Consider the following 115,343-nt stretch of genomic DNA (forward strand, 5'->3'; position numbering starts at 1 on the left):
TGATTCCCGCCTTCCGACAGACCTCACCGATCGTCATGCCACCCTCGGCTTCTTTCAACACGAACGCGATCTGCGCCTCGCTGAACTTCGATCTCTTCATCGATCACTCCATCACCTGACCCTCAATCCTAAACTGGAATTTTCCAGCTCAAAACGGTCCAGGAAACGGGCAGCAGGTCATGTTGTACGGCCGCTGCCTATGCCAAGGCGTTTGGCCTCAAGAATGATATCAAGGCGCTGACCTCAGCCACCAAAGACATCTATGGTGGCGACGAATATATGACCAAGCTTGCCGAGACGACTGTAAACATTGACGCCGAAGACGAGTGATCGTGGTTGCCCGCTGGCACAACGTTGGCGGGCAATGATCGCGTCTTGCGCCGTCAGCTGACTAAGGTTTTATCTCATCGGCTGGTTCCGCCCGTATCGCGAAATGCGTTGATCCTCCTGTTCGTAAGCTCCTTCGAACTACTATACGCGCCATCCTGTGACGAAGTCTCGTTTCCCTTCGGATAGAACGTAATGAACTCTGCATTGCTTTCGGCTCAGCGTCGAGAGCGAAGCTTGCGATCGTTGTGTTGCTGCTCTGACGGCATGCAGTATCGTGGCGCTCCCGTGAAGTACCTGTCCCATACTGCTTCCTTCCATTCCCACGAAAGGATCGCACCATCAAACCGTGGAATCAAATACCTAGGCATAAGGTTATGGTGAACGGCGTCAGGGTCAAGCGCTACGAAGCGGAGCTTGGCGTGCAAGACAATGGGGGCGAAAGCGGGTAGAACGAACAGCTGCAACTAGAGGTAAATTTTTGATGAAGCTGAGCCAATGACGTCCGATGCGCCAGATACGGCCGGCTCACTTGGTACGAGGCCTTTGGCTGTATGGGGAACGTTCGCTGTGGTCCTTGTATCGCCCCTCGTGGCAATGCGATTCACGGACGAAGTGCGCTGGGACCAAGCCGATTTCGTAGCGGCCGCAGCACTGCTTATCGCCCTTGGTATAGTTATTGAATTAGCCTTTTTATTGGTTCATCAAACGCTACGGCGTGCGTCCGTGATCGGCATATCCTCGATGATCCTCTTGCTCATTTGGGCGGACGCCGCAGTAGGCGTATTCTAAATATAACTCGGTTCGACAATTACAGCGCCGGCCACTCCCCATAACCACAACGTAACGCTTTGGCGTCAATCAGGGGTCTGGGAGAAGCCTGTGAGACTATCGATATCAGCGCGCGTATCCATAGCCTGTACGTCGGTCATCGTCATGGCGCTGGCGCTGCTAGCGATCGGCCTTTCAGTTAGCAATAAGATACATCTGGCGGACCTTCGTATTACGCGGCTTAGTGATGCACTCGGCCGGGAGGATCGGCTGGATCAGGCACAACGTTGGTTGCGTCAGGACATTGGCCGCCTGACCCGCGACGCCGAACGCGGCGTGAAGGTATCTGACGCGAATTGGAGAGACCTGCGCGACCGGGTCGCAGACTTTAAACGGCATTCGTTGCAAACGGCCCAATCACCTGATCGCAGATCGGCATCGGGATCGACTCCTATTCAGGAGGTGCAGCAAGCCGCAGCCGCTTTTGCCAAGGCTTCGGACCAGTTGATTAAAACGGGCCGGTTCAGGCCCTCCGGCATCAAGGGCGCCATGCCACGCTTCTTGGGCGCGCTAACGGCCTTGGAGACGAGCCGCAGTCAGGCGCGGCGGGAACTCACCTCCGCGATATGGGAGCCGGCGGAGCGGAACCGGCGGGAGAGCCGTCGGGACATCGTCTCGGTGCTGCTCGGGGGCCTCGTCATCGTGGCGATCATATTTGGCATGACCATCTGGCTTTGCCGGAGACTGGTATCGCCGATAGCGATCATGGCCGCGCGACTGCGCGAATTTAAAGCGGGTGAAAGCGATGGGCAGGTTCCCGGACTGGAGCGGGCCGACGAGCTCGGCGACCTGGCCCGTGGACTGTACGAATACCGCAGCGCCGTGGACAGTCGCCGGACCGCCGAGCGCCGCGCCGAGTTCCTCGCCAACCACGACATGCTGACTGGCTTGGCGAATCGCCTATTGTTCGAGAACCGTCTAGCCCATGAACTCGCTCGCAGCGCGCGGACAGGTGACGTCGTAGCGGTGTTTGCCGTTGATCTCGACGCGTTCAAGGCGATTAACGATCGACTGGGTCATCCGGGTGGGGATCGCGTCCTCAAACGCACGGCACAGCTTCTGTCTTCGTGTGTCCGTGGCGATGACTTGGTCGCGCGGATCGGTGGTGATGAATTCGCCATTATCCAGGTAGCGCGCTTACAGCCCGCGGCGACGGAAGCACTAATTTCGCGCATCTTCAAGATGGCATCAGCACCTTCGGATGAGGGCGTTGCTATCAAGATGAGCGTCGGAGTGGCCCTTTCGGAAACGGGTCAGACCGGAGACGAACTTCATGAACTCGCGGACCTCGCGCTCTATCGCGCCAAAGCCGACGGCAGGAATACGGCGCGGATCTACGACAAACATTTGAAGGACGAGGAGAGCCAGCGGGTACGGCTCGCCAGAGACCTGGAAAATGCTATCTCGGCAAATGAGCTCCGTCTCGTATTCCAGCCGATTGCCGATACGGTCTCGCTGGAACTCGTCGCGTACGAGGCGCTGCTTCGCTGGCGTCATCCCAGCTTGGGCGAGATACCACCGGACGTCTTCGTACCCATCGCAGAGTCCAGCGGGCTAATCGAGACTATCGGTTCATGGATGATCGATCAAGCGCTTCGTGCCGCGTCGACCTGGGATCCTAAGGTGTCGCTGGCGATCAACCTGTCGCCTATACAGTTCCGCTCCTTGAGCCTTGCGACCGAGATATGCGATCTTTCATTGCATTGGGGCGTCGCTTTTGACCGATTAGAGCTCGAAGTGACGGAAAGTGCGACCCTTTTGGGATTCCAGCGCGACAACGTTCTCGCCACGCTCGAGATGTTACGCGATTACGGTGCGAAGGTCGTAATGGACGACTTCGGAACAGGACACTCTTCGTTGAGCAATCTCAAGGAGTTCACTTTCGACAAGATCAAAATCGATCGGAGCTTCATTGCCACGATGGACAGCCACGCTTCGTCATCTTCGATCGTCAAAGCGACGATCGGTCTCGGCAAAAGTCTGGGATTAATCATCGTCGCCGAAGGCGTTGAAACCGACGAACAACTTTTGATTTTGCGTCACTGGGGATGCGACCAGGTTCAGGGGTTTCTGATCGGAAAGCCAGAAGAATGTTTCGCTGTTGCTGACACTGGAATATACTCAACAGCGGACAAATAACGAGGAAGCTAGTCGTTTGGACGAAGGGCGCCGCGCTGTACGACCTCGACGATCAGATCGCCTGATTCAAGCCGCTGCGTTTCCGTTTCCCAGAATTCAAAGCTCCGACCGCACCGGTAGATACGGTAGCCGAGACCGGTACGGATTTCCAACAATTGGATGCCTACCGCTTCCAAGGTTACCGCTCGTTCGTGGAAGATGACCTGTCCGTCGGTCGCGGTGAGGTTCGTCAGATACGACGCGATATGCGCGCCGTGGGGTCGACCCAGCCAACCGGACCCCGGCAATACCAGCCGGGTTTATCACGGTATTGGCTTCGGCCTGCCGTGCAATCGCTTCGTTATCATGCGATTTTATGACGATGCTTATGGGCACCCGTGGTGCCAGTCCCCGTGCGATTAAGACGATCAGGATTTAGGTTGTTTCCCCGTCTCATCTGGACGGGTGGCTGATTTAAGCTGCTGAAGTCAGCCTACGAGTAAGATGAACAAACGGCCGAAGTTAGGAAGCGGGTAGGGGGCGAATGACTGCAAATGGTTCCGCTCAGACCTCGGTGCGTTCGGCCAATTCCAAAGCGTCCTCCACGTCAACGCCCAAATAGCGCACCGTGCTGTCGATCTTAGCATGGCCGAGAAGGATCTGAACGGCGCGGAGGTTGCCAGTTGCCTTGTAGATGATCGATGCTTTCGTGCGCCGTAGCGAGTGCGTTCCATAATCCTGCGCCGGAAGGCCGATCCCGACCACCCACTCGCGCACAAGGCGGGCATATTGCCGCGTGCTCATGTGGTCCATGTAGTCGTTGCGGCTCGGGAAAACGAAGTCGTTCAGTGTCCCCCCACGTCGCTCCAACCATGCTCGCATCGTCTTTCGCGCCGTGTCCATTATCTCGAACTGAACCGGTCGTTTAGTTTTCTGCTGAACAACGACGGCGCGGTCACGGACGCGCCCGCCGGAAACTACATCGCCGATTCGCACCCTGACCACGTCACAGCCGCGCAGCTTGCTGTCGATGGCGAAGTCGAACAGCGCTCGGTCGCGCAGTCGCCTATGCTGGTCGAGCCAGAAGCGAATGGCCCAGACCTGTTGCTGTTTCAGCGCCCGCTTCGCACCGATCAGCCGGCCTTCGTTCCAAGGTCGAAGTTCGTGAAAGGCGGGGTCCATTGACGAGTGACCCATCGATCACCTCCATCGGCCCAGATCAATCAGTCGAGTGTACGCAGGCGCAGTAAACCGGCGGTTTGGAAATGTGGTTGATCAGCCGTCGATGATGCTGAACGAACTGTCGGTTTCGGGCAGCGCCTCGCAGTCTCTGTGCGGCCGGAAGTGGGTCATCTACCCTGCCTGGCTGGACCCGTACACGTCTTTTATGGCCGTGGGCGGTATTGCACAGAATATAATCTAGCGCAGCTATCGATGGGCTGGCGGACCAAGGTTACAGTGAATTGTACACATAACCGTAACAATATCTGCTGAAGCTTGGATATTTAAACCGGTAGCAGCAACAGACAGCGAGGTAATGAGTGATTATATCATGCAACTCCGGTCAGCGGCGGATAAGCCATACTTTTCTGGAACATCGCCCAGATCAACACGGCCTATCCGCATGCCAACGTAGTTTACGTCGCCTGGTTGGACGACACAGGCTTGGCCGTGACGTCGAAACGATCCGCGTTCATGACCTTGACCCACGCCTTGACGAAGTCGCGAACGAACTTCTGCTCGTGACCGTTCTCGGCATAGACTTCGGCCGTCGCGCGCAGCTGCGAGTTCGAACCGAAAACGAGGTCGGTACGGGTCGCCTGCCACTTCTTCTCGCGGCCGCCGCGATCGTAGCCGATGAACTTCTCGTCGCTCGACGTATCGACCAGATCCCAGAACGTGTCGTTATCCAGCAGGTTGACGAAGAAGTCGTTGGTCAGCTGGCCCGGACGCGTGGTGAGGACGCCCTCGGGCGCATCGCCGAAGTTCGCGCCGAGTACGCGAAGGCCACCGACCAGCACGGTCATCTCCGGCGCGGACAGGCCGAGCAACGAAGCCTTGTCGAGCAGCAGCTCCTCGGTCTTCACCGGGTGACGCGTCTTCAGGTAGTTGCGGAAGCCATCGGCCTGCGGCTCCATCCACACGAAGCTCTCCACATCGGTCCACTCCTGCGTGGCATCGCCGCGTCCACCGAGGAACGGCACCGATACGTCGTGACCGGCATCGCGCGCCGCCTTCTCGACCGCTGCCGAACCGGCCAGCACGATCGCGTCGGCCAGCGACATGTCGCCGCGCAGCTGGTTGAGCTTGGCCAGGACCTTGCTCAGCTGCTCGGGTTCGTTGACCGGCCAGTCCTTCTGCGGTGCGAGCGCGATGCGCGCGCCGTTCGCACCACCGCGGTGGTCCGACCGGCGATAGCTCGATGCCGATGCCCAGGCGGTCTTGACCAGCTGGCCGATCGTCAGCCCGCTCGACAGCACGGCGTCCTTGAACGCAGCGGCGTCGGCGTCCGACGGCGCCGTGCCCTCGGGAACCGGATCCTGCCAGATCAGCGTCTCTTCCGGAACCTCAGGCCCGAGGTAGCGAACGCGCGGACCCATGTCGCGGTGCGTCAGCTTGAACCAGGCACGCGCGAACGCGTCGTCGAGCGCCGACTGATCGTCGCGGAAGCGCAGCGCGATCTCGCGGAACTCGGGGTCCATCTTCAGCGCCATGTCGGCGGTGGTCATCATCGTCGGCACGCGCTTGTTGGGATCGCGTGCGTCGGGTGCCATGTCTTCCGGTGCCGGATTGACCGGCTGCCACTGCTTCGCGCCGGCCGGGCTCTCGGTCAGTTCATAGTCGTACTTGAACAGCAGGCGCAGGTAATCGCCGGTCCACTTGGTCGGGTTGTTCGACCATGCGCCCTCGATACCCGAGGTCGTGATGTGGCCCTGGCCAATCTCCTCGCTATCGGTCAGCCAGCCGAGACCCTGCATGTGCACCGATTCCGAAGACGGCGCCTTGAAGTGCGGGGCTGGCTTGGCGCCGTGCGCCTTGCCGAACGCGTGGCCGCCCGCGGTCAGCGCGACGGTTTCCTCGGAGTTCATCGCCATCCGCTGGAACGTCGCCTTCATGTCGCGCGCCGACAGGAGCGGGTTCGGATCACCGCCCGGACCTTCCGGATTGACGTAGATGAGCCCCATCTGGATCGCGGCGAGCGGGCCTTCGAGCTCGGGCATGTCCTCGCTGATACGCGTCTGCGCACCCTCGTTGACCCACAGCTCCTCGGCGCCCCAGAACGTATCGCCCTCGGAGGCGAAGACGTCCTTGCGGCCGCCTGCGAACCCGAAGATCGGTCCGCCCATGCTCTCGATCGCGACGTTGCCGGCGAGGATGAACAGATCGGCCCAGCTGATGTTCTTGCCGTACTTCTGCTTCAGCGGCCACAACAGGCGACGTGCCTTGTCGAGGTTGCCGTTGTCCGGCCACGAGTTGAGCGGCTCGAAACGCTGTTGGCCCGACGACGATCCGCCGCGACCATCGGTCACGCGGTAGGTGCCAGCGGCGTGCCATGCCATGCGGATCATGAACGGGCCGTAGTGACCGTAATCGGCAGGCCACCAGGACTTGCTGTCGGTCATCAGCGCGGTCAGGTCCGCCTTCAGCGCGGCATAGTCGAGCTGCTGGAACGACTCGGCATAGTCGAATTCTTCGCCCATCGGGTCGGGGGAGACGCCGTGCTGATGCAGCATGTCGATCGGCAGCGCATCCGGCCACCAATCCTTGTTCGTGCGACCGAGCAGCGAGCGGGCCTTGACCTCGCCGCCACCGTTGGGGCCCATGGGGCAACCACTGCTCTTGGGCTGTTCGTAATCGGCCATCTCGGCGTCCTCTCTCGATAGGTGCAATCGTATTACGATCAGGATGCAGGAATTTAAGGACATTTGTCCAATCGATTATTCGGGAGAGATCGATCATATTACTCGATCAACGACGGTATTCTAGCAATCTGTTTGACGGCGCGTGCAGCCGCCATGCTGTCGGCGGTGATACCAATGAGGCGATGGATGTCTCGCTGCATGCCCCTAGACACCTTTGATCACATGCCGACTCGGAACCTTCTCAAAAGCCACCTTGGCATGCCAACACGGTGTGGCGGATTTGCTGCTGCGACGCCCACGCAGTTGTCTAACGGTTGGTATCGAAGGGCAGGCTATTCTGGATCGTTTGCGCCAGGGCGCGCATGTCGTCCCCCCGGCCGCTGCCGACGCGCCAAGCCAGTACGACCTTCCGGTCCGCCCTTAGTGGCAGTGGCGTCGTGTCAATTCGTCGACCGTCTATAAGTCCGGCATCTATGGCCATTTGGGGCAGGAAGGTCGTCCCCAGACCTGCTTCTACAAGCTCCACTAGCGTATGAAGCGATGTCGCTACCATCGCCGAGGGACGGGCCTTTGGCAGGCCGCATCCAATCAAGCCGTGATCGTTCAGGCAATGCCCGTCTTCGAGCAGCAGGAGGGTTTGTGGGTCGAGCAATGGTGAGACCCCCTGCCGCGGAGTCGCAAGCAACAATGGGTCTTGCATGATCTCGACATAGTCCACTTTGCCACAATCATACGGTAGCGCGAGAATAACCGCGTCCAGAACACCGCGATACAGTTCGGCACAGGCACGCTCGCTCGTCATCTCCCGGACGTGTAAATTTAGCTGCGGGAACTCTGCTCGCAAGGCGCCGAGCGCGCGCGGCAGGAGAAATGGCGCGACCGTTGGAATGATGCCGAGGCGAAGGGTGCCAGTAAGCGGCTTTGCCGCTGCGATGGCGAAATCGGTCAACGCTGATGTAGCGTCAAGTACGCTCCGCGCTCTCAGGACGAAAGCCTCACCGATATCGGTGAACCGCAGCGAGCGTTGCGTTCTCTCAACGAGCTGCATTCCGATTAGCCGTTCGAGTTCGGCGATGCCCGACGACAAGGTCGATTGCCCGACGCCCAAGGCCGCCGCGGCTCGACCGAAATGGCCGGTCTCACGAAGTTCAACCAGGTAGCGCAGTTGGCGCAGCGACGGGGTTACGACATTAGGCACGAGGAAAGTCTTAGTCCAATTTGTGCAGGAATGCTTGGCGTTTTCCCCGAACATCACGACAGCCCACAGCCGACACAGGTTCGGGAATGGCGCCGCAGCTTCATCCTGAACCAACGGCTGCAATTGGAATGCGGTGGAATTAGCCTGAATGACTTAACGTGGGTCTGGCCCGAAGCTGCAGGACAGGGTGCCTTCGCCCACTTGCAGACATTCAAGGCGCATGTGAAAGTAGCGTCGATGGAGGGTGTTTGTGACTGTATCGGCCAGTTCTCGAACAGCCAATCTCGGACGCTGGCGTCCGGCCCTTTGGGCTATCCTTGGGGTCTTGCTCATCCTTCCGGCCATCGCGATGTTGTTCACCGACGAGGTGCGTTGGACAGGTGCCGATTTCATTGCGGCTGCCGCCATTTTCGCCATTTTCGGCTGTGTGATTGAGTTGATTTTTCGGTTCGTTGACGAGTCGGTCTTACGGATGGCACTCGTTTGCGGAGTGATAATAGCAGCCTTGGCGATCTGGGCCGATGGTGCAGTCGGCATCCTCTAGCCTGTGTGTCGAGACGGCGACTTTCCTCTCCCATCAAGACGGCCGCGAGCGGATAGCGGATCTTGAAAATCGGCTATTCGCAAAGATGAACCAGCGTCCGAAGTCGGGAAGAGACGGAAGAGGCGTGAGCGTCTGTTTGTGGCTCTTGCGTCGTGACTATACTCTATTCAAAGCTTTCTCTTGTTCATAAAGAGCTCACTGATGCGCGCCGAAGCGGCGGCAGTGTTCGAGATAGCCAACTTCATGTGCCCCCGCCATCGCGACGATGGCTTGCCATAGCCACGATGGTGCATCGAGTTTCTTATCGCGGGCGGTCAGGGTATCGCGCCATGCCAATCTCGCGGCGTCGCTGAGTTGTCGGGCGTGCGCCTGGCCCACGACAAACGACAGATAGGACGCGGCGGCGACCGCTTCCTTGCGAGTGAATTGTTCGACCTCGATCTTGAGGTCCTGCGGCGCCAGTTCGCGCAGGAAGACGGGTTTGCCCATGAGGTGCGCCGCGACCATTCGCTGGCCCAGGTTCGGCGACAGCGCGTTGGCCCCCGCAAGCACCCGCTCGGCCGCGTCGCGCGGCATCGTCGACTCGCCTGTTATCGGTACGACGGAGTCCACGGCCTCCTTGATATCGACCAGCGCCAGCCGTTCATCCTTTGCCTTGCCGTGCGAGATGCCGATCAGCACTGCGAAACGCAGGTGCCCGAGCGAGCTGCACCCCTTGCGCCAATAGGCGGCGTCGACCACCCGAAGTCTGCCGTCGCCGGCGACACCGGCCAGCTCCATGCATCGCGCGCGAACCGAATCCTCGCCGAACAGCGCGACGATCGCATTCTTCTCAGCCCGCGAAAGCTTCCAGAAGCGCTTGTTGTGCGGAATGTTAGGCTCGACGTCCTCGAGACGATCCTTCGCCAGATGGCGCCATCGTCTGCCGATCGCCTCGCGCCTTACCGATCGGACGACGTCGGGTTCGCGCGGATCGTCCTCGACGGTCGGGGTCAGCGCCCGGCAATACCCGTCGACCATCGCCTCGATCATGCGTGCGGTCGTGACACCCGGCAGATCCGAACTCCGTGCCGCGGTTTCGAGTGACAGGCCGAGGCGGATGAGGTCGTAGGCGGGATTGGCGATGACGGTCTGGTCCAGATCGCGTATCTGGATGTCGACGCGATGATCGGCATCGGCCACCGGCCCGAGATTGCCGAGATGACAGTCGCCGCAAATCCAGACTGCCGGACCTTCCGGAATGGTGGCGGCGACGGGCGATTCTTCAAGCCATTGATAGAACTGCGCCGTGTTTCCGCGGACATAGGCGTGGACCGATCGCGCCATCTTGAGCGCGCGGGTTCGTTCGAGCACGGCCGAGCGTTCGTCGGGAGCCACAGCCATGAGTTCGCTTTCGAGAGAGCAACGAGGATCGGTGAGTGCCTTGCCATCGGTCATTTCCTGACGACAAAGACCGGGGTCAGGTTATCGCCGACCTGGCCACACGACGGTTATCCGCCGCCGTGGCTGGTCGTCGGCGATAGCAATTCATCGCCCGGTGTCGCAACACCCATCTGTACCTTACAGATTGGCGCTCTTCACCTCGGCGATTTCGGTGTTCGAAAGGCCCGTGGTTTCCGCGCGCAGAAACCGTAAAAGGTCGCTGATTTCCCTCGGGCCAAACTTGAGGTCGATATCGTCCATCTGGATGAAGACCGATTTCTGCCGATCCGCCGAAAAGGCGGCGACGATATCGACGCACTCTTCCAGCGTTCCCTGTCCGACCGCTTCCGACGTAGCGCCGTCGGACGGTTCCGCAGCATAGATCGTGGCCGGTTCGCTCAAAGGGTAGGTCGTCATCGTCGTCGCTTCCATCGTCTAGGTGGATTGGGGCTTTGCCCGCCGGGTTAGTGGCGGCGGGCGCTCACCTCATTCGTCTTCGGCGTCGATATTGACGGTCGTCTCGGCGAGCTTCGTCATATATTCGTCACCACCGTAGATGTCCTTGGTGGCCGCGCTGAGCTTCTTGTGGTCGTCCTTGAGCCCCAGCGCCTTGGCGTACGCCGTCGCCGTGCCGAACCCGGCGATCCCGTAATGCGTCATCCGCTGATACTGCGCGATGATCATCACGTCGAGCAGCGGACCCTTTTCCGGACCTTCCTCGAGAACATGCTTGGTCGCTTCGGCGACGAGGCCTTCCATGCCCTTGCAATGCTCCTTCGAGACCTTCTCGTCGTTCGATGCGATCAGGTCCTTGAGCAGGTCGGTATGCGTCTCGATATCCGCCTGCGACTTGGTCAGCATGTCCTTCAGCGATGCGTCGCTCGCCTTCGACGTGATCTTCTTCAGGACCTTCTTCATCTGGTCGTTCGCAGACCACAGATCCTTCAGCTCATCGGTGTAGATTTCCTGGAGATCTTCGGGTGCAGACATGGCGTTGTCCTCGTGATTCCACCGGGCGGGATGCGCGGCGGCTGGTTTTGAATTCGAAAAATGCCGAGCGAAGTGCGACGGCCTCAGCCAGCGCCGGGCTGCTTCTGCTCGTCCTCGTAGTTGGCATCGGTACCGATCTTGCCGTTGGCCTCGGCTTCGGCGATGCCCGACGTCTCGACGACCTCGATCGTGAGACCTTTGGCAACGATCGCATGCGGTTCGCGGTCGGCATCCGGGTCGGCGGCGATCGTCGTGCGGTCACCGCCGCCCGAGCCTGCAACGCCGTTGGCCGCGCTGCCGCCGTTTTCGCCGGCCTGACCGCCACCGTGATAGGCGATGTCGGTCTGGCCACCATGTGCCATGAAACCGGTGTTCGTCTCGGTCTTGCCGGCATGCGGATTGGGGTAGGAACCGCCGCCGCTCTCGCCGCCCTCGCTGCGGCCGTGAACGTCATCGTTGCCGCGCGGCGAGTCCGAGATGCCGTCCGCTGCGCCCTTGCTCCCCGGGTTGCCGGGAACGGGGGTATGAACCTTGTCACTCATCGGTACGTCCTTCTGAATGTAGCGGATCAAAACGAACCGAGCGGTCCGCTCGACGGGAGCGGACCGGCTCGGAACGGAGTTACGGCCGGAGCACGACCTTGATGACGCCGTCCTGCTTGTCGCGGAACTTCTGGTACATCTCGGGCGCATCCTCGAGGCTGGCCGGGTGCGTCACGACGAAGCTCGGGTCGATGTCGCCCGCCTCGATCCGGGCGAGCAGCGGCTTGGTATAGGCCTGGACGTGCGTCTGGCCGGTCTTGATCGTCAGCCCCTTGTTCATCATCGCGCCGATCGGGATCTTGTCGCCCATCCCGACATAGACGCCGGGGATCGACACCGTGCCGCCCATCCGGCAGCTCATGATCGCCTCGCGCAACACGTGCACGCGGTCGGTGGCGAGGAACGTCGCCGCCTTCACCTTGTCGATCACTGCATCGATCGCGCCATGACCCGAAGCCTCGGCACCGACCGCGTCGATGCAGCTGTCGGGCCCCCGGCCCTTGGTGCGGAACTGGAGTTCGTCATAGACGCTGTCGACCTCGGCGAAGTTGATCGTCTCGGCACCGCCTGCCTCGGCCATCGCCAGCCGCTCGGACACCTCGTCGATCGCGATCACGCGGCCGGCACCGAGCATCAGCGCCGAGCGGATCGCGAACTGGCCGACCGGGCCGCAGCCCCAGATCGCCACGGTATCGCCCGGCTCGATCTGCGCATTCTCTGCGGCCATGTAGCCGGTCGGGAAGATGTCGGACAGGAACAGCGCCTGCTCGTCGGTGACGCTGTCCGGCACCTTGATCGGGCCGATATCCGCCATCGGCACGCGCAGATACTCGGCCTGGCCGCCGCAATAGCCGCCCAGCATATGGCTGAACCCGAACAGGCCGGCTGGCGAATGGCCCATCGCCTTGATCGCCATCTCGGAGTTCGGATTGGTCCGCTCGCACGCCGAGAACAGCCCCTTGCGGCAGAAGAAGCAATCGCCGCAACTGATCGTGAACGGCACGACGACGCGGTCGCCGATTTTGAGATTGGTGACTTCGGAGCCGAGCGCGACGACGACGCCCATGTTCTCGTGGCCAAGAATGTCGCCCGCCTGCATCGTCGGCTGGTATCCGTCGAGCAGATGAAGGTCGGACCCGCAGATCGCACAGGCCGTAACCTTGATGATCGCATCGCGCGGATGCTTGATCTCGGGATCTGCTACAGTATCGACCCGAACATCGCCTTTTCCATGCCAAACAAGTGCGCGCATCAGATAGTCTCCGTCATTGAATTGCAGTATAGTGCCCGCGCGCGACATAGCATCTCGTCAGACATGAATCGGCAATGGCGCAAATGCCGCCCGATCATTCTCGACACTATGCACTGTCGCCGCGAAGTTACGGCCACCACGTATATCCGTCGCTGCCATCAACGTCAGCGTATCATGGTGAGTATAGCGATCAGGCACCCGTCATCGTTCCTGCTCGATAACCGTTACCGCCAATTATATTTCGTATTGATTGGGATCAGTATTGCTATGCGTAAATTGAATTATGTTGGATAAGTAAAAATTCAAACATCGTAATGACTTGGCGAGATCTATCGTTCGGCAATGCCGTTGCAGTGGCGATATCGATGCTCTGGATAGTGCTCCCGCGCCGAAGATCGAACCGAAGTTCGTTGTAGCGGGAGCCAATCCGAAACCTGGACCGTTAGGACGCTATCGCACTTCGCCGACGCCGTTACCGCCACGCCTTCACTGGCGTCACAGCGTTCCGACCAGCGGACACACAATTTCAAATCCGGGATAGCCTCATGCAGATCAAAGCCATTCTCTTCGATATCGACGGTACGCTGGTCGACACCAACGACATGCACGTCCTCGCCTGGGAGGAGGCGTTCGCGACCGTTGACGCGTCGTTCGACCGGCAGGTGATCCACGACCAGATCGGCAAGGGGACCGACATGCTTGTGCCGACGCTGCTGCCGGACGCTGACGAGGATCAGCAGGAAAAGCTCGGCGACACGCACGGCGCGATCTTCAAGGCGAAATACCTGAAGACCGCCAAGCCGTTCGCGCAGGCGCACGACCTGCTGGCGCACGCGCATGGCCTAGGGCAGCAGGTCGTATTGGCCTCTTCCGCCTCCGAGGCAGAACTCGACCATTACATAGGCCTACTCGACGCACGGGACCTGATCGCCGCGACGACGAGCAGCGACGACGTCGAGAAGACAAAGCCCGCACCCGACATCTTCGCGACCGCGCTGAAGAAGCTGCCGGGAATCGACCCCGCCGAGGTGATCGTCGTCGGTGACACGCCCTATGATATCGAGGCGGCGGCCAAATGCGGGATCGCCGCCGTCGCGGTCCGATCGGGCAAGTTCAAGGACGAGCAACTCCAGTCGGCAGGCGCGATCGCGATCTACGACGACGTTGCGTCCTTGCTCGCGGGCTACGCAACTTCGCCGCTGGGAGGCTGATCGACATGGCCATCACCCTGAAACCCCTCCGCGATCAGGTCATCGTCGTCACCGGCGCAACCAGCGGCAATGGTCTCGCGATCGTCGAAGAGGCCGTGAAACGCGGTGTCGCCGTGGATGCTACCGCGCGTAACGAAGAGGCGCTTGAGGCACTCCGCGGTCGCCTGTCGGCCGACGGCGGACGCATCGCGATCTGCGCCGCCGACGTTAGCGACATGGCCGCGGTCGAGCGGGTCGCCGCCGTCGCGATCGAGGCGTTCGGCGGGTTCGACAGCTGGGTCAACAACGCCGGGGCAGGGACTTACGGCACGCTCGAACAGGTGCCGGTCGCGGATCACCGCCGCGTATTTGACGTCAACTATTTCGGCGTGCTGCACGGATCGCTGGTCGCCGCGCGGCATCTGCGCGGCCGCGGCGGCGCCATTATCAACGTCGGCTCGATCCTGAGTGACCGCGCGATCGTCGAGCAGGGCCCGTATTGCGCGACCAAGCATGCGGTACAGGCGCTGACCGATACGCTGCGTATGGAACTGGAGCAGGAGGGCGCCGGCATCTCGGTGACGCTGATCAAGCCCGGCGCGATCGACACGCCGTTCCCCGAGCATGCGCGCAACTTCATGGACCAGCCGCCCCGCCTGCCGCCACCGCTCTACGCACCCTCGGTCGTCGCCGACGCGGTGCTGTTCGCGTGCGAGACGCCGCGACGCACGCTGTATGCGGGCGGCGGAGGGCTGCTGTTGTCCCTCCTTTCGCGTGCCGCACCGCGGGTGAGCGACAAGATCATGGAGCTGGTCGGCATCGTCGTGCAACAGAAGCCGGATGATCCGGGGGATCCGGCGCGGCGCGACAACCTGTATGAGCCGCGCGTTGATGCGTTGCGCGGAAGCCAGGACGTCCACGCGCGCAAATCGAGTACCGCGTTGCAAGCGCAGAAAGTCCACCCGGCCGTTCTGATGCTAGGTGTCGTCGGAGCCGGGATAGCGGTTGCAATCAGTCGGCCTAAGAATATTACCCCGTGACACCGGACGCCGAACGGGCAGGGGCCTCTCACGACTTCGACGTCGTGATCGTCCTCAGTGGCGGCAACGCGCTCGGCGCGTTCAAAGCCGGCGTCTACGAAGCCCTGCACGAGCACAGCCTCGAACCCGACTGGATCATCGGCGCATCGATCGGACCGATCAACGGAGCGATGATCGCCGGTTCCGCTCCCCATCGCGGGCTCGAAACCGCCACAAGGGGCTTCGAAGCGGTATGAACAAATGGCTGATTTTCGAAAGCGGCTACCTCGGTTTGAACGTCTGGAAGTGGGTCACTTGGCGCAATTCCTTAGCGTCTTCGGTCCATCTGTAGGAGACGGACATAGTCCTGTTCTGGTTGGCCATATGTATCACCCGCCAGGGCCATAAGCTTTGTCCGATCATGGACCAGAACCTTGGCCCGGACGGCTCGGATGGCATGCTCCTCCTCCAGCCGGTGGAGTGCGTCCGTAACGCTGCTACGGCGAACGCCGAGCATCAGCCGGAACTCCTCATGCGTCATGCAGATCTCGTCGGCCTGGACACGGTCGTGGTAGAGTAGAATCCACCGGGCCATGCGGCGTTCGATCGAATGCGCCAGCGACGACACGACCGTCCGGCCCATCTGCAGCATGAACACGTGCGCGAACCGCAGCAGTGTCAGGTGCAGGGCAGGGCTTTGGTCCACCGCTGCCAGCAACGCCTTGGCGGGCATGCGCAGCGCCTGGCCGCGCTCGGCGCGCATCGTCACGTCGTACGGCGAGCGATCGTCGCCCATCACCAACGGCCAGCCTATGAACCCCTCTGCGCCGACCAGACCGACCGCGTAGCGACGGTCGTCGTCGAGCGAATCCAGCACTCCGGCAATACCCTGTTCCAGAAAGCAGATGCTTTCGATCGGATCGCCGGCTCGGGTGATGAAATCGCCGACTGCGAACGACGCCGGCTCGAGATGCGGGGCGAGCAAGCCGAAATCCTCCGGGGAGAGGCTGGCGAGCAGCCGATTGCCGACCATTCTTTCGACAGGGGCGTCATCGCGATCGACCGCCGCGCGGGGCGTTGCGCCGGTGATGGAAACGATCGTCGACACCCAATTCTCCTTCTAACATCAGGACTTTGCACGGTTCCGTACAGCAACGTTGGCCATCCTGCTTTGTTCATGAGCGATCAAACAGGAGGACTATATGATTTCCATCTCGAAGCGCCCGGTCGCGCGCAGCCTTTTCGCGGCGGCGCTGCTGACGGCATCGGCCGGCGTACTCGCGCAATCGGCACGCTCGCCAAGCGCACCGCCACCCGCCGCCCCGCCGGCAAGCGCGACCCAGCCCCCCAAGGCGGCGCCCGACATGCAGAAGGTACTCGACGCGCTCGCGGGTCTCGGCGGCAAGCCGATCGAGGCGCTGACCCCGGCGCAGGCGCGGATGCAGCCTTCGGCCGCCGACGGCGCGAAGGCGGCGATGGCCCAGCAGGGTATGTCGACCGCGCCCGACGCTTCGGTAACGACGCAGGACGTGCCGTACGGCTCGGACGCGCAGCAGTTTGCGCGGATCTACAAGCCAGCGGCGGCGCCTGCGAATGGCAAGCCGATGCCGGTCGTCGTCTATTATCACGGTGGCGGTTGGGTGATCGCCGACGTGAACACGTATGATTCGGCACCACGCGCGATGGCCAAGGCGCTCAACGCGATCGTCGTGTCGGTCGAGTATCGCCATGCGCCCGAGTTCAAGTTCCCGGCGCAGCATGACGACGCGGCATCGGCGTATCGCTGGACGTTGCAGAATGCGGCTAGCTGGGGCGGCGATCCTGCGAAGATCGCAGTGGCGGGTGAGAGCGCGGGCGGCAACCTCGCAGTTGCGACCGCGATCTACGCCCGCGACAATCGCCTGACCGTGCCGCGCTACATCGTCTCGGTCTATCCGATCGCCAACAGCAGCATGACGCTGCCGTCCCGCAAGGACTCGGCCAACGCCAAGCCGCTGAATGCAGCGATGCTGAAGTGGTTCGGCTATTATTACCAGACCAGCGCCGCCGATGCGCAGGATCCGCGGCTGAACCTGGTTGCCGCCAACCTGCGCGGCCTGCCGCAGACGACGATCATCAACGCGCAGATCGATCCGCTGCGCTCGGACGGCGAGACGCTGGCAGCCGCGATGCGCACCGCGGGCGTGAAGGTCGAGCAGAAGACGTATCCAGGCGTGACGCACGAGTTCTTCGGCATGGCGAAGGTTGTGCGCGGTGCCAAGGACGCCAACGAACTGGCGGTCGCGCGCCTGAAGGCAGCGTTCGCTGGGGCGCCCCGCCGCTGATCGGCCCGGCGGGGCGGCGGATCCGCCGCCCCGTCGAGCAATGCGTGACCGGCATCTGGCCGGCGCGGTCTGACAACGGAGAGCCAGCGATGCGTAGCCCACCTTATCCGCCAGCGGACATGCCTGCGGATCTTCGTCCGCTCCACGACGAGATGGACGCTTACATCACCGAGCATCTCAAGGGCTTCGTCTCGCATCGGGCGGACGGTGCGCTGGTCGGGCCGTTTGCGCCGATGTTGCGCTTTCCCGCGTTCGGCCGCGCCGCCTGAACGTATACCAAGGCATTGATCGACAACGCGACGCTTCCGAAAGCGGCGCACGAGGTCGCGATCCTTGCGACCGGCGCTGTCTTCAACTCGCGCTACGAACTTTACGCGCACGAGCGGGTCGGCGAGGCGGTCGGTCTGTCGGCCGAGAAGGTCGCGACGATCGCAGCCGGCCAGCGTCCCGCCGACCTGACCGAAGAGGAGCAGGCCGCCTACGACGTCGCGGTCACGCTAGCGGGCGGGCGGCAGCTGCCAGCCTCGACATACGACCGTGCCGTGCGCGCGTTCGGCGAGGATCGACCGCGGAGCTCGTCTATCTGGTCGGCGGCTATTGCCTCGTGTCGCTGCTGCTCAATGCCTACGACATGTCGGTCCCCGGCCGCGAGGAGGGCTTGCCCGACGATCCAAAGGAAGAGGGAGAGCGCGCATGAACGGCAAGCGGATGGCCGGCGCGATCGCCGGTGGGTTGGTGGCAGGCCTCGGCATCACCGCGATGATGATGGCGGGCGAGAATAAGAGCGGCACGCCGTCCGAACTCACCGATCTCGAACGGGCCGGTGCGCGGCAACTCGGCGTCCGCTCCGTACCGCCGAGCGATCGATTGCCCGATGCGGCCGAACAGGCTGTCGTGCAGGGTAGCCATCTACTGCTCTCCGCGGCGGCCGGCGCGGTCTATGCGGCGACCGTCGACGAGGATGCGGGCGTGGTGTCGTCGGGTATCGTGTTCGGCCTGGCGTTCTACGCGGCGATGCACTGGATCACCGGGCCATTGCTGGGGCTCAAGAAGCCCGAATGGCAGGCCGATGCGGCGACGATCGGTACGCACACGATGGTCCATCTCGTCTTCGGCGTCGCGACCGCGGCCGGCGCGAAGGCAGCGGCGACCGCCTGACCGTTCCGGAATACCGACGCCCCCAAAGCGCGAACCGCGCGTTACTGCGCTGAACCACAAGGATTTCCCATGTTGAAGAACCCGATCCGCTACAGCCCCGACGTCGAGACGATCGGTCCCGACGAGCAGGAGGCGATCGACGGTCTCAACAAGACGTTCAGCTACATTGTCGAAAAGACGCACGAGGACCTCGGCCACGCGCAGCGCGGCGTCCATGCCAAGAGCCATGCGTTGCTCGAAGGCGAAATGGTCGTGCACGACGACCTCGCCGACGAACAAGCGCAAGGCATTTTCGAGCGCGGGCGTCGCTACCCGGTCATCATCCGGATGTCGGCGATCCCCGGCGATCCAATCCGCGACAGCGTGTCGCTGCCGCGTGGTTTCTCAATCAAGGTGATCGGCGTCGATGGCGAACGGCTGCCAGGCGCCGAGGACCAGGTGACGCAGGACTTCCTGATGGCATCTGGGGTCGCCTTTTCGAACCCGACCCCGGTCGGGTTTCTGCGCAACACCAAGCTGCTCGCTGCGACGACCAATCGCGCGGAATGGGCCAAGGCGGCGCTGTCGAAGGTGTTGCGCCCGATCGAGCAGGCGTTGGAAGCGGTCGGCGGCGAGAGTGCGTTGCTGAAGGGCTTTGGCGGTTATCCGGACACCAATCCGATCGGCGATCGCTATGGCACGCAGGCGCCGCTCCGGTTTGGCGACTATATCGCCAAGTTCGACATCGTGCCGGAATCGCCCAATTTCCGCGCGCTGACCGACCAGAAGCTCGACGAGAGCAAGAGCCCCGATTCGATCCGCGAAGAACTGATGGCGATCTTCGCGAACGAAGGTGGTGCCTGGACGCTGCGCGCGCAACTCTGCCGTGACCTTGAGGAGAACCCGATCGAGGACGCTGCGACGCCGTGGCCGGAGCAGAGCAACCCCTACATCCCGGTCGCGACCGTCACTGTTAAGCCGCAGAAGAGCTGGTCCGAGGAGCGCGTCACCGTACTCAACGAACAGACCGCATTCCGCCCGTGGCACGGCGTCGAGGCACATCGGCCGCTCGGGTCGGTCATGCGCGCGCGCCGCGCCGTGTATCCGGTCATCCAGGGTCTGCGGAGCGAGCTGAACGGCTGCCCGATGCACGAGCCGCGGTCGCTGCCTGCGCTCGACTGACCGGGTCTGCACGGAACCGTACCGAAACGTCGCAGGGCATTCGGGTGTTAACATCCTGATACAACAGGAGCTTCCCATGCCCTATCTACTCTATCGCGACGACATCGAGACGCCTGAGCCTGGCGAGCAGGAGAGTATCGACGGCATCATCAAGGGGATGACGCAGGAGAGCCAGGCGGTCGAGAAGCGCGACGGCCATGCGGTGCGCGCCAGCCACGCCAAGAGCACGGCCTGCGTCATCGGCAAGATGGTCGTCGCCGCCGATTTGCCGCCCGAACTGGCGCAAGGGCTGTTCGCGAAGCCGGGGACGTTCGACGTCGCGGTCCGCTTTGCACAGGGGCCGGGTGAGAAGCTCGGAGACCGCGTCTCGACGCATCGCGGCATGGCGATCAAGGTCTTTGGTGTCGAAGGCGCCAAGCTGCCCGGTCACGACGCGCCGACCCAGGACTTCGTCTTGGCGAGCGGCACGACGTTCCCGGCCGGCACCGCCGCCGGGTTTCTAGCGCAGGCGAAGAAGATCGGCATGACCGTGCCGATGCCCGAAGGCGTCAAAAGCGCAGCCGCATCGATTGCGCGCAACATCAACAAGGTCCTGAACGCGGTCGGTGCCGAACCGAGCCCGACGCTGGACTTTTACGGCCATCCGTTCAGCCACCCGCTCGTCGAAACCTATTTCAGCCAGTGTCCGATCCGCTACGGCGACCATGCCGTGAAACTCGGCGTGTTTCCGGTCGCGCCTGAGCAGCGTGCGCTCGACGATTGGCGGCTCGATCCGCATCAGGATGAGGATGGCTTCCGTCACGCCGCAATCGCGTATTTCGACGACAATGACGCGGTGTTCGAACTGCGCGCGCAACTCTGGGCCGATGCCGAGACGCAGCCGATCGAAGATACGTCGGTCGACTGGCCGACGCGGGTCAGCGAATACCGCACGATCGCGACGATCCGTCTGCCGCGGCAGGCCGCCTATGGCTCGGATCGCGTCCGCTATTTCGACGAGGTCATGACGTTCCGGCCGGCGCACGCGCTGGAGGCGCATCGACCGCTGGGCGGCGTGATGCGCGCACGCATGCAGGTGTACCGCGCGCTCAGCGATTTCCGCCACCGCGAGACCGGCATTGCTGCCGCCAACACCGCGGCCATCACCGATATTCCGGCCTGACGCCGCTCACGCTTATTCAAATTTCGAAAGGATACCCATGAAGCTCCAAGGCAAGAAAATCGCGATCCTGATCGCACCCCGCGGCACCGAGGAACCCGAGTTCGCGCAGCCCAAGGCGGCGGTCGAGCAGGCGGGCGGCGCAGTGACCGTCATCAGCCTCAAAACGGGCGACGCGGAGACGTTCAACAACGACCTCGATCCCGGCAAGACGTTCGCCGTCGACAAGGCGATCGGCGACGTGTCGGCATCCGACTTCGATGGCTTGGTGATCCCGGGCGGGTGCGTCGGCGCGGACACGCTGCGGTCGTCGGACAAGGTCGTGGCGTTCGTGCGCGATTTCTTCGCCGCCGGTAAGCCGGTCGCCGCGATCTGCCACGCGCCGTGGACGCTGATCGAGGCCGATCAGGTACGCGGCCGCAGGCTCACCTCGTTCCCGACGCTCGCCACCGACATCCGCAATGCGGGCGGTATTTGGGTCGATCAGGAGGTCGTCGTCGACCAGGGCCTCGTCACCAGTCGTGATCCCAACGATCTACCCGCATTCTGCGCAAAGCTCGTCGAGGAATTCTGCGAGGGCAAACACGAGGCGCAGGCGGAGAACGCATGATGGCGTGCTTTGCCGACAAGGTCGTCGTGATCACCGGTGCCGCCTCGGGCATCGGCGAGGGGGCCGCGCGCCGCTTCGCCGAGGAAGGCGCGACGCTGGTGCTAGGCGACATCGACACAGGCGCGCTCGGCAAGTTGGCAGCCGAACTGGGCGGCACCGTCGAGACGCGGGAAACCAACGTCACCGACCGTGCCGCGTGCGAGGCGCTGGTCGAGGCGGCAATCGATCGCTTCGGTCGGATTGACGTGCTCGTCAATGACGCCGGCGTCGACCATCTGGGCAAGCTGGACGAGGGCGACTTTTCCGAATTCACTAAGGTGATCGAAACCGACCTGTACGGCGTCGTCCATATGAGCCGCGCGGCGATCGCACATCTGCGCGCATCGAAGGGCTGCATCATCAACGTGTCGTCGGTGTCGGGGCTCGGCGGCGACTGGAACCACAGCTTCTACTGCGCGGCCAAGGGTGCGGTCAGCAATTTCACGCGCGCGCTGGCGATGGACGAGGCGAGGAACGGCGTGCGCGTCAACGCGGTCAACCCGTCGCTGACCTATACCGCGCTGACCGCGGGGATGAAGGAACAGCCCGACCTGATCGCCAAGTTCGAGGAGCGAATCCCTCTCGGACGGGGCGCCGCACCCGCCGACATCGCGGGTGCGATCGCGTTTCTGGCAAGCGACGACGCGCGCTTCGTGACGGGCGTCAACCTGCCGGTCGACGGCGGACTGACCGCGTCCAACGGCCAACCCCCGCTGTCCTGATATAACGAGGGCGCGGGAACGCGCTCTCGGTCCTTTTTGGAGTCCATTCGGCAATGACGAATCCCGTTACCGTTCGCGCGCAGATCGGCGCGGTCGATGTCTGACGCGCCCAAGGTCGCTATCGTCACCGGTGCCTCGCAAGGCTTGGGTGAGGGGATTGCAGACGCGTATCGCGCGCGCGGCTGGCGTGTCGTTGCCGTGTCGCGATCGATCGCAGCCTCGCAGGCCGGCGATTGGATCACCGTTGCGGGTGACGTCGCCGATCCTGAAACCGCGAGGCGCGCGGTGATGGCCGCGCGCGACCGGTTCGGGCGTGTCGACACGCTCGTCAACAACGCCGGCGTTTTCATCGGCGAGCGTTTCACCGACTATACGGCGGAGCAGTACCGGCAGATCACGCAGACAAATCTCGATGGCTTCTTCCACATGACGCAGGCGGCGCTGCCGCTTATGGTCGAGCAGGGCAGTGGTCATATCCTGCAGGTTGTCACCACGTTGGCGGATCACGCCAATGTCGAATTCCCGTCGGTGCTGGCGTCGTTGACGAAGGGCGGTCTTGCCGCGGCGACGCGCAGCCTGGCGATCGAATATGCCGCCCGCGGCGTCCGCGCCAACGCGGTGTCACCCGGCATCACCGAAACGCCGATGCATCCCCCCGAGACGCGCGCCGGCCTCGGACGGTTTCACCCGCTCGGCCGGATGGGCACGGTCGCGGACGTGGTCGGCGCGGTGCTGTACCTCGAGGACGCCGCGTTCGTGACCGGCGAGATACTCCACGTGACGGTGGGCAGGTCGCCGGTCACTGACGGATCACACAGGTACGCGTCGTTATATCTCTGAGGGAGTCAGCGGGCGCCGAGCCCCCTGACCCCCTTGGCGCTACTGCAAGACTTGTTCGGCGCATCGGCGGACGAAGGCGGTGCTGGCCTGCGGATGCGCGACCGGAAGCATATGGCCTCCGTCGGTCATCTCCAGCGTCGCGCCTGGAATTGCGGCTACTGCCCGGTCGCCGTCGATCGAGGAGGCGATCACCTGGTCGTCACGGCCATAGAGCAACGCAACCGGGATCGTCAGTTCAGGATAACGGCTGACAATTGCGGCAAGGTCGACGTCGGCGCTGGCCAGTTCGACCAGCGCGGCGTTCACCGAAACCGGACGATCACCGAGCCCCCCGCCACCGCGCGTGCCGAAATCGGCCGGGACGGGATCGGGCGCGAAGATCTTGCCCCAACGCAAACCATACGCAGCACGGCTGATCGGCGTACCGATCAGATTGGCGAATATCGAGCGCGCCCGCGGGCTGCCTTCGATCGCATTTGCCACCGGGACGGGCATCGCCTCGGGTGGCTGCGTCATCGGCGCCAGCAGCGCGAGGCCGGCGATCGAACCGGGATGGTGCGTCGCCACGCCGAGGGCGACCGCACCGCCGAGCGAATGACCGACGAGCAGCGGCGGACGATCGAGCGCGAGCGTGTCGATGAACCCTGCGATGATTGCCGACTGGCCAAGGATACCTGGCTGCTCGCCAGTAGATACCGAATAGCCCGAGCCGGGCCGGTCTACGATGATGACACGGTACCCGTCGGCCAGCGCAACGGCGACACCGTAGGAGAAGTTGCGCAGTTGCGCGCCCAGCCCGTGGATCAGGACGATCGGCGGTCCCGCACCGCGATCGACATAGTGGATCCGTGCACCCGCGATGGTGATGAAACGACCGTCCGCGGGCACGTCCTGCTCGATCCGCTTGGTCGCCACGCGAGAGTAGACTGCGGCTGCTGCCAGCGTCGCAGCGATGATCCCAGCCGAGCGAAGTGCGATCGAGCGTTTCGGGGTGTCATCGGAAACCGATCTGGACGCGAAGAAACGGCGCATGTCGGCGAGCAGCAATTCGGGTTGCTCCAGCGCGGCGAAGTGGCCGCCCGCAGGCATCTCGGTCCACTGGACGATTTCATAGGTCTTCAGCGCCTGCGAGCGCGGCGGCGGCGGGAAGACCGGGTCGGGGAAGACCGCGACACCGGTCGGTACGGTAATCCGCGTTCCCGTAGGAAAATTGCCCGAATCCTCCAACACGCGGCCGCGGTACATCCAGATCGATGTCACGAACGACCCCTCGACCAGATACAACATGATGTTGGTGAGGAGCAGGTTCTCGTCGAACGCCTGCCAAAGGTCGGGGTGGCCGTGCGCGTCGCGCGGCACGTCGGCCCATGTGCCGAACTTCTCCAGGATCCACGCCGCAACGCCGACCGGGCTATCCGACATCGCCACGCCGAGCGTCTGTGGGCGCGTGCCCTGCTCCTGCGAATAGCCGGTTTCTTCCTTGGCGAGCTTGGCGCGCTTCGCGGCCCAGGCGACCTCGTCGGGCTTTTTCGGCACCGCGTCTTTGGCCTGGAGCAGCACCATGTTCAGATGGAGTCCGGCGATCGCATCGGGATGCGCGTGCGCCATCCAGCCACCGATCGCAGAACCCCAGTCGCCACCCTGCACGAGATAGCGTCGCGTGCCGAACAACTCGACCATCAGGCCGTGCATGAGTTCTGCGGTCTGCTTCGGTCCGATCGGAGACACGGGGCGGCCCGAAAACGCGTAGCCGGGCAGCGAGGGGACGACGACGTCGTGACCGTCGGCGACGAGTGGCGCGATCAGCGCCTCGAATTCGAGGAACGACCCCGGCCAGCCGTGCAGCAGCAGTAGCGGGGGACGTGAGCCATCGCCCCGCGCATGAATGAAGTGGAGGCTCTGCCCCTGCACGTCGGCCGTAAACTGCGGCAGCATATTGAGCCGCCGCTCCTGCGCGCGCCAGTCGTAGTCCGCCAGCCAATAGTCGACGATCCGCTTCAGATCGGCGAGGCCGACGCCTGACTGCCAGCCCCCCGCATCCGGCATAAGGCTCCAGTCGAACGCCTCGACCTTGGCGCGGATGGCGGCGAGCCGGTCGTCGGGTACCGCTATGAAGAAGGGTTCTGCCATGTCTCGATCCTGCCGAAGGGGGTAAATCCTGCTTCCCCGATTGAAAGCCTAACGTCGAACGCGCGAAAGCCGCCGAAAGGCGCTTCGAAGCGGGATGAGCGGACGGCTGCTTTTGGGAAGCGGGTACGGCGGTTTGGACGTCTGGAATTGGGTCCTTGCGGCGAAGTTTCGTCCTATTCGATCTCCATGCCACACTTCCACGCGCCGTCACTCAGGAACGCCGCTACGTTGTCCCCCAGTTCAGCCGTAGCGTAGCCGCCTTCCATCACGACCACGCTCGAGACGTTCATGGCCGCCAGCCGCGCCGCCAATCGGGTGAAATCGTCCCGTTCGAACGCGAAGTGGGAAATCGGATCGCCTGCAAAGGTGTCCGCACCGAACGACACGATCAGCAGACGCGTACCGAACGCCGCGATCGCCGCCAGCGCGCGGTCCAGCGCCGGTTGATAGCCCGCCCAGTCGGCTCCCCGCGGCAGCGGCAGGTTCAGCGTCGTACCGATCCCCGCGCCGGTCCCGCATTCGTCGGCATGCCCCCAATAGAACGGATAGTCGGTCGCCGGGTCGGCGTGGATCGATACGAACAGCATGTCCGGATCGGCTGCGAAAATGTCCTGCGTGCCGTTGCCGTGATGATAATCCACATCGAGGATCGCGACCGGGCCGAGCCCCCTCCGGCGCGCCTCCGCCGCAACGACTGCGGCATTGTTGATGAAGCAATAGCCGCCGAGATAATCGGCGCCGGCATGGTGTCCGGGCGGACGGCACAGCGCGAACGCGGCGCGCTGCCGGTCCTGCGCGACCATGTCGAGCGCGGTCAGCGCGGTCTGTGCCGACCAATAGGCCGCGGTCCAGCTGTCTGCGGTTATCGGCGTCCCGGCGTCGTAGCTGTACCGGCCGAGCCGCGCATCGATCCGCGTGAGGTCGAGGTTGCGCCGGCCCACCACCGGCCAGGTATAGCCGATCGCATCGCCCGCGCGCCCCGCCGCGATCCAGTCGCGATGCGCGACCTGAAGAAACTCCAGATACGCCGCGTCGTGCACAGCGGCCAGCGGCCCCATGCCGTGGTCGCGTGGCGGTATCGCCGGACCGACCGCCGCCAGGATCGTCGCGGCCCGGTCCGGGGTCTCGTTGTAATCGGTCCAGCCGCCATTGTGCAGTTCGCGCAGCGGCGCATGGGATAACTGGCGCGGATCGAATATCGTGATCATGCGAACGTCCCGTCGACGCAACCCTGGGCGAAGGCATAGAAACGCGCCATCTTGCGGTTCTCGGCCTCGCGCCCGATGCTGCCCTGGTGCCCGGCGGCCATGTCGGTCAGCAGCATCGCAGGGCGCGGGGCGGTCGATCGCGCGCGCACCTCGGCGACCAGCTTGGCCGGCTCCCAATATCCGACCCGGTCGTCCTTCAACCCGGCGGTGGTCAGCAGCGGCGGATACGCCGTGCGCCGGACATTTTCGTAAGGGGAGATCGAGGCCATGTAATCATAGTCCACCGCGCTCGACAGCGGATCGCCCCAATCGGGCCGGAACAGCGGCACCAGCGGATGATCGGCATCGCTCATCGTATTGAGCATGTCGACGAACGGCACCGAACCGATCACCCCGGCCCACAGCTCGGGCGCGGCGTTCATCGATGCGCCGACCAGCAGTCCGCCCGCCGACAAGCCGTAGGAAACCACCTTGTCGCGCGCGGCGTGGCGCTCGGCGATCAGGTGCCGCGCACAGGCGATGAAATCGCCGAAGCTGTTATGCTTGGCGTGCAGTCGCCCGTCGAGGAACCAGCGCCGGCCCTTTTCCGATCCGCCGCGAACATGCGCGATGGCGTAGCTCCAGCCGCGTTCGACCAGGACCGTCGGTGCGACATCGAACAGCGCCTCGCTCGACACGCCGTACGCGCCATAGCCATAGAGCAATAACGGTCCGGTGCCGTCGGCGACGGCGTCCTTGCGCGTTAGCAGCGTAATCGGCACGCGTTCGCCGTCCGACGCGGTCGCGAACAGCCGCCGCACCGCGAAACGGGCCGGATCGAACCCGCCGATGCGCTGTGTGGCGATCACCGTGCTGCGCCCGCTGGCCAGGTCGACGTCTATCCAGCGCGGCGGGCTGGCCGGCGTCTCGATCATCGCCCGGCACGCGGTGCCGCGATGGTCCTGCCCGACCGGTATGGTCAGCGCATAGGCATCGCCCGAGATCGCGACCTGCCGCTCCCCGCCGCCCGGCAGGGTCAGTACCATGCGCGGCAGCACATCGCGCCGCTCGAGCCGCACCAGCGCGCCCCGGAACGAAGCGATCTGAAGGATCTGCGTGCCCGCGCGGTGCGGCACCAGATCGCCGCGTTCGGCAAAGCTGCCGCGATCGACCCGCGCGATCCGGCCGTCGAGCGCCGCCGCATCCTCGATCAAGGCGACCAGATCGCCATTCCATTCCTCGACCGAATAGCGCCGCCCGCTGGCACGCGGCCATACCACTACCGGTGCGTGCGTCTCGGACTTGGCGGGGATCAACCGCACCTCGCTCGTATCCGGCCCGGACAGCGTGATCGCCACGAACCCGTCCGCCGCGGTGCGCCCGATCTGCATGAAGATCGCCGGGTCGGCCTCCTCATACACCAGGACCCGCGCGCCGCCCTTCACCGGCGTGCGATAGACGCGGGTCGGCCGGTTGCGCGCATCGCGCCAGATCCAGAACAACCAGTCCGACGAGGGCGAGAAGATCAACCCGCCATAACCGTACGCGTCGCTGTCGACGAGCGTCCGTACCGCGCCGCTGGCGATGTCGCGCACGCAGATACGGTGCCGGTCGTTGCCGCCGACATCCTCCGCCCACGCATAGCACGTCCCGTCCGGGCTAACCTGTTGTCCGGTGGTACGATAATAGGCCTGGCCGGTCGCGCGTACCGCCTCGTCCAGCAGCGTCTCGACCACGGACGATCCGATGCGGCGCCGCGAATATCGCGCATGCGATCCGTCGGGATACGCTGTGTCGTAGGCCCATCCGTCGCGCGTGAGATTGGGCTCGGCATCGCCGAGGGGCGCGCGCGCCTGCATCGTCTTGAAGAACGCGGCCTCGTCCGCCGCCACGCGGTCCAGCACCGCCTTGGCATAGGCATTCTCCGCCAGCAGATGCTCGCGCACCGGCGCGGGCAGTGTCTCGATGCTGCGTTGCCCGCTGGCGGGAACGTATTTGATCCACGCATAGGGGTCGGTCCGTGTCCGGCCGACCTGCGTGCGCACCGACGGGATGCGCGCCGTGACCGGCGGGGTCGGCAGCGCGCCGCCGGCGGCGCGCGCGGGCGCCGTCACACCGCTCAGGATCGCGGCGGTGCCGGCCTGCGCCAGGAAACGGCGGCGTGATACGGCGGAGGGGGATGTGGCGAGCGACATGGCGATCGGCGTTCCTCATGGGGCGGTCTGGAACGAGGGTAGGGGCGGGTGCCCGACCGCAGCAATCGCTACGTGAGACCTCGCCGCCAGTTTGGCCCGATCGCAACAGCCATCGACCCAGCTAGCGCGGTCATGACGCTCGAAAGCATCGCAAATGCTCGTAACCTTGCAACGGGACATTTCGAAGGGGGCGACATTGCGCAACAATATTTCATTTTCCTGCCAGGTCAGCGCCATTGCTCTGATGGCCATCGCACTCGCGCCCGCGGCCGCGTTCGCCCAGTCCGCGGCTGCCACCGATACCGACGCGACGGATATCGTCGTCACCGCGACGAAGCGCGACGAATCCACGCGGGATATCGCCGGTTCCGTCTCGGCCGTCACCGAACAGGATCTCCAGCGGCTCAACGCGCAGAGCCTGTCGGACTATATCACCCGTGTCCCCGGCGTCGTGTTCAACGATTACCAGCCCGGCGTGTCGGAGGTGGTGATCCGCGGCGTGGCATCGACGACCTATCACGAGGCGAACCAGGCTACGACCGGCTACTATATCAACCAGATTCCGCTGGTGGAGCCAGGCTTTCCGCTGGTCATTCCCGATATCGATTCGTTCGACGTGAAGCAGGTCGAAGTCCTGCGGGGCCCGCAGGGTACGCTGTTCGGGTCGTCGTCGCTGGGCGGCGCGATCAACTATGTCGTCAACGAAGCCGATCCGTCGGCGATCGATGCCGGGGCCGAGGGCATCCTCGCCTCCACCCGGCGCTCGGGCGAGGCGAGCTATGCGGCCAAGGCGATGATCAACCTGCCGATCATCGCCGACAAGCTGGCGGTGCGCCTGGTCGGGCTGCAGCGTTACGATGCGGGCTATCTCAGCAATACCGGCACGGGGGAAAAGGGCAGCAACGATCTGCGCGTACGCGGCCTTCGCGGCTCCATCGTCTTCACGCCGACCGAAACGACCAAGATCGCCGCGCTGGGACTGTATCAGGAATATGATCTCGACGATCAGACCTATGTCCAGTTCGGTGCCGATCCCTACGCCAGGACCTATGATCGCAACACCAATGTCGACGAGTTCCAGGATACCGAGATCCAGCTCTACAGCCTGCGGCTCGATCAGGAACTCGGCTTTGCAAACCTCACCGCGATCGGCAGCCATACCATCAAGAAGGCCAATCTGGCGTTCGACGATTCGATCTTCGGCGGCAACGATCCGCGTACCAATACGCCGCAGCTGTCGAGCTCGGTCGGCAAGTCGACGACCGATTACGGCGAGCTTCGCCTCGCCTCCAGCGGCACCGGGCCGTTCACCTGGCTGATTGGCGGCAACTACACCAAGCTGCGCTCGGATTCGACCGATGGCGCGTTCGTCGAGGGGATCGGCGCCTATATCGATGCCAACCCGGCATCGTTCGGGGGCCAGGCGGGGAGCGTGCTCGCACCCGGCGATCTGCTTCGCCGCACCATCGGGACCAGCCGCGTGCGCGAAATCGCGGCATTCGGCGAACTGTCCTACACGCTTGCCGACGTCCTCACGCTGACCGTCGGCGGGCGGTTGTTCGAATACAGGTCGCGGCCGCGACTGCAATTCCTGCCCAACGCCGCGCTGATCGCGCCGTTCGATTACGCGCCCGGCACGCGCAAGGAATCGGGGTTCGTGCCCAAGGCCTCGCTGTCCTACAAGCCCAGCGACCGGCTAACCGTGTACGGCCTCTACTCGGAAGGATTCCGGATCGGCGGGATCAATACCTACGCAGTAGCGACGGGCGTGCCGCTCGAATTCGCCAGCGATTCCACGCAGAATTACGAGGTCGGGGCGAAGTTCGATCTGGTGCCGGGCGCGATGTCTTTCGATATCGGGGCGTTCCACATCAAGTGGAACGACATCCAGTCGCGACTGTTCACGCCGGTCGATTTCAACGCCTATACGGTGAACGGTGGCGGCGCGAAGATCGACGGGATCGAGATGTCGCTCGTCTTCCGCCCGTCGCGCAACCTGACGTACACCGCCAACCTGACCTATAACGATGCGCGCCTGTCGGGCCTGTTGCCGGACAGCTCCGCCCCCGGCGGCGGCTATGCCGCGGGCACGCGACTGCCCGGCGCATCGGAGTGGATACTCGCCAACCAGCTCGACTTCGAACTGCGCGATTCGCCGCTGCGTCCGCGCATCGGCATCGCGCATCGCTATCTGTCGAAGGCGCCGGTCGCGTTCGGCGCAGCGCTGGAAAAGGGGGACTACAGCCTGATCGATCTCAATGCCGCGATCCGCGTCGCGGACGGCATCGAGGCGGGCGTATTCGCGAAGAACCTGTTCGACGAATATGGTATCCTCAACGCGCCCTTCTCGTTCGCGGGCAGCGTCACGCGGCCTCGCACGATCGGCGCCAGCCTGCGCTTCGGACTGCGTTGACGATCGGGTCGACGATTGCGTGATCGGCGCGAAACGGGCAGTTCGGCGCTGATCGGGGTCATAGTGCGGGGATCGAGACGATAGAGCATTCGCACAATTTCGAAACCTGTGCCCGACCGGTGTGCGGCCTGACCGACGAATACCCGGCGGGTTTCGTCGATCCGGTCCATACCCATGACCGTATCCAGGTGCTCTATGCCTGTTCAGGCGTGATGTCGGTGGTCACGCCGGCGACCAGTTTCGTGGTCCCCCCGCACCGCGCGGTCTGGCTGCCCGCAAACATGCCGCACGAAGTGTCGTGTCGCGGTCCGGTGTCGCTGCGCACGCTCTATATCGATCCCGCGCTCTACGCGCAGGCGCCGGAATGCCGGGTGATCGAGGTCAGCGATTTCCTGCGCGCGCTGATCCTCAAGGTCGTCTCGTTCGGCCACGAATATGATTGCGACGGCCATGCCGGCCGCATCGTCGAAGTGTTGCTCGACGAAGTCGCGACGATGCCGATCGCGCCCTACGGCGCGACGATGCCGAGCGACGAGCGGCTGCTGCGCGTGTGCAAGGCGATCCTAAGCGACCCGGCGGACAATCGCGATGTCGATCAGCTCGCCTGCGTCGCTGGGATGGCGCGTCGCACCTTCACTCGCGCATTCAAGCGCGAGACCGGGATGGGCTTGGCCGTATGGAGGCAACAGGTGCGTTTGATGCAGGCGCTGTCGCTGATGGCGGCGGGGCGGCCGGTCACGACAATCGCGTTCGACGTCGGCTATGACAGTCCGAGCGCGTTCACCGCGATGTTCCGCCGCGCCTATGGCGTCCCGCCCAGCATGTACGCACTGCCGTAAATCGCCAGCTGGCCCGATTGCGGCGATGTTTGGCCTGACCGCCGTCTTCGCGCGACCGGACAGCCCCTATCACATCGACACGGGGCCGGCAGCGCCCGAAACGGAGCAGGACGAGGCATGACTTCCACGATCGAGGCAATGGCCGAGCACGATGACGTCGATCCTGAGATCCGCGGGTTCATCGCCGCGCTGAACCACGGCTACGGTCAGTTCTCCGATTTCGACGCGCTGCCGCTGCCTGAACGGCGCGCGGCGGCGGAGACGGTACGGGAACGGTGGCGCGCCGGTGGCCCTGTGATGGCTGAGACGACAGAGACGGTGATCGCTGGCTGCCGCGCGCGGCTGTATCGCCCGCACATGGAGGCACGGACCGAGCCGCCACCCGCCTTGCTCTATGTCCACGGCGGCGGCTGGACGATGTTCAGCATCGACACGCACGACCGCCTAATGCGCGAATATGCCGCGCGCGCCGGCATGGTCGTGATCGGCATCGATTATAGCCTGTCGCCCGAGGCCAAATATCCGGTCGCGCTCAACGAAGTGGTCGATGCGTTCCGCGCGCTGCGCCGCGACGCCGCCGCGCTGGGCATCGATCCCGCCGCGATCGCGATCGGCGGCGACTCCGCCGGGGCGAACCTTTCGGTCGCAGCCTGCCTGGCCTTGCGCACCGTAGACGAACCGTTGCCCGCAGCGATGCTGCTCAATTACGGCGCGTTCGATCCCGCGCCGACGCCGAGCTATGCGCGGTTCGACGGCCCGGCGTATATGCTGACGATCGCCGAGATGGATCGCTTCTGGGACAATTACGTCGCCGATCCCGCCGCGCTCGCCGATCCGCTCGTGGCGCCGCTCAACGCCGACCTGGTCGGGCTCCCGGCGACGTTCCTGGCGATCGCCGAGTGCGATATCCTGGCCGATGCCAATTTGGCGATGGCCGCGCGTCTGAAGGCGGCCGACGTCGCGGTCGAGGCGCAGGTCTATCGCGGCGCGACGCACAGCTTCCTCGAGGCGATGTCGATCTCGACGCTGGCCGATCGCGCGCTCGACGATGCCGCGCATTGGCTCGCCGCCCGGCTCGGCGCGCGCCGTTCATGAACTTCGTGCCGCATGCGCCGGCGGATATCGCCGCTATGATCGCGTCGCACCCGCTCGCCTGGGTGGTCTCGCGCGATTTCGATGCCACCCCGCTGCCGTTGCTCGCGGAATGCGACGGGCAGGGGAGGCTGGTGTCGCTGTTCGGGCATTATGCCCGTCGCAACCCGCAGGTCGCCGTGTTCGAGGCCGATCCCCGCGCGCTGATCCTGTTCAACGGACCGCAGGGCTATGTCTCCCCAAGCCTGGTGTCGAACCCGGTCTGGGGCGCGACCTGGAATTATGCCACGCTGCGCATCGTCGCTGAGATCGCGTTCGTGGCGAGCGAGACCGATGTCGCGCTGCGCCGGCTCGCCGCGCATCTCGAGCCCCAGGGCGGCTGGCAGGTCGATGCGATGGGCGATCGCTACGACCGCATGATCGACCATATCGTCGCGTTCCGCGCGACCGTGACTTCGTGCGAGGCGGTGTTCAAGCTCGGGCAGGACGAGGCCGATGGCACCTTCGCGGAAATCGTCGCCGGCCATCCGAACCGCGATCTGGCCCGCGCGATGCGCGATCAGGGCGATCGCCGCCCGCCGAATCCCGAATGACGCAAACACCCGCCTGAAAGGCCACCGCATGACGTTGACCCAAAGGATCCTGGCCGCGTTGGTCGCCGGCCTGGCGTGCGGGCTGCTACTCACCCGATTTCCCGATCTCGCCGCGCGCGTAACGCCGGTCGCCGAACTGATCGGCAAGGCGTGGGTCGGTGGCCTGCGGATCACCATCGTGCCGCTGGTGTTCGCGCTGATCGTTACGGGTATCGCGTCCGCTGCCGATGCCGCGCGCGCCGGCGGCGTCGCGGGTCGCGCCCTGCTGTTCATCGCGATCGGCCTGACCGGCTCCGCGCTTGTCGCGGGGCTGGTGGTCGAGGGCCTGCTGGCGATCTGGACGGTCGAGCCCGGCGCGCTCGGCAGTCTCGGCATGGCCGGCGCGCTGCCCGCGCACGCCACCGCGATCACCGGCGACTGGCTGCTGAGCGTCATCCCGGTCAATCCCATCAAGTCCGCGGCAGAGGGTGAGATGGTCCCGCTGGTCGCCTTCGCGCTGCTGTTCGGGTTCGCCGCCACGCGTATCGACGGGACCAGGCGGATCGGCCTGATCGGCCTGTTCCACGGCCTCACCGACACGCTGATGGTGATCGTCCACTGGGTCCTTCGGCTCGCCCCGATCGGCGTCTTCGCGCTCGCCAGCGTGGCGGGGTCGCGCGCCGGTATCGCCGCCGCCGGCACGCTTGCGCAGTACATTGCCATCGTCGTCTGTGCGTGCGTGGCGGTGACGCTGCTGGTCTATCCCGTCGTTCGTGTCGCCAGCGGGGTCGGCATCGCCCGGTTTGCCAAGTCGGTCGCACCGGCGCAGGCGATCGCGTGCAGCACGCAATCGTCGATCGCCTCGCTCCCGGCGATGATCGATGCGACCAGCGGCCCGCTCGAGATCCGTGAGCCGGTGCGCAACGTGGTGCTGCCGATGGCGGTGTCGATCTTCCGCATCACCAGCGCCGCCGCCAACTTCGCGGTCGCCTTGTACGTGGCGGCGCTGCACGGCATCGCGATCGGCCCCGGCCTGTTCGCCATTGGCGCGATCGTCGCGACCGTGGTCAGCCTCGCGGCGGTCGGCCTGCCGAGCCAGGTATCGTTCTTCACCTCGATCGGCCCGGTCTGTCTGGCAATGGGCGTACCGGTCGAGATCTTGCCGTTGTTGCTCGCGGTCGAGACCATCCCCGACATCTTCCGCACGATCGGCAATGTCACGGCGGACGTCGCACTGACGCTGATCGTCGATCGAGCCGATAGCTAGTCGCGATCCGTTCACGAGGGCGTTCGTGACTTGGCCGCGATATTGTTGTCACCAAGGCATATGGCACATCCGCCGCCAGCTTAAGAGCATCGAAATGCTCTTTGCGCACCGCAAGCGTATCTTGAAGCTGAATCGATTGGGCTGCGAGGCCCCAATCGCACCGAAGACAAGTTCCTCCTCGCAGCTAGCGCGCAGAACATTGCAAGATGGCCAGATCATCCGATGCCAGAGCGCATGACATCTGCCTAAGGCGGAGTGAGCGTGTAGTTCGGTTTGAAACCCCGGGCCTGCCGCGGACGAAACGAACTTTTTCAACCCGATCTGCCCATTCTAAGCCGTACAAACAGCTGATCCGGGCCACCAAGAGCTGCCGTCCAATCAAATGAACGAATGGCTAAAGTTGGGAGCCGGTGAATGGCGCTCAAATGTCGGGTTGTGGGTCAGCCGAGCATCCGGTACGAGTATCGTCGGAAGGACGAACTTCACCCGGTTTGACGGATCTGGCCCGAGCTTAAGCTAAAAGCCGGTGACTTATCAATGCCGTCAACGAGTATTTTAAAAGTCCGCAGTCGGAAGCCCACTAAGCGATGAGTTATGTGTCGGTGTTACGCACCGCGCGGCTCCGGAAATCGCGGCTCAACGAAGAATATGCCGCATTTCATGACTTAGGTTCGACCGATCGAATATCGATTGCGACGTAGTCCGCTACTTGGTGCTACAACGGCAACGCAGTTGTTGCTTTGATTTCCGACAGCGCGACGGTCGAGGTGATCTCTTGAACACCCGGCAACCTAGAGAGTTTTTCGAAGAAAAATCGCTCATATGCTTCGATGTCGGCGGTAACAATCTTGAGCATGAAATCTACCGGCCCGATGAGTACAAAACATTCGAGCACTTCGGGGAAATGCTGGATCGCATTCGTAAATTCGTCAAGGTTTGTGCGTCCGTGCGCGTTAAGGCGTACTTGTGCAAAGATCTGGGCATTAAGCCCAACCTTGCGCCGCTCCACTAACGCTACTCTTCGCTTGATGAAGCCATCGCGCTCGAGTCGGTCAATGCGGCGCCAGCACGGTGAAGCGGAAAGCCCTACCGCCTCGGCTACGGCGGCAGTCGACAGGCTAGCGTCATGCTGCAGGATCCGCAAAATTGCTCGTTCCCAAGAATCTAGGATTTCGGTCATAATTTTCTAAATATCGTAGAATTGCGGTGAACTGAACCCGATTTCGGAGCTTTGGAGCTAATATCGCTAAAGTCTCTCCTCTGCCCCTCAGCTAGAACGGCAGAGACGCAACGAGGGGAAAACAAGTGAATTTTGCGGGCGAGTTGATGGCGTTGCCGGAGGAAGTTGTACCTCTGAACGATCCAGAGAGCGGGCTTACGGGCATCATCGTGCTGCATTCAACCCGGCTGGGGCCAGCAGCGGGGGGATGCCGCCTTTGGAACTATTCCTCCGCGACTAAGGCGGCAGAAGATGCAATGCGATTGGCTCGCGGCATGACATTCAAGAATGCTCTTGCAGGGTTGCCACTGGGCGGAGGCAAGGCAGTGATCCGCCAACCAGACCGTCCCTTCGACCGTGATGCGCTGTTCCGCGCATTCGGGCGCGCAATCGAGACACTAGACGGACGCTATCTCACGGCGGAGGACGTCGGCACTACCGTTGGCGACATGGAGATTATCGCGCACCAGACGCGTCACGTGGCCGGTCGCAAGCCCAAGCCCGGCCTGCCAGGCGGCGATCCATCCCCTTGGACTGCACGAGGCGTTTTCGAGGCGATGCAGGTTGCTGTCGAACTTCATCTCGGGGCCTCGCTCGCCGGACTGACAGTGGGAGTCCAAGGCCTCGGCAACGTCGGCTTCGCCCTGTGCGAGCTGCTGCACGAAGCTGGTGCCAAGCTGATGGTGGCGGAGCTTAACAGCGCCGTTGCTGCGCGGGCGGCAGTGCGCTTTGGGGCGCATGTTTTGACGTCGGAAGCACTGATCGATGCCCGGATAGACGTCCTTGCACCCTGTGCTCTAGGTGGCACGATCGACTTTGTCGCCGTAGGGCGCCTGCGCGCCCGCGTGATCTGCGGCGCCGCCAATAACCAGCTGTTTCACGATGACATTGGGCGCGTGCTTGCCGATCGGGGTATACTCTACGCGCCTGATTATCTGGTCAATGCCGGCGGGATCATCAACGTAGCTGGCGAGCATTTCGGCTGGGCGCAAACTACGGTGAGCGATGGTGTCGCGGCGATTGGGCCGCGGCTACGCGAGGTCCTGGGCCGTGCCAATGACAGCGGACTGTTGCCACTCCAGGCGGCGGAAGCGGTTGCGCTTTCCCGGATCGAGGCCGTTCGAGGGCGCCATGTGCTCGCCGCGTGATGGTACCGCTTCGCCATCACTCGATCGGCTAAGCCACGCCGACTGGCAGTTCGTTATCGACTGCGCGCGCGATATTCAGGTCGTGGTTCGGCTGCTCGGCCTGTTGGCGCAGCGCGATCTGGGCATCCGTTCCATCTCGATGAGCAGCCTGGGGGAGGATGCCGCACTGGCGCTCCGGGTCGAAGGGCTTTCCGATCATCAGGCCGCGATCATCATTGAGAAAATGCGCGGCGTTATAGGCGTGACGCACGCGACTTTGACCCCGCGGTAACTGCCGCGATCCCGTTTATACGATGGAGTGTGCTATGACCGCCACCGACCAAATTCCTCCCGCGGGCGCGGCTGCCGATTGGACTATCGCGCAGCAGTGGGACCGCTACACTGCCGAGGAACATCAAACCTGGGACGCGCTGTTCGCCCGCCAGGCGCGCTTGCTTCCTGGCCGGGTCGCGCCCGAGTTCCTCAAGGGGTTGGACATGCTGCGGCTCAGCCGGACGGGCATTCCGGACTTCGCCGAACTCAGCGAACGCTTGATGCGGGCGACGGGGTGGCAGGTGGTTGCCGTCCCCGGGCTGGTGCCGGACGAGGTATTCTTCGACCACCTCGCCCACCGCCGCTTCGTGTCCGGCAACTTCATCCGCCGGCCGGAACAGCTCGATTACCTACAGGAACCCGACGTGTTCCACGATGTATTCGGACATGTCCCTTTGCTCGCAGACCCAATCTTCGCGGATTACATGCAAGCATATGGCGAAGGGGGGCGGCGCGCGGCACAGCTTGGCATGATTGACCGCCTTTCGCGGTTATACTGGTACACGGTCGAATTCGGCTTGGTGCGATCGGGGGGTGACCTGAAGCTCTACGGTGCTGGCATCGTATCGTCGTATGGCGAGTCCCTGTTCGCGATCGACGATCCGTCACCCAACCGTATTGGCTTCGACCTGAAGCGGTTGATGCGCACCAAATATCGGATCGACGATTTCCAACAGAACTACTTCGTCATCGACAGCTTCGCCGACCTGCTGGACCAGACGCTTAACACCGACTTCGGCCCGCTCTACGACGAGCTGCGCGACGAACCGGATATCGAGATCGAGGCGATGCTGCCAAGCGACACGATCTATAGCCGTGGAACGCAAGCCTATGCACGGGCAAAGACGCCGGAGCCCACGTGACGGTCAACCTGACCGCGTAAACGGCAGGTTGCGCAGCCGGCCAAAGGAAAGACTCATGCCGGCATTGCCGTTGGCGAACGACACCATGCCCGACATCATCGAAAACGGCCCCTTGGGCGCGAGCTTCCAGCGGCCCGCGGCCAATGGCATCATTTGGTAATTGACCGCCCCATGCGCGGCCCGGATCGTCAGCCGGGGCTCGTCCGAAATCATGGCTACCTCGGCATGCGCCCCGATCGCGGGCGCGGTGTAGCGGCCGAGATGCATGTCGATCGCCATCTCCGGATCGGGCATCAGAGGCTCGAGCCGATCATCGTCGCCGAACTCGCTGAAGGTCAGTCCGTCGTCCTCGACACTGGCCCATTGCTGAAAGAAGGATAGAAACTCCGGCAAATGTAGGCGGCCTTTGTCATCGGTGGTGACGGGAATAGGCGGCCCAGCATCGACGGCAAGCAGCTGCAGCTCGCCGTGCTCGACCAGCTCCACGAAGCGGCCATCGCGTGGCGACAGATACAGGCCGCTGCGCTTCTCGAATTGCCGATCCGATCGCGGGATCAATTCCTTGATGCAGACGTCGATGATCCGGTTAGCGAGATCGGCACCCATCACATCGGCGCGGTTCACAGCGATGGCGATATCGAGACCGGCGGAAGGCACTTTGATCATCTGCGCGTTGCCTGCCACGACACCGCCGCCGTGAGAAATCGTTTCGACGCCGCGATACCGATCGAGCACGAGACCGAAACCATAGCCGGTCGATCCGCCGCTCGTCAGATGCTGCGGCTCACGCATCAGCCGCCAGCTCTCTGCCGAGCCGATTACCGGTGCGTCCATGTGCTTTAACCAACGCAGTAGATCGTCCATCGTCGAGACCATTCCGCCCGCGCCGCTAATTTCGGTCCCCATATAATCACGCGTGAAGCGCCCATCCGGCAGGCGAAAATGTAGTGTAGCGCTGTTGGGCAGGAAATTGGTGTCCCAGCGACGTAGCAGCGTGTCGTACATCCCCAGCGGCACGAAGATCCGGTCGCGTAGCAGCGTGTCCAGACTTGCTCCGGCGATCGCTTCGATTGCCGCGGTCAGCAGGACATATCCCCCATTATTGTAGCTCCACGACGTGCCGGGGCAAAATTCCACGTCATCGATGGTCTCATACAGGGCGAGCAGCTGCGCGTCGGTAGTGGCGGCCTGTGCGCCATTAATTACCAGCGACACCGCCATCGCGTCGCGTAACCCGCTAGTATGCCCCATCAGCTGCCGAAAGGTGACCTCGCGGCTGACTGAATGCAGGTTGGGCAGGTACCGGCCGATCGGATCGTCGATTTTGGCACGCCCCTCTTCGCAGAGCAGTAAAAAGATGAGCGCCGCGAAATGTTTGGTGATCGAGCCGACGCGCATGCGCGTGCCTGGTCCGAGAAGAACCGGCAGTTCCATGTTCGCCAGCCCGAAACCGCGGCGATAGACGGGAACGCCATCGATCGCGATCGCAACAGCGGCGCCGGGCAAATGGCCCTGATCAAGGCCGGCAAAGATCGCGTCGATCTTCGCCGCGTCGAGCGTGGCAGTGCGTGTGGTCATGCTGCTTTCTCCCTCACATCGTCTTGCGCCATCCTGCGTGACATCCACCAAAAGCTGGCCGCCGCGAGCAACGCCGATGGGGCCCCGATCAATGCCATGCCGTGACCGAGCATCGCTTCGCCTCCAAGCGCTTGGCTGGCCAGTGCGACCAGCGGTGCCGCCGCCGCGGCCGCCACCGATACGGTGACAATATAAAGTCCAAGCGCGCCGCCGCGCAGCTCGTTGGGGATGTTCAGTCCGATGGCGATGATAGGCAGCGTGATCGCTACCGCGTAAGCAGCTGTGAAGATTACGACCCCGGCCGCGAACCAGCCGAGGCCCGGTGCCATAGCCAGAAACGAGGCAGGTGCGCACAGCAGTGAAGCGTAAACCGCCGGGAGCATCACCTGTCCGCGGCCCGCGCGCTTGTGCGCGGCCTCGCCCAACTTGCCGGCTGCAAGCATGCCCGCAAGCACAGAGACGAGCGAAACCGCGCCGAACCAGCTGGCGAAGTCGCCCGGCTGCTGTCCATAGAGGCGAGTGAGCGCCGGTGCGAGCCAACTAAGGATGGCGCTGGATAGCGCCGACAGGCAGGTGGTGCCTGCGAGCAGCGGCACAAGGAAGCGGCGCCACGCCCATAATTCACGCATGCTACCGCCTGATGCCTGTTGCACTTCCATGCGGCGCGGCTCGCGCAACGATAGCACGGCTGGCACAAGCAGTGCCCCGGCAGCTGCGAATGCGAGCGACAACAGGCGCCACGGTGCCATGCCAGCTAGCAGGTCCGGTCGGGCGGCGGTGAGTTTGACCAGTGCCCCGAGACCCAAGCCACCGATCAAGATAGCGCCTGCCTGTCCCACACCCTGACCGATGCCGTAGGAGGTCGTGGCCATCGCCCGGCGATGCGGTGGAAAATAGTCGGCCAGCAACGAAAGCGCGGCAGGCAGGGTGATCGCGTTGGCTAGTCCAAGCAGTACCTTGCTGGCGACAAGCATCGCTACACTGGTCGACAAGCCGTTAACGAGCAGCCCGGCACACCACACACCCATCGCCACTGTGAGCATTCGAACGCGGTTGGAGCGGTCGACCAACAGCCCCATGGGAACGCAGAACAGGGCGTAAGCGCCATACAGAGTGCTAATGTTGGCAAGACCGACTTCAACGTCGTTTAGCCCGAGGTCAGTCTTAATCGGCTCTACCAGCAGCGAAATCAGGTAGATGTCCATTGCCGTGAAGAACGCGATGCCGATGAGCACGGCCTGCGCCATTCTGGCGCGGCGTAGGTCTGGGTAGCCAGTGTCGCGCATCGCAAGTGGTATCGGCCCAGTATCGCCGGGGCGGCTCCCCGGGAACATCAAAACCCCGTGGACAGACGCAGCCCGAAGGTGCGCGGACGCAGCATTAGCACTTGGGCGGGGCCACCGAGCTGCGAGAGAATGGTTTGGGCAGCTAGCTGACCGTTTACGTCAAACAGGTTTTGGACGTATACCTGGGCATCGACCGGGCCGAACGATACCCCGGCACGGAGGTCCACCGTTTCATAGCTCGGCAGTCTGTACTGGCGCAGGTTCGTTCCGCCGTCGAAGCTTGCGCGGCTGTCAGATGCGAAACGCAACGTACCGCCGATGGTCGGTTTGAGATTGCTGCGGAACAGTGTGTAATCTGCGTTCACGCTGGCGGTGACGTGTGGCGTGTTGGGCAGACGTTCCCCGGCGCGCGCGCCGAGCACCGGAACAGCTTCGGTGAGGGAACCGTCATTATAGGCAAGGGCACCGGTGGCGACAAACCCACGTTGGGGCCGTGCAGTTAGCGTTAGTTCGGCACCTTTGATATGAGCTCCGGCAGCATTGGTAAAATTGGTCACCCCGGCAACGGGGTTCAGCAACTGGATGTCCTTCCAGTCAATGTAATATGCCGAGAGATCGAAGCCGAAGGTGCGGTCGGCAGTTTCGGCCTTGAAGCCCCCCTCGTAGCTATTGAGCGAATCCGAGGCGAAGGTCGGCGCTGATCCGGTGCCAGTCACCGGATCGATCACACGGAAATTGGGTCCCCCTGGTCGATAGCCGGATGCAAACCGAACATAAGCGGTAGCATTGCGGGAAAACCGGTAGCGGGCATTGGCCAGATAGGTCGTAACGTCTTCATGGCTTGACGATCCCGGAGCCGAAACAACGAAAATACCGGATGCATCCTGGGTGAACCGCTGCCGATTTTGCGCGTAGCGGACTCCTCCAGTAACGTCGAATCTATCCGTCACGTGATATGTGAGGTCACCGAACAGCGCCCATTCCTTGTAGCTGCTGTCGATTGCGGCTGTGACTGCGTTAACGTTAGGCAGAGGCACGAGCCCCTCCCCATACGTCGCCGCGATCTGGCGCAAAAGGCTATTCTCGTGGGTATAAAACGCGCCGACCTGCCACTCGAGCTGGGTGCCAGTGGGCGACGCCAGCCGAAGCTCCTGCGTGAATTTGCGCGTGCGGGCTAATTCATCAATCGCGACTGCCTGCGCGGGAATACCTGCCAGTTGCTGAAGGTAGAGTGCATAAACCGCCGAACCGTCGGTACTCGCATAGGTATTGTTGGTCTGATAGCTAGTTATAGAAGTTAGCGTCGCCGGGCCGAAGTCATAAGCAACAGTTGCACTGGCCAAGCGGAAGTTCGAACGGAACGGCTCGGCGAGCGGGTGGCTCTGATCGTACCAGCCGTCTACCGGCGTGCCGTCGAGCCCGATCGACGCATATGCATTGCCGTTACGACGAATATCTTGGGCAAAACCGGTTAGGCGGATCGAAAGATCATCGGCCGGTGTGAAAAGTGCCTCGACACGGCCGCCGTACACCTCGCCGCGGTCGACATTCTTCTCTCCGGTGACTGCATTGTCGAAATAGCCGCCGTCGCGTGAATAGTAGCCGCTCGCACGTAGTCCGAGCTTATCATTGACGACGGGCAGGTTGATCACTGCGGAGCCGTTCCAACTCGTGCCACCATTCTCGGTAGTCGATACTCCGCCCTGCGCCTTAGCCTCGACATTGGTCAGCGACGGCTTGCTAATCACGTACTTCAGCACGCCGCCCATCGAGCTGGCACCATAAAGCGTCCCTTGGGGCCCGCGTAGTACCTCAACCCGATCGATATCAAAGAGGCCCACGTCGAGCGCGCGGCGCGCACCGTTGGCGAACGCAGAGCTCGATCCGTAAGGCACGTCGTCTACATAGATACCGACGGTCGGGGACACATCCGCTCCGCTGGTGACGCCGCGCATGCTGACTTGGGTCGTGCCCGCACCCTGAGACACATACTGAAGCCCTGGGACCAAGTTAGCAAAGTCGACGAATTGCTTGGCATTCAGCTTGGTAAGATCGTCACCTGAAAGTGCGGTCACGGATTGTGGCGTGTCGATTAGGCGTTCGAGGCGTCTCTGTGCGGTTACGACAATATCACCGGGCGCTTCGGCGGACTGAGCGACGGAAACACCTAGCGATGGCGCAGCGTTTCTGGGTTCATCCTGTTGCGCAATCACAGGCGATGCGACCAGCCCTAGCGGAATGCTGGACAAGAGGGAGCGGCGTAGCGAACCAGTTAGGAAGCGAGTCATCAACGTTCCCCTTTTCCAGCATCCATTCTTGGATGCTAATTTGCAGTAAGGGCAAGTTGATTGTCTTTTTGCATAAAAAGCAAGAGAAATTGGACATGGGGATTGTTTGTTTGTCGATTGCCATGAAAGTCAGCTTGGCTGTAGCGCAGCCCAGTTGGCGGCCGTAAAAACCTTTAACTCGAACAGCCCGTTGCGAGAGCTCTCATCGTGAAAATAGGTGACTAGCAGTTCAACGGGTCGGCCATTGACCGCCACGAAGCTGTGCCAAACATCGGCATCCATGTAGATGGCATCGCCTATCTCAAGAATGATGGGCGACTTGCCCTGACAATACACCACGGCATCGCCTTCTATGACGTAGATAATCTTCTCGCCGGAATGCTTGATGAACTCGGTGTCCCAAATGCTGACTGGCTCGATCGAGCAGCGCATGCATTCAAGCGCCCGATGTTCCGATTCTCTAAACAGATATCTCGCGGACACCTCGCGGTCACGACTTTCCTCACGCTGTCGTGCACGATCGACAATGAAACGCGGACCTTCTTTGGTCCGCTTGGCACGGCGCGTCTCGGTTTCCTCTACGCTTCGCGAAACCAGATCCTCCGGCGATACGGCGAGTGCCTTGGCCAGAAGGTCCACTTTTTCCATCGTGATGCCCAGCTGAGTATTTTCAAGGCGTGACAGCGACGAAATTGAGATGCCCGTAAGCTCTGACAGCTGTTCAAGCGTCAGCTTCTTACGCTTGCGCAGCGTACGCACATGCGCACCGATCGTATCGGCTACAGATGTTGCCGACGCGGCGGCCTGTTTGCTGGTCATCAGCATCGGGTATCGAGGTTGCCCGCCATTCGCCAGCGTCATGATTGCCGTTGCATCAACCCCAAAGCGACCGCTCGAAGGCGTGCAGGCACCTCCCGTCATGCCGGACACCTGCATCCTCGGGTCGCTTCACGATCAGGGGCGCGTCCAAGTCGACCACGTCGCATAGCGAACCGATCATGTAAGCCGGCGCAATTGCAAGGCCGGTCGCAAGCATACAACCGACCATCAGCCCGAAATTCTGTTCACGTCCCGCTTGAGCAAGAGCCAGTGCCTCGGTCAGGCCACCTGTCTTGTCGAGTTTTATATTGATGTGCGCAAAGCGCCCCTGGAGTCGCTGGAGATCGGATCGATCGTGACAGGATTCGTCCGCACAGAGCGGCACCGCGCCGGTGTATCCGTCCAAAAGGGCATCGTCGCCGGGCGGCAGCGGCTGTTCGATCATCGATACGCCGGCATCCGCCAGGATGGGCGCCAACTGATTGAGCCGCTCCAGCGTCCACCCTGCGTTGACGTCGACGAACAGCGGCGTGTCAGGCCGCGCTGCACGAACTGCGCGCAGGCATTCTATGTCCCGTTCACCGCCCAGCTTGAGCTTGATCATCGTAGGGGCCTCGAGGGAGCTCGCTGCCTCGAAGGTTTCTTCTGGCGAAAGGATTCCGATAGTGACGTCGGATGGAATTGATGCCGGGCGAGCAAGACCAGCGATATCCCAGACGGTGCGGCCCGTGACTTTGGCCTCAAGGTCCCAAAAAGCACAATCTAGCGCGTTACGCGCGGCGTTCGCAGGCAGAACCCGCTGCAATACTGCGCGGTCGACATCACCAGCCTCGATGGCAGGAGCTATCTTGGCGATCTCAGCAAGGGTTTGACTAGCGGATTGTCCGTAGATCGCCATCGGGCAACACTCACCGCGACCTGTAAACCCGGTGTGATCCAAACTCACTTCGACGACATCAAGGCCCAATAATGTTCCGAACGCGACCCTGATCGGGTGACTCAGTTCCACGAACCTCTTGCGAGCTGAAACTTTCATACCGGCCTCCCCAATCTTTTTGCATTAATAGCAATAAGCGGAGGATATTGGCTTTTCAAGCAACATTGCGGGTTGCCGTCAAACTGGCAAAGCTGCTGCGGAATCGTAAAACTTGGGGTAGGATAGTCCAATTCTGCAGGTCCGGACAGCTGGCGTGCTACCGTCGAAACCGTAACCGATGCACTGAGCTGTCGGACCGGCCGACTAACGATCTTCCAACCCTAGCCACCCATTAAAGACGCTTCTGAGCGGAACGCCGGACGGCAAAGCGGTCCGAGTGAGCAGATGAACGAGCGTCTGAAGTTGGGAGGCGGGAGGGGCCTCCTGAATGTCTGAAACTGGGTCTTAAAGAAGCGGCCAGATTACCGCGAAAATTTATCTTGTCCCGCTTTCACGCCGGATCAGATCCGCGGCTTCCGCCTCTCCCGACTTTTGATCGGTATCAGCCGCCGCGATATCATCGGCAAGTAGCATCAACTGGTGGCCAGTGGTCGATCCGTTCGACGCGTCCTCTGCAACGTTCAGGCCTGAGCCCTTCGCGATCGCGCGGTCCCAGTCGGTGCGGACCGCGGCCCAATAGTCCTTCGTCTTCGCCCAGTACGCGTCTGCCGCGGCCACCGCGAAGTCGGTCGCGGGCGTATAGGTGTTGATCACATATTCGTGGACGTAGGTGGCAGGCTTGCCGTCCTTGATGCCGATCTTGGCATTGTCCTGCTCGTGGACCCAGCCGGCGGGGGTCAGCACGTGGCGGTTGCTGCCGATGTAATGATCATAGGGCGGGTTGCGGGTCGCGTCGCGGCGAGCGAGCGGCCGGCGCGTTTCGTCGCTGGTCCAGCGCGTCGCGCCGTCGTCGTAGCGCCAGCGACCGATCCCGCCGTACCGCGGGGAATCGTCGGTCTGCCACACCGTCTGCGACCATGCGCCCCGCCGTTCCGCCTCGACGAGCGGGCGCAGCGCCCAACGACCGGCCGCGGCGTAGACGAGCACGCTCTCGGGTTGCCACGTCCAGTCCTGTCGCCAGTGCTTGATCACCATCGTCTTGGCGTTGCCGTCCGTGACGACCAGCAGATGCTGGAGGACGACATGATCGGGCTTATCGACGATCGCGCGGACCACCTCGTGGCCGCCGCTGAGCTTGGCCGGGTAGGGCGTATAGCCTGCGACGAGCGGCGTGGTTTCGCGCATGTCGAACGTCACCTTGAAGGTGCCGGCCATCGCCAGGATCGACGCGCGATCGCGGGCCTGGTCGCCATAAACGGCTTGCATCTGGGCGGATGCGATCGTCGGCACGAGGGGGAGCGCGGCCAGCATCAGCCCGGTCGCGAGGAGAAGGGATCGGAGCATTGGAGGCCTCACAGGTTGAGCGAGAAGGAGAGCCCGGCGTTGCGGCCGGGTTGCGAATAGGCGTCGCGGACGACCGAGGTCGAGGTCAGTCCCCGGACGTCGCTCCACCAGAAATACTTCTTGTCGGTGATGTTGAAGATCCCCGCGCGGAGCGTCGCATGATCCATCACGCGCAGCGATGCGGTGGCATCGAGGATCCAGAACCCCGACGGCGTGAAGCAACTGGTCGCCGTTGTGTTGCAGCTGTTGTTGGTATCGCCGACCTTCTTGCCCGCCGAATGTGTTGCGACGACCTCGGCGCGGAACGGTCCGGCGTCGGGTTGGTAGAAGATGCCGGCAACCAGCTTGACCGGCTCGATGCTGTCGAGCGGCTGCGTGCCGGCGACACCGGCCAACCGCATCGTGCCCTTGGCGTAGGATGCGGCCGCGCGGACGCCGACGCCGATCGGCAAGCGCGCCTCGCCGCGTGCTTCGACCCCCTCGATCTTGACGCGGCCACGGTTGATATACTGGTATACCGCCGGGTCCGCCGCGGTGAAGGCGCCGCTGACCTGGACCTGATCGATGAAGTTGCGGAAGCGGCTGCTGAACGCGGTCCCGCTCAGCGACCAGCGTGCGCCGCTCAACCGTATGCCGCCCTCGACGCTGTTGCTCGTCTCGGGTTCGAGATCGGGGTTGGGGATCGATCGGTAATTCTGCGTGATGTTGGCAAAGCCGTTGTTGATCTGGTTCGGCTCGGGCGGCTTGAAGCCCTGCGCATAGTTGGCGAACAGCCGGACGCCCTCGGTCAGCTTGGCGACCGCACCGATCCGCGGCGTCACCTTCGATCCGCTCTGGTCGCGCGGTACGAAGGTCGTGAACAGCGGATCGTTCTGTGGGTTCAGCGTGTAGTGATCGTAGCGGATCGACGGGAACAGCGTCAGCAGTCCGTCGGCGATAGCGATCTCGTCCTGCGCGAACACGCCGACCAGCGTGTAGTCGGTCGTCGGGAAGGCGCGGGTCGGATAGACTTCGCCCGCGGGTGCGACGGTGCCGTCTCGCACACCCGTCTGGCGGGTGTGCGAGTAGTCGGCGCCATAGGCGAACAGGTGCGTCAACGGCCCGGTCGTGGCGCGGCTTTCGAGTTGCAGCGTGCCGCCGTAGACCTCGTTGTCGAAGCGGTTGATGCGCGTGCGGTCGGCGGCGGTGTTGCGGTCCTCCGCCGCGGCCTGGAGCGTGAGGCTCTTTTGGTAATAGCCCGCCGCGCGGATACCGCTGACGATGCCGCCGATCAGGGGGGCGCCGATGTAGCGATAGTCGAGCGTGCCGCGGTTGCGCTCGGTCGTGTCGTGCGCGGTGAGGCCGATCACCGATGTCGCCGCGAGCGGGGGCTTGGCGATCGCGCTGAGCACGTCGGTGTCGACCACGGACGAGAAATGCTCGTAGGTCAGGCGCAGTCGGCTGGTATCGTTCGGCGCCCAGACGAGGCGGCCGAGCAGCGCGTTGGACTCGATGTCCTGCGGGTTCGCCGTCGTGCGATCGGTGGTGGCGCTGTCGTTGCTTCCCTTGGTCTCGGTTTCGTGACCTTCGCGGCGGGTATAGGCGACCATCGCCTCGATATCGCCGGTCTTGCCCGCAACCACGAAGCCGTTGGTCCAGCTGTCATCCGAGGAATCGTAGCTCGAGCGAAGCCCGCCGCCAACGAGCTTGCCGTCGGCGAGGAAATCGCGCGGGTCCTTGGTGATGAAGCTGACCGCACCCGCGACGCCGTCGCTGCCATAGAGCGCGGAGGCAGGGCCGCGCAAAATCTCGACCGATTTCAGCAGGTCGAGATCGACGTAATCGCCACGGCCTACGGACTGCGCGCCGAAGCTGAACGCGTCGGGAACGCGGACGCCGTCGACGGTGATGAGGACGCGGTTGCCCTCCAGCCCGCGGATGTTGAACCCGCTGTCGCGGTCGCGTCCGGTCGACGATCCCGCGGCGGTGAAGCGCGACGGCGCCCGGCGGACGGTGACGCCCGGCTCGTAGCGCACCAGATCCTTGATGTCGGAGATGAAGCGATCCTCGATCGTCTTCGCGTCGATCACCGACACGGTGGCGGGAACGTCCTCGACCGCCTTCTCGGAGCGCGTAGCGGTGACCGTGATCGTCTTGTTCTGATCGTCCGGATCGCCGGCAGACGCGGTCGTAGTCGGCTTGTCTGCCGCCGCAGCAGACACAGCGTCTGCATGAGTAGGCGCTGCATGGGCAAAGCCGGCGGTGCCAATCATCAGGGTGATCGGCGAGATGCCCGTCAGCAATTTGGTCAATGTCATATTCGTTATCTCCACGGTCTGAGAGATTGCTAGTGAGAATCATTCTCGTTATCAAGTGGCATCGAAAACGGGAGCATCACGATGACGGGGATCAGGGGAAATTGGCGGACGGCACGCGCGACCGGGGCGTTGGCGCCAGCAATCGCCACTGCGCTCGCACTCCTCCCGGGACCTTCGGCAGCCCATATGCCGTATGTCCTGCCAAGCGCATTCGACGCGGCAGGGCGTGATCGCGTCACGCTCCAGGCGTCGTTCACCGAGGACGCATTCCGGCCCGAGATCGCCATGAAAGACGCGCCGTTCGAGATCACCGGCCCCGACGGAAAGACCGTACGGCTGGCCGCGCCGACGCTGACTACCGACCAAGCGATCGTCGAGGCCACGCTACCGGCGGACGGTGTCTATCGGGTGTCGTCCGGGCAACGGATCGGCCGGCTGAGCAAGATGTACAGGACCGGAGAGACCTGGACGATCGTCGGCGAAGGGAAAACGCCCTTGGCTGGCGCGGGGTCGGTCGACGTGCGCAGCACGACGCTGGCCGATGCCTATGTGGTGCGGGGCAAGCCGGGCGCGCCGGGTGCGCTGGCGGCGCGCGGCAAGGCACTGGAGATCCACCCTCTCGGCGATCCGAGCAGCTATGCTCCGGGTGCGGCGGCTGCGTTCGAAATCCTGTACGAGGGCAAGCCGCTGGCCGGCGAACCCGTGACGCTATTCCGCGAGGCGGGCTTCTATGACGGGCACAAGCAGGTCGCGGTGGTGAAGAGCGACAAGGCGGGGAAGGTGACGCTGACCCCGTCCGACGCCGGGCGGTATCTGATGCTGGTGCGGCACCGCGCAGCTACGCCGGGCGCGGCGGATCCTTATTCGAGCTTCACCGTTACGCTGGCGTTCGAGGCGATCTGAGGCGACGCGGATTTTCGATTCTCCCCCGCGGAAATTGTCGTCGTCAATGTGGACGCAAATACGATCCATGCATGACCGCGAGGGCCAACCGCCTCGGCGCCTAAGTTCATCCTGTTTGCCGAAGAGGAAGGCGATACCCATGCCTCCAACCATAACCAAAGAGATGATAGCCATCAGCATGGCTAGGAATGCCGCGTTAAGGATCGTCGTGACGATGAAAGTTGCTGCGACAAGGCATGCGCCGCCAGAAAGGAGATCGGCGCCTTTGGAAAGGCGCGGCTGGCTGATGCCGGCCCGTGACGACGCGATGTACGAAGCGGTCACTGCCAGAAACGTCAGAAGGGCGCCGACTGCAATTGCCCCAGATAAGCGCGCAAAGCCCACCGACGCCAGTTCGGTTGGAGAGAACGCAGTCATGAAAGCCGGAGCGATCGAAAGAAAATATCCGAATGCCAATAGATAGCCGGCTCCATAGAAAAGGATAACTGGGGCGGCGACGGCAGCTACCAAAGCCAGTAGTGCTACGGTGCTGGCTGTAGTGAGACCCGTGACCGTCCTTTGGCCCTAAGGTGCTGCGGAGTAAGCCCCGCGTAGTTCATTCGATGTCGCATCGGATCTCCCGAATTTTACCGTTCTAGTGCTCGTGGTGCTCTGTTCGGCGCCGTTGATCATTTGCCATCCCTTCTCTGACGGAGAGTCTCGATTCTGAAACGTGAATCTTAAACTAATGGCGGGATGTTGATCTGTCTCTGCAAAGGTTAATTGGGCCGTTGGCGAGATCCTATTTACACTCGAAAGCACGAATCTTTGACCATTATTTGCGATTAGCACCGCAAAAGACTGGATATACTACGACGATGTCGCCGTCATCTGCGCGCCGCAAGTTGCGGCCGTTTGGGCGCGCCGCGGCTTCCCCGCCCCCGGAAGCAAGCTGATTCAGCAGAATTTCTGCAATCAGCCGCCTCCGAGCCACCCGACATAGGCGAACATCGCTAATGAACCTCGGTTTTACAGCGCTTGCTAAGACGTGGGCCCATCAGGCTGCTTTCTTAATCGTTGTACGGGCAGTTGCTTCTGTGCGAAGATGATCTAGTTCGTCTGACCAAGCCTGCATCATCCGGACGCGCTCATCCCAATATTCACCTCGGGCGTATATGCGCCGCACTGCATTCGCATCGACATGAGCGAGCTGCCGCTCGATCGCGTCCGGCGTCCAGTTCCGGGATTCATTAAGCAGCGTACTGGCCATCGCCCGGAACCCGTGCGTCGTCATGCGCCCTCCGCCATAGCCAAGCCGTTGGAGTGCGAGGTTCAGGGTGTTTTCGCACATGGGGCGATCGCGTTTCCCTTGGCAAGGAAACAGATACCGATGCTTGCCGCTCAAGGGGCGAATGTCGTCGATGATCGCAAGCGCCTGCTTCGATAGCGGTACATGGTGCGGGCGACGCATCTTCATCTTTTTCGCCGGGATCGCCCAGACCCTTTCGTCGAAATCGAATTCGGACCATTCCGCTTGGCGCAGTTCGCCCGGACGTACGAATAAGTGCGGCGCCAAACGCAGGGCGACGTGTGTGACACGGTAGCCGTCGAACCCGTCAATCGCACACATCAGTTCCCCGACTTCTGCCGGCTTTGTCAGTGCGGCGAGGTGCTTGACCTTCGGCGTGATCAGCGCACCCCGCAGATCGGCACACACGTCACGTTCCGCTCGCGCGGTTGCCACCGCATAGCGGAACACCTGGCTGCAGGTGCCGCGCAGGCGACGAGCTGTTTCATAATGGCCTTTAAGTTCGATACCGCGGAGTACCTCGTACACCTCATGGGCCGATATCCGGTTGATCGGGCGGGTTCCGAGCTTGGGCAGAGCGAAGTCGAGGAGCCAACGCTGCTTTTGTAACGTGATTGCCGCACGCCCCTCGCGTTCGCATTTGCTGTACCATTCGTCCGCGAGCACCTTGAACGTGATTTGCTCGGCAAGCTTGACGGCTAGCTCCTTCTCTCTGGCGACGGAAACGGGATTCTTGCCCTCGGCGAGAATTTTCCTGACGGCGTCGCGCTTGGTTCTCGCGTCGGAGAGGGTGACATCCGGATACACCCCCAAAGCCATCGTTTGCTGCTTTCCGTCCCACCGATAGGCTAGTCGCCAGTATCGCTGCCCCGACGGCTGAACGAGCATGAAGAGGCCGCCTGAATCGCTGACCTTGTACGGTCGCTCCCTGCCTTTGGCGGAGCGAACTTCCAGTGCGGTGAGAGCCATGTTGGTATCTCCCTTTGTTGGTACCCGGAAGTACCAACAAATGTGCCAACATCGGATTGGGATGCAGTGACACGTCGCGGGCCTTCCGGGGCCAGTTTATGGCAGAAAACCGCGGTTTTTTCAATCTCTGGGGGATCATCTGGGGCCCCCTGAGCAGGGGGCCCTGGTGCCCGGAAGAGGACTCGAACCTCCACGACCTTGCGATCGCCAGCACCTGAAGCTGGTGCGTCTACCAATTCCGCCATCCGGGCACGGGGTAGGAGGGCGCCTCTAGTGGAGGGTCGCGATGCTTGTCAACACGCCTCTTGCTGGGGCAAGGGGTTATTCGCGCATGAGCAGGCAAAACAAAGTGGACGGACGGGCGATGAACGACAAACTGGTGACGCTGATCGGAGGTGGCGGTTTCGTCGGCCGCTATGTCGCACAGGCGCTGCTGGCGACGGGCGCACGCGTCCGTATCGCACAGCGCGATCCGCGGCAGGCGTTCTTCCTGAAGCCGCTCGGCGGGCTCGGCCAGACGCAGTTCGTCGGCGCCGACGTCACCAAGCCCGAGACGATCGCGCATGCGGTCCACGGCTCGGACGTGGTGGTAAACCTGGTCGGTGTGCTCGCCGGCGATTTCCAGCGGATCCAGGCGCTTGGCGCACAGGCGGTCGCGGAAGCGGCGGCCAAGGCCGGCGTCGGCGCATTGGTCCATGTCTCGGCGATCGGTGCCGATCCTGACTCGGCATCGGCGTACGGCAAGTCGAAGGGGCAGGGCGAAGCCGCCGTGCTGGCCGCCTTCCCGACCGCGACGATCCTGCGGCCGTCGATCGTGTTCGGCCAGGAAGACCAGTTCGTGAACCGCTTCGCCGGGATGATCGCCAAGGCGCCGGTGGTGCCGGTGCTGCGCGCGGGTGCGAAGTTCCAGCCCGTGTTCGTCGGCAATGTCGCCGATGCAGTGGTCGCAGCGGCCTCCGATCCCGAGACGTTTGGCGGCAAAACCTTCGAACTCGGCGGGCCCGACATCATCACGATGGGCAATCTCATCCGCTGGATCGCCAAGACGATCGGTCGCGACCCCTCGATCATCGAGCTGCCCGACTTTGCCGGTGCGATGATCGCCAAGGCGGGCTTCCTGCCGGGCATGCCGATCACCAAGGACCAGTGGACCATGCTGCAGAGCGACAATGTCGTCACCGGCACCGATGGCCTCGCGGCGTTCGGGATCGAGGCGACGCCGCTGTCGACGGTCGCGCCGGGCTGGCTGGTGCGCTTTCGCAAGGCCGGACGGTTCGGCCGCCGCGCCGAAACGCGTGCGGAAGTCCCTGTCGCCTGATCCCGCGCGTGCTACGCGTTACCTGACACTGCCCTGACCTACCGCGCCGGAGCTCCCGCTTGACCGAACTTCTGACCGTCATCCTCCTCGGCATCGTAGAGGGAATCACCGAATTCCTGCCAGTCTCGTCGACCGGCCACCTGATCCTGGCCACACGGTTGCTCGGCTATGATGCAGGCCGCTGGGAGGTGTTCAACGTCGTGATCCAGCTCGGCGCGATCCTGGCGATCGTCGTGCTGTACTGGCGGACGTTCTGGGCGGTCGGCATGGGGCTGATCAAGCGCGAGCCGAAATCGTGGCTGTTCCTGCGCAACCTGGTGGTCGCGTTCATCCCGGCGGCGGTGATCGGCCTCGCGCTGCATCATTATATCGAGGCGTTGCTGGGCAATGCCGAGGTCGTCGCGGTCGCGCTGGTCGTCGGCGGGTTCGCGATCCTCGCGGTCGAGCGGTTCGCGCCGCGCAGCGACATCAGCGGCGTTGCAGACATTCCGCTGAAGACCGTGATCGGCATTGGCTTCCTCCAGTGCCTGGCGATGGTCCCGGGCGTCAGCCGGTCGGGCGCGACCATCCTCGGTGCGCTGGCACTGGGCGTCGAGCGGCGGACCGCGGCGGAGTTCAGCTTCTTCCTTGCGATCCCGACGATGCTGGGCGCGAGCGCGCTCGAATTGCTCAAGAACCGTGACGCTATCGCGAGCGGCGGCGGTGTCGGGCTTGGCGCGATCGCGATCGGCGCCGCGGTGTCGTTCATCGTCGCATTGCTGGTGGTAAAGTGGTTCGTCGGTATCGTTACGAAGCACGGCTTCGTCCCGTTCGCCTTGTACCGCGTTGTAGCCGGTTCGGCAGCGCTGATCTGGCTGCTTAGCAAGTAATCCCGAAACGGAACCAATTGTCGTTATTGCAAACGGCTCTTACGAGGGCGTTGTGATAATCGCGGTTTTTTAGGGCAGTTAAGCTGTCTTATATGCGGATTTAGCCGTGACAAGCCTCCGATCGCGCAATAACGCGGCTGTCGGAGGCTATCATGGCGAACGATTCGATGCTCAAATTTGTCGACAGGGAGCAATCCTATCCCGACAAGCGCACCGCGGACGAGCGGGCCGACGATTTCCGCGAAATCGCGCAACGCTACGCGGTCGAGCCCGCCGAGGAGCAGGCCGGGCGCTGTTCGCAATGCGGCGTGCCCTATTGTTCGGTCCATTGCCCGCTGCACAACCATATCCCCGATTGGCTCCGGCTGACGGCGGAAGGCCGGCTGCGCGAGGCATATGAGCTAAGCAACGCGACCTCGACCATGCCCGAGATCTGCGGGCGGATCTGCCCGCAGGACCGGCTGTGCGAAGGCAATTGCGTCATCGAATTCACCGGGCATGGCGCGGTCACGATCGGCTCGGTCGAGAAGTTCATCACCGACACCGCCTGGGAGAATGGCTGGGTCGAGCCGCTGGTGCCCGGCAAGTCGCGCGGCCAGTCGGTCGGCGTGATCGGTGCGGGGCCGGCTGGCCTCACTGCGGCGGAATATCTGCGCGGGCATGGCTACGACGTGCACGTCTATGATCGCTACGACCGCGCGGGCGGGTTGCTCACCTACGGCATCCCCGGCTTCAAGCTCGAAAAGCCGATTGTCATGCGGCGCGTCGAGCGTCTCAAGGCGGCGGGAATCGTCTTCCACGAAGGCTTTGCGGTCGGCGAGGATGCGAGCCTCGACGAACTGCGCCAGCGTCATGACGCGGTTCTGATCGCGACCGGCGTGTACAAAGCACGCGCTATGGACCTGCCCGGTGGCGGATCGAACGGCGTGGTCGCGGCGCTCGATTTCCTCGTCGCCTCGAACCGCAAGGGCTTCGGCGACGCCGTCCCCGCATTCGACGACGGCAGCCTGAATGCAGAGGGCAAGGACGTGGTCGTGATCGGCGGCGGTGACACCGCGATGGACTGCGTCCGCACCGCGATCCGCCAAGGCGCGAAATCGGTGAAGTGCCTCTACCGCCGCGACCGCGCCAACATGCCCGGCTCGCAGCGCGAAGTCGCCAATGCCGAGGAGGAGGGCGTCGAGTTCGTCTGGCTCTCCGGTCCGCAAAGTTTCGACGGCGGTGACGTCGTGTCGAGCGTGAAGGTTCGGAAAATGCGTCTCGGCGCACCCGATGCGAGCGGACGCCGTGCGCCCGAGCCCGATCCCGCCGGGGATTATTCGGTCGATGCCGATCTCGTCATCAAGGCGCTCGGCTTCGACGCCGAGGATCTGCCGAGCTTGTTCGCGACGCCGGAACTCGGCGTCAGCCGCTGGGGCACCGTGCTGGTCGACGGCAAGACGCTGATGACCTCGCTCGACGGCGTGTTCGCGGCGGGCGACATCGTCCGCGGCGCAAGCCTCGTCGTATGGGCGATCCGCGACGGTCGCGACGTAGCGGCGACGATGCACAAGTGGCTGAAGACCAAGGCTGCGAACGCGAAGGTGGCGGCATGAGCAACGAACAGGGTTCCCCGATGATCGATCAACGCGCCCGCCTCGCCGCCGAAGGCATGTACCGCCCCGAATTCGAGGGCGATGCCTGCGGCGTCGGCCTCGTCGCCGCCACTGACGGCCGCGCGTCGCGGCGCGTCGTGCAGTCCGCGGTCGATGCGCTGAAAGCCGTGTGGCACCGCGGCGCCGTCGATGCGGACGGCAAGACCGGTGATGGCGCCGGCCTGCACATCGACTTGCCTGTCCGCTTCTTCGACGACGCGGTCGCCGCATCCGGCCACAAGGTCCGCCCGAACCGGCTCGCGGTCGGCATGATCTTCCTCCCGCGTACCGATCTCGGCGCGCAGGAGGATTGCCGGACGATCGTCGAGAGCGCGATCATCGAGGCGGGCTACACCATCTATGGCTGGCGGCAGGTGCCGGTCGACGTATCGGTGATCGGCCAGAAGGCGCAGGCGACGCGTCCCGAGATCGAGCAGATCATGATCGCCGGGCCCTTGCCCGAGGAACAGGACGCCGCCGAGTTCGAGAAGACGCTGTATCTGGTCCGCCGCCGGATCGAGAAGCGTGTGATCGCCGCGCAGATCCAGGGCTTCTACATCTGCTCGCTGTCGTGCCGCTCGATCATCTACAAGGGGCTGTTCCTCGCCGAATCGCTCTCCGTCTTCTACCCGGACCTGTGCGACCAGCGCTTCGAGAGCCGCGTCGCGATCTTCCATCAGCGCTATTCGACCAACACCTTCCCGCAATGGTGGCTGGCGCAACCGTTCCGCTGCCTCGCGCATAACGGCGAGATCAACACGATCCGCGGCAACAAGAACTGGATGCTCTCCCACGAGATTCGCATGGCGAGCCTCGCGTTCGGCGACAATTCGGAGGACATCAAGCCGGTGATCCCCGCCGGCGCGTCCGACACCGCCGCATTGGACGCGGTGTTCGAGGCGATCTGCCGCTCGGGCCGCGATGCGCCGACCGCCAAGCTGATGCTGGTGCCCGAAGCCGCCAGCCCGGACATGCCGCCCGAGCATACCGCGATGTACCAGTATCTCGCGTCGGTGATGGAGCCTTGGGACGGCCCCGCCGCGCTGGCGATGACCGATGGCCGCTGGGCGGTCGCCGGCATGGATCGCAACGCGCTGCGTCCGCTCCGCTATACGCTGACCTCCGACGGCCTGCTGATCGTCGGCTCGGAGAGCGGCATGGTGGTCGTTCCCGAATCGACGATCGTCGCCAAGGGCCGGCTCGGACCGGGCGAGATGATCGCGGTCGACCTCGAAGAGGGCATCCTGTTGCAGGATCGCGCGGTCAAGGACCGCATCTCGGGCGAGGCGGACTACGCCGCGATGATCGGCGAATTCCACACGCTCGCCGACCTGCCGTCGGTCGAGGATGCCGTCGTCCGCTACGACCGCGCCGAGCTCGCCCGCCGTCAGGTCGCCGCAGGACAGACGATGGAGGACATGGAGCTGATCCTGTCGCCGATGGTCGAGTCCGCGAAGGAAGCGATCGGATCGATGGGCGACGATACGCCACTCGCGGTCATCTCGGACAAGCCGCGGCTGATCAGCCAGTTCTTCCGCCAGAACTTCTCGCAGGTGACCAACCCGCCGATCGATCCGTTGCGCGAGCGCCACGTGATGTCGCTCAAGACGCGGTTCGGCAATCTCGCCAACATCCTCGACGTCCGCGACCAGCGCGAGCGCGTGCTGGTGCTCGATTCGCCGGTGCTGACGGGCGAGCATTGGTCGCGGTTGAAGGCGCATTTCGGGAATGCGGTTGCCGAGATCGACTGCACGTTCGACGTCGGCGGCGGCCCGGAGAAGCTCCGCGCGGCGATCCAGCGGATTCGCAACGAGGCGGAGCAAGCCGTCCGCCAGGGCAAGAGCGAGATATTCCTTACCGACGAGGCGATCGACGAAGACCGCGTCGGCATCGCCGGCGTGCTCGCGGTGGCCGCCGTCCACACGCACCTCGTCCGCCGGGGCCTGCGCTCCTACGCGTCGATCAACGTCCGCACCGCGGAGTGCCTCGATACGCATTATTATGCCGTGCTGATCGGCGTCGGCGCGACCACCGTGAACGCCTATCTCGCCGAAGCCGCGATCGTCGATCGCCAGTCGCGCGGGCTGTTCGGCGATCTCGACCTCGCCGAATGCCTCCGCCGCCACCGCGTCGCGGTCGAGGAGGGACTGCTCAAGATCATGTCGAAAATGGGCATCGCGGTCATCTCGTCGTACCGCGGCGGCTATAATTTCGAGGCGGTCGGCCTCTCGCGCAGCCTCGTCAACGACCTGTTCCCCGGCATGCCCGCGAAGATTAGCGGCGAGGGTTACGCGTCGCTCCACGTCAATGCGACGCAGCGCCACGAGGCGGCGTTCGACCCCAGCGTGGCGACGCTGCCGATCGGCGGCTTCTATCGCCAGCGCCATACCGGCGAGACGCATGCCTATTCCGCGCAGCTGATGCATCTGCTCCAGACCGCGGTCGCGACCGACAGCTATACCAGCTATCTGCAATTCTCGCGCGGCGTGTCCGACCTGCCGCCGGTGTACCTGCGCGATCTGCTCCAGTTCAACTTCCCCGCGGAAGGCGTTCCGGTCGACCAGGTCGAGGCGATCACCGAGATCCGCAAGCGCTTCGTCACGCCGGGCATGTCGCTCGGCGCGCTCTCCCCCGAAGCACACGAGACGCTGGCGATCGCGATGAACCGGATCGGCGCGAAGGCCGTGTCGGGCGAGGGTGGCGAGGACAAGTCGCGCTTCGTGCCGTATGCGAACGGCGACAACGCCAACTCGTCGATCAAGCAGGTCGCGAGCGGCCGCTTTGGCGTGACGGCCGAATATTTGAACGCGTGCGAGGAGATCGAGGTCAAGGTCGCCCAGGGTGCCAAGCCTGGCGAGGGCGGCCAGCTGCCCGGCTTCAAGGTCACCGAGTTCATCGCCAAGCTGCGCCATGCGACGCCCGGCGTGACGCTGATCTCGCCGCCGCCGCATCACGACATCTATTCGATCGAGGATCTTGCCCAGCTCATCTACGACCTGAAGCAGATCAATCCGCGCGCTCGGGTGTGCGTGAAGCTCGTGTCGTCGGCAGGCATCGGTACCGTGGCTGCGGGCGTAGCGAAGGCGCATGCCGACGTGATCTTGATTGCCGGCCATGTCGGCGGTACCGGCGCGTCGCCCCAGACCTCGATCAAATATGCCGGCACGCCGTGGGAAATGGGCCTGTCGGAGGTGAACCAGGTGCTGACGCTCAACGGCCTGCGTGGGCGCGTGCGGTTGCGTACCGATGGCGGGCTGAAGACTGGGCGCGACATCGTCATCGCCGCGATCCTGGGGGCGGAAGAGTTCGGGATCGGCACGCTGTCGCTGGTCGCGATGGGCTGCATCATGGTCCGCCAGTGCCATTCGAACACGTGCCCGGTCGGGATCTGCACGCAGAACGACGCGCTGCGGCAGAAGTTCGTCGGCACGCCCGAGAAGGTGATCAACCTGATGACCTTCATCGCCGAGGAAGTCCGCGACATCCTCGCGCGGCTCGGCGTGAAGAGCCTCGACGACGTGATCGGGCGGACCGAGCTGTTGCGGCAGGTCAGCCGCGGGGCCGAGCATCTCGACGATCTCGATCTCAACCCGATCCTCGCGAAGGTCGATGCTGATGATTCGCAGCGCCGGTTCTCGCTGTCGACTTGGCGCAACGAAGTGCCCGACAGCCTCGATGCGCAGATCATCAAGGATGCGGCGGCGGTGTTCTCGCGCGGCGAGAAGATGCAGCTGACCTATTCGGTGCGCAACACGCACCGTGCGGTCGGCACGCGGCTCTCGTCGGAGATCACGCGGAAGTTCGGCATGTCGACGCTGGCGGACGATCACGTGACGATCCGCTTGCGTGGCTCGGCGGGCCAGTCGCTCGGCGCGTTCCTGTGCAAGGGCATCACGCTCGAAGTGTTCGGCGATTCGAACGACTATGTCGGCAAAGGCCTCTCGGGCGGCACGATCATCGTCCGGCCGGCAGTGAGTTCGCCGCTGGCGAGCCAGGACAACACGATCATCGGCAACACCGTGCTCTACGGCGCGACCTCGGGCCGGCTGTTCGCGGCAGGGCAGGCGGGCGAGCGTTTCGCGGTCCGCAACTCGGGCGCGATCGTGGTCGTCGAAGGCTGCGGTGCAAACGGGTGCGAGTACATGACCAACGGCATCGCGGTGGTGCTCGGCGCGGTCGGCGCGAACTTCGGTGCGGGCATGACCGGCGGGATGGCGTTCGTATACGATCCGGACGGCGTGTTTGAAAAGCGGGCCAACCCTGAGAACATCACCTGGGCGCGAGTGCGGTCGCTGCATTGGGCCGACGTGCTGCTCGACCTGGTCCGCGACCATGCCGACACGACCGACAGCAAATGGTCGAAGGGCCTGCTCGAGGACTGGGACCGGGTGGCGCCGCATTTCTGGCAGATCGTTCCGAAGGAAATGCTCACCCGCCTGAGCCACCCGCTCGACGACAGCGTGGAGTTGGTTGCGGCGGAATAACCCCAAGCCTTCACACCACCCCGGCGAAGGCCGGGGTGGTGTAGGGGGAGAAGTCAGTTGGTTTCGCGCAGAGGCGCAGAGGCGCAGAGGACGCGGAGCTGTTTCGCTCGGGACGAGCGCGCGACATTACAACGTGCGTTGTTGAGAGGCTCGCTTCGCGACAAGCGCAACACCTCCGCGCTCTCTGCGCCTCTGCGCGAACAAATCTTATCGCCACAAACGCCACGCCACCCAACCCGCGCTAGTGACACACCCGCCCCCCACCGCCTAAACGAACGGCATGTGGCAGCTTTATCAATTCCCTTTGTGTCCCTTCTCGCGAAAGGTGCGCCTGCTGCTGGGCGAGAAGGGGGTCGGCTACGAACTGGTCCGCGAATCGCCCTGGGATCGCCGCGACGAGTTCATGGACATGAACCCCGCCGGCCAGACCCCGGTGATGGTCGACGCGTCGCGCGGCGTGGCCCCGCTCATTGATTCGATGGCGATCTGCGAATTCTTCGAGGAAACCGTCGAGAAGGCGGCGATGATCAACGGCACCGCGACCAACCGCGCCGAGATCCGCCGGCTGGTGACGTGGTTCGACACGCATTTCTACCGCGACGTCACCGGGCCGCTGCTCCACGAGCGTATGGTCAAGCGTCTCGCGCACCGCACCGCGCCCGACGCTAAGGGCCTGCGTGAAGCCATGAAGGCCGCAGTCGGGCATCTCGACTATATGGATTACCTGCTCGATCACCGGAACTGGCTCGGCGGCGCGACGATGAGTCTCGCCGATCTCGCGGCCGCCGCGCAGATCTCGGTCACCGATTATCTCGGCGGGATCGACTGGAAGGGCCACGACCAGACCGCGCGCTGGTACCGCGGCTTCAAGAGCCGCCCGAGCTTCCGCCCGCTGCTGTCCGAACGGATGGAGCTGATCTCACCCCCGGCCCACTACGACAATGTGGATTTCTGAGATGATCGCGTATCCCGACTTCGAGAAGGTCGACATCCGCGTCGGCACGATCGTCGAGGCCGAGACCTTCCCGGAGGCGCGGAAACCGGCGTTCAAGCTGCGGATCGATTTCGGCGACGAGATCGGCGTGAAGCGCTCGTCCGCACAGATTACGGAACACTACACGCCGGAAACACTGGTCGGCCGGCAAGTCGCCGCAGTCGTCAATTTCCCGCCACGCCAAATCGGGCCGATGATGTCCGAAGTCCTGACGCTCGGCTTTCCCGATGCGGGCGGGAAGGTGGTGCTCATCTCGCCGACCGGGCCAGTCCCGAACGGCGGGCGGTTGTTCTAACATCCCCGTCATCCCCGCGGAGGCGGGGACCCATACCGGCTAGCCTGTCGACTAGAACCGCCGACAACCGAGGATATGGATCCCCGCCTGCGCGGGGATGACGCTGGTTGGGGAGGGGAGGGCCGACGAACCCAATAGCATTCGCAGCCCCCTAAAAGCGCCCTTACTGGCGCAGGTCGCTCTGCGTGATCGGCACGATCTTCACCTCAACGCGACGGTTCGCAGCCCGGCCGGCATCGGTATCGTTCGACGCGATCGGCTGCGTCTTGCCGTAGCCCCGCGTGCCGATACGCGCCGCCTGCACGCCGTGACCCGACAGATAATCCGCGACCGACCGCGCCCGACGCTCCGACAGCGTCTGGTTGTACGCGTCGCTGCCGGTCGAATCGGTATGCCCGTACACGTCGACATAGGTCTGGTTATACTGCGACAGCGTGTCCGCGACCTGATCCAGCGTGCGCTGGAACTGCGGCTGCACGTTCGCGCTGTCATACGCGAAGGTGATGCCCGACGGGATGTTCAGCACCAGGTCGTCGCCCTGGCGGATCACCTGCACGTCGGTGCCCGCGGTGCGTGCGCGCAGGTCGCGCTCCTGCTTGTCCATGTATGCGCCGATTCCTGCGCCCGCGAGGCCACCGATGCCTGCGCCAAGCAGCTTCTCGGTCCGGTCGTGCCGTCCACCGACCACGTCGCCGAGCAGATAACCGCCCAGCGCGCCGCCGATGCCGCCGAGCGCGGTCTTCGAGATCGTCTGGCGACCGGTCTCCGGATCGGTGGTGCAACCGCTGGTGGCGATCAGCGCGGCCAGTGCGGCACCTGCGAACATCTTGGTTTTCATCGATAAACTCCCTGAGACATGATGGATGACGGCATTATGCCCGTTACGGCCGATAACCCGGTTTCGCGACGATTGTTCCGCCTGCGCACTGAACCCAGCCTGACCATCTTCGCGGCATGATGTCGAGCATGTCCAAGGACGGTTGTGCGACGGGCCGTTGTCCTGCAAAGAGGCGCCGAGCCAATGGCACCGCTTCCCCCCTTCCCCTGGATCGACGTCGCGATCATCCTCGCGCTCGTCGCGTTGAACGGCGTGTTCGCGATGAGCGAACTCGCGATCGTCTCCGCGCGGAAAGCGCGGCTCGAGGCGATGGCGCGCCAAGGCAAGAAGGGCGCGCGCGCCGCGCTGGTCCTCGCGGCGGATCCCGGCAAATTCCTTTCGACCGTCCAGATCGGCATCACGCTGATCGGCATTCTCGCAGGCGCCTATTCGGGATCGAGCCTCGGCATGCCGACCGCCGCGCGGTTGCAGGCGTGGGGCCTGTCCGCCTCGACCGCCGAAACTGCCGGGTTCGCGATCGTCATCGGCCTGACCACCTACGCGTCGCTGATCATCGGCGAGCTCGTCCCCAAGCAGTTCGCGTTGCGCGCGCCCGAGGCAATCGCGTCGTTCATGGCGCCGGTGATGCGCTGGCTAGCCATCGGCACCGCGCCGATCGTCTGGGTGCTCGATTCGACCAGCGCGCTCATATTTCGCGCGCTCCGGCTCAACCGCGAATCGGAAGAGCACGTCACCGCCGAAGAACTCCACATGATCGTCGCCGAGGCCTCGAAATCGGGCATCATCGAGGAGCATGAGCGCTCGATCATCTCGGGCGTCGTGCGTCTCGCGGATCGCCCGGTTCGCGAAGTGATGACGCCGCGTACCGAAATCGACTGGCTCGACTGCAACGGTACCGCCGACGAAATCCGCACGACCCTGCTCGGGTCGCAGCATACCCGCCTGCCGGTCGGCGACGGCTCGATCGACCGCGTCCAGGGCGTCGTCCAGGCGCGCGACATCGCCGCCGCGCTGTTCCGTGGCGAACCGCTCGATCTGCTAAAGCTCATGCGCAAGGCGCCCGTGGTGATCGATCAGATCGACGCGATGGACGCCTTGCTGGCGCTGCGCGAGGCCGAGGTGCCGATGGCGCTGATCCACGACGAATACGGCCATTTCGAAGGCATCGTGACGCCCGCCGATCTGCTCGCGGCGATCGCCGGCGAGTTCAAGTCGGACGCCGATCCCGACGACGCGCCTTCGGTCGTGGTCCGCGACGACGGCTCGCTGCTGGTAGCGGGAACGATGGCGGCGGATTCGCTCGCCGACCGCCTCGGCATCGACCTGCCCGAGGACCGCGACTACGCGACCGTCGCGGGGCTCGCGCTGTCGGTGTTCCGCCATCTGCCGGGCGAGGGCGAGAGCTTCGTCGAGCAGGGCTGGAAGTTCGAGATCGTCGACCTCGACGGCCGCCGCATCGACAAGCTGCTGGTGAGCGAAGTCCGGGCCAGCAAAGCCGCATAGGGTGCGGTGATCGGGCTTGAACCCGGCACTGATCTAGAGCAGCTTTCGTCGACCATCGTCCTGAGTCGTCGGAGGATTCCATGCTCGCGCTCTTGTTGCTCCTGCAAGCCCAGGCCACGCAAACCCCACCCACGCAAACCCAGCCCGTGCAGGCCCCATCCGCCGAGATCATCGTCACCGGCAAGCGTCTGCTGGAAGCGCAGGCGATCTGCATCCGCTCCGGCTGTACGCCGTTGCGCGATGCCCAGGTCTCGATCGCGCTCGCCGAGGCGCAGTTCCGCCAAGGCCGATATCTCGTATCGCGCCGGACGCTGTCCGACGCGGTAGCACGCAATCGCGATGCCGCGGCGACCGATCCGAAGCCCGTCGCGGCGCTGTACGAGGCGCTGGCGACGGTCGCGCTGCACGAGGGCGACCAGGACGTCTATCGTCGCGCGGTCGCCGGGCGTGTCCATACCCTGCGCGACAACCTGCCCGCGCAGGATCCGCTGGTCGTCGCTGCCACCCCGGCGCTCGGTGACATGTGGATCAAGCTTGGCAATTATCCGCAGGCCATCGCCAGCTATCGCACCGCAGAGCGCGCCGCCACCGCCGCCGGGCAGGACGGCGCGGCGATGCTGGCGGCGATCAAGCAGGTCTGGCTGACCTTGGCGATCGGCCAGCCGTCACGCGCGCGGCGGATGCTCGCGGAGATCGAGACACGCCCGATCGCGCAGGATCCGGGGATGCAGGTCCTGGTACGGGTGATGCGCTTCAGGCTCGACGTGCGCGACGCCGACGATGCGGAAATGGCGAAGCTGGTGGACGCGCTCGGCCAGACGCAGGCGGCGAAGCCCGTATTGCTATGGGCACCGGATTTTCCGCGTGACGCGGTCGAGGCCGCCAATGCCGAATCCCGGAAGTTCGGTCGCACCGACGTCATTCGAACCGGTTCGGCCGAGGTCGCGGCAAACCAATGGGTCGATGTCGGGTTCTGGGTCCGTCCCGATGGTCGCACCGCCGAGGTCGAAATATTGCGCGGGTCGCGATCGGCACTGTGGACGCGACCGATGCTCGCCCAGATCGAAGCGCGCCGGTACGCGCAGTCCGCCGCAGGATCTGATGGCGCGTCCGATGGCCCATCCGATGGCGGGGCGGCGGCGGGGGGCGTCTACCGCGTCGAGCGCATCACCAAGCGATCGGCCTACACCACGCCGGTTGGCAGCCTGATCCGACGGCGCGTGTCCGCCGACGGGTTCGAGACGCTCGATCTCACCGAAGCCACGTCGCCGTCTAAGGCGACCGCGCTCTGACCCGTCGAGGGTCGCCACACGGGACTCTGCCCTAGGTCGGGCCGCCAGGCCGCGCCGGTGACCCGGAGCGCGGGTGCCGTACGCGACATCCGCTTGCCTAGGTATCGCCGAGCTTCAGAGCTTGCCGAACACCGCCTCGAACCCGGCCTTGTCGCCAGCCGCCAACAGGCGCGCCTGCTCGATCCACCGATCGCGGCCCATGCGGCCGGTAAAGGCACCGAGCTGCGCGTCGATCGACTGCGCCTCGCTCTCCGACAACGCCGCCATCTGGCCGATCGTGGTGACGCCGAGCTCGCCGAGTCGCATCGCCACCTTGGGGCCGACACCCTTCAACTGCGTCACCGGATCGTGGCGATAGGTCGAAGGTGCGGCGGCCGGTGCGGCGCTTGGTTTGGCAACGACGGCGTCGGATGCAGGCGATACTGGCGAGGTCGTCTCGATGACCGGGCTTGGCTCGATAGGCGCGGGTGATGCCTGCTCGGACGGCCGCTCGGGCTCTGCCGGTACCTCCACCGCTGGCGCATCCACCGACTGCACGTCGGCGAACGGCGTCAACGATGGCGAAGTCGGCGTGCGGGCCTGGACTTGAACCTGCGCCTGCGATGCCGCTGGCGGGCGTTCCTCGACAGGAGCCGGGGCCGGAGCCGGAGCTGGGGCCGGCGCAATCGGCGCCGGCGGGACACCCGCCTCTTTCGCATTGGCGATGACGTCGTGCGAGGCCTTTACGCGGCTGCGCTTGGCGCGGATGCCCCAGACCAGCCCTATGACGACGAGGATCGCCACCACGGCGATGATCGTGAAATGGATCGCGGTCAGTGTGGCGATGCCGTCGGGCAGCAGGCTCATGCCCGAGGCGGAGGTCGCGGAGGTTTCGTTCATGCTCATACTCGTAGCGTCACGCGGGGGAGGCGGCGAGAGGTAATTGGCAGGCGGCTTGATCCTACCCGGTCACGCAATTCTTTGTCATCCCCGCTCTTTGTCATCCCCGCGTAGGCGGGGACCCATATCCTCAGGGCCCCGCGATCTCAGAGCGAGGCTAGCCAGTATGGGTTCCCGCATTCGCGGGAATGACGGGTGAAGGATTGCGACGGGAAAAAGCGAGATCCCGCCGACTGGCGTTCCCGCTCAAGCCCGGCGCGCGATTTCCCGCCAGCCGATGTCGCGCCGGTAGAAGCCTTCCGCGAAGTCGATCGCCTCGACCGCACGGTACGCGTTCGCCTGTGCCGTCGCGACGTCGTCGCCGACCGCGGTCACCGCCAGCACGCGCCCGCCCGATGCGACCAGCCCGCCATCCTCCAATCGGGTGCCCGCGTGGAACACCGTCCCGCCCGCCGCGCGTGCCGAATCCAGCCCGACGATCGCTCCACCAGCCTTGGGCGTACCCGGATAGCCGTCCGCCGCCATCACCACCGTCAGCGCAGTCTCGTCGCTGAACCTGGCCGCGGGCATCTCGCCGAGCCGCCCTTCCGCGGTCGCCAGCATCGTCGCCAGCAGGTCGCCCTGGAAGCGCATCATCAGCACCTGCGTCTCGGGATCCCCGAACCGCGCATTATATTCGATCAGCTTCGGCCCCTGCGGCGTCAGCATCAGCCCGGCATACAGCACGCCCGAGAACGGCATGCCTTCCGCCGCCATTGCCGCCACCGTCGGCGCGACGATCTCGTCGATCGCGAGCTTCTCCAGCGCGGGCGTCAGCACGAGCGCAGGGCTGTATGCGCCCATGCCGCCGGTGTTCGGTCCGGTATCGCCCTCGCCGACGCGCTTGTGATCCTGCGCGGAGCCGAACGGCATCAGCGAGACGCCATCGGTGAGCACGAAGAGGCTCGCCTCCTCGCCCTCGAGAAACTCCTCGATCACAGCCTCGGCTTCCCCGTCGGCGAACAGCGCGTCGAGCGCGGCATCGGCTTCGGCGGCGCTGAACGCGATGACGACGCCCTTCCCCGCGGCGAGGCCGTCCGCCTTGATGACCACCGGTAGCGAGAAGGTGCGGGCGAGCGCGGCATTCGCCTCTGCGCGGCTCTTTACGCGGACGTACCCCGCGGTTGGAATCTCCGCCCGCGCGCACAAATCCTTGGTGAAGCCCTTCGACCCTTCCAGTTGCGCCGCAGCCTTCGACGGCCCGAACACCGGAATGTCGGCGGCACGCAAGCTATCGGCCAGCCCGTCGACCAGCGGCGCCTCGGGCCCGATCACGACTAGCCCGACGTCATGCTCGCGCACGAACGTCGTGAGCGCCGCGTGATCCGTCGCATCCAGCGGCACGAGCGTCGCAAGCCGTGCGATCCCAGGGTTGCCCGGCGCGGCATACAGCGTATCGAGGCCTCTCGATTGCACCAGCTTCCACGCGAGCGCATGTTCGCGACCCCCCGAGCCCAGCAGCAGGACGTTCATGCCCGATCCCTTTTCCGATGATGTGTCCAGCGACATGGGCCGGCTGGTAGCCGAGCCGGTCGCCGGCGACAACGCACTCGCCATGTCGGTCGGCGAACTCGCGTTCAAGCTGAAGCGGATGGTCGAAGGCGAGTTCGGCCATGTCCGCCTGCGCGGCGAGATCTCGGGCTGGAAGCGCGTCGCCTCCGGGCATTGCTATATGTCGCTCAAGGACGACCAGGCGGTAATCGACGGCGTCATCTGGAAGGGCAACGCGTCGAGCCTCGCCTTCGTCCCGCAGGACGGCATCGAGGTGATCGCGACCGGCAAGCTCACCACCTATCCCGGCCGCTCGAAATACCAGATCGTCATCGAACGCATGGAACTGGCGGGTGCCGGCGCGCTGATGGCGCTGCTGGAGAAACTGAAGGCCAAGCTCGCGGGCGAGGGGCTGTTCGACGGCGCGCGCAAGAAGCGCCTGCCGTTCATGCCGAAGGTGATCGGCGTCGTCACCTCGGGGACGGGCGCCGTCATCCGCGACATCCTCCACCGTCTGGAGGATCGCTGCCCGACGCACGTCATCGTCTGGCCGGTCAAGGTGCAGGGCGAGGGTTCCGCCGCCGAGATCGCCGCCGCGGTCCGCGGCTTCGACGCGATCGTCCCCGGCGGCCCGGTGCCGCGCCCCGATCTCGTCATCGTCGCGCGCGGCGGGGGCTCGGTCGAGGATTTGTGGTCGTTCAACGAGGAGGTCGTCGTGCGTGCGGTCGCCGCCTGCACGATCCCGATCATCTCCGCGGTCGGCCACGAGACCGACACCACCTTGTGCGATTTCGCCGCCGACCTGCGCGCGCCGACGCCGACCGCCGCCGCCGAGATCGCGGTGCCGGTGCTTGCCGACCTGCGGCTGACGATCGACAGCCACCGCAACCGCACCGAACGCTGCGCCCGCCGCCATGTCGAGCGCGGCCGCGAAAGGCTCGACGCACTCGCCCGCCTGCTGCCGAAGCGCGACCAGTTGCTCGGCCCCCAGCGCCAGCGCGCCGACGATTTCGGTCAGCGGCTCGATCGCGGGCTGGAGCGTCGCCTGACGCTCGCGCGCGGCAGTCTCGACCGCTCGGGGGCAGCGCTCCGTCCCGCCACCCTCGAACGCAAACTCGAAGCCAAACGCGCGCAGCTCGACGCGACGTGGCGCCTCGTCCAGTCGCTCAATCCCGATGCGATCCTCGACCGCGGCTATGCCCGCGTCACCGCGCGCCCCGGCGGCGAGACGCTCGCCTCCGCCAAGTCGGCGCGCGATGCGGGGACGTTGACGCTCCACTTCCGCGATGGCGTGGTCGACGCGGTCACGGACACCGGCCTTGAGCGCCCCGCCGCCAAAACCTATGCTGCTCCCAAGGCGAAGGCCGCGCCCGATCCGGCGCCACGCCAGCCGACCCTGCTGTAAAGAAGAGCCCCGCAATGCTGATGTCCAACTCCGACCGCGCCGCGCGCCTGCACTATATGGCGAACGGTTTCCGCGTGCTCAGCCCCGGCGACCACGTCCCCTGCGCCGCGACCGGCCACCGCATCGCGCTCGAAGACCTGCGCTATTGGAGCGTCGCCCGTCAGGAAGCCTATGCCACCGCTGCCGCCGCCAGCGAAGCGATGGCGCCCCGGTGATCCGAGCGGCGATGATCCGCGCGGCGGTGCTCGTCCTGCTGGCCGCGACCAGCGCCACCGCCCAGCAAGCGCCGCCGCCGACTACCGCAACTGCGAGCCCCTTCCGCTGGATCGGCACGCTCAGCCAGGGCGGGCTGATCCTCGGCACCGCGCCCGCCGGTACGCGCTCGGTCATGCTGGATGGCAAGCCGATCGCGCTGTCCCCGGACGGCAGTTTCCTCGCCGGCTTCGACCGCGACGCGGGCCCGCAAGCGTCGTTGACGGCAATTTCGGCCGACGGCCGCACCGTCACCCAGCCGCTGACCATCGCGCCGCGCGCGTGGCGTATCGAACGCCTCGACACGCTCCCCAAATTCCCCGCGCCCGACCCGGTGTTCGCGAGGCTCCGCCCGCCCGAACTCGCGCAAATCGTCGCTGCTCGTGCCCGCAACACCGACGCACAAGGCTGGCGACAGGCGTTCGCCTGGCCCGCCACCGGCCGCATCTCCGGCCTGTTCGGATCGCAGCGTATCTACAAAGGCGAGCCCGGCAGCTATCATTCGGGCACCGACATCGCGAAGCCGACCGGCGCGATCGTCACCGCGCCCGCCGACGGTGTCGTGATCCTCGCGGCGGATCATCCCTTCACGCTCGAGGGCAACCTGCTGATGCTCGATCACGGCATGGGCCTCAACAGCGCGTTCCTGCACCTGTCGCGGATCGACGTGAAAATCGGCGATCATGTCGCAAAGGGGCAAGCGATCGGTGCCGTCGGCATGACCGGAAGGGCGACCGGCCCCCATCTCCACTGGAGCCTGCGCTGGAATGACGCCAAGCTCGATCCGATGCTCGTTGCCGGCGCAATAAGGTAACAATGCTTGCTTATTGTGTTGCTTGAAACGTCGTTTCACGCTGACAAAAATACGATAATGAGTAATAAGACAGCTATCGTGTCATTTTTGACACTGGGTGTCGGGAAATTACAAGCCGGCTAAGTCCCTGTCTTTACTCTTTAGCACCCTGGTCTCATTCTCAAAGCATGAGCTCGATAGCCGAACAACGGCAACCGGGCTGTCGTACGTTGTGTATCGTCGGGACGATCGCAACGCGTTGAGCAAGGGGATTCCAAGTGTTGATTAAGCCTCGTTTCACGTCGAAGGCACTGCTGCTCGCGGCCGCTACGCCGCTCGCGCTGATTTTGTCGACCATGCCGACCTTCGCGCAGGACGCCGTCGCCGCCACGCCGGCCGATGCGCCTGCCGCGACTCCTGCGGATACCCAGGCAGCACCTGCCGCGCAGACACCCCCGACCGCAGACGCGGCAAATGGCGACGAGATCGTCGTGACCGGGTCGCTGTTCCGCCAGACCGACAAGGCGACGCCGTCGCCGGTTACGACGCTGACCACCGCCAATCTCGATTCGCGCGGCATCAACACGGTGCAGGCAGGGATCCAGTCGCTCGCGTCGAACAACGGCCCTGCGCTGACTAACTCGTTCACCGCCAACGGCGCCTTCGCCGGTGGTGCGTCCGCCGTGTCGCTGCGCGGCCTGTCGACCAACTCGACGCTCGTCCTGTTCGACGGCCTGCGTGCCGCTTATTACCCGCTCGCGGACGACGCGACGCGCAACTTCGTCGATCTCAACACGATCCCCGACGACATCGTCGACCGCGTCGAGATCCTGCGCGACGGCGCATCGTCCAGCTATGGTGCGGATGCGATCGCCGGCGTCGTCAACGTCATCACGAAGCGCAGCTTCAACGGCATCAGCGGCCGCGCCGAGGCCGGCATCAGCCAGCGCGGCGTCGCTGCCAACCAGCGCTTGACGCTGACTGCGGGCACCGGCGATCTCGACGCCAAGGGCTATAATGCCTATGTCAGCGGCTTCTATTTCCGCAGCGAAGCCGTCTACAACCGCGATCTGCCCGCTCCGTTCAACTCGTCCGACCAGCGTGGGGTCGGTACCGGTGGGCCGAACAACATCGCCAACGGAATCGGCTCCGATGGGTTGCTTCCGAACAACGGCCCGGTTGCCGGTGCGAACTTCTTCGTCCGTCCTGCCAACGGCGCAACCGCCGTCGGCGGCTCGCAATTCCAGCTCCTGACCCCAGGCTGCCTCAACGGCACGCCGTATTCGACGACCGCGGGCGACCGCGCGCAGGCAAATAACGCCGCGATCGCAAACGTCGTTTGCCAGCAGGACTTGGTCAACCAATATGGTGTGGTCGCACCGAACATCGAGCGTTTCGGTGGGTCGGCACGGTTCACCGCCAAGGTCGGCGACAATGCCGAGGCGTATCTGCAGGTCAATTTCCAGCAATCCTCGTCGAGCTATACCGGCGATCCATCAGTCATTCGCGGCAACGCCCCTGCCGGCATCAATTTCCAGCAATATTCGACATCGTCCGCCGCCGCGCAGTATGCGCCCGGCTCGACCCCATTGTCGTTGCCGGTCTATATCTGTCCGCGCGGAACCGCGGTCTGCAATGCCGCCAACGGCACGCTGAACTCGACGAATAATCCGTTTGCGGCGGCTGGCCAGAATGCGCTGCTGATCGGTACGCTGCCCGACACGGTGACGTCCAATGCGACGCGCAACCGCGTTTATCGCGCGGCCGCAGGCGTGACCGGCACGATCGAAGGCGGTTGGGATTACCGCGTCGATGCGACCGCGATGCACAGCGATCTGCGCCGCACGCAGGCCGGCTATGTCTATATCCAGCATCTGCTCGATGTGATCGCCGACGGCAGCTACAATTTCGCCGACCCTGGGCTCAACTCGCAGGCAACGCGTAACTATCTGACGCCGACCAACATCTCCGACTCCAGTTCCGATTTGTATCAGATCCAGGCGTCGGTGACGAAGAAGCTGTTCACCCTACCCGGCGGTCCGGCACAGCTCGCGCTCGGCGGATCGGTCTTCTACGAATCGATCGACGCGCCATCGGCTAATCCTGACATCAACGGCCCGACCCAGCGCTATTTCTCGATCAACGCCTTCGGGACGAGCGGCAATCGCACGGTATCGTCGGGCTTCGGCGAGTTGCAGCTGCCGATCGTCGATCAGTTTCTCGTAAACGCATCGGGCCGCTACGATCATTATTCGTCGGGCCAGAGCAACTTCTCGCCAAAGATCGGCGCAAAGTTCACGCCGTTCCGTCAGCTGGCGATCCGCGGCACCTGGTCGCGCGGTTTCCGTATCCCGAGCTTCGGCGAGGCGAACGCGCTGCCGACGACGGGTTATGTGACCAACAACGCGACGCTGTTCAACGATGGCTATCTGGCGCAATATGGCTGCACGGTCGCGACCTTCGCGTCGTGCCCGACCTATATCCGCCAGGGCAGCTATGGGTCGACGACGCTGGCCAGCCAGAACCTCGAGCCTGAAAAGTCGCGGAGCTTCACCGCGGGCATCGTGTTCGAGCCGATCCGCAACGTATCGTTCACGGTCGACTTCTTCGACATCAAGAAGACGGGCGCGATCACGTCGTTGACCGCCGGCGACGCGCTGGCAGCCTATTATGCCGGCCAGCCCATCCCCACGGGCTTCACGGTCACGCCGGACGCAGTCGGCGTCGGTTTCGAGAACGCCACGCCGCGTGTCGGCCTGGTCGCATCGCAGCTGGTCAACGCGAACACGATCCATTCGCAGGGTATCGACATGGGCGGCAGCGCCCGGTTCGATATCAACGACAATATCCGCTACACGATCTCGGGCGAGGGCAGCGTCCTGCTCGACCTCAGCACCACCTTCCCGGGTGGTCGCAAGGAGAAGTATGTCGGTACGCTCGGCAACTACAACCTGACCGCGGGTTCGGGGACGCCACGCTGGCGTGCGAACGTCACCAACACGATCGACATCCGCGACGAATTCAGCCTGAGCGGTACGGTCAACTATGTCGCGGGCTACAATTTGTCCGCTGAGGATCAGGGCGGCGTGCGCGGCGATGGTGGCCTCGCGGTCGATTACCTGCCCGCCAACGTCGACGGCTACATCACGGTCGATATGGTCGGTACGCTTAAGGTCAACGACAAGTTCAGCTTCTACCTCAACGTGCTGAACATTCTGAACGACCTGCCGCCGATCGATCCGGCAACGTACGGCGCGTATCTCTACAACCCGGTGCAGGCGGGCGAGGGCATCTATGGCCGTCAGTTCCGCGCCGGCGTGAAGTTTGGCTTCTAAACCCGGGCGTTACGTCAATCGAAGGGGGCGGCGTCGCAGGACGTCGCCCCCTTTTTGTATCAGGCGACCTGAAGCACCAGCTTGCCGTCGCCTTCGTCGACCTTGACGGTCGAGCCGTCCTTCACCTCGCCGCGCAGGATCATGTCGGCGAGCGGGTCCTGCAGATACCGCTGCACCGCACGCTTCAACGGGCGTGCGCCGTACACCGGATCATAGCCGACGCGACCGAGCCACGCTCTCGCGGCGTCGGTCAGGTCCAGCACGATCTTGCGGTCGGCGAGCAGCTTGTCGACGCGGGATACCTGGATGTCGACGATCGGCGCCATGTGCGACTGGCCGAGGCGGTGGAACAGGATCACCTCGTCGAGCCGGTTGAGGAACTCGGGGCGGAAGTGCGACCGGACGATCTCCATCACCTGCGGCTCGACCGACGATACGTCGTCGCCCTCCGCCATGTTCGCGAGGTACTGGCTGCCGAGGTTCGACGTCAGGATGATCAGCGTGTTGCTGAAATCCACCGTGCGCCCCTGGCCGTCGGTCAGCCGCCCGTCGTCGAGCACCTGCAACAGCACGTTGAACACGTCGCCATGCGCCTTCTCGACCTCGTCGAACAGGATCACTTGGTACGGTCGCCGCCGTACCGCCTCGGTCAGCACGCCGCCTTCCTCATAGCCGACATAGCCCGGAGGCGCGCCGATCAGCCGCGCGACCGCGTGCTTTTCCATGAACTCGCTCATGTCGATACGGACCATCGCGCTCGGGTCGTCGAACAGGAACTCGGCGAGCGCCTTGGTCAGCTCGGTCTTGCCGACGCCGGTTGGTCCGAGGAACAGGAACGAGCCCAACGGCCGGTTCGGATCCTGTAGCCCCGCACGCGCACGGCGGACTGCGGTCGAGACCGCCTTCACCGCATGCGCCTGACCGATCACGCGCTTGCCGATCGTCGCTTCCATAGCCAGCAGCTTGTCGCGTTCGCCCTGCAGCATCCGCTCGACCGGGATGCCGGTCCAGCGGCTGACGACGCCGGCGATGTCGTCCGCGGTGACTTCCTCGCGCAACATCGCGCCCTTGGTCGCCCCTGCCGCCTCGTCGAGCTGGCGCTGCAACCCCGGAATCGTGCCGTAGGAAAGCTCACCCGCCTTGGCGAGATCACCCGACCGTTGCGCCTGCTCCAGCTCGAGCCGCGCGGCATCGAGCTGTTCCTTCAGCCGCGCCTCGGCGTTGATCTTGTCCTTCTCGCCCTTCCAGCGCGTCGTCAGTTCGGCGGATTGCTCCTCCAGATTGACGAGCTCGCCCTCCAGCGTGTCGAGCCGGTCGACCGACGCGTCGTCGGTCTCGCGCTTCAACGCCTCGCGCTCGATCTTTAGCTGGATGATCCGGCGGTCGAGATTCTCGATCGCCTCGGGCTTCGATTCCACCTCCATGCGGATCCGCGACGCGGCCTCGTCCATCAGGTCGATCGCCTTGTCGGGGAGGAAGCGGTCGGTGATGTAGCGGTTCGACAGCGTCGACGCGGCGACGATCGCGCCGTCGGTGATCCGCACGCCGTGATGCAGCTCGTACTTCTCCTTCAGCCCGCGCAGGATCGAGATCGTGTCCTCGACGGTCGGTTCGCCGACCATGACCGGCTGGAACCGCCGCTGCAACGCCGGGTCCTTCTCGACGTACTTGCGGTACTCGTCGAGCGTGGTCGCGCCGACGCAGTGCAGTTCGCCCCGTGCCAGCGCGGGCTTGAGCAGATTGCCCGCATCCATCGCGCCCTCGGATTTGCCCGCGCCGATCAGCTGGTGCATCTCGTCGATGAACAGGATGATGTCGCCCTCGGCGGCCTTCACCTCGTCGAGCACGCCCTTCAGCCGCTCCTCGAACTCGCCGCGATATTTGGCGCCCGCGATCAGCGAGCCGAGGTCGAGCGACATCAGCCGGCGATCCTTCAGCGTATCGGGCACGTCGCCATTGGCGATGCGCAGCGCGAGGCCCTCGGCGATCGCGGTCTTGCCGACGCCGGGTTCGCCGATCAGCGCGGGGTTGTTCTTGGTCCGGCGCGCGAGGATCTGGATGGTGCGGCGGATTTCCTCGTCGCGGCCGATCACCGGGTCGAGCTTTCCGTCGCGTGCCGCCTGGGTCAGGTCGCGGGCGAATTTCTTCAGCGCATCATAGCGATCCTCGGCGCCCGCGGTGTCGGCGGAGCGGCCTTGGCGGACGCTGTTGATCGCGGTGTTGAGCCCCTCGGGCGTCACAGCGCCGGCCTTCAAGGCCTTGCCCGCCGCGGTGTTGAGCGACAGCGCGAGCGCGACCAGCAGCCGCTCGACGGTGACGAAGCTGTCGCCTGCCTTGCTCGCGATCTGCTCGGCCTGATCGAGTACGCGCACCGCATCGTTGTCGATCCCCGGCGTGGTCTGCGCGCCCGAGCCCGACACGACTGGAATCTTCGCCAGCGCGAGATCGGTCTCCGAGGTGGCGCGCTTGGCGTCGCCACCGGCTGCGGCGATCAGCCCTGCGGCCATGCCCTGCTCGTCTTCCAGCAGTGCCTTCAACAGATGCTCGGGCGCGATCCGCTGATGGTTCATGCGGATCGCGACGGTCTGCGCGGATTGCAGAAAGCCCTTCGCGCGGTCGGTGAATTTGTCGATGTTCATGACGAATTCCTGTGGGATTTGGTTCGGTGTTGGCCGAAAGATGGTGTTGTATTTGGGCAACACAAGAGGCAGGCGCAGGTCGGATGCTAAGCCGCGCAGGGCCACGCTGGAATAGCGTTTATTGTCGGTATCTAAGCCCCGCCGTCATCGCTATGTTCAGGTTCGCATGCTATATGTCACGCGTGACAACAGCCATTCCCCATAGCTACGCCATCGGCATCGAGCCGGCCGACATCGACTTCATGGGTCACGTCAACAACGCGAACTATCTGAAGTGGGTGCAGGCGGCAGTGATCGATCATTGGCAGCGCCTCGCGCCCGCCGACGCGGTCGCCGGGCACCTGTGGGTCGCGCTGAAGCACGAGATTACGTACCGGAAGCCGGCGTTCCTGAACGACGACGTTATCGCGACTGTGCTGCTGGAGAAGGTTCAGGGGGCGCGCGCGTTCTACGAAACGATCATCAAGCGTGGCGAGGACGTGCTGGCCGAGGTGAAGTCGAGTTGGTGCTGCCTGGACGCGGAGACGTTGCGGCCGTCGCGGCTGGCGAACAGCGTGGTCGAGCATTTCTTCCCGAAGGACCCGGCGGCAGCCTGATTGCGGCCACCGCCCCGGCGGACTTACCACCCCGGCGAAGGCCGGGGCCCAATTGGAACGTCGGAAGTAACGGCTCGCAGTCCTTCGTCATCGCTGTCCCCAATTGGGCCCCGGCCTTCGCCGGGGTGGTACAGCAGGCAGTAGTCTTCTCTAAACCACCTCGTACGGCACCGCCCCACGCCTATCCGGATCCACCCGGATCCCACTCGCCGCCGGTGGAAACGCCCGCTGGTCGCAGTCCGTCCGCAAACAGACGCGACACGAAGACCCGATCGGCGTCGCGATCCCGCCCGTCCCGAGCGCGTCCGCATAAATGAACTCCGACGCGTTCGCCTCCTCGCACCCCAGCGCCACCGCATAGCGTCGCGCCGGTCGCGTGTACGTCTCGGACGGCTTCACCAGACCCTTCGCCATCGAGACGTAGCGGATGCCGTCGGTCGTCTCGATCAGCTGCGTCAGGATGCGATCGGGGATCGCCACCGCCTCGTGGACGATCCACAACGGACACGCCCCCCCGAACCGAGCGAACTGCAACCGCGTGGCGGAGTGCCGCTTCGTAATGTTCCCCGCCATGTCGACGCGGCAGAAGAAGAACGGGATGCCGAGCGCCCCGGGCCGCTGCAACGTGGACAGCCGGTGGCAGGTCTGCTCGAAGCTCGTCCCGAAGATCCGCCGCAACCGGTCGATATCGTGGCGGACACTCCGCGCCTCCGTCCGGAAGCGGGTATAGGGCATGACGATCGCCCCCGCCGCGTAGTTGGTCAGCCCCGCGGTCAGCAGCGCGCGCGCCGTTTCGGACGCCATTTCCGACGCCGCAACGATCCCGCCGATCACATCGCCGAACTCGTGCCGCGCGACCTGATGCGCGAGCGAGAACAGCGTCGTCTCGCCCGGTTGCGATCCGTCGAGCCGCAATGTCGCGCCGTCATAGTCGCGCAACGGTGCGGCGAGCGCGCCCGAGATCGCGACGGACACGCCGCGTGCCGCCAGCCGAGCCTCCAGCGCGGCAATTCGGTCCGCGCCCAAAGTCTCGCCAATCTCCTCCGCCCGCCGGTCGAGCGCATCGACATAATTGCCCGCCGCGTGAAACCAGTCGCGCACGTCCTCCCACGGCAGCAACCCCGGCGCCCCAGACCCCGCCACCAACCGGTCGTCCAGCGCCCGCAACTGCTCCTGCGCGCGTCGGTATGCGTCGTGCATCGCGACCAACCGCTGCGCCAGCAACGGCTGATGCTTCACCGCGCGCCGTACCGCGGTCTCGTCGAGCGCGGGCGCCTCGACGCTCGTATCCGACACCGCCTCCAGCGTCGCGATCAGCAACGCCGTATCGTCGGCCGCGTCGATGCTCCCCCAGTCCGCCGGAAACTCGCGCGCGAGCGTAATCAGCACGCCCTCAGTCACCGGCCGATCGCCATTCTCGATCTGCGAAAGGTAACTCACCGACAGCCCGATCCGCACCGCCATCGCCGCCTGACTGATGCCCAGGGCGCGGCGCAGGTCGCGCAGGCGGTGTCCGACGAAAAGGCGACGTGCGGGAAGGGTCATGCCTCCACCTAGTTTGCAAACATGCTCCGTACAACTTTGCAACATTGCATTTGCGCGAAGCCTCCCGCTCTGTGAAGGCCAGCAACAGGACGGAGAGACGATGTCATCGACGATCGAAGAGCTTGAACGCCGCCGCGAAGCCGCCAGAGTCGGCGGGGGCCTCAAGCGGATCGCAGCGCAGCACGCCAAGGGTAAGCTCACCGCGAGGGAGCGCCTTGACGTGCTGCTGGACGAGGGATCGTTCGAGGAGCTCGACATGTACGTCGAGCATAACTGCGTCGATTTCGGCATGCAGGACCAGGTGATCCCCGGCGACGGCGTGGTCACCGGCTCGGGCACGATCAACGGCCGCCTCGTCTTCGTCTTCAGCCAGGACTTCACCGTGTTCGGCGGCTCCTTGAGCGAACGTCACGCGCAGAAGATCTGCAAGGTGATGGACAGCGCGATGAAGGTCGGCGCACCGATCATCGGCCTCAACGACAGCGGCGGCGCACGCATCCAGGAGGGCGTCGCCTCGCTCGGCGGCTATGCCGAAGTGTTCCAGCGCAACGCGCTCGCGTCGGGCGTCGTACCGCAGCTTTCGCTCATCATGGGTCCGTGTGCGGGCGGTGCGGTCTACTCCCCCGCGATGACCGACTTCATCTTCATGGTGAAGGATTCGAGCTACATGTTCGTCACCGGCCCCGACGTGGTCAAGACCGTGACCAACGAGGTCGTGACGCAGGAGGCGCTCGGCGGCGCGGTGACGCACACCACCAAGACCTCGGTCGCCGACAACGCGTTCGAGAACGACATCGAAGCGTTGCTTGCGGCGCGCGATTTCTTCGACTTCCTGCCCGCGTCGAACCGCGACGGCGTGCCCGAGCGCCCGACCGCGGACAAATGGGACCGGATCGAGGAGAGCCTCGACACGCTGATCCCGGCATCGGCGAACCAGCCCTACGACATGCACGAGCTGATCCGGAAGACCGTCGACGAAGGCGATTTCTTCGAGACCCAGCCAGCGCATGCGGCCAACATCATCACCGGCTTCGGCCGGATCGAAGGCCGTACGGTCGGCTTCGTCGCGAACCAGCCGATGGTGCTCGCAGGCGTGCTCGATATCAATTCGTCGAAGAAGGCGGCGCGGTTCGTGCGCTTCTGCGACGCGTTCGAGATCCCGATCGTGACCTTCGTCGACGTCCCCGGCTTCCTGCCCGGCACCGCCCAAGAGCATAACGGCATCATCAAGCACGGCGCGAAACTCCTGTTCGCCTATGCCGAGGCGACCGTGCCGAAAATTACCGTCATCACGCGGAAAGCCTATGGCGGCGCGTACGACGTGATGGCCTCGAAGCACCTGCGCGGCGACCTCAACTATGCGTGGCCGACCGCCGAGATCGCGGTGATGGGGGCGAAAGGCGCGGTCGAGATCATCTTCCGCGGCAAGACGCCGGAAGAGATCGCTGAACGCACTGCGGAATACGAGGCGCGGTTCGCCAACCCATTCGTGGCCGCGTCGAAGGGCTTCATCGACGAAGTGATCCAGCCCCACTCGACCCGCCGCCGCATCGCGCTCGGCCTACGGAAACTCCGCGGCAAGGCGCTGGAGAATCCGTGGAAGAAGCATGACAACATCCCGTTGTGAGTCATGCTTGTTCGGTCCTGATAAGCACATTAGCATGTCATGCGAAGGAGTCGTGACATGCAGACCGAACGCGTGACGTTTCTGACCACCCCCGATCACAAGGCCGCGCTCGATGCCTATGCCGCGAATAGTGGCATGTCGGTCGGCCGGGTCGTGCGCGAAGCGACGACGCGGTACATCACCGAACCCGCGTCGCACGGCGAGGAGGCCGCGTTGGTATTGCTCGCGCCGGAGATCGAAGCTGCGGTCGACGACATGAAGGCGTCGATCCGATCGATGCGCGAGAATATCGCGCGCACCTGCGCTGTGGTGGATGCCGTGCTCGCGGGCGAAAAGGCATGAGCGCTGGTGAAAAGGCGTTCGGCGTTTTCAAGACGATCCTGACCCTGAAAGATCAGCTTGATGGCCTCGATCGGGACGTAGCTCAGCTTGGCGGGCGGCTCGCAGGCCTTGCCGGGGCGCATGGCGACTTGCGCGATCGGGTGTCTCGCCTCGAGGGGATGATCGAGGGCGCGGCAATGGCCGCTGGTCGGCAGCAGCGGAGGATCGAGGAATGATCGCGTTTCTTCTGCTCCAGGCGGCCGTTGTGTCGGCGTCGGCCGCAGTCCTAGCCCCGGCCTGGAAACTTGCCGATCGTACCAATTCGGCAGGTGTGCGCAGCATCTCCGCGTCGGTTACGGGCAATGACGGCCTCTCGCGGTTCGTCGTGAAGTGTGACGTCGGCTCGGAGCCGATCGTGTCGATCCAGTTCATCCAGCCGCAACCGCTCGGATCGGGCGCGGACAAGCCCGTCGCAGTGCGCTTCGATGGCGGGCCGGCGTTCACCTACAACTGGCAGTTTCCGGGAACGGGGACCTACGTCACCGATCCTGAAGCGATCACCAGGCTGACGACGTTTCTCGTGAAGTCGAAGACGGTACGGGTCGAGACGACCAACGGCGCGAACTTTGCGGTGCAGGCGAATTTCGTCGCGCCGACCGGCGACGCGATGATCCGGCAGGTGCTCGGTGTGTGCGGCTACACGCTGGGTGTCGTTCCCCCGCCGCCGCCAGCGCCGAAGGACGCCCAATGACCCTAGGCCGCCTCAACCATGTCGGGGTCGCGACGCCGTCGATCGCGAAGTCGGTCGAGACGTACCGCCTGCTGCTCGGCGCCACCGCGATCGGCGAGCCGTTCGACCTGCCCGCGCAAGGCGTGAAGGTGTGCTTCATCGATGCGCCGAACACGCAGATTGAGCTGATCGAGCCGTATGACGAGAGTTCGCCGATCGCGGGGTTTCTGCGGAAAAACCCGGCGGGAGGGCAGCATCACGTCTGTTTCGAAGTGGCCGACATTCACGCCGCCGTCGCTGACCTGAAGGCGAAGGGCGCGACCGTATTGGGCGAACCCCGGATCGGTGCGCATGGCACGCCGATCGTGTTCGTGCACCCGAAGGACTTCGGCGGCATGCTGGTCGAGTTGATGGAGACGCCGGGCGATACCGGCGCGCACTAGGAGAAATCTGATGGCCGCATACGAGCATATCCTGAGCGAACGGCGCGGCGACGTGCTGGTGCTGACGCTCAACCGGCCCGACCGGCTGAACGCCGCCCCGCCGGCGATGTTCGAGGAGTTGAAGGCGGCGCTGGGTGATCTGGACGGGGCCCGCGCAGTGCTGATTGCCGGCACCGGGCGGGCATTCTGTTCTGGAGCGGATGTTGGCGGCGGGGCGCTCGGATCGGACAATCCGGGCGAGGCGACGTTTGCGGCGCTGACTGGCAGCTATAACCCGACGATGGCGGCGATCGCCGACCTGTCGGTGCCGGTGGTGAGCGCGGTGCGCGGGCCGGCGGCTGGGATTGGCTGCAGCCTCGCGCTCGCCGCCGATTTCTGTGTGGCGAGCGAGAGCGCGTATTTTCTTCAGGCGTTCGTGAATATCGGACTGGTGCCGGATGGCGGCGCGTCGTGGATGCTGCCGCGGCTGATCGGACGCGCGCGCGCGACGGAGATGATGATGCTTGGCGAGCGGGTGCCGGCGGCCAAGGCGCTCGACTGGGGGATGGTGCATAAGGTCGTATCGGCCGATGCGCTCGACGCCGAGGCGTTCGCGCTGGCCGAGCGACTGGCGGCGATGCCGACGGTAGCGCTCGGGTTGATGCGGCGGGCGATTACCGCCGCGTACGAGACGGACTACGCGACCGCGATGCAGGCCGAGGCGGCGAACCAGCGCGACGCGCGGGGCTCGGCGGACTCGATGGAGGGCGGTCGTGCCTTCCTGGAGAAGCGCAAGCCGGTGTTCACCGGGAAATGAACCGCTTTCCTTCTCGTTCCCCGGCGAAGGCCGGGGCCCAGGCTCGATGCGCAGCATCGAACGCGCTCCCGCGCGCGGCTAATTTGAGGGGCTGGGCCCCGGCCTTCGCCGGGGAACTAGGTGCTAGGTAATGACTGACAAACCGAACCCAAACCTCGCCGACTGGCAGGCCCTCGCCGTCAAGGAAGTCAAGGGCGCGGACCTAACCTGGCCGACCCCCGAAGGCATAGACGTCAAGCCGCTCTACACCGCGGACGACGTCACCGCAGACCCCGGTCTCCCCGGTTTCGCGCCCTTCACCCGCGGCGTCCGCGCGTCGATGTACGCCGGCCGCCCGTGGACGATCCGCCAGTACGCCGGCTTCTCCACCGCCGAAGCCTCCAACGCCTTCTACCGCCGCAACCTCGGCGCCGGCCAAAAGGGCCTGTCGGTAGCGTTCGACCTCGCCACCCACCGCGGCTACGACAGCGACCACCCCCGCGTCACCGGCGACGTCGGCAAGGCGGGCGTCGCGATCGACTCGGTCGAGGACATGAAGATCCTCTTCGACGGCATCCCGCTCGACAAGATGTCGGTCAGCATGACGATGAACGGCGCGGTGATCCCGATCCTCGCCTTCTTCATCGTCGCGGGCGAGGAGCAGGGCGTCGACCGGAAACTGCTCGACGGGACCATCCAGAACGACATCCTCAAGGAGTTCATGGTCCGCAACACCTATATCTACCCGCCCGAGCCGAGCATGCGGATCATCTCGGATATCTTCGGCTACACGAGCCGCGAGATGCCCAAGTTCAACAGCATCTCGATCAGTGGCTATCACATGCAGGAGGCCGGAGCGACGCAGCTCCACGAACTCGCCTTCACGATCGCCGACGGCATGGAATATGTGAAGTACGGTGTCGCGTCGGGGCTCGACATCGACAAGTTCGCCGGGCGGCTGTCGTTCTTCTTCGCGATCGGCATGAACTTCTTCATGGAGATCGCCAAGCTCCGCGCCGCCCGCGTGCTCTGGCACCGCGCGATGACGCAATTGGGCGCGCAGGACGAGCGCTCGAAGATGTTGCGGACGCATTGCCAGACGAGCGGAGTCTCGCTCACCGAGCAGGATCCGTACAACAACGTCATGCGCACGACGATCGAGGCGATGGCGGCGATGCTGGGGGGCACGCAGTCGCTCCACACCAACGCGCTCGACGAGGCGATCGCGCTGCCGACCGACTTCTCCGCACGGATCGCGCGCAACACGCAGATCGTGATCCAGGAAGAAACGGGGATGACCAAGGTCGTCGATCCGCTCGGCGGCAGCTATTATATCGAGAGCCTGACGCAGAGCCTCGTCGACGGCGCGTGGGCGCTGATCGAGCGGATCCAGTCCGAGGGCGGCATGGCGAAAGCGGTCGCGGCAGGCTGGCCCAAGGCGATGATCGAGGAAGCCGCCGCGGGCCGCCAAGCGCGCGTCGATCGCGGCGAGGACGTCATCGTCGGGGTGAACAAGTACAAGCTTGCCGAACAGGACGCGATCGAGATCCTCGACGTGGATAACGTTGCTGTCCGCGCGGGTCAGATCGAACGCATCAACCGCGTAAAGGCGACGCGCGACGAAGCCGCGTGCCAAGCCGCCCTGGATGCCCTCCGCGAAGGCGCGCGCATTCCTCCCCGGAACGGGGAGGGGGACCAGCCAACGGCTGGTGGAGGGGGCGCTCCACAAGCGGACCCTCTTGAGGAAGCCCCCCTCCGTCAGCCTGCGGCCGCCACCTCCCCGGACCGGGGAGGATTTGAGAACAACCTTCTCGCCCTTGCCGTCGAATGCGCCCGCGCCCGCGCCACGCTCGGCGAGATATCCTCCGCGATGGAGGACGTGTTCGGCCGCTACGGCACGCAGCCCACCCCCGTCTCGGGCATCTACGGCGGCGCGTACGAGGCCGATGCGCGCTGGACCCGTCTCACCGACGGCGTCGAAGCCACCGAACGCCGCCTAGGCCGCAAACCCCGCATGCTCGTCGCCAAGATGGGCCAGGACGGACACGACCGCGGCGCCAACCTCGTCTCGTCGATGTTCGGCGACCTGGGGTTCGAGATCGTCCCCGGCCCGCTCTTCCAGACCCCCGCCGAAGCCGCCGCACTCGCGCTCGCCAAGGACGTCGACATCGTCGGCGCCTCGAGCCTCGCCGCCGGTCACAAGACGCTGATCCCCGAGCTGATCGGCCATCTCCGCGAGGCGGGCCGCGCGGATATCAAGGTGATCGCGGGTGGCGTTATCCCCGCACAGGACTATCAGGCGCTGCGCGATGCCGGGGTCCAGGCGATATTCGGCCCCGGCACCAACCTGATCCAGGCCGCCGAGGACGTGTTGAAGCTCCTCGGCCACAACATGGCCCCGCAAGAGGAAGCCGCCGAATGACCGATACTCTTCTCCGTCCCTTCGCACATGCAGTGGCTCCGAGCCTGGTGCGCGATGCTCCCGTTTCCCGCACCGACTGGACCCGCCCCGAAATCGCGGCCCTCTTCGACCTCCCGTTCGACGAACTCATGTACCGCGCGCAGACCGTCCACCGCGCGCATCACGCGATCGGCGAAGTGCAGCTCTGCACGCTGTTGTCGATCAAGACCGGCGGCTGCCCCGAGGATTGCGGCTATTGCTCGCAGTCCGCCTCGTCCGACTCCGGCCTCAAGGCGGAAAAGCTGATGGACGTCGACGCCGTCCTCGCCGACGCAGCCCAAGCCAAGGCCGCCGGATCGCAGCGCTTCTGCATGGGCGCCGCCTGGCGCAACCCGAAGCCGCGCGACATGCCGAAGGTCGTGGCGATGGTCGAGGGCGTCCGCGCGATGGGGCTCGAGACCTGCATGACGCTCGGCATGCTCGACGCGGAGCAGGCGAAGCAGCTCGCCGACGCCGGCCTCGATTACTACAACCACAACATCGACACTTCGCCGGAGAATTACGGCAACGTCATTACCACGCGCACCTTCGGCGACCGGCTGGAAACGCTGGCGAACGTCCGCGATGCAGGGATCTCGGTCTGCTGCGGCGGGATCGTCGGGATGGGCGAGACGCGCAGCGACCGCGTCGGCTTCGTCCACGCGCTCGCCACGCTGCCGCGCCACCCCGAGAGCGTCCCCGTCAACGCGCTGGTGCCGGTCAAGGGCACGCCGCTCGGCGACATGCTCGCGGGCACGCCGATGGCGCAGATCGACGATATCGAGTTCGTCCGGACGGTGGCGGTCGCACGCATCACGATGCCGCTCAGCATGGTGCGCCTGTCGGCGGGGCGCGAGAGCATGTCCGAGGCGACTCAGGCGCTCTGCTTCATGGCGGGCGCGAACTCGATCTTCACCGGCGACAAGCTGCTGACCACCGGCAACGCCGGCGACAGCGCGGATGCGACGCTGCTGGCGAAGCTGGGGATGAAGCCGATGGTCGGCCCCGAACCGATGCGGGCGGGCTGAAACTTAGCTCCCCTCCCGTGAACGGGAGGGGTTGGGGGTGGGCTCGCGCTCACCGCAGACGATACCGATGCAGGAGGCCGGGCGCCCACCCCCGCCCCCTCCCGCATACGGGAGGGGAGTAGATAGTTTGTTCAAGAAAATCCTGGTCGCTAATCGCGGCGAGATCGCCTGCCGTGTCATGCGGACCGCCAAGGCGATGGGCATCAAGACTGTCGCGGTCTATTCCGACGCCGACGCGCGCGCGCCGCATGTGCTGATGGCCGACGAGTCCGTCCGGCTCGGGCCGGCACCCGCCGCGGAGAGCTATCTCAAGGCCGAGTTGATCCTGCTCGCGGCCAAGGAAACCGGCGCGGACTGCATCCATCCGGGCTACGGCTTCCTCTCCGAACGCGAGAGTTTCGCGCTGGCCTGCGCCGAGGCCGGGATCGCGTTCGTTGGCCCGCCCCCCAACGCGATCGCCGCGATGGGCGACAAGATCGAATCGAAGAAGCTGGCGAAGGCCGCGGGTGTCAACGTCGTGCCGGGCTACCTCGGCGAGATCGACAGCACCGATCACGCGGTCGAGATCGCCGGCGGGATCGGCTATCCGGTGATGATGAAGGCGTCGGCCGGCGGTGGCGGCAAGGGCATGCGGCTGGCGTACAGCGAGCAGGACGTCCGCGAAGGCTTCGAGGCAACCAAGCGCGAGGGGCTCGCCAGCTTCGGCGACGACCGCGTGTTCATCGAGAAGTTCATCGAATCGCCGCGCCATATCGAGATCCAGCTGATCGGCGACCAGCATGGCAACATCGTCTACCTCAACGAACGCGAATGCTCGATCCAGCGGCGTCACCAGAAGGTCGTCGAGGAAGCGCCGTCGCCTTTCGTGACGCCCAAGATGCGCAAGGCGATGGGCGAGCAGGCGGTCGCGCTGGCGCAGGCGGTCGGCTATTATTCGGCGGGCACGGTCGAGCTGATCGTCTCGGGCGCGGACACGACGGGGGAGGGGTTCTACTTCCTCGAGATGAACACCCGGCTCCAGGTCGAGCATCCGGTGACCGAGGAGATCACCGGGCTGGATCTGGTCGAGCTGATGATCCGCGTCGCTGCCGGCGAGCCGCTCGGGTTCGGGCAGGACGAGGTGAAGCTGAACGGCTGGTCGATCGAGAACCGCGTCTACGCCGAGGACCCGTATCGCGGGTTCCTGCCGAGCATCGGGCGGCTGGTGCGGTATAATCCGCCCGAAACTTCCCCCCTCCCGCAAGCGGGAGGGGCCGGGGGTGGGCACGCGCTTTCCTCCACCGCAACGACAACATTCGAGGACGACGCGAGCCCACCCCCCAACCCCCTCCCGCAAGCGGGCGGGGGGGAAACGAGGGTCCGCGTCGACGATGGCGTGCGCGAGGGCGGCGAGGTCAGCATGTTCTACGACCCGATGATCGCCAAGCTCATCACCTGGGCCCCAACGCGAGACGGCGCGATCGCCGCACAGATCGCCGCGCTCGACGCGTTCGAACTCGACGGCCCCGGCAACAACATCGATTTCCTCTCGGCGATCATGCAGCATCCGCGCTTCCAAGCGGGGGAGCTGACGACCGGTTTCATCGCCGAGGAATATCCCGAGGGCTTCCACGGCGCCCCCGCTGACGCGTCGCTGTTGAAGACGCTCGCCGCAGTCGCTGCCTTCGCCGCCACCGCCGAGGCCGACCGCGCCCGCCGCATCGACGGCCAACTCGGCAGGCGCCTGCGTCCGCCCGCCGACTGGTCGGTGACGATCGACACGATCGACCACGCGGTGACGGTCTCGACCGAAGGCATCGCAGTCGACGGCGAAGACCTCGACCTCGCGCTCGAATACACGCCGGGCGACCGGATGGTCGTCGCGGACGGTTACGGTGTCGATGGCGACGAGCACCTCACGATCCGCATCGCCAAGGCCCGCTCCGGCTTCAAGCTCACGACCCGCGGCGCAAGCCACGTCGCCCGCGTGCTCCCCGCCCGCGTCGCGCCCTACGCTGCGCACATGCTCGAGAAGGTCGCGCCCGATCTGTCGAAGTTCCTGATCTGCCCGATGCCCGGGCTGCTGGTACGGCTCGACGTCGCGGCCGGTGACAAGGTCGAGGCGGGGCAGCCGCTCGCCGTCGTCGAGGCGATGAAGATGGAGAACATCCTCCGCGCCGAGAAGACGGGCACGGTGAAGTCGGTGGCGGCGAAGACGGGGGATAGCCTTGCGGTGGATCAGGTGATCCTCGAACTCGACTAAGCGACGCGCCGTCCAGTTCTGCTCCAACCAACGCTCATCCCGCCCCGTCATGCCGGACTTGTTCCGGCATCCACCGTTCCCCACATCCGAGAGAACTGAGTTTGCGGAACGGTGGGTCCCGGTCTCCGCCGGGGTGACGGAGAAGGGGACCGCCGGGTCTGCGTGATCACGTCCCATCACAACCACCCCGGCGAAGGCCGGGGCCCAATTGGAAAGGTCGTCGTAACGGAGCGCTGACCTCGATCATTATCGGCCCCCAATTGGGCCCCGGCCTCCGCCGGGGTGGTTTGTAGGGGTGGAACGGCAGGCATCCCAATCCCGCGTTCCGCCGCCCCCTCCCGTTTCCAGCCCTATCGCTGTACAGCACCCCGGATGACCCTCCTCCGCTATCTCGTCGCGCTCCTCCTCGCGGTCACCGCCGTCACCGCGCTTCCCGCGATCGCGCAGGACGAGCCCAAGGTCGCGACCGTCGCCGCCAGCCTGACGCAAGCCTCGGCCGAGCTCCAGGCGATCGACGACGCCACCCCCGCGGCGCGCGACGACAAGGCGCGGCAGGCGTTGCGGGATCGCGCGCAGGTCGTGCAGACCACCGCGGCCGACGCGGTCCGCACGCTCACCCCCGAGATGGCGCTCGTCCAGGCGCGCGTCACCGAACTCGGCGCCGCCACTCCCGGCGTGGTCGAAGCGCCCGAGATTCGCCAGCAACGCAAACTCCTCGCGCAGAGCCAGTCGGCGATCGACTCCGCGATCAAGCGCGCGCGCCTGATCGGGATCGAGGCCAAGCAGCAGATCGACGATATCGGTGCGGCCGAGGCGGAGGAACTCGGCCAGCAATTGTCCGAAAATACCGGTTCGCCGCTGTCCCCGACGCTGTGGGCTGCGATCGTCGATCACCTGCCGCGCGACACCGCGCGACTGACGCGGTTCGCCAATGTCGAGGTGCGTCAGTTCGGCACGCGGTTCGATACCCGCGCGGGTACCGGCCTGCTCGTCGGGATGCTCGCCGCGCTGGTGCTGATCGTGCCGCTGCGGCGCTGGCTGCACGGCGTCGGTCGACGCTATGCCGCCAACCATACGCCGGGCGGCCGTCTGCGGCGTTCGGCCTATGCGTTGTGGCTAGTCGTGATCGGGACCGCGCTGCCGGGGTTTGCGGCGTGGGCGATCGTCGCGTCGCTGCGCTGGGGCGGACTTGTCTCGCCCGCCTGGAGTCGGTTCGGCGCGATCTTCGTCGGGATCTCGTGGTTCTGCGCGTTCGTGTCGTCGCTCGGCGGCGCGCTGTTGCTGCGGACCCAACCGACCTGGCGGTTGCTGCCGATCGGCGACGCCGCCGCGCAGGCGCTCCGGCCGTATAGCTGGATGGCGGCGGCGCTGATCTTCTTCGGGCAGTTGCTGATCGCGACCAATCTGCTGATCGGTGTCAGCGCGCCCGCGTCGAGTGCGGCCAACGCGGTCGTCGCGCTGCTCCACATCGTCCTGCTCGGCGCTATCCTGGTGACGCTCGGCCGGTTGCGCGCCGCCGCGCTGCCCGATCCGTCGAAGCCTGCGCGCAACACGCTGCTCGCGATCGTCGCGACGCTCGTCTGGCTGGTGCTGATCGTCGCGCTCGGCGCCGGGCTGATCGGCTATGTGAACTTGGCGCTGAAGGTCGCGACGTGGCTGGTCTGGGGCGCGATCGTCGGCGCGAGCCTGTACCTGATGATGACCTTCACCGACGATGCGTGCCGGACGTTGCTGTCGAGCGGCAACCGGCTCGGGCGGTCGGCGAACAGCGGGTTCGGCGTCGACAACAAGACCGTCGACCAGATCGGCGTGCTGCTGTCGGCGGTGCTGCGGCTGTTGCTGATCATGCTCGCGGTCGGCGCGGTGATGGCGCCGTTCGGGGCAGGGGTGGGCTCGGTGTTCGAGCTGTTCGGCACGGTCGCGAGCGGCATCACGATCGGCCAGGTCACGATCTCGCCGGGGGCGGTGCTGCGCTCGATCGCGGTGCTGTTCGTCGCGCTGGCGATCATGCGCGGGCTGCAGCACTGGCTGGTGAACAGCTATCTGCCGACCACCGCGATGGATGCCGGCGCGCAGAATTCGGTGACGATGGTCGCGCGCTATGCCGGCATCATCGCCGCGGTGCTGTGGTCGCTCGGCGCGCTCGGCATCGGCATGGAGAAGCTCGCCGTGGTGCTCGGCGCGCTGTCGGTCGGGATCGGCTTCGGCCTCCAGGCGATCACGCAGAACTTCGTTTCAGGCCTGATCCTGCTCGCCGAGCGCCCGGTGAAGATCGGCGATCTCGTCCGGATCGGCAACATGGAGGGCGACGTGAAGCGCATCAACGTCCGCTCGACCGAGATCCAGGTCGCGGACCGCTCGACGCTGATCGTGCCGAATTCCGAACTGATCACCAAGACGATCCAGAACATGACGCTCGCAGCCCCGATCGGCCGGATCCAGCTGCAATTCTCGGTGCCGCTCGAAGAGGATCTCGACGCGGTGCGGACGATGCTGTTCGCGGCGTTCGCCGAGAAGCACGAGGTGCTCGACGATCCCGAATCCAAGGTGTTCATCGATTCGATCGACGCCGGCCGCGCGAAGTTCAACTGCTTTGCGTACGTGGCGAGCCCGCGGGACGCCTATCCGATCCGCAGCGAACTGCTGTTCACGCTGCTCCGCCAGTTTCGCGAAGCCGGGATCGAGGTAGGCTCGACCGCGACCAAGATGGAACTGGTCGGCTCGCTGCCGACCCCGCCGGTTGCCGATCAGGACCCCGGTCAGACTCCCGATCAGAATAAGGCATAGGGCAGCGACACGCTGAAGCTCGATCCCGCCGCCATCGTCCCGCGCGGACGGATGCGGACGTTGGTGACGGACTTGGGGGTCGGGGCGGGGTCATAGGTCCAGCTCGTGCCGCCGTTCGCCGAGAAATCGACGTCGTCGGTGGTGCTGGCCGGCGCGGTGTAGGTCACCGCGAGCGAGGAGGCGGGCGAACCTTCGGCGGTCATGACGTACGCCGTGGACGCGGTCCCGTCGCCGTCGAGCGCCACTGCCCCTCGCGCAGGCGTCGGCAATACCACGGCGAGGGAATTGGCGTCGACCGCGACGATATCGGTGTTGGTCAGCGTGATCGTCGTCCGCTGCTTGCTGCCCGGAATTGCGCGCGGGTTGCTGGTCGCGGACAGCGGGTCCCAGGTCGTCCGGGTGACGATGGTGACGCCGACCGGCTTTGCGGCGACGATCATCGTCACCGAGACGGTCGCGACGGGAATCGTCGTCGGGTTCCGGTCGAGCGTCCCGATGCAGAGCCCCAGCGCACCGAGCAGGTCGCAGAATCGCCATTCCCACGCGATCCTGAAGCTGCCGGTATAGGTGCCGGGCGCGACCGCGGTCGTCGACGAGGGGCGGACATGGACCTGGACGTTGCGCGCGGTGCCACCCAGCAACCCGAGCAGGTTGATGAGTCCGCCGTTCATGTAGACGAACGGCGTGCCGGCGGTGAACGGATAGGTGCCGGCCGCGTCCGCAGCGACGACGTATTTCGCGGTGACGGTATCGGCGACGTTGGTCGAGGTCAGCTTGAACCCGTCCGGGCTGGTCACCGTCGCGCGCAGGAAATTGCCGCTGAGCAGCGAGATCACCGTATCGGGGCAGTCGAAGCCACCGGGCACGTCGACATAGGGCGGCGCATTGTTGACCAGCGCAGGCGGGGAATAGCTGCCGAGCGCGGTCGGCCCGGTATTGGTCACCGTGCAGGCCGCCCACGCCGCCGACGGCAGTGCCGCGACGGTGAGCCCTGCAGCGATGGCCAGTTTCACGAATCCGGTCGTCAACGCTTCGCCCCTTTGCGCCTGTCACGTCGCCGCCGGGCTAGGCCGCGATTCGTTAATGCGCCTTCAAAGACCTGAAACGGGTGTTTTCCGCACGTGGCGTCCACCAGATCGACGATAATCGCGCGGTCCGGCGGGAGCCCTGCAATACCGGCCGAACCGGCATAATCCTGCGACAATTGCCCGCTAGGCGGTGGCTTCGATCATCGGGGTGGAATGGGTATGCGTAAATTGGGGCTGGTTCTGGCGGCGAGCATGCCCGCGATGGCGATCGCCCAGCAAGCGTCCGCGATGGCGGTGGCTCAACAAGCGCCCTCGACGACCGCCACCGCTGCGGCACAAACCGCAGAGCAGGACGAAGCCGCGGATGCCGAGGAGATCGTCGTCACCGGATCGCGCAAGCTGCCGGGGTCGGTGGTCGGCGACATCCCGCCCGACCAGACCCTGGGCCAATCCGAGATACGGTCGTATGGTGTCAGCTCGATCTCCGACCTGCTGAACGAACTCAGCCCGCAGACCGCCAGTGGTCGCGGCAGCGGGGGCGCGCCGGTCGTGCTGCTCAACGGCCGCCGCATCTCGAGCTTCGCCGAGATCCGCGACATCCCGACCGAGGCGATCCAGCGCGTCGAGATCCTGCCCGAGGAGGTCGCGCTCAAATACGGCTATCGCGCGGACCAGAAGGTCGTAAACTTCGTCCTGCGCCGCCGCTTTCGCGCCGTGACCGCGGAGGCGACCGACAAGATGCCGACCGAGGGCGGCAGCAACACGCCGCAGGGCGAGCTCGACATGCTCACCATCGCGCGCGATCGCCGCGTCAACCTGCACGTCGAATACACCTCGACCTCGGCGTTGACCGAGTCCGAGCGCGACATCACCCCCGCGACCAGCACCGCGGTCGGTGCGAACGGCGCGGTGGTCGACCAGACGCCGTTCCGTACGCTCCAGGCGGCGACCAGCACCTTCACCGCGAACAGCGTGTATGCGCGTGACATCGGCAAGGTCGGCGCGACGATCAACGGGCGCATCGAATCGACCGACAGCCGCAGCCTCAACGGCCTGCCGGTCGCCGCGTTGACGCTGGCCGACGGCACCACCGTGAACCGCGCCCTCAACGACGACGGCTTCCTCCCGCTCAACCAGCGCGTATCGTCGATCGCCGCGCATCTCGGCACCACGTTCAACGGCGATCTCGGCACGTGGCGCTGGAACGTGACCGGCAATTACGACCGCAGCGACACGCAGACCTTCACCGATACGGGCGTCGATGCGACCGCCTTCAATGCCCGGCTGGCCGCCGGCGACGCGACTGCCAACCCGTTCAGCGCACTGACCGCGCGCGACATCAATGCCGCCGCCGGCAACCGTGCCTATGCCACGCAGAACACCGGCGGGGTCGATGCAGTGGCCAACGGCACGCTCTTCAGCCTGCCCGCCGGCGCGGTCTCGACTACGATCAAGCTCGGTGCGGAAACCGCCGATTTCGAAAGCCGCTCGTACCGCACCTTTAATCTCGTCAGCCGGGAAACGCAGGGCCAGGTCTCGCGCGATACCGTCAACGGCCAGCTCAACGTCGACCTGCCGATCGCCAGCCGGTCTAAGGGCGTGCTGCCGTTCCTCGGCACGCTGTCGGCCAATTTCAACATCGCCGAGGATCACCTGTCGGACTTCGGCACGCTGACGACGCTCGGCTATGGGGCTAACTGGTCGCCGATCGAGGGTGTGCGGGTGATCGCGTCGGCCACCGACACCGACCAGGCACCGACCGCGCAGCAGCTCGGCAACCCGTCGATCACCACGCCCAACGCGCGCATCTTCGACTATGTCACCGGCACCACCGCGACCGTCACGACGATCAGCGGCGGCAATCCGAACCTCGTCGCGGACAACGTCCATGTGAAGAAATTGGGCCTGACGCTGAAGCCTTGGACCAAGAAGGACCTGACGCTCACCGCCAACTACGTCGACAGCCGCACCGACAACCCGATCGCCGCGTTCCCGTCGGCGACGGCGGCGATCGAGGCCGCGTTCCCCGATCGCTTCACGCGCGATGCGGCGGGCACGCTGACCCAGGTAGACACGCGTCCGATCAACTATGCGCGCAGCGAGCGTTCCGAACTGCGCTGGGGGATCAACTTCTCCGCGCCGCTGAAATCGAAGATCCAGAAGGACCTTGAGGCGTTTCGCGCCGGCACCGGGCCCAATCCGTTCGAGGGGCTGCGACCCCCCGGCGGTGTGCGTCCTTCCGACGGTAGCGCGCGTGCAGAAGGCCGGCCGGGCGGGGGTGGTCCCGGCGCTGGCGGCCCCGGCGGTGGGGGAGGGCGTGGTCCCGGAGGCTTTGGCGGTCGCGGTGGACAGGCTGGCGGGCGGCTTCAGTTCGCGCTCTACCACACCTGGCATTTCACCGATCGCGTGCTGGTCACCGAGGGCGGGCCGAGCCTGAACCTGCTCGACAGCGATGCGATCGGCAACAGCGGCGGCCAGCCGCGCCACGAGCTCGAGGCGCAGGCGGGCTACAGCAACAACGGCCTCGGCGCGCGCGTTTCGGCCAGTTACGCGACTGGCACGACCGTCGAGGGCGGCACCGCGGCGGCGCCAACGACGCTCAATTTCGGCGGGCTGGCGACCGCGAACGTGCGCCTGTTCGCCGATCTCGGCCAACGTCTCGAATGGGTGAAGGTGCATCCTTGGCTGCGCGGGATGCGGATCAGCTTCTCGGTCGACAACGTCCTCAACACCCGCCAGCGGGTAACCGATGCGACCGGGGCGACGCCCAACAACTACCAGCCGGACTATCTCAACCCGCTGGGCCGCACTGTGCGATTGAGCATCCGCAAGCTGTTCTTCTAAAACTTGAGACCCTCTCCCCTTCGGGGAGAGGGAGGGGCCCGCGCGCCCTTGCGCGTGGGAGGGTGAGGCGCGTGAGGCTCGGGACGCTCGCGACAACCGCCCCTCACCCTCCCGTCGCCAGTGCTCCTCCTTCCCTCTCCCCGGAGGGGCGAGGGAGGTTAGAGACCGACTTTGCCGGCCAGCCACCGCGCCGCGGCCTCGGGCGTCTGCTTGTCCGCATCCCGGTCCACCCGGTAATTCGCAGCCCGCATCGCCTCGACCGGGATCCGCCCGACCAGCGGCTTCAGCGCGCCCGTGAATTTCGCATCCCCGGCCCGCTTCGGCGCGACCATCAATATCGCATCATACCCAGGAATAGCCCGCCGCGGATCGCTCAGCACCGCCAGCCCATCCGCCGCGATCCGCCCATCCGACGAGAAGGCCGAGATCACATCGACATTCCCGCTCTCCAGCGCGCGGTACATAAAGGTCGGGCTGTACGGCGTGGTCTTGGCGAACCGCAGCGGATAGGCGCGCTTCACCGCCGCCCATTCGGGCCGCTCGAGAAACTCCAGATCGCTGCCGAGCGTCATCGCCGGCGCGGCCTTCACCAGATCGTCGAGGCTGGAGATACCCTTCGCCTTGGCCACATCGCCCTTCATCGCGAACGCATAGGCATTTTCGAACCCGAGTGACCCGATCAGCCCGACATCGTGCTCGCGCTTCGCCCATGCACCGATCGCCGCGACCATCGCGTCGTGCTCGGGCACGTCCGATCGCTTCATTTCGTTCGCCCAGATCGTCCCGGCATAATCGACATACACGTCGATATCGCCGCCCGAGAGCGCGCCGAACACCACCGCCGAGCCCAGCCCATCGCGGTACTCGACGGTATAGCCGGCCCGCTCGAGCCGATCGCCGATCAGCCGCGCGAGGATATATTGCTCGGAGAAGTTCTTCGCGCCGACCACCACCGTCCGGTCGCCGCCGCTCTTAGGCCAGAGCGGCAGCGTCGCGATCACCGTTCCCGCCACCAGCACGACGGCGCAAGCGATCCACAACCACCGCCGCCGCGCGCGGATGCCGTATTCGATCCCGCCGATCAGCGCGTCGACCGCCAGCGCCAGCGCCGCCGCCGATACGCACCCGGCCAGCACCAGCGCCCAGTTCTGCGTCTGCAACCCGGCGAAGATCATGTCGCCCAGACTCGGCTGGCCGACCGTCGTCGACAGCGTTGCCGCGCCGATCGTCCACACCGCAGCGGTACGGATGCCCGCGATCAGCACCGGCGCGACCAACGGTGCCTCGACCAGCCGCAGCTTCTGCGCGGGCGTCATCCCGACCGCATCTGCCGCCTGGATCACCGCCGGGTCGATCCCGTGCAGCCCCGCCACCGCATTGCGGATGATCGGCAGCAACGCATACAGCGTCAGCGCGATCAGCGACGGCAGGAACCCGAGTGCGGGGATGCCGCCGCCGACCAGCGCGGAGAGGCTCAGCAGCAGCGGATAGAACAGCGCCAGCAGCGCGAGGCTCGGGATCGTCTGCACGAGGCTGGCAAACCCAAGCGACACGCGTGCGACATTGGCGTTGCGTGCCGACCAGATCCCCAGTGGCAGGCTGATCGCGATCCCCAGCAGCAGCGCCGACGCCGACAGCAGCACGTGCGCGGCGAGCAGCGGCGGCACGCGACCCAATGCGTCGAGAAACGCGCTCACGAAACCAGCGCCTGAAGGCGTTCGGCCTGCGCGCGCGGCACCTGCACCAGCGCCTGCGCGTCGTCGCCACCCCTGCCCGCGACCAGCTCGGCCGGAGTCGCATCGGCAACGATCCGCCCCGCCTTCATCACGAGCACGCGGTCGGCGAGCAGCAACGCCTCCGCCATGTCGTGCGTCACCAGGATCGTCGTCAGCCCGAGCCGATCGTGCAGTTCCCGAATCCGCGTCCCCAGCGCATCGCGCGTCACCGGATCGAGCGCCCCGAACGCCTCGTCGAGCAGCAGCAGCTTCGCCCCCGGCGCGAGTGCGCGGGCGATGCCGACACGCTGGCGCTGGCCGCCCGACAGCGCGTCCGGCATCCGCCCGGCGATGTCGCGGGGCAGGTCGACGAGGTCGAGCAGTTCGTCGACCTTAGCGTCATCCGCACGTCCGGCAATGCGCAATCCGATCGCGATGTTCTCGGCGATCGTCATGTGCGGGAACAGGCCGATATTCTGGAACACATAGCCGATCCGGCGGCGCAGTTCGGGGGCGGGCTCCGCGGCGACGTCGGCGCCATTGATCGTCACGCGGCCTTCGCTCGGCTCGACCAGCCGGTTGATCATCTTGAGCAGCGTCGACTTGCCTGACCCCGAGGTCCCGACCAGCGCGACGAAAGCGCCGCGGGCAATCTCGATCGAGACCGCGTCGACCGCGATCGTCGACCCGTATGTCTTGGTGACGCGTTCGAAAGCGAGCGCTGGAATTTGGTCTGGCATCTGCGCGCAGGATGCGGGAAACATACCGGAAAATCAAATAGAGAGGCGTGCCATGAGCGAGCAGAGCATATTCATCACCGGCGGCGGATCGGGGATCGGCCGCGCCACCGCGATACTGTTCGCGCGGAAAGGCTGGCGGGTGGGGCTCGCCGACGTCAACGTCGCCGGGCTTACGGAGACCGCCGCGCTTCTCCCCGCCGGCATGGCGACCACCTACCAGATGGACGTGCGCGACCGTGAGGCGTGGGTGACCTGCCTCGACGCGTTCGTCGCGACCACCGGCGGGCGGCTCGACGTGCTGTTCAACAATGCCGGCGTGGGCTCGGGCGGGCCGCTCGCGGAGACCGACTTCGCCGAGATCGACCGGGTGATCGCGATCAACCTGGTCGGCGCGCTCAACGGTGCGCGGATCGGCTATGCGTATCTCAAGCGGACGCCGGGATCGTGCCTGCTCAACACCGCGTCGGCCTCGGCGATCTATGGCTCGTCGGGCCTCGCGCCCTATTCCGCGACCAAATTCGGCGTGCGCGCGATCACCGAGGCGCTCGATGGTGAATGGGCGGCGGACGGCATCAAGGTGCGCTCGATCGTGCCGAGCTTCATCGATACGCCGCTGCTCGATGCGGGGGCGGGCGGCACCAACCACTCGATCCGCGAGACGGTGACGGGGGCAGGGCTGGAGCTGACCGGCGTCGACAAGGTCGCGGAAGCGGCGTGGGCCGCGGTCCACGGCGACAAGGTCCACACCTATGTGGGCAAGACCGCGCACCGCATGGCGTTTGCGGCCAGATGGATGCCGGGCGCGCTGCGCAAGCGGATGCGCCGGGACATGAGGCAGGGGTGACCCTTGCTGATCCTCCCCTGTGAGGGGAGGTGGCAGCCACTTGGCTGACGGAGGGGTAGCGCGCTATCGACAGCGGATCACCCCTCTGTCTGGCTACGCCAGCCACCTCCCCTGCAAGGGGAGGATCGGGCGTTCAGGCGTCGCCGACGATCGCGTCGATCGCTTCGGCCATCTCGATATCGCGCGGGCTCAGGCCGCCGGCATCGTGCGTGGTCAGCAGGATCTCGACCCGGTTCCAGACGTTCTTCCACTCCGGATGATGGTTCGCGCGCTCGGCGATCAGCGCGACCTGGGTCATGAAGCCGAACGCCTCGACGAAATCGGCGAACACGATCGTCCGCGTGATCGCGTCGCGCGCATCGTCGTAATCCCACTCGTCCAGCCCATCGAGCGCCTCGGCCCGCTCGGTCTCGTTCAGCGCTTCGATCATTCGCGTGTCCCTTGCCGCTATCCTCGCGCAACGACTATGGCTGGCGGCATGAGCGAGCAAGCATCATTGCGTGACGAGAGCAGGGGAGAAGCCCCCGACGCCGACACGATCGAGGCGATCTGTCGCGTGACGATCGCCAAGTTGCCGGCGCAGTTCACGGTCCATCTCGGCGACATCGTCTTCGCGGTCGAGGAGTATGCCGACGACGAGACGCTCGCCGCGCTCGGCCTGGAGCATCCGCTCGACCTGTCCGGCCTCTACCACGGGCGTCCGCTCGGCGAGAAATCGTCGATGGAGTCCGGCGCGATGCCCGATCGCATCGTCCTGTACCGCCGCGCGATCCTGGAGGAATGGATCGAGACCGGCGTCCGCCTCGACGACCTCGTCGCGCATGTCACGATCCACGAGATCGGCCATCATTTCGGCCTCGGCGACGACGACATGCACGCGTTGGAAGATGCTGCGGAAGACGGCGCAGAAGACTCGGCCGCGTGAGCCTGACGTTCCGCGACGTCGCGTGCGTGCGGGGCGGAAGGCTGTTGTTCTCGGGCGTGTCGTTCGATCTCGGCCCCGGCGATGCCGCGGTCGTCACCGGCCCCAACGGGATCGGCAAGTCCAGCCTGATCCGCATCGCCGCCGGCCTGCTTGGCGCATTCGAAGGCACCGTGACGTGCGAGGCGAGCAAGGCGCTGCTCACCGAAGCCAGCGCGCTCGATACCGACCGCACGCTCGTCGTTGCGCTGCGTTTCTGGGCGACGCTCGATGCGGCACCAGACCCGGAGGCGCGCGTCGACCGTGCACTGGCCGCCCTCGATCTGGCGGCATTGGCCGATATCCCGGTGCGGCTCCTGTCCACCGGGCAACGCCGTCGCGCGTCGATCGCGCGTGTCGCCGCCAGCGAGGCGAAGGTCTGGCTGCTCGACGAACCCGCCAACGGGCTCGATGCGGTCTCGGTAACGAGGCTCGAAGCCCTGGTTGCCGGCCACCGGGCACGCGGCGGCATTGCGCTCGTCGCCACGCACCTCCCGCTGTCGATGCCGGGTGCGCAGGAGGTCGGCCTGTGATCGCGCTGATCCGCCGCGATCTTCGCCGCAGCGTATCGAGCGGCGGCGCGACCTTGGTCGTCGCGTTCTTCCTGCTGGTGGCGACGCTGTTCCCGTTCGCGATCGGTCCCGACGCCGCGCTGCTCGCCAAGATCGGCGGCGGCGTTATCTGGACCGCGGCGCTGCTGGCCGCATTGCTCCCGGTCGAGCGGCTGATCGGCCCGGATCTCGAGGCGGGCGTGTTCGACCAGTTCGCGGTGCGCGGCCTGTCGATGACCGCGGTCGCAGCGGCCAAGATGATCGCGCACTGGCTCGGCTTCGGCCCGCCGCTGATGCTCGCCGCGGTGATCGCCGCCGGGCTGCTCAACCTGTCGGGCGACACGCTGCTCCGGGTCGAGATCGGCCTGCTGATCGGCACGCCTGGGCTGGCCGCGCTTGCGGTCGTCACGAGTGCGCTCGTCGCAGGCGTCCGCGGCAGCGGCGCGGTAACGGGTCTGGTGATGCTCCCGCTTGCCGTGCCGCTGCTGATCTTCGGCGCAGGCTCGCTCGATCCCGCGGGCGGTGCGGGCGCGATCAAGCTGCTCGCCGCGGTCAGCCTCGTCCTGGTCGCCGGCGCGCCGTTCGTGGCCGCCGCCGCGATCCGCGCGGCGTTGGACTAAGCCTTACCGCGATCCTCCCCCGCAAGGGGGAGGTGGCTGGCACTTGCCAGACGGAGGGGGAGGCCGACGATAACCGCTATTGCGTATCCGCCCCCTCCGTCGCTTCGCGCCACCTCCCCCTGGCGGGGGAGGATCGATTGTTGCGAGCAATTGAATTGGCCGCGAGACTGGCAAGGGTGAGGCGGTCGAGCTCCCGGTAGTTTAATTCAGCGTCGTCATTTCCACGGCCTTGCCCTTGGTCGTCGGGTTCGACGCATTGGCCTTGGGTGCCTTTTCGGCCTTGGGCTTGCGGACTTCCTTGCTCGATTTCTTCTGGCTCTTGGCCATGACGACACCTCATGGGGCGGAAGGCCCCGCGGTATCGTACACCCTTGTGAGGCCGGACGCGCCTCTTATTGCAGCAACCGCAGCGTCGCCTCGTCCGCCATCCCGCCGAAGAACCGGTCGAGCGCCGCGCGGAACGGCGCCGGGTCGTCCGCCACCGCCGCGAACAGCGTCATCGACGACCGCAGCTTCACCGCATCGATCCCGCCCAGGATCGCCTCCGCCGAGCCCCGCGCGCCGACCACCGCCGCCGTCGCCTCGATCAGCCGTGCGCCGAGCACCGGATGCGCCAGATACGCGCGCGCCTCGTCCGCACCTGCAATCGCATAGGTCCGCGCCATCGCGCTCTGCCCGAGCCCGGCGATCTGCGGGAAGACGAACCACATCCAGTGGCTGCGCTTCGCCCCTGCGCGCAATTCGGCGAGTGCCTGTGGATAGACACCGGCCTGCGCGGTGACGAAGCGGTCGAGATCGTCCATCATGCGCCCGAGATGGTCGCCGACACGACAAGCGCAACCCCGCGCCTGCCGCCGCGTTGGCAACTCCGCGCCCGCCGACGCGTTGGACGGCATGACGATTGAGGAAACACCCGCGTGAAGATGCTGACGATCGCGCTCCTGGCCATTCCGCTGTTGAGCGGTTGCGGCCGCAACGACGATCCCGTCAACGCGGTCGCGGCGCGGAGCTACAAGCCCCCCGAAACACGCGCGCCGACGCCGATTCCGGGCCAGGCGCAGACCACGCCGATCACCGCCTATGTCGGCAAATACCCGCATGACGCGGTCGACGGCGTCGACTTCTTCGATCGCACCGACGTCGCCGCCGGACTCGTCGCTGCGGTCGGCGACCCGAAATTGCGCCAGACGATCCGCGGTCGGTCGGGGCCGGCGACGCCGATCTTCACGGTCGGCGACCGCGTCGCGGCATGGGGCTGCGAACAGCATAATTGCGGCGATCACAACTGGACCGTGCTGGTCGACGCCAAGCGCGGCAAGACCGAAGTCTGCCATCATGACGCCGCGACCATGGGCGCGCGCAGCGACTGGTATGACGGCGATGCGCCCGTCCGCCGCGACGCGCCCTGCCCCTCGGAAGGATAGATCATGCTCGAACACATCCCCGCTTGGCTCGGCAGCGCGATGAGCAATGTGCGCGCGGGTGCCGACAAGCTCGTCATCGTCCAACTCGGTGAAAATTTCGAAACGCTCGACCTCACCAGTCCGGCGTTCGCGCACGATGGTCGCCTGTCGCCACGCTTCACCGCCGACGGCGCGGGTGTGTCGCCACCGCTGACCTGGCGCGCACCGCCGGCGGGAACCGAGCGGCTCGTGCTGATCGTCGAGGACGCCGATGCGCCGACCCCGCAGCCTCTGGTCCACGCCATCGTCTGGGGTCTGGACGCGGATGCGGGCCATCTCGCCGAGGGCGCGATCGTCGCGGATGGCGCAGGCGATGCTGGCGGGCGCGACGTCGGCCGCAATTCCTATCTGCGCGAAGGCTGGCTGCCGCCCGATCCCCCGAGCGGGCACGGCGAGCATCGCTACGCGTTCCAGCTGTTCGCGATCGGTGCGGGGGCAGGGGATCCCGGCGAGACGCCAGGGCGATCGGCGATCATCGATGCGATCACCGGCCATGTGCTGGCGGCCGGGCTGTTGATCGGGACGTATTCGCGGGAAGACGAGGCGCCGGTCGGACCGGTCGGGATGGGTGCGCCCGCCTGAACGGGCGCCCAGATCAGGCTCGGGCTTCAGTTAGGGCTTGGGCTCAGGCGAGCATGGCGCCGGCATGCGTCACGATCAGCAGGATGGTGGTCGAGAAGGCGGCGAGCCCAATGAGGATGCTGCGGGTCATGGCGTGAACTCCTTGGCGTGCGCAGGTCAGGCGATCGGGATGATCGGGGTGGCGGCGCTGACGGCGATCGCGGCGAAGAACAGTGCGCCGACGAACGAGAGAGCGATACGCTGGGCGGTTTCGAAACGGAGCGACATGGGGATTTCCTTCGATCTTCGGGCTGCCGGACCATCCGGCTGCCGATATCGAAAGCTTTGCATGCAGCGTGCCAATTCCGCATGTCGTTGATTTAGCTAGGACTTCTGTTTTGACGCTAAATCAGTTGGGAAAATCCGCCAGCCAACGCGGGTAAATTACGCCAATCTGCGGGATCAGCCGGCGCAGATCTGGTCGCGGCCCTGTTCCTTGGCGACGTAGAGCAGGCGATCGGCGCGCGAAAATGCGGCGTCTGCGGTTTCGTCGCCCTGGATCGCGGTGATGCCGGCCGAAAACGTCACGATGCCGAGCGGGGTATCGGTGTCGCGATTGCGGAACCGCTTTGCCGCGACGGTCGCGCGCACCGAATCGAGCAGTCCTGCGGCATCCGCCAGACCGACGCCGCTGAGCAGCACGGCAAATTCCTCGCCGCCATGACGCACCACGAGGTGCGGCGCGCATTCCGCCGCCATCGCCTGGCCGATCGCGGTCAGCACCCGGTCGCCAACGCCGTGGCCGTGCAGGTCGTTGACCCGCTTGAACCGGTCGATGTCGCATACCGCCAAACAATAGGGGCCGGCTTCCGGATCGCGCTCGGCGAACGCCTCCTCGAAGGCGCGGCGATTGGGCAGGCCGGTCAGCATGTCGCGCCGCGCACTCTCCCGCGCCTCGGCAAGCTTGGCACGCAGCGCGTCGGCCTCGGCGGTGGCTTCGGCCAGCCGGACCTCGCTGTCGCGGATTCGGCCGATCATCGTGGTCGTGATCCGCGTGATCTCGTCGATCTCGGCCATCTGGGTTATCGCGGCCGCGCTTTTCTCGAGATCGCGCCCGAACCCGCGCGTCTCGTCGCGCATCGTCCGCATCATCTGCGCGAAGCCATCGACCTGCTGCTGCGTCTGGACGACCAGCGCCATCGCTGTGTCGACGGTCTCGTCTACCGCTTGATCCGCCGTCCGCGGACGCGAGAGGGGCGGGCCGTCGACGACCTGCCCGCCCAGCCGCTCGATGTCCTGCCGGCTCAGGCGGACGCCGTCTTCGGTGAGCTCGGCGACCGCCCGCGCGAGCGGTCGATCCGGCGCCGACAGGACGGCGAACGCAAACGCGTAATGCGCCGGGTCGGGGCTCAGGCCCTGTTTGTCGAGAAAGCTGCCGATCTGGTCGAACAGAATGTCTCGTGGGGTCGGCCCCGATATCGACTTGGTCGCCCGCGCGTCCCGCATGATTCCCTCCGCATCCCGGTCAAAGGGTTAGACCCGAAAGCGTTAGCATACTGTCACCAAAGCGGCAGTTATTTGCCGGTCAGCTTCTGGACGGCGGCGAGCGTCGTGGCGACATGCTCGGCGGGGTTCATGTCGTCGTGCACGAAGGCGACGCGGCCGTCCTTGGCGATGACGTAGCTGGTGCGCTTGGTCACGTCGCGGCCTGCAATCTGCTTGCCGAGCGCGACGTCATAGCCGGCGACGACCTTTGGCCCGGCGCTGGCGACCGCGAACTTGCCCGCGCACTTTTCCGCGGAGAACTTGCTGAGCGTCTCGACATTGTCGGCCGACATGCCGATCACCGTGCCGCCTGCCTTGGTGAACGCCGGGATCGCTTCGGCGAACGCATGCGCCTCGGCATTGCAGCCGCCGGTATAGGCCGCCGGGAAGAAATACAGCACGACCGGGCCCTTCTTCAGCTGCTCGGCGAGGTGGACGGTGAACACCTTGCCGGCGATCGCGCCACGCGTCGTGAAGTCGGGAGCCTTGGCGCCGGGGGCGAGTGCCGCGAACGCGGGCGTCGCGAGGAGGAGGGCGGCGAGGGTCGGAACGAGGCGCATGAACGATACTCCGGTTGGATTGCAACGACCTACGCCGACGCAGGCGTTCCGTCCATTGCTCCGTGCGGCTGCGGACGATAGGCAGGGACAATGCCAGTGACCCAAGCCGATATCGACCTCGCGCACCGCCTTGCGGATGCCGCGGGCCACGTCATCCGACCCTATTTCCGCCACGAGCACGGCGTCGAGATCAAGGACGACCAATCCCCCGTCACCCGCGCCGACCGCGAGGCGGAATCCGCGATGCGCCGGCTGCTCGATGCGGAGCGCTCGGGCGACGGCATCGTCGGCGAGGAGTATGGCGAGAAGACGGGCGTCACCAACCGCAAATGGGTGCTCGACCCAATCGACGGCACGCGCAGCTTCACCGTGGGCCGCGCGATCTTCGGCACGCTGATCGCCCTGGTAGAGGATGGCTGGCCGGTGCTCGGCATCATCGACCAGCCGGTCCAGCGCGAACGCTGGGTCGGCGTCGCGGGCCGCCCGACGACGCTCAACGGCGTGCCCGTCCGGACGCGCGCCTGCCGCGAACTCGCCGGCGCGACGATCGCCACCACCAGCCCGCACCTTTTCGACGAAGACGACGTTCAACCGTACCTCGCGCTGGTCGCGGCGATCTCGGGCGGCAATCCGCGCCAGGGGCCGGTGTACGGCGGCGACTGCTATAATTACGGCCTGCTCGCGAGCGGGCATCTCGACGTTGTCTGCGAATCGGGCCTCAAGCTCTACGACTTTGCCGCGCTGGTGCCGGTGGTCGAGGGGGCAGGGGGCATGATGTGCGACTGGAACGGCGATCCGCTGACCGCGGCAAGCGAAGGCCATGTGCTCGCGATCGGCGACCCCGCGCGGATGGACGACGTGCTCGAGGCGATGCACCGGTTGCAGGGTGCGCACGATCACGGGCATGATGGCCACGACCACTGACCTGAATTCCCGGCTCGCCTGCGGGAGGGGGAAGCAAAAGCGGATCCCCCTTCCCATTCTCCGATCCGTCATCCCGGCGGACGCCGGGACCCACGGACACGGAGTGCCCGCCAACGCCCCAAACCGCAACCATGGGTCCCGGCGTCCGCCGGGATGACGGGGCGGATGGGGTTGGGGAGGGGGCATGGTCGAAAGCGCCGTTCTCCACCCGAGGCAGAAGCTACGCCTTCCCGCTAGCGGACTAACGGCTCCCCCGTCCGTCACTCCCGCCCCATACGTCACCCCAGCGAACGCTGGGGTCTCCAAATTGGGTGTCGCCCCAGCGGAACGAGATCCCAGCTTCCGCTGGGATGACGAGGATGGTGGGGGATGACGAATCCCGTCGGCAGGACGAACCCCGCTGGCATGACGCCCCCGCGCGCTCAGAAGATCCCCAGGAACTTCTTCCGCTGCCCCTTCTTCTCCGCGGCGGTCGTCTTCCCGTCCTCGGCCTTGGCCGTCGTCCCGTGGCCGACGTCATCACGCGCCTCGCCCTTCGTGGTCCGCTGCGCCGCCGCCGTCGCCCCCGCCAGCACCGGGCCGCACGCAGTCGATTTCGCATCGCCGACATCGACGAACGCCAGGATTCCCGCCACCGGCGTCGCCACCAGCGCCAGCCCCAGGCCGCTGCCGACGCGCGCAAGGAGGTCCTTCGAGATCACCTGCAGCTGCGGCGCGGCGAACATCCCGCCGACGCCCACCGGCGACTGCCCCGCGAACAGGCTGAACTTCTTCGAATCCGCGCGGAAGGCGAGATCTACCGCCTCATTGCGAAAGCTGAATCCGCCGCGGCCGACGATCACGTTCTTGCGCGTGTCGATGATGATCGGGTCCGCCGCCGCCACGCCGCCACGCACGGTGAAGCCGATCAGCCCGCAATTGACCTGCACCGGCTCCTTCAGCTTGCCCTGGAACATCCGCTGCGCAAACGTGCCGATATCGAGTTCGGCGAGCTGGATATTGCGCACCGAAAGCGCGCCCGACGGCATCACGAACGCGATCCGCCCCTGCGACGACGCCAGCGACTCATGCACCGAATCGCCGCGACCCTTCAGTTCGATGCGACCCTTGATGGTGCCCGTCGTGCCCGCCTCGGCAAGCCCATAGCCCTTGAGCAACCGCCCGAGCGGCGTCGCCGCGAGGCGGATATCGTAGGATACCGCGCTCGGCCGCGCCCGCGTGTCGAAGACGACGTCGGAGGATACGTTGCCGCGCGCCATCGAGAAGGTCAGTGGCGACAGCGCCAGCCGCCCGCGCTCCAGGTCGAGCGTCAGGTCGACGTTGGAGATCGGCAGGTTGCGCGACTTGACCGTGCCGATCGCCCATTTCAGGTCGGCATCGAACAGCTTCATCGTCTCGATCGGCAGCTTCCCATTGGGCAGCAGGCGCTGTGGCGCGGCGCCCGTCGCGGCAGCGGCCGCCACTGCGCCGCGTGTCTCGACGATGTCGGGATTGAAGCCGATGAACGGGGCCGCATCGATGATGTCGAGGCTCTTGGTCGTGAGCACCGAATCGAGATGAATGCGCTCACCGTTGAGAATCGTCAGCTTGCCCGCGAGATCGGTCCGGCCGGCGATGCCGCGCAGATGCGTGAAGGCGTATTCGTCGCCCTGCTTGATCAGCTGCGCACGCAGCGTGTATCTTCGCGTGTTCGGGATCGCGACGTCGATCACGCCGAGCAGCGTCGACAGATTGGCGCCGCGTGCGGTCACCGCCAGCGGCACGTTCTCGACATCGGCGATACTCGGCAGCGTCCCCGCGACGTCGATCACGTTGCCCGCCGCCCGCATCCGCGCGACCAGCTTGTTCTGCCCGCGATTGGCGGTCGCGTCGGGCGACAGGAGTTGCGCGGTCACGGTGAACGGCGTCTCGCGCAGCCGCCCCTTGCCGGTCAGCCCGACTGCACGCCCGATCGTCGCATCGACCGAACGGATATCGGCGACTTTCAGGTCGGCGAGTACGCGCATCCGCGGATCGAGATAGCGCACCGTCGTGCCCGTCACGGTCGCCACGTCGATCCGCGGGAATTCGAGCGGCTTGCCGCCCTTCTTGTCCGAGAACGTCCAGGTGTTGGCCGAGTGCGCCGCGTTCCATTCGAGGTCGACCGCACCGTTGACCAGGTCCAGCCAGTAAAGCCGCCGCTTGCCGAAGAGCAGCGACAGCGGCGCGATTCGCGTGTCGAGCTTGTCCGCCTGGAACAGGTTCGGCTTGCTCGCCCAGTCGGGGTTCGAGAGCGTGAAGTTCTCCGCATACAGCTTGATGCGGAATGGCGCGAAATAGAGCTGGAAGTCGCCGCGCACGGTCAGCGTCCGGTGCGTCAGCGAGCCGACGACGCGCTCGAACGGGTGCTTCAGGAAGCGCCCCTTGGTGATGTACAGCACCAACCAGATCGCGACGATGACCGCGACGATCCCGAGCAGGATGTTGCGCAGTATCCGCCGCTTGCGTCGCTTTTGCGCATCAACGGGTTCGGGTGCCGGGGGGGGGGCGTCGATCGGCGGCGTCGGGCTGGCGTCCATGCAAGCCCTATCGCATGGCTGCGTCGGCAGTTCCACAGCGGTTGATATTCCCGATCAATGCAGCTATCGGCCCCGCTTCCTCGAAGGGAACGCGTTCGACGAATCGCCCGGCCAGTGTGGGCTGCCGCGGCGATTTCAGCGTCCTCCTTCGTAACCGAAAGGATAAAAATGCCCAAGCTGAAGACCAAGAGCGGCGTCAAGAAACGCTTCAAGCTCACCGCCACCGGCCTGCTCAAGCACGGCGTCGCCGGCAAGCGTCACCGTCTGGCGCATCACAACGGCAAGTACATCCGTCAGAACCGCGGCACCAAGCTGCTGTCGAAGGCCGATACCGCAGCGGTCAAGGCCTGGGCGCCTTACGGCCTGCGTTGAGCTGAGAAGGAATTAGACAATGGCACGCGTAAAACGGGGTGTTACCACCCGCGCCAAGCACAAGCGTATTTTGGTTCAGGCGAAGGGCTATTATGGCCGTCGCAAGAACACCATCCGCATCGCCCGTCAGGCCGTCGAGAAGGCCGGACAGTACGCATATCGCGACCGCAAGGTTAAGAAGCGCACGTTCCGCGGCCTCTGGATCCAGCGCATCAACGCCGGCGTCCGCGCCGAGGGTCTGACGTATTCGCAGTTCATGCACGGCGTGAAGCTTGCAGGGATCGAACTCGACCGCAAGGTCCTGGCCGACATCGCCATGCACGAGGGCGCAGCCTTCAGCGCGATCGTCGCCCAGGTGAAGGCGGCTCTCCCCCAGGCCGCGTAATTCGCGACTGAGGTGAGGTTCGGGAGGGCGTCGGTGGGAGACCACCGGCGCCCTTTCTGCGTTTTGGGGCGGAGTGAACGTCCCAACTATGATCACCCCTCGCCCCTCCTCCGTCATCCCGGCGAACGCCGGGACCCACGGTGACGGCGGACCCGGCGATAACGTGCTACGATCACCCGCCCGCTACCATGGGTCCCGGCGTCCGCCGGGATGACGGGAGCTCTTGGGTGAGCGATCGAGCGGCGATCAAGGGGAGCACGAAAATGCGCGAAACCTTCCAGCCGTGCGTCTACATCCTCCACTCCCGCCGCCACGGCACGCTCTACATCGGCGTTACCTCAAACCTCCTCGCAAGGCTGGTTCAGCACCGAGAGGGGTTGATCCCCGGCTTCACTCGCCGGTACGGCATCAAGCGTCTCGCTTACTACGAGATGTTCGACACGATGGACGCCGCGATCGTTCGCGAGAAGCGGCTGAAGGAATGGCGAAGAGCGTGGAAGATCGACTTGATCGAAGCGCACAACGAAAATTGGGACGATCTGGGTATCGGCCTCGGGCTGCCCCGCCTAACCGAACCCCTGGGAGTATGACGTGACGCAAGACCTGAACCAGATGCGCGACCACATGCTGACGGCGATCGCCGCCGCATCCGGGCTCGACGCGCTCGACGCGTGCCGGGTCGAGGCGCTCGGCAAGCAGGGCACGATCACCGCGCTGCTGAAGACGCTCGGCAAGATGACGCCGGAAGAGCGCCTCGTCCAAGGCCCGCAGATCCAGGGCCTGCGCGAAGCCATCGCCAACGGCATCGCCGAGCGCAAAGCCACGCTCGAACGCGCCGCGCTCGACGCGCGCCTCGCCAGCGAAACGCTCGACATGACCCTCCCCGCGGACGCCACGCCCGCCGGCACGATCCACCCGGTCAGCCAGGTCATGGACGAACTCGCCGAGATCTTCGCCGACCTCGGTTTCGCGGTCGCGACCGGTCCCGAGATCGAAGACGACTGGCATAATTTCACAGCGCTCAATATTCCGGAATCGCATCCAGCGCGCGCGATGCACGACACCTTTTATATGGTGGACGATGATCCGATTGCTGCGCTCTTCATTGAAGGTGAACCGGCGAAGCGGATGCTCCTCCGCACGCACACGTCGCCCGTGCAAATCCGCACAATGTTGAGCCAAAAGCCCCCGATCCGCATCATCGCCCCCGGCCGCACATACCGCTCGGACTCCGACGCGACGCACACGCCGATGTTCCACCAGGTCGAGGGCCTCGTCATCGACAAGGGCATCACGCTCGGCCACCTGAAATGGACGCTCGAAACCTTCGTGAAGGCGTTCTTCGAGCGCGACGACATCGTCCTTCGCCTGCGCCCCAGCTACTTCCCGTTCACCGAGCCGTCGGTCGAGATCGATGTCGGCTACACGCTGGTGAAGGGCAAGCGCGTCGTCGGCGGCGCCGAGCCCGATGGCTGGCTCGAAATCCTCGGCTCGGGCATGGTCCACCGCAAGGTGATCGAAGCCTGCGGGCTCGACCCCGACGAATGGCAGGGCTTCGCGTTCGGCTGCGGGATCGACCGCCTCGCGATGCTCAAATACGGCATGGACGACCTCCGCCCGTTCTTCGACGGCGATATCCGCTGGCTCAAGCATTACGGCTTTTCGAGCCTCGACGTCCCCACTTTGTCCGGCGGAGTCGGCGCATGAAGTTCACCCTCAGCTGGCTCAAGCAGCACCTCGAAACTACCGCCACGCTCGACCAGATCGTCGAGGCGCTCACCCGCATCGGCCTCGAAGTCGAAGGCGTCGAGAACCCCGGCGAGAAGCTCGCCGCGTTCAAGATCGCCAAGGTTCTCAGCGCTGAACGCCATCCGCAGGCCGACAAGCTCCAGATCCTCTCGGTCGATGTCGGTAACGGCCCGCTCCAAGTCGTCTGCGGCGCGCCCAACGCGCGCGCCGGCCTGATCGGCGTGTTCGGCGCGCCCGGCGCTTACGTACCCGGCCTCGACGTCACGCTGAAGCTCGCCAGCATCCGCGGCGTCGAGTCGAACGGCATGATGTGCTCGACGCGCGAGCTCGAACTCGGCGAAGATCACGACGGCATCATCGAACTGCCCGAAGACGCGCCGATCGGCACGCCGTACCCCGAATACGCCGGCCTGACCGACCCGGTCATCGACGTCGCGATCACCCCCAACCGCCAGGACTGCATGGGCGTCCGCGGCATCGCGCGAGACCTCGCCGCCGCCGGCCTCGGCACCCTTACCCCGCTGGTCATCCCCCCCCAGTCCGTCATCCCCACCCCCTCCGTCATCCCGGCGGACGCCGGGACCCAAGGCGCGGCAGGGGCAGACGGCGAACCCGATCCCCGCCCTCGCGGCAATGACGGAGCAACGGCTGGATCCGGACCCGACGTCCGTACCGACGACCCAGAAGGCTGCCCCGCCTTCTTCGCCCAAACCGTCACCGGCGTGACCAACGGCGAATCCCCCGACTGGATGCGCCGCAGCCTGCTCGCGATCGGCCAGAAGCCGATTTCCGCGCTCGTCGACATCACCAACTATCTGATGATCGACCTCGGCCGCCCCTTGCACGTCTACGACCGCGCCAAGCTCTCCGGCGGCCTCGTCGCGCGGAAGGCCAAGGACGGCGAGCAGGTCGTCGCGCTCAACGGCAAGACCTACACGCTCGACGAAACCATGACCGTCATCGCCGACGACACCGCCGTGCACGACATCGGCGGCATCATGGGCGGCGAGCATTCGGGCGTCTCGGCGGACACCACCGACGTGCTGATCGAATGCGCGTATTTCGATCCCGACCACATCGCCCGCACCGGCCAGAAGCTCACGCTCACCTCCGACGCGCGCAGCCGCTTCGAACGCGGCGTAGACCCCGCCTTCCTCGAAGACGGCCTCGCGATCGCCACCGCGCTCGTGCTCCACGTCTGCGGCGGCCGCGCGAGCGACGTCACCCGCTCGGGCGAGCCCCCGCTAGAGCCCCGCGTGATCCACTACGATCCACGCCTGTCAGCAGACCTAGGCGGGCTCCACGTCGCCCCCGAACGCCAAGCGCGGACGCTATTGTCGCTCGGCTTCACGATCGGCGCGATCAAGTCGGCGGACGCGTTCAGCGATGCGCTGTTCTCGACGATCGAAGGCAAATGGCCGGTCACGATCCCGACCTGGCGACGCGACGTCGACGGCCCCGCCGACCTTGTCGAGGAAGTCGTCCGCATCGAGGGCATCGACAGCATCCCCTCGACACCGCTCCCCCGGATGCCGGGCGTCGCCAAGCCGACCGCCACGCCTGAGCAGAAGCTCGAACGTAGGGCACGTCGCGCGGCGGCAGCCCGAGGCCTCGACGAAGCGGTGACCTGGAGCTTCCTCTCAGACGCCGAAGCCGCACCGTTCGGCGGCGGCGCCTGGACGCTCGCCAACCCGATCAGCGAAGACCTCAAGGTCATGCGCCCCTCGCTGCTCCCCGGCCTGCTCGCCGCCACCGGCCGCAACCTCAAGCGCGGTGCACAGACGGTGCGCCTGTTCGAGATCGGCCGCCGCTATCTGGCAGATGCGGAACGCGCGACGCTCGGCGTGGTGTTGGCAGGCGACCGCCGCCCCCGCGGCTGGCGCGAGGGCAAGGCCGCAAGCTTCGACGCGTATGATGCGAAGGCCGAGGCGCTCGCGCTTCTCGCGGTCTCGGGAGCGCCGGTCGATAATCTGCAAGTCATGGGGGAGGCGGGCGACGCTTGGCATCCCGGCCAGTCGGGCACGCTCCGCCTCGGGCCTAAGACCGTGCTGGCGAGCTTCGGTATGCTCCACCCGTCGGTCCTGAAGGCGTTCGACCTCGACGGCGCGGTCGCGGCGGTGGAAGTCTATCTCGACGCAATTCCCCCTAAGCGCGCCACCGGCTTCGCCCGCCCGGCCTACACGCCACCAGCGCTCCAAGCCGTCCGCCGCGATTTCGCGTTCCTCGTCCCCACGGCGCTCGCCACCGACACGCTGGTCCGCGCGGTCAAGGGCGCCGACAAGGTCGCGATCGTGTCGGCCCGCGTGTTCGACGTGTTCACCGGGCAGGGTGTCGAAGAGGGCCACAAGTCGGTCGCGGTCGAGATCGTCCTGCAACCGACCGCCAAGAGCTTCACCGACGAGGAGATCAAGGCGATCGCCGACAAGGTCGTCGCGGCAGCCGCCAAGCAGGGTGCGAGCTTGCGCGTCTAAACCTCCCCATAAATACCACCCCGGCGAAGGCCGGGGCCCAATTGGAGAACGTCGCTAACGACGCGCATCGCTTCGTTACCGTGGCCTTCCGAATTGGGCCCCGGCCTCCGCCGGGGTGGGGGAGTGAGCCTTGTCGAGCTTCGCGCGTTCGACCCTGACGGAAGGAACCCCATGACCGACCTGATCACGATCACCAACGACCACCTCACGGCTAGGATCAACCCGCTAGGTGCCGAACTCACCTCGCTTGTCGACGCCGAAGGCCGCGAGTTGATGACCAATGCCGACCCGGCATTCTGGACCGGCCACGCGCCGATCCTTTTCCCGGTCGTCGGCCGTCCCTACCGCGACGTCATCCGCGTCGACGGCACCGAATACCCGATGAAGCAGCACGGCTTCGCCCGCCGCCTGCCATTTGAGGTGATCGCAACCAGCGCGGACGGCGTCACCTTCCGCCTGACCGACAATGAGGAGACGCGCACCCACTACCCGTTCGCGTTCGCGCTGGAGATCGCCTTCCAGCTCACCGGTGCGACGCTGTCGGTCGACGTGGCGGTTCGCAACACCGGCGACGTCGTGCTCCCGGCCAGCTTCGGCTTCCACCCCGCCTTCGCCTGGCCGCTCCCGTATGGTCAGCCCCGCGCCGACCACCGCATCGTCTTTGCCGCCGACGAGCCCGACGCGCTGCGGATGATCGCCGACGACGGCACGATCGCCGAGGGCGAGCGCGCGTCGCCGCTGGACGGCCGCACGCTGGCCTTGCGCGACGCGCTGTTTGAAAAGGACGCGCTGGTCTGGGATAGCGTCCGCTCCGACTCGGTCACCTACGGCGCGGAAAACGGCCCGCAGTTGCGGATCGACTTCCCCGACACCCCAAAGCTCGGCATCTGGACCAAGCCCAGCGCGGCCTATGTCTGCGTCGAACCCTGGCACGGCATCGCCGACCCCGAAGGCTATACCGGCGAATTCCGCGACAAACCCGGCGTGTTCGAGGTGGCTGCGGGTGACACGAAGAGGATCGCGCTGCGGGTGACGCTGGCGGCTGCCACCGCCGGCTGACCACACACGCTGTTCTCCCGCGAAAGCGGGAGCCCAGGGTTTCAGGTGATACCGTTCGTGACCCTGGACCCCCGCCTTCGCGGGGGAACGGCAAGGCGCGACGATCCCAACGATCGTCCTCCCTCTGTCCTCCAGGCCTCGCATCTGCCAAGAGCGGCCATGACCGCCGCTAACCCGGCCCACCTTCTCCCGAGCCCAGACTCGGCGCACCGGACCTCATCATGACCCAATTTCCCCGCCGCACTTTCGCGATCATCTCGCATCCCGACGCTGGCAAGACGACGCTGACCGAGAAGCTCCTCTATTTCGGCGGTGCGATCCATCTCGCCGGCGAAGTGAAGGCGCGCGGCCAGACCCGCCGCGCCCGCTCCGACTGGATGAAGATCGAGCAACAGCGCGGGATCTCGGTCACCTCCTCGGTGATGACGTTCGAGCGCCAGGGGATCACCTTCAACCTGCTCGACACGCCGGGCCACGAAGACTTCTCCGAGGACACCTACCGCACGCTGACCGCAGTCGACTCGGCCGTCATGGTGATCGACGCCGCCAAGGGCATCGAGCCGCAGACGCGGAAGCTGTTCGAGGTCTGTCGCCTGCGCAACGTGCCGATCATCACCTTCGTCAACAAGGTCGACCGCGAAGGGCGTGATCCGTTCTCGCTGCTCGACGAGGTGGCCGAGATGCTCCAGCTCGACGTCTGCCCGATGAGCTGGCCGGTCGGCATGGGCGGCGAATTCGAGGGCGTCTACGATCTCTACGCCAACACGCTGAGCCGCCCCGAAGGCGACAGCCGCGAGTTCATGGGCAAGGCGATCCCGTTCACCGGCATCGACGATCCCGAACTCGCCAAGATCCTGAGCCCCGAAGCCATGATCCGCCTGAACGACGAGGCCGAACTCGCACAGGGCGGCTATTCGACCTTCGATCCCGAGGCCTATCGCGCAGGCAACCTGACCCCCGTCTATTTCGGTTCTGCGCTGAAGGATTTCGGCGTCGCCGAACTGATCGCCGCGCTCGCCGACTATGCCCCGCCACCGCGCGCGCAGCCCGCCGAACCCGCCCCCGTCTCGCCCGACGAGCCCGAGGTCACCGGCTTCGTGTTCAAGGTGCAGGCCAACATGGACCCCAACCACCGCGACCGGATCGCGTTCATGCGGCTTTGCTCGGGCGTCTTCAAGCGCGGCATGAAGCTGACGCCCACCGGCCACGGCAAGCCGATCGCGGTCCACTCGCCGATCCTGTTCTTCGCACAGAATCGCGAGCTGGCGGACGAGGCGTTCCCGGGCGACATCATCGGCATCCCCAACCACGGCACGCTCCGGGTCGGCGATACGCTCAGCGAAAAGGCGGCGATCCGCTTCACCGGCCTGCCGAACTTCGCGCCTGAAATCCTGCGTCGCGTCGTGCTCAAGGACTTCACGAAGACCAAGCAGTTGCGCAAAGCC

The 115,343-nt window shown here is 65.1% G+C and carries 97 protein-coding genes, 1 tRNA gene and 2 pseudogenes (1 of these 100 running past the window's edge); 61 read left to right on the plus strand and 39 right to left on the minus strand.

Annotated features, from left to right (window positions below; all coding sequences use genetic code 11):
* Both VH567_RS12410 and VH567_RS12415 read right to left on the minus strand, forming a co-directional pair.
* The coding region (locus tag VH567_RS12410; protein ID WP_423326787.1) for a transposase at positions 1 to 100 on the minus strand (100 nt) is incomplete at its 3' end.
* Positions 101 to 537: 437 nt separating this feature from the next.
* Positions 538 to 633 (minus strand): annotated as a pseudogene (locus tag VH567_RS12415) (IS481 family transposase); the annotation flags it as partial.
* Between the two features lie 630 nt (positions 634 to 1,263).
* On the opposite strand from VH567_RS12415, the gene VH567_RS12420 reads away from it, so the two are divergent.
* Complete coding sequence (locus tag VH567_RS12420; RefSeq protein ID WP_423326549.1) at positions 1,264 to 3,297, plus strand: putative bifunctional diguanylate cyclase/phosphodiesterase; 2,034 nt, start codon at positions 1,264 to 1,266, stop codon at positions 3,295 to 3,297.
* Positions 3,298 to 3,840: 543 nt separating this feature from the next.
* On the opposite strand, the gene VH567_RS12425 is transcribed toward VH567_RS12420, so the two are convergent.
* The 3 genes from VH567_RS12425 to VH567_RS12435 form a co-directional block, all read right to left on the minus strand.
* Positions 3,841 to 4,458: a tyrosine-type recombinase/integrase gene (locus VH567_RS12425; protein WP_423326551.1), complete on the minus strand. Its 618-nt coding sequence runs from the start codon at positions 4,456 to 4,458 to the stop codon at positions 3,841 to 3,843.
* Positions 4,459 to 4,913: 455 nt separating this feature from the next.
* A complete protein-coding gene (gene katG, locus VH567_RS12430) occupies positions 4,914 to 7,139 on the minus strand; it encodes a catalase/peroxidase HPI (protein ID WP_423326555.1) in 2,226 nt (741 codons plus the stop codon).
* Positions 7,140 to 7,446: 307 nt separating this feature from the next.
* Positions 7,447 to 8,460: a LysR substrate-binding domain-containing protein gene (locus VH567_RS12435; protein ID WP_423326558.1), complete on the minus strand. Its 1,014-nt coding sequence runs from the start codon at positions 8,458 to 8,460 to the stop codon at positions 7,447 to 7,449.
* 202 nt (positions 8,461 to 8,662) lie between these two features.
* Here VH567_RS12435 and VH567_RS12440 point away from each other — a divergent pair, with 202 nt between their 5' ends.
* Positions 8,663 to 8,881 carry a hypothetical protein gene (locus VH567_RS12440; RefSeq protein ID WP_423326560.1) on the plus strand — a complete coding sequence of 73 codons (219 nt, stop codon included), beginning with the start codon at positions 8,663 to 8,665 and terminating at the stop codon, positions 8,879 to 8,881.
* 195 nt (positions 8,882 to 9,076) lie between these two features.
* Here the strand turns inward: VH567_RS12440 and VH567_RS12445 are convergent, their stop codons facing one another.
* The 5 genes from VH567_RS12445 to VH567_RS12465 form a co-directional block, all read right to left on the minus strand.
* Positions 9,077 to 10,264, minus strand: a complete 1,188-nt coding sequence (locus VH567_RS12445; protein WP_423326562.1) for a DUF2252 family protein — start codon at positions 10,262 to 10,264, stop codon at positions 9,077 to 9,079.
* A 177-nt stretch (positions 10,265 to 10,441) separates the two neighbouring features.
* Entirely contained in the window at positions 10,442 to 10,720 is a 279-nt protein-coding gene (locus VH567_RS12450; protein ID WP_423326564.1) for a hypothetical protein, read from the minus strand.
* Between the two features lie 69 nt (positions 10,721 to 10,789).
* Positions 10,790 to 11,293, minus strand: a complete 504-nt coding sequence (locus VH567_RS12455; protein ID WP_060525249.1) for a ferritin-like domain-containing protein — start codon at positions 11,291 to 11,293, stop codon at positions 10,790 to 10,792.
* An 83-nt stretch (positions 11,294 to 11,376) separates the two neighbouring features.
* The gene (locus VH567_RS12460; protein ID WP_423326566.1) at positions 11,377 to 11,835 is read right to left on the minus strand and encodes a hypothetical protein; all 459 of its coding nucleotides are present in this window, start codon (positions 11,833 to 11,835) and stop codon (positions 11,377 to 11,379) included.
* Between the two features lie 79 nt (positions 11,836 to 11,914).
* Entirely contained in the window at positions 11,915 to 13,087 is a 1,173-nt protein-coding gene (locus VH567_RS12465; RefSeq protein WP_423326568.1) for a zinc-dependent alcohol dehydrogenase, read from the minus strand.
* A 545-nt stretch (positions 13,088 to 13,632) separates the two neighbouring features.
* Between VH567_RS12465 and VH567_RS12470 the strand changes: the two genes are divergently transcribed.
* From VH567_RS12470 to VH567_RS12480, 3 genes are read left to right on the plus strand one after another with little or no spacing between them, the layout of a single operon-like run.
* Complete coding sequence (locus VH567_RS12470) at positions 13,633 to 14,298, plus strand: HAD family hydrolase (RefSeq protein ID WP_423326570.1); 666 nt, start codon at positions 13,633 to 13,635, stop codon at positions 14,296 to 14,298.
* A gap of 5 nt (positions 14,299 to 14,303) precedes the next feature.
* Positions 14,304 to 15,317 (plus strand): SDR family oxidoreductase, encoded by a 1,014-nt coding sequence (locus VH567_RS12475; protein WP_423326572.1) that lies wholly within the window; start codon positions 14,304 to 14,306, stop codon positions 15,315 to 15,317.
* On the plus strand, positions 15,314 to 15,553 hold the full coding sequence (locus tag VH567_RS12480) for a patatin-like phospholipase family protein (RefSeq protein WP_423326574.1): 240 nt from the start codon (positions 15,314 to 15,316) through the stop codon (positions 15,551 to 15,553). The genes VH567_RS12475 and VH567_RS12480 overlap by 4 nt, the downstream gene beginning before the upstream one ends.
* 71 nt (positions 15,554 to 15,624) lie before the next feature.
* Here the strand turns inward: VH567_RS12480 and VH567_RS12485 are convergent, their stop codons facing one another.
* A complete protein-coding gene (locus VH567_RS12485; protein ID WP_423326576.1) occupies positions 15,625 to 16,404 on the minus strand; it encodes a Crp/Fnr family transcriptional regulator in 780 nt (259 codons plus the stop codon).
* 94 nt (positions 16,405 to 16,498) lie between these two features.
* Between VH567_RS12485 and VH567_RS12490 the strand changes: the two genes are divergently transcribed.
* The 8 genes from VH567_RS12490 (at position 16,499) to VH567_RS12525 (ending at position 23,309) form a co-directional block, all read left to right on the plus strand.
* Positions 16,499 to 17,620 (plus strand): alpha/beta hydrolase, encoded by a 1,122-nt coding sequence (locus VH567_RS12490; protein ID WP_423326579.1) that lies wholly within the window; start codon positions 16,499 to 16,501, stop codon positions 17,618 to 17,620.
* Between the two features lie 89 nt (positions 17,621 to 17,709).
* Positions 17,710 to 17,889, plus strand: a complete 180-nt coding sequence (locus VH567_RS12495; RefSeq protein WP_423326581.1) for a hypothetical protein — start codon at positions 17,710 to 17,712, stop codon at positions 17,887 to 17,889.
* A gap of 424 nt (positions 17,890 to 18,313) precedes the next feature.
* The gene (locus VH567_RS12500) at positions 18,314 to 18,778 is read left to right on the plus strand and encodes a hypothetical protein (RefSeq protein WP_423326584.1); all 465 of its coding nucleotides are present in this window, start codon (positions 18,314 to 18,316) and stop codon (positions 18,776 to 18,778) included.
* 69 nt (positions 18,779 to 18,847) lie between these two features.
* Positions 18,848 to 19,939 (plus strand): catalase family protein, encoded by a 1,092-nt coding sequence (locus VH567_RS12505; RefSeq protein ID WP_423326586.1) that lies wholly within the window; start codon positions 18,848 to 18,850, stop codon positions 19,937 to 19,939.
* Between the two features lie 76 nt (positions 19,940 to 20,015).
* Complete coding sequence (locus tag VH567_RS12510) at positions 20,016 to 21,101, plus strand: catalase family protein (RefSeq protein WP_423326588.1); 1,086 nt, start codon at positions 20,016 to 20,018, stop codon at positions 21,099 to 21,101.
* 37 nt (positions 21,102 to 21,138) lie between these two features.
* Positions 21,139 to 21,708, plus strand: a complete 570-nt coding sequence (locus tag VH567_RS12515) for a type 1 glutamine amidotransferase domain-containing protein (RefSeq protein WP_423326590.1) — start codon at positions 21,139 to 21,141, stop codon at positions 21,706 to 21,708.
* Positions 21,708 to 22,469, plus strand: a complete 762-nt coding sequence (locus VH567_RS12520) for an SDR family NAD(P)-dependent oxidoreductase (protein WP_423326788.1) — start codon at positions 21,708 to 21,710, stop codon at positions 22,467 to 22,469. The genes VH567_RS12515 and VH567_RS12520 overlap by 1 nt, the downstream gene beginning before the upstream one ends.
* A gap of 96 nt (positions 22,470 to 22,565) precedes the next feature.
* Positions 22,566 to 23,309: an SDR family NAD(P)-dependent oxidoreductase gene (locus VH567_RS12525; protein WP_423326592.1), complete on the plus strand. Its 744-nt coding sequence runs from the start codon at positions 22,566 to 22,568 to the stop codon at positions 23,307 to 23,309.
* Positions 23,310 to 23,348: 39 nt separating this feature from the next.
* Here the strand turns inward: VH567_RS12525 and VH567_RS12530 are convergent, their stop codons facing one another.
* The 3 genes from VH567_RS12530 to VH567_RS12540 all read right to left on the minus strand — a co-directional run bounded on the left by VH567_RS12530 (position 23,349) and on the right by VH567_RS12540 (position 28,821).
* Positions 23,349 to 25,439: an epoxide hydrolase family protein gene (locus tag VH567_RS12530; RefSeq protein ID WP_423326594.1), complete on the minus strand. Its 2,091-nt coding sequence runs from the start codon at positions 25,437 to 25,439 to the stop codon at positions 23,349 to 23,351.
* Between the two features lie 173 nt (positions 25,440 to 25,612).
* On the minus strand, positions 25,613 to 26,647 hold the full coding sequence (locus VH567_RS12535; protein WP_423326596.1) for a histone deacetylase family protein: 1,035 nt from the start codon (positions 26,645 to 26,647) through the stop codon (positions 25,613 to 25,615).
* Positions 26,644 to 28,821 (minus strand): S9 family peptidase, encoded by a 2,178-nt coding sequence (locus VH567_RS12540; protein WP_423326598.1) that lies wholly within the window; start codon positions 28,819 to 28,821, stop codon positions 26,644 to 26,646. The genes VH567_RS12535 and VH567_RS12540 overlap by 4 nt, the downstream gene beginning before the upstream one ends.
* Positions 28,822 to 29,065: 244 nt before the next feature.
* On the opposite strand from VH567_RS12540, the gene VH567_RS12545 reads away from it, so the two are divergent.
* The 6 genes and pseudogenes from VH567_RS12545 to VH567_RS12570 all read left to right on the plus strand — a co-directional run.
* Positions 29,066 to 31,234 (plus strand): TonB-dependent receptor, encoded by a 2,169-nt coding sequence (locus VH567_RS12545; protein ID WP_423326600.1) that lies wholly within the window; start codon positions 29,066 to 29,068, stop codon positions 31,232 to 31,234.
* 119 nt (positions 31,235 to 31,353) lie between these two features.
* A complete protein-coding gene (locus VH567_RS12550) occupies positions 31,354 to 32,073 on the plus strand; it encodes an AraC family transcriptional regulator (protein ID WP_423326602.1) in 720 nt (239 codons plus the stop codon).
* Positions 32,074 to 32,190: 117 nt separating this feature from the next.
* Positions 32,191 to 33,168 carry an alpha/beta hydrolase gene (locus tag VH567_RS12555; protein WP_423326604.1) on the plus strand — a complete coding sequence of 326 codons (978 nt, stop codon included), beginning with the start codon at positions 32,191 to 32,193 and terminating at the stop codon, positions 33,166 to 33,168.
* On the plus strand, positions 33,165 to 33,758 hold the full coding sequence (locus VH567_RS12560) for an FMN-binding negative transcriptional regulator (protein ID WP_423326789.1): 594 nt from the start codon (positions 33,165 to 33,167) through the stop codon (positions 33,756 to 33,758). Before VH567_RS12555 ends, VH567_RS12560 begins: the two co-directional genes overlap by 4 nt.
* 28 nt (positions 33,759 to 33,786) lie before the next feature.
* Positions 33,787 to 35,004, plus strand: coding sequence for a dicarboxylate/amino acid:cation symporter (locus VH567_RS12565; RefSeq protein WP_423326606.1), 1,218 nt, complete (start codon positions 33,787 to 33,789; stop codon positions 35,002 to 35,004).
* Positions 35,005 to 35,007: 3 nt separating this feature from the next.
* A pseudogene (locus VH567_RS12570) lies at positions 35,008 to 35,253 on the plus strand (IS5/IS1182 family transposase); the annotation flags it as partial.
* Between the two features lie 466 nt (positions 35,254 to 35,719).
* Here VH567_RS12570 and VH567_RS12575 read toward each other — a convergent pair.
* The gene (locus VH567_RS12575) at positions 35,720 to 36,184 is read right to left on the minus strand and encodes an Lrp/AsnC family transcriptional regulator (RefSeq protein WP_423326608.1); all 465 of its coding nucleotides are present in this window, start codon (positions 36,182 to 36,184) and stop codon (positions 35,720 to 35,722) included.
* 125 nt (positions 36,185 to 36,309) lie between these two features.
* Between VH567_RS12575 and VH567_RS12580 the strand changes: the two genes are divergently transcribed.
* A complete protein-coding gene (locus VH567_RS12580) occupies positions 36,310 to 37,371 on the plus strand; it encodes a Glu/Leu/Phe/Val family dehydrogenase (RefSeq protein WP_423326610.1) in 1,062 nt (353 codons plus the stop codon).
* A 28-nt stretch (positions 37,372 to 37,399) separates the two neighbouring features.
* Here the strand turns inward: VH567_RS12580 and VH567_RS12585 are convergent, their stop codons facing one another.
* Positions 37,400 to 37,621, minus strand: coding sequence for a hypothetical protein (locus VH567_RS12585; protein WP_423326612.1), 222 nt, complete (start codon positions 37,619 to 37,621; stop codon positions 37,400 to 37,402).
* Between the two features lie 55 nt (positions 37,622 to 37,676).
* On the opposite strand from VH567_RS12585, the gene phhA reads away from it, so the two are divergent.
* Positions 37,677 to 38,546: a phenylalanine 4-monooxygenase gene (gene phhA / locus VH567_RS12590; RefSeq protein ID WP_423326614.1), complete on the plus strand. Its 870-nt coding sequence runs from the start codon at positions 37,677 to 37,679 to the stop codon at positions 38,544 to 38,546.
* A gap of 3 nt (positions 38,547 to 38,549) precedes the next feature.
* Here the strand turns inward: phhA and VH567_RS12595 are convergent, their stop codons facing one another.
* From VH567_RS12595 to VH567_RS12625, 7 genes are all read right to left on the minus strand, one after another.
* Positions 38,550 to 40,124: a serine hydrolase domain-containing protein gene (locus VH567_RS12595; protein ID WP_423326616.1), complete on the minus strand. Its 1,575-nt coding sequence runs from the start codon at positions 40,122 to 40,124 to the stop codon at positions 38,550 to 38,552.
* Positions 40,121 to 41,410, minus strand: coding sequence for an MFS transporter (locus tag VH567_RS12600; protein WP_423326618.1), 1,290 nt, complete (start codon positions 41,408 to 41,410; stop codon positions 40,121 to 40,123). The genes VH567_RS12595 and VH567_RS12600 overlap by 4 nt, the downstream gene beginning before the upstream one ends.
* Positions 41,411 to 41,457: 47 nt before the next feature.
* Entirely contained in the window at positions 41,458 to 43,698 is a 2,241-nt protein-coding gene (locus tag VH567_RS12605; RefSeq protein ID WP_423326620.1) for a TonB-dependent receptor, read from the minus strand.
* 129 nt (positions 43,699 to 43,827) lie between these two features.
* On the minus strand, positions 43,828 to 44,619 hold the full coding sequence (locus VH567_RS12610; protein WP_423326790.1) for a helix-turn-helix domain-containing protein: 792 nt from the start codon (positions 44,617 to 44,619) through the stop codon (positions 43,828 to 43,830).
* Entirely contained in the window at positions 44,573 to 45,553 is a 981-nt protein-coding gene (locus tag VH567_RS12615; protein ID WP_423326622.1) for a dipeptide epimerase, read from the minus strand. Before VH567_RS12615 ends, VH567_RS12610 begins: the two co-directional genes overlap by 47 nt.
* Before the next feature lie 375 nt (positions 45,554 to 45,928).
* Positions 45,929 to 46,897 carry a DUF6607 family protein gene (locus tag VH567_RS12620; protein ID WP_423326624.1) on the minus strand — a complete coding sequence of 323 codons (969 nt, stop codon included), beginning with the start codon at positions 46,895 to 46,897 and terminating at the stop codon, positions 45,929 to 45,931.
* 8 nt (positions 46,898 to 46,905) lie between these two features.
* On the minus strand, positions 46,906 to 49,194 hold the full coding sequence (locus tag VH567_RS12625) for a TonB-dependent hemoglobin/transferrin/lactoferrin family receptor (protein WP_423326626.1): 2,289 nt from the start codon (positions 49,192 to 49,194) through the stop codon (positions 46,906 to 46,908).
* Positions 49,195 to 49,275: 81 nt separating this feature from the next.
* Between VH567_RS12625 and VH567_RS12630 the strand changes: the two genes are divergently transcribed.
* Positions 49,276 to 50,097: a DUF4198 domain-containing protein gene (locus tag VH567_RS12630; RefSeq protein ID WP_423326628.1), complete on the plus strand. Its 822-nt coding sequence runs from the start codon at positions 49,276 to 49,278 to the stop codon at positions 50,095 to 50,097.
* A 163-nt stretch (positions 50,098 to 50,260) separates the two neighbouring features.
* Positions 50,261 to 50,560: a hypothetical protein gene (locus VH567_RS12635; protein WP_423326629.1), complete on the plus strand. Its 300-nt coding sequence runs from the start codon at positions 50,261 to 50,263 to the stop codon at positions 50,558 to 50,560.
* 573 nt (positions 50,561 to 51,133) lie between these two features.
* Here VH567_RS12635 and VH567_RS12640 read toward each other — a convergent pair.
* Together VH567_RS12640 and VH567_RS12645 are read right to left on the minus strand one after the other, a co-directional pair.
* A complete protein-coding gene (locus VH567_RS12640) occupies positions 51,134 to 52,354 on the minus strand; it encodes a tyrosine-type recombinase/integrase (protein ID WP_423326630.1) in 1,221 nt (406 codons plus the stop codon).
* Positions 52,355 to 52,518: 164 nt separating this feature from the next.
* Positions 52,519 to 52,605, minus strand: a tRNA-Leu gene (locus VH567_RS12645).
* Positions 52,606 to 52,718: 113 nt separating this feature from the next.
* On the opposite strand from VH567_RS12645, the gene VH567_RS12650 reads away from it, so the two are divergent.
* The 6 genes from VH567_RS12650 (at position 52,719) to VH567_RS12675 (ending at position 61,948) form a co-directional block, all read left to right on the plus strand.
* Complete coding sequence (locus VH567_RS12650) at positions 52,719 to 53,672, plus strand: complex I NDUFA9 subunit family protein (RefSeq protein WP_423326631.1); 954 nt, start codon at positions 52,719 to 52,721, stop codon at positions 53,670 to 53,672.
* A 59-nt stretch (positions 53,673 to 53,731) separates the two neighbouring features.
* Positions 53,732 to 54,541: an undecaprenyl-diphosphate phosphatase gene (locus VH567_RS12655; RefSeq protein ID WP_423326632.1), complete on the plus strand. Its 810-nt coding sequence runs from the start codon at positions 53,732 to 53,734 to the stop codon at positions 54,539 to 54,541.
* Positions 54,542 to 54,693: 152 nt separating this feature from the next.
* A complete protein-coding gene (locus VH567_RS12660) occupies positions 54,694 to 56,136 on the plus strand; it encodes an NAD(P)-dependent oxidoreductase (protein ID WP_423326633.1) in 1,443 nt (480 codons plus the stop codon).
* Positions 56,133 to 60,659, plus strand: a complete 4,527-nt coding sequence (gene gltB, locus VH567_RS12665; protein WP_423326634.1) for a glutamate synthase large subunit — start codon at positions 56,133 to 56,135, stop codon at positions 60,657 to 60,659. The genes VH567_RS12660 and gltB overlap by 4 nt, the downstream gene beginning before the upstream one ends.
* Positions 60,660 to 60,939: 280 nt before the next feature.
* Positions 60,940 to 61,614: a glutathione S-transferase family protein gene (locus VH567_RS12670; RefSeq protein ID WP_056054264.1), complete on the plus strand. Its 675-nt coding sequence runs from the start codon at positions 60,940 to 60,942 to the stop codon at positions 61,612 to 61,614.
* Positions 61,601 to 61,948, plus strand: a complete 348-nt coding sequence (locus VH567_RS12675; protein WP_423326635.1) for a tRNA-binding protein — start codon at positions 61,601 to 61,603, stop codon at positions 61,946 to 61,948. Before VH567_RS12670 ends, VH567_RS12675 begins: the two co-directional genes overlap by 14 nt.
* A gap of 163 nt (positions 61,949 to 62,111) precedes the next feature.
* On the opposite strand, the gene VH567_RS12680 is transcribed toward VH567_RS12675, so the two are convergent.
* On the minus strand, positions 62,112 to 62,786 hold the full coding sequence (locus VH567_RS12680; protein WP_423326636.1) for an OmpA family protein: 675 nt from the start codon (positions 62,784 to 62,786) through the stop codon (positions 62,112 to 62,114).
* 183 nt (positions 62,787 to 62,969) lie between these two features.
* Between VH567_RS12680 and VH567_RS12685 the strand changes: the two genes are divergently transcribed.
* Both VH567_RS12685 and VH567_RS12690 read left to right on the plus strand, forming a co-directional pair.
* On the plus strand, positions 62,970 to 64,289 hold the full coding sequence (locus VH567_RS12685) for a hemolysin family protein (protein ID WP_423326637.1): 1,320 nt from the start codon (positions 62,970 to 62,972) through the stop codon (positions 64,287 to 64,289).
* A 146-nt stretch (positions 64,290 to 64,435) separates the two neighbouring features.
* Positions 64,436 to 65,581, plus strand: coding sequence for a tetratricopeptide repeat protein (locus VH567_RS12690; RefSeq protein WP_423326638.1), 1,146 nt, complete (start codon positions 64,436 to 64,438; stop codon positions 65,579 to 65,581).
* A 114-nt stretch (positions 65,582 to 65,695) separates the two neighbouring features.
* Here VH567_RS12690 and VH567_RS12695 read toward each other — a convergent pair whose 3' ends face one another.
* Complete coding sequence (locus VH567_RS12695) at positions 65,696 to 66,460, minus strand: hypothetical protein (protein ID WP_423326639.1); 765 nt, start codon at positions 66,458 to 66,460, stop codon at positions 65,696 to 65,698.
* 246 nt (positions 66,461 to 66,706) lie between these two features.
* Positions 66,707 to 67,972, minus strand: coding sequence for a phosphoribosylamine--glycine ligase (purD, locus tag VH567_RS12700; protein ID WP_423326640.1), 1,266 nt, complete (start codon positions 67,970 to 67,972; stop codon positions 66,707 to 66,709).
* Here purD and xseA point away from each other — a divergent pair.
* The 4 genes from xseA to VH567_RS12720 all read left to right on the plus strand — a co-directional run bounded on the left by xseA (position 67,971) and on the right by VH567_RS12720 (position 73,775).
* Positions 67,971 to 69,395 carry an exodeoxyribonuclease VII large subunit gene (gene xseA, locus VH567_RS12705; protein WP_423326641.1) on the plus strand — a complete coding sequence of 475 codons (1,425 nt, stop codon included), beginning with the start codon at positions 67,971 to 67,973 and terminating at the stop codon, positions 69,393 to 69,395. The genes purD and xseA overlap by 2 nt on opposite strands.
* A gap of 14 nt (positions 69,396 to 69,409) precedes the next feature.
* Positions 69,410 to 69,610, plus strand: a complete 201-nt coding sequence (locus tag VH567_RS12710; RefSeq protein WP_332796977.1) for a DUF2093 domain-containing protein — start codon at positions 69,410 to 69,412, stop codon at positions 69,608 to 69,610.
* 11 nt (positions 69,611 to 69,621) lie between these two features.
* A complete protein-coding gene (locus VH567_RS12715; RefSeq protein WP_423326791.1) occupies positions 69,622 to 70,461 on the plus strand; it encodes a M23 family metallopeptidase in 840 nt (279 codons plus the stop codon).
* A gap of 260 nt (positions 70,462 to 70,721) precedes the next feature.
* Complete coding sequence (locus VH567_RS12720) at positions 70,722 to 73,775, plus strand: TonB-dependent receptor domain-containing protein (protein ID WP_423326642.1); 3,054 nt, start codon at positions 70,722 to 70,724, stop codon at positions 73,773 to 73,775.
* A 59-nt stretch (positions 73,776 to 73,834) separates the two neighbouring features.
* Here VH567_RS12720 and clpB read toward each other — a convergent pair whose 3' ends face one another.
* Positions 73,835 to 76,414 carry an ATP-dependent chaperone ClpB gene (gene clpB, locus VH567_RS12725; RefSeq protein WP_423326643.1) on the minus strand — a complete coding sequence of 860 codons (2,580 nt, stop codon included), beginning with the start codon at positions 76,412 to 76,414 and terminating at the stop codon, positions 73,835 to 73,837.
* A 182-nt stretch (positions 76,415 to 76,596) separates the two neighbouring features.
* Between clpB and VH567_RS12730 the strand changes: the two genes are divergently transcribed.
* Positions 76,597 to 77,010 carry an acyl-CoA thioesterase gene (locus tag VH567_RS12730; protein WP_423326644.1) on the plus strand — a complete coding sequence of 138 codons (414 nt, stop codon included), beginning with the start codon at positions 76,597 to 76,599 and terminating at the stop codon, positions 77,008 to 77,010.
* A 150-nt stretch (positions 77,011 to 77,160) separates the two neighbouring features.
* On the opposite strand, the gene VH567_RS12735 is transcribed toward VH567_RS12730, so the two are convergent.
* Positions 77,161 to 78,555 (minus strand): helix-turn-helix domain-containing protein, encoded by a 1,395-nt coding sequence (locus VH567_RS12735; RefSeq protein ID WP_423326645.1) that lies wholly within the window; start codon positions 78,553 to 78,555, stop codon positions 77,161 to 77,163.
* 100 nt (positions 78,556 to 78,655) lie between these two features.
* Between VH567_RS12735 and VH567_RS12740 the strand changes: the two genes are divergently transcribed.
* From VH567_RS12740 to VH567_RS12785, 10 genes are all read left to right on the plus strand, one after another.
* Positions 78,656 to 80,182 carry an acyl-CoA carboxylase subunit beta gene (locus VH567_RS12740; RefSeq protein WP_423326646.1) on the plus strand — a complete coding sequence of 509 codons (1,527 nt, stop codon included), beginning with the start codon at positions 78,656 to 78,658 and terminating at the stop codon, positions 80,180 to 80,182.
* A 57-nt stretch (positions 80,183 to 80,239) separates the two neighbouring features.
* Positions 80,240 to 80,524, plus strand: coding sequence for a hypothetical protein (locus VH567_RS12745; protein WP_423326647.1), 285 nt, complete (start codon positions 80,240 to 80,242; stop codon positions 80,522 to 80,524).
* Positions 80,521 to 80,739: a hypothetical protein gene (locus VH567_RS12750; RefSeq protein ID WP_093400484.1), complete on the plus strand. Its 219-nt coding sequence runs from the start codon at positions 80,521 to 80,523 to the stop codon at positions 80,737 to 80,739. Before VH567_RS12745 ends, VH567_RS12750 begins: the two co-directional genes overlap by 4 nt.
* Complete coding sequence (locus VH567_RS12755; protein WP_423326648.1) at positions 80,736 to 81,254, plus strand: hypothetical protein; 519 nt, start codon at positions 80,736 to 80,738, stop codon at positions 81,252 to 81,254. Before VH567_RS12750 ends, VH567_RS12755 begins: the two co-directional genes overlap by 4 nt.
* Positions 81,251 to 81,676, plus strand: coding sequence for a methylmalonyl-CoA epimerase (gene mce / locus VH567_RS12760; RefSeq protein ID WP_192238264.1), 426 nt, complete (start codon positions 81,251 to 81,253; stop codon positions 81,674 to 81,676). The genes VH567_RS12755 and mce overlap by 4 nt, the downstream gene beginning before the upstream one ends.
* A gap of 10 nt (positions 81,677 to 81,686) precedes the next feature.
* Positions 81,687 to 82,472 (plus strand): enoyl-CoA hydratase-related protein, encoded by a 786-nt coding sequence (locus VH567_RS12765; protein ID WP_423326649.1) that lies wholly within the window; start codon positions 81,687 to 81,689, stop codon positions 82,470 to 82,472.
* 130 nt (positions 82,473 to 82,602) lie between these two features.
* Positions 82,603 to 84,873 carry a methylmalonyl-CoA mutase gene (gene scpA / locus VH567_RS12770; RefSeq protein WP_423326650.1) on the plus strand — a complete coding sequence of 757 codons (2,271 nt, stop codon included), beginning with the start codon at positions 82,603 to 82,605 and terminating at the stop codon, positions 84,871 to 84,873.
* Positions 84,870 to 85,919 carry a biotin synthase BioB gene (gene bioB / locus VH567_RS12775; protein ID WP_423326651.1) on the plus strand — a complete coding sequence of 350 codons (1,050 nt, stop codon included), beginning with the start codon at positions 84,870 to 84,872 and terminating at the stop codon, positions 85,917 to 85,919. Before scpA ends, bioB begins: the two co-directional genes overlap by 4 nt.
* 127 nt (positions 85,920 to 86,046) lie before the next feature.
* Positions 86,047 to 88,161 (plus strand): biotin carboxylase N-terminal domain-containing protein, encoded by a 2,115-nt coding sequence (locus VH567_RS12780; RefSeq protein WP_423326652.1) that lies wholly within the window; start codon positions 86,047 to 86,049, stop codon positions 88,159 to 88,161.
* A 372-nt stretch (positions 88,162 to 88,533) separates the two neighbouring features.
* Entirely contained in the window at positions 88,534 to 90,948 is a 2,415-nt protein-coding gene (locus VH567_RS12785; protein ID WP_423326653.1) for a DUF3772 domain-containing protein, read from the plus strand.
* Here VH567_RS12785 and VH567_RS12790 read toward each other — a convergent pair.
* Positions 90,933 to 91,976, minus strand: coding sequence for a protein CsuE (locus VH567_RS12790; protein ID WP_423326654.1), 1,044 nt, complete (start codon positions 91,974 to 91,976; stop codon positions 90,933 to 90,935). The two genes, VH567_RS12785 and VH567_RS12790, sit on opposite strands and share 16 nt — an antisense overlap.
* A gap of 219 nt (positions 91,977 to 92,195) precedes the next feature.
* Between VH567_RS12790 and VH567_RS12795 the strand changes: the two genes are divergently transcribed.
* The gene (locus tag VH567_RS12795) at positions 92,196 to 94,820 is read left to right on the plus strand and encodes a TonB-dependent receptor (RefSeq protein WP_423326655.1); all 2,625 of its coding nucleotides are present in this window, start codon (positions 92,196 to 92,198) and stop codon (positions 94,818 to 94,820) included.
* A gap of 158 nt (positions 94,821 to 94,978) precedes the next feature.
* Here the strand turns inward: VH567_RS12795 and VH567_RS12800 are convergent, their stop codons facing one another.
* Together VH567_RS12800 and VH567_RS12805 are read right to left on the minus strand one after the other, a co-directional pair.
* Positions 94,979 to 96,517 (minus strand): ABC transporter permease/substrate-binding protein, encoded by a 1,539-nt coding sequence (locus VH567_RS12800; protein WP_423326656.1) that lies wholly within the window; start codon positions 96,515 to 96,517, stop codon positions 94,979 to 94,981.
* On the minus strand, positions 96,514 to 97,275 hold the full coding sequence (locus tag VH567_RS12805) for an ATP-binding cassette domain-containing protein (RefSeq protein WP_423326657.1): 762 nt from the start codon (positions 97,273 to 97,275) through the stop codon (positions 96,514 to 96,516). The genes VH567_RS12800 and VH567_RS12805 overlap by 4 nt, the downstream gene beginning before the upstream one ends.
* A gap of 52 nt (positions 97,276 to 97,327) precedes the next feature.
* Here VH567_RS12805 and VH567_RS12810 point away from each other — a divergent pair, with 52 nt between their 5' ends.
* Positions 97,328 to 98,119 carry an SDR family oxidoreductase gene (locus VH567_RS12810; RefSeq protein WP_423326658.1) on the plus strand — a complete coding sequence of 264 codons (792 nt, stop codon included), beginning with the start codon at positions 97,328 to 97,330 and terminating at the stop codon, positions 98,117 to 98,119.
* A 133-nt stretch (positions 98,120 to 98,252) separates the two neighbouring features.
* Here the strand turns inward: VH567_RS12810 and VH567_RS12815 are convergent, their stop codons facing one another.
* Entirely contained in the window at positions 98,253 to 98,549 is a 297-nt protein-coding gene (locus VH567_RS12815; RefSeq protein WP_056019031.1) for a 4a-hydroxytetrahydrobiopterin dehydratase, read from the minus strand.
* A gap of 48 nt (positions 98,550 to 98,597) precedes the next feature.
* Here VH567_RS12815 and VH567_RS12820 point away from each other — a divergent pair, with 48 nt between their 5' ends.
* The 3 genes from VH567_RS12820 to VH567_RS12830 are packed head-to-tail and all read left to right on the plus strand — an operon-like array spanning position 98,598 to position 100,251.
* Positions 98,598 to 99,044, plus strand: coding sequence for a metallopeptidase family protein (locus tag VH567_RS12820; RefSeq protein ID WP_423326659.1), 447 nt, complete (start codon positions 98,598 to 98,600; stop codon positions 99,042 to 99,044).
* The gene (gene ccmA, locus VH567_RS12825) at positions 99,041 to 99,613 is read left to right on the plus strand and encodes a heme ABC exporter ATP-binding protein CcmA (RefSeq protein ID WP_423326660.1); all 573 of its coding nucleotides are present in this window, start codon (positions 99,041 to 99,043) and stop codon (positions 99,611 to 99,613) included. Before VH567_RS12820 ends, ccmA begins: the two co-directional genes overlap by 4 nt.
* The gene (locus VH567_RS12830; RefSeq protein ID WP_423326661.1) at positions 99,610 to 100,251 is read left to right on the plus strand and encodes a heme exporter protein CcmB; all 642 of its coding nucleotides are present in this window, start codon (positions 99,610 to 99,612) and stop codon (positions 100,249 to 100,251) included. The genes ccmA and VH567_RS12830 overlap by 4 nt, the downstream gene beginning before the upstream one ends.
* A 201-nt stretch (positions 100,252 to 100,452) precedes the next feature.
* On the opposite strand, the gene VH567_RS12835 is transcribed toward VH567_RS12830, so the two are convergent.
* A complete protein-coding gene (locus tag VH567_RS12835) occupies positions 100,453 to 100,578 on the minus strand; it encodes a hypothetical protein (RefSeq protein WP_423326662.1) in 126 nt (41 codons plus the stop codon).
* A 65-nt stretch (positions 100,579 to 100,643) separates the two neighbouring features.
* Positions 100,644 to 101,057 (minus strand): DUF1810 domain-containing protein, encoded by a 414-nt coding sequence (locus VH567_RS12840; protein WP_423326663.1) that lies wholly within the window; start codon positions 101,055 to 101,057, stop codon positions 100,644 to 100,646.
* Positions 101,058 to 101,174: 117 nt separating this feature from the next.
* On the opposite strand from VH567_RS12840, the gene VH567_RS12845 reads away from it, so the two are divergent.
* Both VH567_RS12845 and VH567_RS12850 read left to right on the plus strand, forming a co-directional pair.
* Complete coding sequence (locus VH567_RS12845; protein WP_423326792.1) at positions 101,175 to 101,675, plus strand: hypothetical protein; 501 nt, start codon at positions 101,175 to 101,177, stop codon at positions 101,673 to 101,675.
* 3 nt (positions 101,676 to 101,678) lie between these two features.
* Positions 101,679 to 102,296: a YbhB/YbcL family Raf kinase inhibitor-like protein gene (locus VH567_RS12850; protein WP_423326664.1), complete on the plus strand. Its 618-nt coding sequence runs from the start codon at positions 101,679 to 101,681 to the stop codon at positions 102,294 to 102,296.
* Between the two features lie 441 nt (positions 102,297 to 102,737).
* Here VH567_RS12850 and VH567_RS12855 read toward each other — a convergent pair whose 3' ends face one another.
* Together VH567_RS12855 and VH567_RS12860 are read right to left on the minus strand one after the other, a co-directional pair.
* Positions 102,738 to 103,781 (minus strand): GGDEF domain-containing protein, encoded by a 1,044-nt coding sequence (locus VH567_RS12855; protein ID WP_423326665.1) that lies wholly within the window; start codon positions 103,779 to 103,781, stop codon positions 102,738 to 102,740.
* 68 nt (positions 103,782 to 103,849) lie between these two features.
* Entirely contained in the window at positions 103,850 to 104,380 is a 531-nt protein-coding gene (locus VH567_RS12860) for a peroxiredoxin (RefSeq protein ID WP_423326666.1), read from the minus strand.
* A 90-nt stretch (positions 104,381 to 104,470) separates the two neighbouring features.
* Here VH567_RS12860 and VH567_RS12865 point away from each other — a divergent pair, with 90 nt between their 5' ends.
* Positions 104,471 to 105,304, plus strand: a complete 834-nt coding sequence (locus tag VH567_RS12865; RefSeq protein ID WP_423326667.1) for an inositol monophosphatase family protein — start codon at positions 104,471 to 104,473, stop codon at positions 105,302 to 105,304.
* A gap of 422 nt (positions 105,305 to 105,726) precedes the next feature.
* Here the strand turns inward: VH567_RS12865 and VH567_RS12870 are convergent, their stop codons facing one another.
* Complete coding sequence (locus tag VH567_RS12870; RefSeq protein WP_423326668.1) at positions 105,727 to 107,862, minus strand: AsmA family protein; 2,136 nt, start codon at positions 107,860 to 107,862, stop codon at positions 105,727 to 105,729.
* Positions 107,863 to 108,030: 168 nt separating this feature from the next.
* Between VH567_RS12870 and rpmI the strand changes: the two genes are divergently transcribed.
* The 7 genes from rpmI to VH567_RS12905 all read left to right on the plus strand — a co-directional run.
* Positions 108,031 to 108,234 carry a 50S ribosomal protein L35 gene (gene rpmI / locus VH567_RS12875; RefSeq protein ID WP_031395289.1) on the plus strand — a complete coding sequence of 68 codons (204 nt, stop codon included), beginning with the start codon at positions 108,031 to 108,033 and terminating at the stop codon, positions 108,232 to 108,234.
* 19 nt (positions 108,235 to 108,253) lie between these two features.
* Complete coding sequence (gene rplT / locus VH567_RS12880) at positions 108,254 to 108,619, plus strand: 50S ribosomal protein L20 (RefSeq protein WP_056054375.1); 366 nt, start codon at positions 108,254 to 108,256, stop codon at positions 108,617 to 108,619.
* Positions 108,620 to 108,882: 263 nt separating this feature from the next.
* Positions 108,883 to 109,209, plus strand: coding sequence for a GIY-YIG nuclease family protein (locus tag VH567_RS12885; protein WP_423326669.1), 327 nt, complete (start codon positions 108,883 to 108,885; stop codon positions 109,207 to 109,209).
* Positions 109,210 to 109,231: 22 nt separating this feature from the next.
* Positions 109,232 to 110,326: a phenylalanine--tRNA ligase subunit alpha gene (pheS, locus tag VH567_RS12890; RefSeq protein WP_423326793.1), complete on the plus strand. Its 1,095-nt coding sequence runs from the start codon at positions 109,232 to 109,234 to the stop codon at positions 110,324 to 110,326.
* A complete protein-coding gene (gene pheT, locus VH567_RS12895) occupies positions 110,323 to 112,839 on the plus strand; it encodes a phenylalanine--tRNA ligase subunit beta (protein WP_423326670.1) in 2,517 nt (838 codons plus the stop codon). Before pheS ends, pheT begins: the two co-directional genes overlap by 4 nt.
* A 171-nt stretch (positions 112,840 to 113,010) precedes the next feature.
* Positions 113,011 to 113,898: an aldose 1-epimerase family protein gene (locus VH567_RS12900; protein WP_423326671.1), complete on the plus strand. Its 888-nt coding sequence runs from the start codon at positions 113,011 to 113,013 to the stop codon at positions 113,896 to 113,898.
* 221 nt (positions 113,899 to 114,119) lie between these two features.
* Positions 114,120 to 115,343, plus strand: the 5' portion of a protein-coding gene (locus VH567_RS12905) for a peptide chain release factor 3 (protein WP_423326672.1). The gene runs 345 nt beyond the window's last position; 1,224 of the gene's 1,569 nt are visible here — the first part of the coding sequence; the start codon lies at positions 114,120 to 114,122; its stop codon lies beyond the right edge, outside the window.

Origin of the sequence: Sphingomonas sp. 4RDLI-65, from assembly GCF_049472435.1 — a bacterium.
Classification (GTDB): Bacteria; Pseudomonadota; Alphaproteobacteria; order Sphingomonadales; family Sphingomonadaceae; genus Sphingomonas.

Bases quoted from the DNA above. Each gene is read 5' to 3' on its own strand.
- VH567_RS12420 (WP_423326549.1), top strand. From the start codon at position 1,264: ATGGCGCTGGCGCTGCTAGCGATCGGCCTTTCAGTTAGCAATAAGATA.
- VH567_RS12425 (WP_423326551.1), bottom strand. From the start codon at position 4,458: ATGGACCCCGCCTTTCACGAACTTCGACCTTGGAACGAAGGCCGGCTG.
- katG (WP_423326555.1), bottom strand. From the start codon at position 7,139: ATGGCCGATTACGAACAGCCCAAGAGCAGTGGTTGCCCCATGGGCCCC.
- VH567_RS12445 (WP_423326562.1), bottom strand. From the start codon at position 10,264: ATGGCTGTGGCTCCCGACGAACGCTCGGCCGTGCTCGAACGAACCCGC.
- VH567_RS12450 (WP_423326564.1), bottom strand. From the start codon at position 10,720: ATGACGACCTACCCTTTGAGCGAACCGGCCACGATCTATGCTGCGGAA.
- VH567_RS12455 (WP_060525249.1), bottom strand. From the start codon at position 11,293: ATGTCTGCACCCGAAGATCTCCAGGAAATCTACACCGATGAGCTGAAG.
- VH567_RS12460 (WP_423326566.1), bottom strand. From the start codon at position 11,835: ATGAGTGACAAGGTTCATACCCCCGTTCCCGGCAACCCGGGGAGCAAG.
- VH567_RS12465 (WP_423326568.1), bottom strand. From the start codon at position 13,087: ATGCGCGCACTTGTTTGGCATGGAAAAGGCGATGTTCGGGTCGATACT.
- VH567_RS12470 (WP_423326570.1), top strand. From the start codon at position 13,633: ATGCAGATCAAAGCCATTCTCTTCGATATCGACGGTACGCTGGTCGAC.
- VH567_RS12475 (WP_423326572.1), top strand. From the start codon at position 14,304: ATGGCCATCACCCTGAAACCCCTCCGCGATCAGGTCATCGTCGTCACC.
- VH567_RS12490 (WP_423326579.1), top strand. From the start codon at position 16,499: ATGATTTCCATCTCGAAGCGCCCGGTCGCGCGCAGCCTTTTCGCGGCG.
- VH567_RS12495 (WP_423326581.1), top strand. From the start codon at position 17,710: ATGCGTAGCCCACCTTATCCGCCAGCGGACATGCCTGCGGATCTTCGT.
- VH567_RS12500 (WP_423326584.1), top strand. From the start codon at position 18,314: ATGAACGGCAAGCGGATGGCCGGCGCGATCGCCGGTGGGTTGGTGGCA.
- VH567_RS12505 (WP_423326586.1), top strand. From the start codon at position 18,848: ATGTTGAAGAACCCGATCCGCTACAGCCCCGACGTCGAGACGATCGGT.
- VH567_RS12510 (WP_423326588.1), top strand. From the start codon at position 20,016: ATGCCCTATCTACTCTATCGCGACGACATCGAGACGCCTGAGCCTGGC.
- VH567_RS12515 (WP_423326590.1), top strand. From the start codon at position 21,139: ATGAAGCTCCAAGGCAAGAAAATCGCGATCCTGATCGCACCCCGCGGC.
- VH567_RS12520 (WP_423326788.1), top strand. From the start codon at position 21,708: ATGGCGTGCTTTGCCGACAAGGTCGTCGTGATCACCGGTGCCGCCTCG.
- VH567_RS12525 (WP_423326592.1), top strand. From the start codon at position 22,566: ATGTCTGACGCGCCCAAGGTCGCTATCGTCACCGGTGCCTCGCAAGGC.
- VH567_RS12530 (WP_423326594.1), bottom strand. From the start codon at position 25,439: ATGGCAGAACCCTTCTTCATAGCGGTACCCGACGACCGGCTCGCCGCC.
- VH567_RS12535 (WP_423326596.1), bottom strand. From the start codon at position 26,647: ATGATCACGATATTCGATCCGCGCCAGTTATCCCATGCGCCGCTGCGC.
- VH567_RS12540 (WP_423326598.1), bottom strand. From the start codon at position 28,821: ATGTCGCTCGCCACATCCCCCTCCGCCGTATCACGCCGCCGTTTCCTG.
- VH567_RS12545 (WP_423326600.1), top strand. From the start codon at position 29,066: ATGGCCATCGCACTCGCGCCCGCGGCCGCGTTCGCCCAGTCCGCGGCT.
- VH567_RS12555 (WP_423326604.1), top strand. From the start codon at position 32,191: ATGACTTCCACGATCGAGGCAATGGCCGAGCACGATGACGTCGATCCT.
- VH567_RS12560 (WP_423326789.1), top strand. From the start codon at position 33,165: ATGAACTTCGTGCCGCATGCGCCGGCGGATATCGCCGCTATGATCGCG.
- VH567_RS12565 (WP_423326606.1), top strand. From the start codon at position 33,787: ATGACGTTGACCCAAAGGATCCTGGCCGCGTTGGTCGCCGGCCTGGCG.
- VH567_RS12575 (WP_423326608.1), bottom strand. From the start codon at position 36,184: ATGACCGAAATCCTAGATTCTTGGGAACGAGCAATTTTGCGGATCCTG.
- phhA (WP_423326614.1), top strand. From the start codon at position 37,677: ATGACCGCCACCGACCAAATTCCTCCCGCGGGCGCGGCTGCCGATTGG.
- VH567_RS12595 (WP_423326616.1), bottom strand. From the start codon at position 40,124: ATGACCACACGCACTGCCACGCTCGACGCGGCGAAGATCGACGCGATC.
- VH567_RS12600 (WP_423326618.1), bottom strand. From the start codon at position 41,410: ATGCGCGACACTGGCTACCCAGACCTACGCCGCGCCAGAATGGCGCAG.
- VH567_RS12605 (WP_423326620.1), bottom strand. From the start codon at position 43,698: ATGACTCGCTTCCTAACTGGTTCGCTACGCCGCTCCCTCTTGTCCAGC.
- VH567_RS12610 (WP_423326790.1), bottom strand. From the start codon at position 44,619: ATGACGGGAGGTGCCTGCACGCCTTCGAGCGGTCGCTTTGGGGTTGAT.
- VH567_RS12615 (WP_423326622.1), bottom strand. From the start codon at position 45,553: ATGAAAGTTTCAGCTCGCAAGAGGTTCGTGGAACTGAGTCACCCGATC.
- VH567_RS12620 (WP_423326624.1), bottom strand. From the start codon at position 46,897: ATGCTCCGATCCCTTCTCCTCGCGACCGGGCTGATGCTGGCCGCGCTC.
- VH567_RS12625 (WP_423326626.1), bottom strand. From the start codon at position 49,194: ATGACATTGACCAAATTGCTGACGGGCATCTCGCCGATCACCCTGATG.
- VH567_RS12630 (WP_423326628.1), top strand. From the start codon at position 49,276: ATGACGGGGATCAGGGGAAATTGGCGGACGGCACGCGCGACCGGGGCG.
- VH567_RS12635 (WP_423326629.1), top strand. From the start codon at position 50,261: ATGATAGCCATCAGCATGGCTAGGAATGCCGCGTTAAGGATCGTCGTG.
- VH567_RS12640 (WP_423326630.1), bottom strand. From the start codon at position 52,354: ATGGCTCTCACCGCACTGGAAGTTCGCTCCGCCAAAGGCAGGGAGCGA.
- VH567_RS12650 (WP_423326631.1), top strand. From the start codon at position 52,719: ATGAACGACAAACTGGTGACGCTGATCGGAGGTGGCGGTTTCGTCGGC.
- VH567_RS12660 (WP_423326633.1), top strand. From the start codon at position 54,694: ATGGCGAACGATTCGATGCTCAAATTTGTCGACAGGGAGCAATCCTAT.
- gltB (WP_423326634.1), top strand. From the start codon at position 56,133: ATGAGCAACGAACAGGGTTCCCCGATGATCGATCAACGCGCCCGCCTC.
- VH567_RS12670 (WP_056054264.1), top strand. From the start codon at position 60,940: ATGTGGCAGCTTTATCAATTCCCTTTGTGTCCCTTCTCGCGAAAGGTG.
- VH567_RS12675 (WP_423326635.1), top strand. From the start codon at position 61,601: ATGTGGATTTCTGAGATGATCGCGTATCCCGACTTCGAGAAGGTCGAC.
- VH567_RS12680 (WP_423326636.1), bottom strand. From the start codon at position 62,786: ATGAAAACCAAGATGTTCGCAGGTGCCGCACTGGCCGCGCTGATCGCC.
- VH567_RS12685 (WP_423326637.1), top strand. From the start codon at position 62,970: ATGGCACCGCTTCCCCCCTTCCCCTGGATCGACGTCGCGATCATCCTC.
- VH567_RS12695 (WP_423326639.1), bottom strand. From the start codon at position 66,460: ATGAACGAAACCTCCGCGACCTCCGCCTCGGGCATGAGCCTGCTGCCC.
- xseA (WP_423326641.1), top strand. From the start codon at position 67,971: ATGCCCGATCCCTTTTCCGATGATGTGTCCAGCGACATGGGCCGGCTG.
- purD (WP_423326640.1), bottom strand. From the start codon at position 67,972: ATGAACGTCCTGCTGCTGGGCTCGGGGGGTCGCGAACATGCGCTCGCG.
- VH567_RS12710 (WP_332796977.1), top strand. From the start codon at position 69,410: ATGCTGATGTCCAACTCCGACCGCGCCGCGCGCCTGCACTATATGGCG.
- VH567_RS12715 (WP_423326791.1), top strand. From the start codon at position 69,622: ATGATCCGCGCGGCGGTGCTCGTCCTGCTGGCCGCGACCAGCGCCACC.
- clpB (WP_423326643.1), bottom strand. From the start codon at position 76,414: ATGAACATCGACAAATTCACCGACCGCGCGAAGGGCTTTCTGCAATCC.
- VH567_RS12735 (WP_423326645.1), bottom strand. From the start codon at position 78,555: ATGACCCTTCCCGCACGTCGCCTTTTCGTCGGACACCGCCTGCGCGAC.
- VH567_RS12740 (WP_423326646.1), top strand. From the start codon at position 78,656: ATGTCATCGACGATCGAAGAGCTTGAACGCCGCCGCGAAGCCGCCAGA.
- VH567_RS12745 (WP_423326647.1), top strand. From the start codon at position 80,240: ATGCAGACCGAACGCGTGACGTTTCTGACCACCCCCGATCACAAGGCC.
- VH567_RS12750 (WP_093400484.1), top strand. From the start codon at position 80,521: ATGAGCGCTGGTGAAAAGGCGTTCGGCGTTTTCAAGACGATCCTGACC.
- VH567_RS12755 (WP_423326648.1), top strand. From the start codon at position 80,736: ATGATCGCGTTTCTTCTGCTCCAGGCGGCCGTTGTGTCGGCGTCGGCC.
- mce (WP_192238264.1), top strand. From the start codon at position 81,251: ATGACCCTAGGCCGCCTCAACCATGTCGGGGTCGCGACGCCGTCGATC.
- VH567_RS12765 (WP_423326649.1), top strand. From the start codon at position 81,687: ATGGCCGCATACGAGCATATCCTGAGCGAACGGCGCGGCGACGTGCTG.
- scpA (WP_423326650.1), top strand. From the start codon at position 82,603: ATGACTGACAAACCGAACCCAAACCTCGCCGACTGGCAGGCCCTCGCC.
- bioB (WP_423326651.1), top strand. From the start codon at position 84,870: ATGACCGATACTCTTCTCCGTCCCTTCGCACATGCAGTGGCTCCGAGC.
- VH567_RS12785 (WP_423326653.1), top strand. From the start codon at position 88,534: ATGACCCTCCTCCGCTATCTCGTCGCGCTCCTCCTCGCGGTCACCGCC.
- VH567_RS12795 (WP_423326655.1), top strand. From the start codon at position 92,196: ATGCGTAAATTGGGGCTGGTTCTGGCGGCGAGCATGCCCGCGATGGCG.
- VH567_RS12805 (WP_423326657.1), bottom strand. From the start codon at position 97,275: ATGCCAGACCAAATTCCAGCGCTCGCTTTCGAACGCGTCACCAAGACA.
- VH567_RS12810 (WP_423326658.1), top strand. From the start codon at position 97,328: ATGAGCGAGCAGAGCATATTCATCACCGGCGGCGGATCGGGGATCGGC.
- VH567_RS12815 (WP_056019031.1), bottom strand. From the start codon at position 98,549: ATGATCGAAGCGCTGAACGAGACCGAGCGGGCCGAGGCGCTCGATGGG.
- VH567_RS12820 (WP_423326659.1), top strand. From the start codon at position 98,598: ATGAGCGAGCAAGCATCATTGCGTGACGAGAGCAGGGGAGAAGCCCCC.
- VH567_RS12835 (WP_423326662.1), bottom strand. From the start codon at position 100,578: ATGGCCAAGAGCCAGAAGAAATCGAGCAAGGAAGTCCGCAAGCCCAAG.
- VH567_RS12840 (WP_423326663.1), bottom strand. From the start codon at position 101,057: ATGATGGACGATCTCGACCGCTTCGTCACCGCGCAGGCCGGTGTCTAT.
- VH567_RS12845 (WP_423326792.1), top strand. From the start codon at position 101,175: ATGCTGACGATCGCGCTCCTGGCCATTCCGCTGTTGAGCGGTTGCGGC.
- VH567_RS12850 (WP_423326664.1), top strand. From the start codon at position 101,679: ATGCTCGAACACATCCCCGCTTGGCTCGGCAGCGCGATGAGCAATGTG.
- VH567_RS12855 (WP_423326665.1), bottom strand. From the start codon at position 103,781: ATGCGGGACGCGCGGGCGACCAAGTCGATATCGGGGCCGACCCCACGA.
- VH567_RS12860 (WP_423326666.1), bottom strand. From the start codon at position 104,380: ATGCGCCTCGTTCCGACCCTCGCCGCCCTCCTCCTCGCGACGCCCGCG.
- VH567_RS12865 (WP_423326667.1), top strand. From the start codon at position 104,471: ATGCCAGTGACCCAAGCCGATATCGACCTCGCGCACCGCCTTGCGGAT.
- VH567_RS12870 (WP_423326668.1), bottom strand. From the start codon at position 107,862: ATGGACGCCAGCCCGACGCCGCCGATCGACGCCCCCCCCCCGGCACCC.
- rpmI (WP_031395289.1), top strand. From the start codon at position 108,031: ATGCCCAAGCTGAAGACCAAGAGCGGCGTCAAGAAACGCTTCAAGCTC.
- rplT (WP_056054375.1), top strand. From the start codon at position 108,254: ATGGCACGCGTAAAACGGGGTGTTACCACCCGCGCCAAGCACAAGCGT.
- VH567_RS12885 (WP_423326669.1), top strand. From the start codon at position 108,883: ATGCGCGAAACCTTCCAGCCGTGCGTCTACATCCTCCACTCCCGCCGC.
- pheS (WP_423326793.1), top strand. From the start codon at position 109,232: ATGCGCGACCACATGCTGACGGCGATCGCCGCCGCATCCGGGCTCGAC.
- pheT (WP_423326670.1), top strand. From the start codon at position 110,323: ATGAAGTTCACCCTCAGCTGGCTCAAGCAGCACCTCGAAACTACCGCC.
- VH567_RS12900 (WP_423326671.1), top strand. From the start codon at position 113,011: ATGACCGACCTGATCACGATCACCAACGACCACCTCACGGCTAGGATC.